The organism is Massilia aurea, assembly GCF_040790145.1.
Classification (GTDB): Bacteria; Pseudomonadota; Gammaproteobacteria; order Burkholderiales; family Burkholderiaceae_D; genus Telluria; species Telluria aurea_C.
Window position 1 is genome coordinate 344,734 of sequence record NZ_JBFMMP010000001.1, and the last position, 114,156, is coordinate 458,889.

Sequence of the window (114,156 nt, forward strand, 5' to 3'; positions counted from 1 at the left end):
GCGCTCTCCCTTTCCAAGGTCCAGGCCGATCAAAAGCGCATCGGTGATAAAGCGGCAGTAGGGGACTCACTGATACCTTCGCCGCCTTCAATCTCGCCCAAGACCGGTAGCTTCTTCGATTTCGAAGCTCCCAAGACTGGTCCTACTTACTTAGGAGATTAAATTGACTGCCTTCGCTGACCTACTGACGATCGACCATCCGGCATTTAATCGAAATACTGTCCTATTGACGGAACCAATCAAGGAACTCTACCAAATCGTCCGCCACATCCTGCTCGTGCGCGAAAGCGGTTGCTGTTTCACTGCGCAAAGCGGTGTAGGAAAGACTCGCGCGCTCGTACTACTTGAACATTTACTGCGTGACCGCATGCCCGAATTGGTGGTGATCCGGCATAACAGTTGGAACCAGCAAGTTTCATCGATCCGCGCATTCTTCAAGCATTTTCTTACTGCGGTAGGTCACCCGGAACTTCGTGGCGAGACCTTCGACCTGCGCCACCGACTTGTGCGACGCCTTATTGATCTGGCCCGGGTATATCAGTCACCGTTCGTCGTGCTCCTTATCGACGAAGCAAATGCTATGCGTCTCGAAGATTTTCTCTTCCTGAAAGACATCTACAACGAGTTGGACCGTGAAGGCGTCCAGTTGGTAACGATCATGATGGGACAGGACCCAGATTTTTCCGACGTTATCGGCAACCTTCGGGAAATGGGCAAGTCTGATCTCATCTCTAGATTTGCTCGGCGCCGTCAATCGTTTCGAGCATTCTCGTATAAGGAGGATGTGGCGTCAATTTTTGCTCAGTATGACAGTTCCGTCTGGCCAGCTGAAACTTCCCAGACCTGGACCCAGTTTTTTATGCCGACTGCCTGGGACGCTGGATTTCGGCTGGAGAACGAGACCATGAGGTTTTTCGAAGCTGTGAAAAAATGTTCCCCGCATTCGGTGCACAAAGTCGGTTTTCCAGCCCGACAGTTCTTCACGGCACTACGGCGCTATCTCACGGTCCAGCACCATCGCGACGCGCCCGATGTGTTGCCAAGCTCGGACGCTTGGGACGAAGCTGTTGACTTTGCACTTCTGGCGGACTCAATTGCCGAAATGAAAGGTGAAGCTAAGCGGGCACAAGGGAGACCGCGATGAAAATTTACGATAACGCCGTTAGAGAGTTTCCTTCCAACGCCGCGCTCGATCTGGTTCCCTTGCCGGAAGAATCGATGGTCTCCTCAATATGGCGATTCGCATGGCGTAACGGCCTCGGAGTGAAAGAACTGCTTACCCATTGCACGCACGGTGCGGGCTATCAGAAAGAGCATGCCACTTTTTCTTATAAGCGTGGTTTCGACCCGGACGTGTTCAGTCACAGCAGCTGGTGGATTGATGAGTCGAGCGAAAAAGAGGTATTCGGATCATCATCTGAGAAACATAGGTCTATATGGTGGAATACTGCGTTTCGCTATTGTCCCCTATGTCTAGGGCATCTTTATCACAGCTTTTGGCATCAATCGAAGTTCCTCTCCCACTGCCCGCTAGATGGAGCTGCACTGCGCGATACTTGTTACTCGTGTGGCAAGCATTTGCCCACTTACGGATTTCATCAAGAGATCCTAAGCAGGCCATACGTCTGCCCGCACTGCAACGGTCCCATCTCAGGCGTTGGATTGAGCGTGGATGCTCGGTTGGAGATACAGCAAAGCAAAAGGGAATACGCGCGGGCTTTTGAAAGTCTTGATCATTGGTGGGAGGAGTCGACAGCAGCACGCAATCAGCTGGAATCATTTTTGTCTTCACGAGCATATCATTTCTCGCCGTGGTTGAGGCCTGAAACTACATTGCTACAGTGGGTTATTCACCAAGTCCCCCCGCCAGCAACGCTACCTTTCACGACACGCAAGGTTCCCCAACTCGTGGTCTTGACTTGGAAAATCGCTCTTGAACGATGCGACCCTATGAAAAGCGTCCTTTATCCAAAGCGTTGGAAAACTGAAAAACTTAATCTGGCACTAAAGGTTTATCGTGCAACGCTACGACGGTTACTTCGCGTAATCGCAGAATCGGAACCGTTCGAGGATGAGGACTATGTTCGTCATCGAGCCGAATCCATCAGAGACCTTCTGAATTCTCCGAGCGGCTGCAACGTGAAATTATTAGCCTTCATCATGCTCAGAAATAGCTACGAGACCTATTTTAGTGTGATGCATGCATCGCCAGACCAAGCAGATTTCCAGGAATGGAATGTGGGATTCCCTTATGGAAATGAGTTTGCACAGCGGGTAAGGATATGTTGGCGGGCGCAGTTCATCGCTGAGTATGCAGCGTTCTATTGGTGGCTAGTCGCTGTGCGGGATGGGAGGAAAAGAGTTGGCGATTTCAGAAGAGCAACGGCGACAATGAGTCATATTGATGTGAAGTTTGACGGAAGTAATGGTGACTATATTATTGGTAAGGTCGCCTTCCCAGCTGTTGATGGACTTCGCCTTATTCTGTCTCCCTGATGCCATAGGTGGGTGAAACCGGATAATAAAGTAGCTTCCATGACCGGTGGTGGCAGCTCGCCACCTACCGGTCAGCCATTCATGCAACAAAAGCGCTTTACCGCTACCTCAGTTTAAGGATCCGGCGCGCACCAGTGAGCACGATGACGGCGATGACGGTGCCCACAACAAGATCGGGGTAAGGCGAACCAGTCCAGGTAACCAACACTCCAGCAGCGATCACGCCGAGATTGGCGATAACGTCGTTGGCGGAAAATATATAACTTGCCTTCATATGCGCACCCCGATCACGTTTCTTGGCGATCAAAATCAGGCAGGCAGCGTTAGCAATGAGGGCTACTGTTCCGACACTCATCATCAAAACAGATTCGGGTTCACTGCCAAAGAAGAAACGTCGAACCACTTCACTCAACGCACCTAGTGCGAGCACGAGTTGAAGCCACCCAGCTACGTGGGCCGCACGAGTTTTTAGCGCAGCCGCGCGCCCAACAGCGTATAAAGCTAAACCATAGACTGCTGCATCGGCGAACATGTCGAGCGAATCGGCTACTAATCCTGCGGATTCTGCAATCAACCCCCATCCGAGTTCGACCACGAACATTACAGCATTTATAGCCAGCAGCAGCCGCAACGTTTTCGCCTCTGACGCGTCTCCGGCTTTATCGGAGCCGCTAGTCGATTGGGACAGGTCTGGTCGGGAACCAATCAGGTGGGCGCCCAAGTCTAACCGTGTCAGCTTCGACAATATAGGATCGATGTTTCCCGAGTGTGCTACGTGGAGCTGCCGTGCAGAGAGATCGAAGTTGAGCGAATGAATGCCGTCGACATCTGCTACCGCCATGCGAATCATGTTTTCCTCAGACGGGCAGTCCATCTTCGGTATTGCGAGCGTGCTGATCGTGCGTTGTACGGTAGAGCGTGGCTCAGCCGGACGTGAGCTGCGAAGCTCCACCCCCAGTCGCAAAGGTTGAAGGACGTCCAGAAGGATATCTGCGCTCCCACGGTGGAGCACTGTGACGGTTCGGGTATTGAGGTCGAAAGCGACATGATCGATGCCGTCGACTTTGTCCAAAGCCATCCGAATCAAGTTTTCTTCAGACGGACAGTCCATTTTGGAGACGAACAGCTCGGTTTCAAAGCCGCTTGAAGGCGTGGTCTGATTTTGTGTCATGAAAGTGAGTTTTTTGGTGGCTGGTTATTGGAGGGTAAACCTTCAACCAGCTTCAAGGTCAAGTGTGCTCAGGACCTGTGATTGGCACCACGCTGAGTGAGCTACCCGGCTTGTCCCGCCGGCGCGAGGGCATCAATGATCCCGCAATCGGCAAATCGGCCGCCCCGGCATGAAATCAGCAGACGGGAAAGGTGTTCTTTCAATAAGTTGAGGTCTCTGATCTTTTGTTCGACCTCGGCAAGGTGTTGTTCTGTCAGCGCTGTCACGGCGCAGCAGTCGCCGTCTCGCTGGTCGGAGAAGGCCAACAGGCTTCGAACCTGGTCGACCGTGAACCCGATCTCCCGTGCACGGCGAACAAAGCTCAGGCGTGCTACATCCTCGCTCCCGTACAGCCGGTAGTTGCTGCCAGAGCGGGATGGAGAGTCGAGCAACCCGATTTTCTCGTAATAGCGAATTGTCGCTGGGGGCATCTGCGCCGCAGCGGACAGCTGTCCTATCGTAAATGTGCGTGACATCTTCTCGACATTAAAGTGGCTTTAAGGTTTATAAATCTCATTTATTAATTCGTCAAGCGAATCCAATCAGGCGCATTGAGATCAACGCTTCCGTCGCCATGGCCCTAGTGGCCATGTGTATGGCCGCAGGCTCTGCCATTGCTGAGAGCACCCCATTGACACTTGCCGAAGCCGTCGCCCGAGCCGGTAGCCAGGCACCGCAGTTGAAGGGCGCCGAAGCGGCCTTGCACGTGGCCGATGCCATTGTGCGCCAGTCTGGACTTCGATCGAACCCGACCCTTTCCCTTGAGGCCGAAAATGTCATGGGATCGCGACGTTACTCCGGTTTCGGTGGAGGAGAAAAGGCGGTCCGGCTATCGATGCCTCTAGAGCTCGGAGGTAAGCGGAGCGCCAGGATGCGCGTGGCACAGTCGCAGCGGGCCGCTGCCGGCATTGGGGCGCGCTCTGCTGAAGCGGAGCTGACAGTTCGGATTACCGAAGCGTTCGTTACCCTTGCTGCCAGCGAGCGCTATGTTGCAATCGCTAATGCTGGTCATGAGCTGGCAGCGCGTGCTCACCATGCAGCACGTGAAAGGGTACCGGACATCACCAATACGCAGGTGCAGATCAACGTCGTCGCACCAGCGCTCGCGCCGGCCGACGTCGAACGGCAGGTCACCTATCCGATCGAAACGGCGTTTGCCGGCATTCCCGGACTGGAATCCACGCGCTCGCTGAAGCGCGTGAATGCATCAATGCCGACGCGCGGCCGCCGGCCGGTGCATGGATTACCTGGGGCGGACAGGTTGAAAACCTCGAGCGTGCGCGGATGCGCCTGGCGGTCGTAGTACCGGCCTGCTTCGCACTCATCTTGGTGCTGTTTTATTCTGCCGTCGGTTCCTAGCGCGCTGCCGCGGTCGTGTTCACGGGCGTGCCTCTCGCCGGGATCAGGCGTATCGCCGCACTCTGATCGCGTGGCCTGCCATTTTCGATTTCGGCGGCCGTCGGATTCATCGCATTGTCCGGTGTTGCCGTCCTCAATGGGCTGGTGATGGCGGGTTTGATCGACGACCTGGCGAAACAGCTTCCGTGGGCCGAAGCGGTGCCCGAAGGTGCGCTGCGACGCCTGCGCCCCGTCTCAATGACGGCATTGGTCGCGTCGCTGGGCTTCGTGCCGATGGCATTGGCAACCGGCGCCGGCGCCGAGGTGCATCGGCCGTTGGCCACCGTCGTGATCAGTGGCTTGATCTCCGCCATGATCCTGACGCCGTTCGTGCTGCCAACGCTTTACCAGCGCTTCGCCCGTCCGCCCGAGAACGTGGCGGAGGGAATTTAATCAATCCGGCAGAGTGAACGCAACGACTCGGGCATTGGGAGGAATCACGTGAAAGCGTAGTACGACCTGTTCATCGTCGGCGCGGGTTCAGGCGATTACATCGCCGCAATCCGCGCCGGACAGCTCGGCTTGTCCGTGGCCTGCATCGAATCGAATCCTTACGCCGCACCCGACGGCCAGGCGCCCCGGCGGAACCTGCCTAAACGTGGGAAGCATCCCGAGGATCCCCCAAGCACGGCCAAGGCGGCGCTTACAAAATAGATTGGAATCTGATTCGGTCCAAGCTTTCGCGGTTCAAGCTGTTTAGCTCCCGGCGAAAACGTCATGGTTGCATGCGTCGAGCCAGGTGAGGCTCAAGCTGAAGATTGCTCCGGCTAGCATCGGTCGCGATGCCAGCTGCGAGCGTCCGCTTACTATTTGCGGACCTTCATCAGATTGAAGCCGAAGCCAAGACCAGCCGCCAGGAGCAGGGCCAGTTGCGCCGCATAAGTCTCTATCGTCGGGTAGAGGCCGAGAACTGGCATCCGCGGTCCCGTGACCGGTGTGGCCGTCAGCCATCCGGCTTCCTGCAGCCCTGCGATTCCTTTTCCGACCAGGACAACTGCCAGGGCGGCCACCAGCACGGAGCTGAACGAGAAGAATTTACCGATCGGCATGCGTGCACTGGTACGCAGGAAAATTACGGCGATCACCGACAGCAGGACCAGGCCTGTAACGAATCCTGCCAGCAGGGCGGTGCCGTTGCCGTCAGCGGCGAGCGCCGAGTAGAACAGGACCGTTTCGAAGACTTCACGGTACACCGCGATGAACGCCAGGGCAAACAAGGCCCATGCGGAGCGTTTTTCCATCGCTGCCGTCAAATGCTGCTTGAGGTAGGCTTGCCACTGTCCGGCCTGGCCTTTCTGGTGCATCCATAGTCCGACCGACAGCAGCACCGCGGCAGCGAATAGCGACGAGAGGCCCTCGGTCACTTCACGGCTTGCGCCACTGATGCTGACCACATAGGTGGCCACCACCCATGTCAAGGCGCCTGCCGCCAGCGCCGAGATCCAGCCTGCGTGCACGTAGTGCAAGGCTTGTGGACGCTCCGCTTTGCGCAGGAACGCGACCATCGCGATCACAATCAACAAGGCTTCGACACCTTCGCGCAGGAGAATGGTCAACGCGCCCACGAACACCGTCGTCGCATCGGTCTTGTTCGCGCCGGTAAGCTCCTCGACACGCACGAAATACGCGTCGAGTTGCGCGGCGTATTCGGTCGCACGCAACACGTTGCCTTGTGCAACCGCGCCCCGGTACAGCTGCATGGTTCGCTCAACGTCGACCAGCAACTGGCGGTCAGTCGCATCGAGCCTCGCCTCGAGCGGCTCGAAACCGTCCAGGTAGGCCGATAAAGCAAGCTCGGTAGCCTTCGACCGCTGGTTATTTTTCAAGGTATCCAGACTGTCTTGCAGCAGCTTGCGCGCAAGAACGATGCCCTTGCGTTCTTGCTGCTCCAGTACCACCCCGGGGTGGGTACGTGCATAGGCCAGAACCGACCGCGCGGTCGACGATGAGCTTGCCTTCGCCAGTTCTTCTTCGGTTGCCGTCACGAGCGTGTTCATGTCGGGAATCGTGGCAGACGCGGAGCTGCTCTGGGCGAATGCAGACTCTCCGGCTGCGATGTCCGTGTCCTTGAACGCCAGGCGGCCGACATAGAACGCCAGAGACCAGCGGTCATGCTCGGACAAGCCTGCAAAGGCCGGCATCGATGTGCCCTCGACACCCTGGCTGATGACCTGATACAGGGCCATGAGAGAGCGCGAGCGGGCTCTTTCCTCATCGGTAAATGCGATCGGTTTGGGTTCGAGCTTGGCCGCGAGTGCCCCATCGCCGGCGCCGGCCGCTCCATGGCATGAAGCGCATTGCGCCTGGTACAGCGCCGCACCGCGGGCCAGATCGGGCAGGGCGCGCGGCGCAACAGGGAAGGGGTAGGCCTGCAGCAGCAAACGGTTTGCCTCGCGCGCAAGCTGGGCAACCTGTTGCGGCGATTCCTTGCGCTCGACCGCCTGCTTTAGTTTTATGGTGGCAGCTGCCAGTTCTGCATGCAGGGGATGCGGAGGCAATGCCTTCACCTGGTTCTGCGCGCGCGTCGAGAACTCCTGCATTTCGCCGTATTCGAGTTCGCTGACAATCGCTCCGTTCTGGACCGCGCCGGCGTAATCGACGGCGACATAATCGAGCAACTGCCAGAGCTGTCGGACTTCCGCTTCCGATGATGTGGGATTAGCGTGTGTCGTACCGATCACGCAGCAGCAGAACATTACGAAGGCGATTAGCCGACGCCAAACGGGGTACGTCATATCGGGATACTTGTCTTCAGGTTCGAGAACCTGATATTAAACACCTTCTAGCTACTTGAAGGTCAAGCGCATTGTTGCGGCTGTTCGCTGATTCGGCAATGCAGTGATGGCGCGGAAAGTCCAGGGCTGGTCAATGGCGCCCAAGCCTTGCTGGCTCGTCGCAAGCGTCGGCAGTGCCGAGCGCCTGCAGGATTTCACATGGGTTTGTGCTGTCGGTGGCGACGCAACGGCTCCTGAGGTCTCTGAGCTGCGCTTCCAGTACTGACAGGTTTGCTATACGGTCGACGATGTGCCCGATGTGCTTGTCGAGTAGCGCGTTGACGCTCTCGCAATTTTTTCCGGGCGCCTCGCGAAAATCGAGCAGCGTCCGGATCTCATCGAGTGTCATGTCCAAGGCGCGGCAATGGCGAATGAACAGCAAGCGCTCAGCGTGAAGCTCGTTATAGGCTCGATAATTGTTTGCCGACCTCTCAGGCGGAGCGAGCAATCCGATGCGCTCATAGTAGCGGATGGTTTCAACCAAGCAGCCTGACCGGTCTGCCAATTCGCCAATTTTCAAGAAAAATCCCGCTACTTTAACTTAGTGCTTGACCCCGTACCCGCTACAGGGTGTTCAATGTGAACTATACACAGTTCTCGAGGAGTCGTCATGTCGGAATGCCAGACCAAATCATGTTGCGAAAAATCTGCATCGATCGAGACCGCGGGTGCCTCGTCTTCAACCCTGGACCGTTCCCTTCTCATTCGCATCGACCAAATGGACTGCCCGACTGAAGAGGGGCTGCTGCGGCAGGCGCTTGGGCGCGTCGCAGGCGTCGGAAAGCTCGAGTTCAATCTTGTCCAGCGCCGCTTGCGGGTGGAGCACAGCCTCGGCGATCCACAGGCGATCCTTGCAGCAGTACGGGCGGTCGGCATGGACCCGGTGATTGAACAGACCGAGGAGCAAAGCGGGTCAGCAGCCGGCACTGTTTTCCGCATCGAGAACATGGATTGCCCAACCGAGGAGACGCTCATCCGTAACAAGCTGTCCGGCATGCCGCAGGTCCAACAGCTCGACTTCAATCTCGTCCAGCGTCGCTTGGTCGTCAGGCATAGTGGGCCGGCAATGGCGATCCTGGATGCACTGACGTCCATCGGTATGCAGGCGGTGCTCGTTGCAGCTGGGCAAGGACGAGCCGAGGCGGTCCCACCCGTCTCCCGAAAGCGGCAGTATGCAGTCCTTGCCCTGGGCTTGGCCGCAGCAGTCGGTGCCGAGGTGGTCGCATGGACGACGGGCGATGAAAACTGGTGGCCAGTCATCCTGCTATCGCTGCTTGCGATCGCGACGACGGGCTTGGGGGTGTACAAGAAAGGCTGGATCGCGCTCAAGAACCGCAACCTGAATATCAATGCCCTGATGTCAATCGCCGTGACCGGGGCGGTACTGATCGGGCAGTGGCCCGAAGCGGCGATGGTCATGGTCCTTTTCGCGCTTGCCGAGATAATCGAGGCCCGATCGCTTGACCGTGCGAGAAACGCCATCCAGGGCCTGATGGCACTGACACCCGAGCGGGTAAGCGTGCGCCTTGACGACGGCAGCTGGAGTGAACAGGACGCCACCACGGTCGCGATCGGCGCCCTGGCCCGTGTCGCACCCGGCGAGCGGATCGCTTTGGATGGGGAAGTGACCACCGGCCAGTCGTCCGTCAACCAGGCGCCGATCACGGGCGAGAGCATGCCGGTACCAAAGACGGTCGGCGACAAGGTGTTTGCCGGCACGATCAATGAAACGGGCTCTTTCGAATACCGTGTCACCGCCGGCCACAGCAACTCGACCCTGTCGCGCATCATCCGCGCGGTCGAGGACGCGCAGGGCAGCCGCGCGCCCACGCAGCGTTTCGTCGACCGCTTCTCCAGCATCTACACGCCCATCGTGTTCGCCATTGCGCTCGCCGTCGCTCTGGTGCCGCCGCTCATGCTGGGCGCCGAATGGATGCCATGGATCTACAAGTCACTCGTTCTGCTGGTGATCGCGTGCCCCTGCGCCCTGGTGATCTCGACCCCGGTCACCGTCGTCAGCGGCCTGGCTGCGGCGGCGAGAGCCGGTATCCTCATCAAAGGCGGCGTCTACCTGGAGCAGGGCGGCAAGCTGCGCTCGCTCGCACTGGACAAGACCGGCACGATCACCCAAGGTAAACCCGAAGTGACGGACGTGTTGCCCCTGCAAGGCGATGCACAGACTCATCTGCAGCTCGCGGCCGCGCTCGCGGACCGTTCCGACCATCCGGTATCGACCGCGGTGAGCCGCCACTGGCAAAACTTGGGCCTGGACCTGCTCCTCGCATCCGTGACCGAGTTCGAGGCCTTGACCGGCCGTGGCACGAAAGGGCGGATCGACGGGAAGTGGTACTACCTCGGCAATCACCGCCTGGTCGAGGAGCTCGGCATCTGCAATACCGCGACGGAAAGCGTCCTGTCGACACTGGAGGGTGAAGGAAAGACCGCGGTTGTCCTCTGCGATGAGACGTCGCCACTGCTGGTGATCGGCGTGGCCGATACCATTCGTGAAACCAGTCGCGAAGCGGTGGCCCAGCTTCATAGGTTGGGGATCCGGACGGTCATGCTCACCGGCGACAACGCGGTGACGGCCAAAGCGATCGCACGGCAGGTTGGCATCGATGACGCCCGCGGGAACATGCTGCCCGAGGATAAGCTCTCTGCCATCAATGACGAGGTGGCGCAATTCGGTACCGTCGGCATGGTAGGGGATGGCATCAACGATGCCCCGGCGCTGGCCAAGGCCGATATCGGGTTTGCGATGGGCGCAGCGGGCACCGACACGGCCATTGAAACAGCCGACGTCGCGCTGATGGATGATGATTTGCGCAAGATCCCGCAGTTCATTCGCCTGAGCAGGCAGGCAGCCGCCATCCTCAAGCAGAACATCGTTGCAGCCTTGCTGATCAAGGCCGTGTTCCTGGTGCTCGCTATCGCAGGATCGGCCACCTTGTGGATGGCCGTGTTCGCGGACATGGGCGCCAGCCTGCTGGTTATCTTTAATGGTATGCGTCTGCTTCGCGTGCGTCTGCATGGCAGCAACGATTAACCGCACCGATGCTATACTCGCGACCATGATGCGCCGTTTTCTCACTTGCATGCTGATGATGCTCGCGTTCCAGTTCACCTGGAGTGCGATCAGCGCCTATTGCATGCATGAGACTGGACGAGCCGCACAGCACCTTGGACATCATCAGCATAAGACCGACGCTCACGATCAGGTGGCGGCGGCCGATGACGGTAAGCCTGCGTCGACGAAGAAGATCGCGCAGCACTCGCATTGTTCTTCGTGCGCGCACGCAGTGCTCGCTCCCGCAGCCGTTCAAACCGCCCCCTACCTGACGATGGCGCACTCCGCGCCGGTTGGTCCAAACGTCAGTTACGCGTCAGTCACTCAAGTCCCACCCGAGCGCCCCCAGTGGCCCGCCGCCGTGTAATTCCGGCGGCTATACCTTCTTTTACCAGGTAATTCCCGAGCTTCCGACCGTGTGCCCGCGCACTCGGCCGGTGTGCTCGCTGTCGCCGGATAGCTTTCGATCCATTCATTTCGGAGTTATCTATGCAATCCAGATCTATGATCATGGGGGCGCTAATACTGCTCGCGCAGTCGGCTCACCTCTACGCGCAGCCAAAATTCGTGCGCGATTCCACCAGCACCTCGCTCGCTGGCAATGCGTCGCTACTGCCCCTAACCCTGCAGCAGGCGTTGCAGGCTGCGTACGCAGGCAACCCAGGCTTGCGAGCCGCATCACAGGCGATCGGCATCGCCGAGGGTGGGAGGCTTCAGGCAGGCGTCATACCCAATCCTGAGCTGGCTCTATCCACCGAAGGAACCGACCGTCGGTCCAGGGTCGAGACCGCCCAGATTACCCAGCTCATCGAGCTCGGCGGCAAACGAAGCGCCCGCATCGCGTTCGCCGAACAAGAGCGTCTACTCGCCGTCCAAGCAGTGAACGTGCGACGAGCGATGTTGCGTGCCGACGTTATGGCCGCCTATCTGGAGGCCTTGACAGCGCAAGAGCGGGTCGGTTTGGCCGAGGCGGCCATTGAGGTCGCAAGCCGTGCGACGAATGCCGCGAGTCGGCGCGTCGCTGCCGGCAAGATATCGCCAGTCGAACAAACCCGTGCGAGTGTTGCAGAGTCGGCCGTGCGTCTTGACCTCACCCAAGCAACAGCCGACCTGAAGTCAGCCAAACGCAAGTTGGCGGTACTGATGGGCAGCTCGCGAGCGATTGCCCAGCCACTCCAGATGCCAGCCGTCGAGTTCGCTGCCGTACCAACGATGAACGAGCTCGAGCAGCGGCTAACCATGTCGCCGCAACTTCGGCAGGCCGAAGCGCAGGTCAAACGGCAGGATGCTCTGGTTGGCATGGAACGTTCGGCGCGGGCGCCAGACGTGACGGTGACCGTGGGTAGCCAGCGGGATCGTGAACGCAGCGGGAGCGAAGCCATATTTGGTATCTCCGTACCCCTGCCACTTTTCAATCGCAACCAGGGGAACATGCTCTCAGCACTAAGACGAGCCGACCAGGCTCGCGACGAATTAGGCGTCGAGCAGCTTCGGGTGTATGAGGAAATCGCGGACGCTCACCAGCGTGCAGAGGTCGCTCAGCTCCAGATCGACAGCCTCAAGTCCGAGATGCTGCCAGCGGCGCAGCAAGCCTATGACGCTGCCGTTACCGGTTTTGAACTCGGCAAATTCGGGTTTCTCGACGTTCTTGACACCCAGCGCGCATTAATTCAGGCACGCAGCTTGTATCTGCGCGCTCTGTCCGATCGGTATCGTGCAGCAACTGATATCGAACGAATCGCACCGGCTACTAGCGCCGAGAGCACCACCATCTTCAAGGAACACCTGCAATGACACCCCTACAAAATCATCGTAAGAAAAATCTGCCAATCATTGCCGCAATCGTGGCCGTCGGTGTCGTGCTGGCCCTGGCCATCCTGTTCTGGAACAAGGGAAGCGCTGAAGGTAGCGCCGGCGACGATGCCCATGGTCATGCCGAGAGCGGTCAGAAGGAGGGCGCAAAAGAAGCCGGTGGAGCAGGCGAGGAAAGCTCCGAGGATGAGCACCAGGACGAAGGAGTGGTCAAGCTGCCGGTCATGCAGGCGGAAAAGGCCGGGATCACGACCGCCGTTGCCGGTGCGGCCACGATCGAGAACATTGTCAAACTGCCTGGCGAAGTCCGTGTCAACGACGATCTGACCGCTCACGTAGTGCCGCGCCTGGGCGGCGTTGCCGAATCAGTGCCGGCGCAGCTGGGGCAAACGGTCAAGAAGGGGCAGGTGCTAGCCATCATTTCAAGCCCGGAGCTGGCTGACCTGCGTAGCGCCGCGAGCGCGGCACAGGTAAGGCTCGGCCTGGCCAAAACCATCTATGAGCGGGAAAAGAAGCTGTGGGAGGACCGTATCTCTGCCCAGCAGGACTTTCAGCAGGCCGAACAGGCACTGCGCGAGGCCGAGCTTACTTTGCAGGCAGCGCGCTCGAAATTGGCAGCTCTTGAAGTAGGTGCCGGAGGCGGCGCGTTGAACCGGTACGAGTTGCGCGCGCCGTTCGACGCTGTCGTCGTTGAAAAGCACATCACGCGGGGCGAAGCTGTGCAGGAAAACACCAATGTGTTCGTACTGACCGACCTGTCGCGCGTCTGGGTCGATGTCGCAGTCACGCCGAAAGACCTGGCAAGCGTGCGCAGCGGCGCAACGGCGGTTGTCAGTGCCACCGGCTCTGATATGAAAGCCGTCGGGAAAGTAAGTTATGTCGGCGCACTAGTCGGGGCGCAGTCCCGCGCCGCCACAGCGCGCGTCGTGATCGACAACCCAGGCGGCGCGTGGCGCCCTGGCCTGTTCGTGGACGTCGCGCTGGTGCAAGGGACTAAACAGGCTGCTGTAGCGATTCCGGCCGATGCTATCCAGACGGTGGAAGACAAGCCAGTAGTGTTTGTAGTGACGGAAGGGGGCTTTCGCACGCAGCCGATCGTGGCCGGCATTAATGACGGCAAAGGGGTGGAAATCCTGGAGGGCCTGGCAGCAGGAACGCGCTACGTTAATCGCGGCAGCTTTGTGCTCAAGGCCGAACTCGGCAAGGGCAGCGCCGAGCACGGCCATTAATAGGGGATTTCCATGTTTGAACGCATCATACGTTTCGCCATCGACAGCCGATGGCTGATCATGGGTCTGGTCCTGGCCATGGCGGCAATTGGCGTCTACAACTATCAGCGTCTGCCGATCGACGCTGTGCCAGATATTACCAACGTGCAGGTTCAGATCAACACCTCGGCACCAGGCTATTCGCCGCTCGAGGTCGAGCAGCGCATAACCTATCCGGTCGAGACCGTGATGGCGGGCCTGCCTGGACTGCAGCAGACTCGCTCATTGTCGCGTTACGGGCTGTCGCAGGTCACAGTCGTTTTCCAGGATGGTACTGACATCTACTTCGCGCGCCAGCTGGTCAACCAGAGACTGCAGGAGGCCCGTGAAGGGCTGCCGGAGGGCGCAACGCCCATGATGGGGCCAATCTCCACTGGCTTGGGCGAGATCTACCTCTGGACGGTCGAAACGGAAGCAGGCGCGAAGAAGCCTGACGGGACAGCCTATACGCCAACTGACTTGCGCGAAGTGCAGGATTGGATCATCAAGCCGCAGTTGCGTCAGGTCGCGGGCGTGACCGAAATCAATTCAATCGGTGGCTTCGCTAAGGAGTACCACATCACGCCGGATCCGAACCGGCTCAGTTCCTATGGTCTGACCCTGGCCGACGTCGTCACCGCGGTCGAGCGCAATAACGATAACACCGGGGCAGGCTACATCGAGCGCTCGGGCGAACAGCTTCTCATCCGCGCGCCGGGGCAGGTGCGAACCATCGAAGACATCCAAAATACCATCCTGAAAAATACCGACGGCGTCGCGGTTCGGATTCGTGATGTCGCGGACGTCGCCGTCGGCCGCGAGCTGCGCACAGGCGCCGCGACCGACAACGGTGCCGAAGCTGTGCTCGGTACCGTATTTATGCTCATCGGCGAAAACAGCCGGCAGGTCTCGCAGCGCGTGGCAGAGAAGATGGTCGAGATCAACAAGACTTTGCCTGCTGGCGTAAAGGCTGTCCCCGTGTATGACCGTACGGTGCTGGTCGACAAGGCGATTTCCACGGTACGTAAGAACTTGCTCGAAGGTGCGATCCTGGTGATCGTGATCTTGTTCCTCTTCCTGGGCAATATCCGCGCAGCGATTATCACCGCGATGGTCATTCCGCTGTCGATGTTATTCACCTTCACCGGCATGGTGACCTACAAGGTCAGTGCCAACTTGATGAGCTTGGGTGCTCTCGACTTCGGCATCATCATCGATGGCGCGGTCGTGATCGTGGAGAACTGCGTACGGCGCCTGGCGCACGCGCAAGAGCAGACCAAGCGTGACCTGACCTTGGAAGAGCGCTTCCGTGAAGTGTTTGCGGCCGCAAAGGAAGCGCGCCGGCCACTGCTGTTCGGGCAGTTGATCATTATGGTGGTGTACTTGCCCATTTTCGCTTTGAGCGGGGTCGAGGGCAAAATGTTCCACCCGATGGCGTTCGCTGTCGTCATAGCTTTGCTTGGCGCGATGATTCTGTCGATCACGTTCGTGCCTGCGGCCGTTGCCCTGTTCATCGGCAAGCGCGTGGCCGAAAAGGAGAACCGCTTGATGACGATGGCGCGTAATGCCTATGCTCCTGCATTGCGCGCTGTCCTGCGTAACGGACCGATCGTGCTGACGGCATCAATAGTCACCGTGGTCCTGTCCGGACTGCTGGCGACACGACTCGGGAGCGAATTCATTCCCAATTTAAATGAAGGCGACATTGCGATCCAGGCTCTACGCATTCCGGCGACCAGCCTCACCCAATCAGTCGATATGCAGAAGAAGCTGGAGATCGGCCTCAAAGCAAAGTTCCCCGAGATCGAACGGATATTTGCCCGCACCGGCACTGCCGAGATTGCATCCGACCCGATGCCGCAAAACATCTCGGACGGCTACATCATGCTCAAGCCGGAGGCAGACTGGCCGAAACCGAAACGCAGCCACGCCGAACTTGTGGAAGCTATCCAAGAGGAGGCGGAAAAATACACCGGCAATGCCTATGAGTTCTCGCAGCCTATTCAACTGCGTTTCAACGAGCTAATCTCCGGTGTGCGCAGCGATGTCGCAGTCAAGCTGTATGGCGACGACATGGAAGTGCTGGCATCGACCGGGGCTCAGATCGCCGCTGTGCTACAACGCGTGCCGGGCGCAGCTGAAGTTAAGGTAGAGCAGACTACTGGTTTGCCGATGCTGACAGTCAATATTGACCGGGACAAGGCAGCGCGCTACGGGCTGAACATCACTGATGTGCAGGCCACGATCTCTGCGGCCACAGGTGGGCGCGAGGCCGGCACCATGTTCGAAGGCGATCGCCGCTTCGCCATCGTGGTACGGCTGCCAGAGGTTCAACGCGCAGACCTGGATGCACTTCGTCGCCTGCCGATTGCAGTGCCACCACGCTCAGGCACCAGCGCTGGAGACAATGAGGGCAGTCCGGCCTTCATCCCCTTAGGCGAACTGGCCACGCTCGATCTGGCACCGGGTCCGAACCAGATCAGCCGCGAAGACGGCAAGCGCCGTATCGTGGTCAGTGCCAACGTGCGCGGCCGCGATATCGGCAGCTTCGTGCCGGAAGCGGAGGAGGCTCTGGCCAAGAGCGTGAAGATCCCTGCAGGCTATTGGACCACTTGGGGCGGGACATTCGAACAGCTTCAGTCGGCTACCCAGCGCTTGCAGATCGTTGTGCCGCTGGCGTTGTTCCTGGTGTTCATGTTGCTATTCATGATGTTCCGAAACGTCAAAGACGGACTGTTGGTGTTCACCGGCATCCCGTTTGCCTTGACCGGCGGGATTGCGGCCTTGGCTTTACGAGGCATTCCGCTGTCGATCACCGCTGCGGTCGGCTTTATCGCCTTGTCGGGGGTGGCCGTGCTGAACGGGCTGGTAATGATTTCGTTCATCCGGTCACTGCGAGAAGACGGCATGTCGCTCGACGAAGCGATCACCCATGGAGCGCTAACGCGTCTGCGGCCGGTCCTTATGACGGCACTGGTCGCGTCCTTGGGATTTGTGCCAATGGCGATTGCCACCGGCACCGGCGCCGAGGTACAGCGCCCGCTGGCGACGGTGGTGATCGGCGGCATCCTGTCGTCTACGGCGCTAACGTTGCTGGTACTGCCTCTTCTATATCGACTGGCTCATCGTAAGGATCCAGATGGCCCCCTGCGTGAGACACGCGTGGTTACCCCCGTCTAAAACCCGCGTAAAGCTGTGTACCCGGCGGTGTGAACAGCACACCGCCTTTCGAGGGGCGAGTCAGCGGTATGTGCCGGCCTCTACAGATGCACTCATGTTTGGCTCGCCCATGCACTCCGCTCGGCCCATCAGGGAGAGGTCGATTATGCGTTTGACACCAAGTGGGATCGAGGTGGTTTTGCCGCATCTTGTGCGGGGAACGAGTGTCCTGTCACTGGCGTGGACCGCTTACGGCGCCATATTTTGGGAGAGCTTTGCGCTCGCTGCGAGTGCCCTGTATCAAATTGCCGTCATCATGCTTTGCGACAATAAATGCCGGTGCGCAGTTGGCAAAGAAGAGGAGGCAGGTCGGGACGGAAACATACGACTTGTCGTTGTCGTCGTTTTGCTAATTCCAAGTCCGTTTCTTGCAGGAGGGGCCATACATGCTTTTAATCATGTCTCGAACCTCCTGCCAAGCGATTTGATGCCACTCGCAATATGCGCGTTCACGGCCGGCGCATTGCGCGCGCTGTACGGTTGTTTATTGTGCGAACAGCGCGGTGCGATGTTCGTGGTCAAGGCGGCGGTCGCTTTATTACCCTTTGTCGCCCCACTGGTGGTGGTAGGTTTGATTACGGCAGGGTTCGACAATGTAGATGCGGTAACTGGCATTGCTCTGTTGCTGATCCTGCTCCTGGGCGTGCTTGCGCCGCAAGTAGTTCACATCAGCCGGCTTTTCAACTGAGGTAAGGATCGGCCTGTACGCAAATAATTGCGCGCCGCTGCGCGATGCGATGCAAAGACCGGCGGTCGGTCCAGTGTCAACTTAAAAATGTAAGATATTGAGGAGATATCATGGGTTCAGGGCATTCACATTCGCACGCCATTTCACCTACACAGAACGCTCGTCCTCTGTGGATAGCACTAGGGCTGACATCGTCGTTTCTGGTCGCTGAGCTCATTGCCGGGATCATGACGAATAGCCTCGCCTTGATTTCCGATGCTGCGCATATGTTCACAGATGCCGCCGCACTGGCGATATCGCTGGCCGCAATTCACATCGGGCGACGTCAGGCCGACGCAAAGCGTAGCTTTGGGTACTATCGTTTCGAGATCCTGGCCGCAGCCCTCAACGCGATTCTGTTGTTCATGGTGGCCATTTACATCCTTGTTGAAGCCTGGAAGCGGCTGCAGGATCCGCCCGAGATAGCCTCTGGCGCCATGCTAATCGTGGCGGTGCTCGGCCTGGTGATCAACTTGATCAGTATGCGGCTCCTTTCTGCCGGTAAGGATGCTAGCCTGAACGTGAAAGGCGCTTATCTGGAAGTATGGAGCGACATGCTCGGATCGATTGGCGTGATCGTCGGTGCGCTTGTGATTCGCTGGACCGGCGCCACCTGGGTCGATTCGCTGATCGCTGTGGCCATTGGACTGTGGGTGTTGCCGCGCACTTGGATTCTGCTCAAAGCAAGTTTGAACGTCTTGCTCGAAGGTGTACCTGAAGGCATCGATTTAGCTGATGTGAAAACCAAGATTCTCGCAGTGCCAGGCGTTGCAAGCGTCCATGACCTGCACGTGTGGGCCATCACAAGCGGCAAAGTGAGCTTGAGCGTGCACATCGTTTGCGATCCGGGGCATGTGGATCTTGAAGCGTTACTGATCTCGGTCCGTCATGAAATCGCAGACGAATTTCACATCCACCATTCGACAGTGCAAGTCGAGCGCACGCCCTGCGAGCAGGCCACCGAGGTCCATGGCTTCGAGCCATCGCCAAGTCACTGATTTTATAAAGAAGAGCATATGATTGAACATATCAAGAATGGACTGACCGAAGCGCGGCACGCCCTGGACTTGTTCGTGAACGACGCAACCAAGCTGCAAACCGTGGCTGACGCCGCACAGGTGCTGGTGACATCGTTCGGCAAGGGAGGAAGGGCATTTTCTTGCGGGAATGGCGGTTCAATGTGCGACGCCATGCATTTCGCGGAAGAACTGACAGGACGCTTCCGTCGTGATCGGCCCGGGATCGCCGCAACCGCAATTAGCGACCCAACTCATATCACCTGCGTTGCAAACGACTATGGATACGATCAGGTGTTCGCCCGTTACATCGAGTCCCATGGTCGTCCGGGCGATGTACTGCTCGCGATCAGTACGAGCGGGAAAAGCCCTTCCATCCTGGTCGCGGCCCAGATAGCGCAAAAGCTTGGTATGCTCGTGATTGCTTTGACAGGGACTGCTGGCTCGCCATTAGAGGACTTCTCAGACGTCTGCATCAGCTGCCCGGGCGGCAATTTTGCTGACCGTACTCAAGAGCTACACATCAAGATCATCCATATAATGATCGAGTTGGTCGAGCGCGAACTGTACCCCGCAAATTATTAGCCCCGTATCGGACGAGTACGAAGGCCAAGTCGACATTGCGCTTGCATTGGCCAGATACAAGGGATTAGCATCGTCGATGCCAGAAACGACATAGGCTGTTGCCCTAACGCGAATCTTGAGCTGCCAGTGCTCAGAGCCCTAGATTCGCTCGATCTGACGATCGATAGCCTTCATCGCTCGCTCGTTCCGTTCACTGTACCGGTTCGTCAGATAATCTGTATGTCCACGCATCAAAATTGTGATCTTGAACAATTCTTCCATGACGTCGACGACGCGATCATAGTATGCCGACGGGCGCATACGACCGCCTTCATCGAATTCTTTGTACGCCATTGGCACAGAGGATTGATTCGGTATAGTGAACATTCGCATCCAACGGCCGAGAAGTCGTAGGGTGTTCACAACGTTGAACGACTGCGATCCGCCGCACACTTGCATGACGGCCAAAGTTCGGCCTTGGCTAGGGCGGACGCCCCCTTGTTCCAATGGAATCCAGTCAATTTGGTTCTTCAACACCGCCGATACTGTCCCGTGCCGCTCAGGGCTGCACCAAACATGTGCCTCCGACCAAAGGCAGAGCTCGCGCAGTTCGACTACCTTCGGATGATCTTCCGTAACGCTGCCGACCATTGGAAGTTCTCTAGGGTCAAAAATCCTGACATCTCCGCCGAAGTGCCGCAGAATCCGAGCTGCTTCTTCGGTCAAGAAACGGCTAAATGAGTGTTCGCGCAGTGAGCCATATAGCAAAAGGAACCGTGGCGGGTGGTCCATGTCAGGAGCTGATGCGAGCTTTTGCAGGGTTGGGACCTCGAGATGGTCGCCTTGAATATTGGGAAGGGTTGCGATTTTACTCATGATGAATTTGTCCATTGACGTCTATTACGTGCTGACCGTCCTCTTTCGTAAACGCTCCTTGCTGTGGTTCGCCAAGAATGTCGAGCACCAGTTCAGACGGCCGGCACAGCTTAACGCCCGCAGCGGCAACTACGAAAGGACGGTTGATCAAGATGGGATGGGCCAGCATGGCTTCCAACAACTGGTGGTCGCTTAATTGCGGATTGTCCAGTTCGAGCTCGAGATATGGAGTTCCTTTCTGGCGGATGGCTTCGCGTACGGTTAGACCAGCATTGGAAATCAATCTTCCAAGAGTGGCGCGGTCAGGAGGGTCCCTCAAATAATCGACCAACGTCGGCTCAATGCCGGCGTTGCGGATCAGGCCAAGGGTGTTGCGCGACGTTTCGCAAGCAGGATTATGGTAAATAATGACACTCATGATCGATCCTTATGCTAGGCGTATCGCTAAAGCGGCTAACGTGAGCAGCAACACGGGTAGCGTAAGAACGATGCCAACACGGAAGTAGTAGCCCCAGGAGATGTGAATGTTTTTACTGTCGAGCACGTGTAGCCATAGCAGAGTCGCTAGGCTTCCGATCGGCGTGATCTTGGGGCCAAGGTCGCTACCGATGACGTTGGCATAGATCATTGCCTCTCGCACGACTCCTTCAGTGGCCGTAGCATCGATCGACAGTGCACCGATCAGCACGGTAGGCATATTGTTCATGATGGAGGAGAGGCCTGCTGTAATGAAGCCCGTACCCAGGGCTGCGCCCCACACGCCGTAACTCGCGCAACGCTCGAGCAACGCCGTGAGATAGTCGGTGAGACCCGCGTTACGCAACCCATAGACGACCAAGTACATACCGAGCGAAAACACCACGACCTGCCACGGCGCGTCGCGCAGCACTTCGCGCGTGGAGATGCGATGACCGCGCGCTGCAACTGCCAACAGCATCACTGCGCCTACTGCAGCTACTGCACTGATCGGCACGCCGATCGATTCAAGCCAGAAGAAACCGATCAATAGCAGTGCGAGGACCCACCAGCCAGTAATAAAAGTTGCCCGGTCATGAATTGCCTCATGTGGGCGTTTCAACTGCGCCAGGTCGTAGTTGGCCGGAATATCTCGTCGGAAGAACAGTAGTAGAGCGGCCAACGTTGCGATGACCGATACCACATTGACTGGCACCATCACGGCCGCATATCGCGCGAAGCTGATGCCGAAATAATCGGCCGAGACGATATTGACCAGGTTAGAAACCACAAGCGGCAAGCTGGCTGTGTCGGCGATGAAGCCCGCGGCCATTACGAACGCAAGCGTCGAGCGTGCATTAAAGCGCAGCGCACGGAGCATGGCGATCACGATTGGCGTGATGATCAGTGCTGCCCCATCATTGGCAAAGAGCGCTGCGACGGCAGCCCCAAGTAGGACCAGCATCACGAACAGTCGCTTGCCGTTCCCGCCACCCCACCGCGCGACATGTAAGGCCGCCCATTCGAAGAACCCGGCCTTGTCGAGCAGCAGGCTGATGATGATGACTGCTACAAAGGTGCCGGTCGCATTCCAAACAATATTCCAGACTACTGGGATGTCGGCGAGGTGAATGACACCCGCCAGAAGCGCAACTAAGGCGCCAATCGATGCGCTCCAGCCGATTCCAAGACCACGAGGCTGCCAGATGACAAAGATGAGAGTAACGAGAAAAATCAGGAATGCGATCAGCACGGGTGATCCCGGAAAAGGTAATGGTCGGGTTGATGGTTGCGCGGCAGGCCAGGGCAAACTGCCACAGCCGGCCTGCGGTTACTAATCGGTCAGGTGCCGATGGTGCCAATGCGGTCCAGTTCTTCTTTGAACCGAACCCGGTCATCTTTCAGCTCTTCCAGCGGAAGCGACAAGAATGCCTTGATGCGTGCATTAATGATGTCGTAGGTGTGCTCGAACGCTGACTCGATCTCTTCCTCTGTTCCGACCACGTGGCCGGGATCGTCCAGTCCCCAGTGCGTTCGGATCACCTGTCCCAAGTAAGCCGGGCAGGTTTCGCCAGCAGCATTGCTGCACACGGTCACGACAACATCAGGAGTGACCGGCAGATCATCCCAAGACTTGCTGTAATAGCCTTCTGTCGAGATGCCCTTGTTATGGAGTAACGCCACTGCGCGCGGATGAAGCTGCCCGGCAGGCTGACTGCCTGCGCTGATGGCCTTTAGGCCAGCCGGTGCGAGATGGTTGAAAACGCCTTCGCTCAAGATCGAGCGGCATGAGTTGCCAGTGCAAAGAAATAGGATGTTCATGTGAGAATGGTCGTTGGGTCAAAAAAAAGGGTCAAACTGGTGTAGAGCCAATGCCGCTGACCTGCGCCTGGATTGCATTTTTCTCGAGCATATTGAGCGGCAGACTCGTGAACAGATTCATCCTGGTCAGGATCTGCCTGTACACCTTGTTAAATGCGGCTCGCTTTTGCTCATCAGTACCTGTGACAGCGGCGGGATCTTCGAAACCCCAATGTGCCGAGATGGGATGACCAGGCCAGATTGGGCAAACTTCTCCTGCCGCGTTGTCGCACACCGTAAAGACAAAATCCATATGCGGCGCGTCGGCCTGGCTGAACTCATCCCAGCTTTTGCTACGCATTTGAGTCACGGCGTAACCGGTACCGCGTATTTGCTCGAGAGCGATTGGGTTGACGGCGCCGGTCGGGTGACTGCCAGCCGAGTACCCGCGAAAACGCCCCTTGCCCATGGTATTGAGCAGTGCCTCTGCCATGATGCTGCGAGATGAATTGCCCGTGCACAGAAACAGCACGTTGTAGATCTTGTCTTCCATGATTTCTCCAGGTCGATTAACTGCTTGCATGAGCGAAGCTGAGGTAGCCGCGCTATTTGTCCAAAGAGCGGCGCCTACTGGTCCGCAGGGAATGCCCTTGCAGCAATCTTCGCTGAGGTACTCAACCAAGCCACCCATCGTGTCCAGGTTTGCCGTGTAGATAATTGAACGACCCGCCTGACGAGGACTGACGAGACAGGCGTGCGTGAGTTCCTTCAAGTGAAACGAGAGCGCCGGAGGCGTAATGCCGAGGTGATCGGCGATCTTGCGTGCGGCAAGACCTTCTGGGCCGACCTGAACCAGCAGGCGAAAGACGTCGAGCCTGCTCTCTTGGGCGAGCGCAGCCAGCGCGCCGAGTGCGGATTTTTTCTGCATGCCTAGGCAACCTTCAAATGTTCAACAACTTTTTAATTATTGCATGTTTTTTGGGGAAGATTCAACGTATATTGAACTATTCTTGTGCAAATGCAGCATGTGCGGCGGAAGGCTGGGAACGGCCTGGCTCTCGGCAGAGCGGAGCACTGGTCGATCACGTGATCATCCTGAAACTGGCGATGTTGTAAGAAAATGGGCACATGAAGCTGGTCGTGACAGACACGCTCTGACACCTGACAGCAGCTTGCGGTGTAGGCAAAGCTATGGAGAAATCGTGACAGCGCAATGGCGTATGATCGGCATCCTTGCATGCACGCAAATTATCTCGTGGGGCTCGATGTTCTACGGATTCAGCGTCATCGCGCCCGAGATCGAGCGAGAGACCGGGTGGAGCAGTGCGCTTGTGTTCGGGGCTTATTCCTGGAGCTTGCTCGCAGCTGGCGTTGCCGCGACACCTGTGGGCATGTTGCTCGACCGATACGGTGGCCGCTCAATCATGAGCATTGGCTCGGTTGTTTCCGCCATCGGTTTGTTCGCACTTGGCATGAGTAAGACGCCTGCCACTTATATCGTTGCATGGACGATCATTGGCTTGGCGATGAGCTTGACGCTGTATGAGGCGGCTTTTGCCACAATTAATCGTCGTTTTGCCCTGCAAGGTCGCAAAGCGATATCGATGCTCACACTGTTTGCTGGCTTCGCGAGCACGGTGTTCTGGCCGCTCACTCAGGTGCTTGATACGTCGCTCGGGTGGCGCGATACCTATCTGCTTTACGGGGCCTTTCACCTGGTGATTTGCCTGCCACTTCACATGCTACTCGGTAAGGAGCAGGTAAGGCAGATTTCGCGCCAGAACGCACACCGTGGACATACGCTTTTTGAAGCAATACGCCATCCGGCGTTCTGGAAGCTCGCGATTGCTTTCGCTGCCAATGTGCTCGTGTTTTCGGCCCTGTCGGTGCATCTGTTGCCCCTGTTGCAGGAGCTCGGGCATAGCGCCGAACTGGCCGTTATGATGGCCATGTTGATTGGGCCCATGCAAGTCGCCGGCCGGGTACTGGAGCGGACGGTCGGGCGTAATTGCATTCCTCAAGCGGTGGGTATCTTTTGCTTTGCGACACTCCCTGCCGCACTAACAGTTATCGTGCTTTTTGGTGAGCAAGCGTGGGCCGTTGCGGCTTTCTGTGTCATTTACGGACTGAGTAATGGGATAATTACGATCGTGCGTGGCACGTTGCCTCAAGCGCTCTTCGGCAGTGAGAATTATGGTTCCATCGCAGGTGCCATGGCGGCGCCGGCGTTGCTGGCCAAAGCGGCCGGCCCCGTCGTAGCAGCTCTGATCATGGGCAGGCAGTCAGACCCTTCGATCATATTGTCGATCCTGCTGGGCGTGGCGGTACTGTCCCTTGTGGTCTATTTACTGGCGATCAGGGAACCGGTCGAACTCAAGCTAGGTATCGCTTCCTTACCGACGCCCGGGGCAACTTCGCCGGTAGCATCGAAAGAACATGAGTCCGGCCTATAAGCTTGTGGGAATCAGAGGCAGCCTGGCTGACTATCCTTGGTCCTTACCAGTTTGCCCGGTGCTTGTCTTGCGTATCGTTGTGTCGGTTGTCATCGGGCGCGTGTAGATACCCACTGGTAGTGCTGATCGAAGCATGACCGAGATTGTCCCTGACGTGCCGCAAGTCTACGGAATTATTGGCCATATGTGAACCCGCCGTATGCCGCAGCCAATGCGCAGATGCCTGGCTGATTCGATGAGCAACATGCGCAAACTCTGGTCCCTTGAGCTTGATGCGCTCGGACGTCATCGCGAAGACTGACTTGACGATGTCGTGGATCCCGCCGCGGCTCATCGCTTTGGGCTTGCCACCGATGGGCAGCAGCAGCGGCGTTGACTCGCCAGATACAGGCAGAGCAGGGTAGTTCAGTTCACGCCGGTATCGCCCGAGCTCAATCATTAACTCATGGGTCGCCGGGACTAATCGTACCTTGCTACCTTTGCCGAGTATTTCAAGCCACCACCGTTCGGCGCCGTCGCGGTCACGCCTGCAGAAGAAGTTGCCCATGTTGTTCTCGGCAATCTCCGAGATACGTAGGCCGCAAACATAGAACAAGGTGAGCAGCCATCTCAACCGAAGATACCGTTCACGCTCCCTTGGCGTCTCACGCGGCATGGCGTCGATCGTGGCTTTGACCTCCAGCCACAATTCATCGTCAAGATAGCGTTCAATGCGCGGCGCCCGCGCACGGCCACGTTGGCGGGAAAGTGAAAGCGGGTTGCCTGCCAGGTACCCCGCACTGACGAGCCAGGAGAACATCGATGCGAGGATGATGCCTGCCTGTCTTTGACTTGACACCGACAGCGGCCCTGCAAACGGGCGCCAGCGCGGATCATTGCGGGAATGTCGCCGATTCTGCGCACTCACCCACATATCCCGTGGGATAGGATTGCCCAGGAATGTCTGGTAGGCCAACCAATCCTCGTGTGCCAGAGAAGACAAGGGCTTACCACGCTCAAGCACACACCAGAACAGTAGCCGCTCAGCCTCCTTTCGGTAGGCATCGAACGTTGTTTGCTTGTGGGTGAAATTCGCGAGCCAGGCCAGCACCGCAGCAACGTCGGTGTTTGCGCCAATTTGCCTCGGCACATTCCACTCGCGGTTGGTGCCAAGTGATCCATCCAGATCGCGTGACACCGACATCACCTCCATGGGAGAAACGGGAAATGCTTCGAGGACGGTGGCGATCTGTTCGGACATCAAAAATTTACTCTGACACAGGAATTAGCTAGATCGAGGTTTGCCGGTGCCGCTCTGAAGACGCACCTCTTGACGAATCTCGACAGGTTGCAGCGTCTGGTAGCGCTGTCGAATATTATTGTAGACGCCAGGCGTGTCTTCAGCGGCGACTGTTACAACCATTGCGTACGGTAGTGGCGGCAGCGAGGCGTTGTCGACGCTTTGTCCGTCCTCCCGAGCGCCGTACGTGATGTCAAAAAGCGGATCGTCTAGCGTGTCGACGTTAAAGCGATGTTCATGCTTGAGCGTCGTCTCCCATTTTTGCTCGTCGGTGCGCGCCTCTAGTTCGGTCGTGTACATCTTCGACGACGAGAAAAACGGCATCGTCTTCTTCGATGTCTTCTTCGGACGCAGCAACACCGTCAGTCCGGCGCGGGTGTAATTCACCGCATGTTCTGGATCGGTGTGACTTGCGAAGCATAGCGTGGCGCGAAGAGTTACCTTCCCATTTAGCGGAAGGGAAGGGAACGGGATGAGCGCCCGCAGGTTTTGACCAGCCTGCAGGGTACCTTGGTAAATAACCCTGACTTCGTTGTCCTCGCACGTCAGGACCTCATCGACACTCTGGGGAAACCGGCCATGCCCGACATGGCTCATCAACATCTGTTTAGGTCGGCTGGCGTGGTGCGACATCAACGCACGAACAGCCAGAACGCTCAGTGGTGAGTTCAGCGACACTTTCACGCCGATCGCCGTTCGCAGGGTCGCTGGAGAACTGAAACTCGTGCCTGTCGTGTGAGCGTATTGCCCGCTGAGAGCATTGTAGACAGTGAAGGGCTCTTCTTCCGAGCCACCAAAGGCGACGCCATCAGGTTTGATCATGCCCGGGCTGCGGCCGGGGCCGTGTGAACTATAGGGCGCACGCGCCCAAGACGACGATGTCACGTCGCTCGCGCCCACGGCCAGCGCGTTGACCATATCGGACGGGGGCTGTACCCGGCACTCGGGCCATTCCTTCTCGCCATCATTACCAACCGCGATAGCTGCTAATGTGTTGCCCGAGGCAAGGTGACTGTCTATCAGTGCTGTCCACGGGTGAACTTCATCATCGTCCATCGGCATATATGGCCCGATGCTGAAGTTCAGGAAGTCATATTTCTCGGTCTTCAGAACATGGTCGATATTCTTGAGTACGTCGTAGAGATCGACGTCGGGCACATTATCCGAGAGCTGCAACGATGGACTGATGCAGCGGTAATGATGCACGTTTGCATAAGGACGCGGGAACTGCTCACTCTCTTCGTCAAGTGGTCCGAACAGCAGAGCGCTTGTCACACCGTTGCCGTGATTGAGATAGGCTGCCGAGGTCGTCTCTGCACCTGGCAAGATTGTCTCTTGTACCCACCGGCCCAGGTCGGTGTGACCGATGCCGCCGTCGAACACTGCGACCTTCAGCTTGGTGTCAATCGCAGGTTGCTCAGTTAAAGCGGGCGCGACGACGCTCGAGCTACGCATGTCCCTGCCGCCGATACGTAATGACGGCATCACCCGCACCGCCCGCACAAATTGGAACGCTGCCAGATCCTGCGCTTGCGCGGCCGCCAGGCGCACTGGAATGAATGTCAGGGCAGATACGCACAGTGCACGTGATACTTCAGCTGCTCCCCCTAGCGAGGCGACGTAGGATGCGAACGCTTTGATGATGTCGGCATCCTCGACAGCGGCGTGCAGGACAACCTCAAGCGAGGCCAGTGCTCGATCCGAATTCCTGGCAAAGTTTTTGTCCGCGGCACTGAACTCTTCCATGAGTTCGAATCGACAAAATGCCTTCTGCTGCGTTTCAGACATTTCTTCCGAAAAAAGCATTTTCTTCAATTTGCTGAATGCCACTTCGGTACCTGCGACATACAGCGCTGCGGTGAAGGTCTCTTCACCCGCACGCTGGCGGCTGCTCGCGACGTCACGCGGCACTACGCGGGCTGACCGGCTTCCTACGCAACGCAAGCCGCTTGCCTTGAGCAGGTTATTGGGGTGATGTGTTTTAGCGAGGAAGGCGGGATGTAACGTGAACCTGGCAACGGACTCGCCGCGAGGCTTGAGAGCCGGCGGCTGTGCATGATAGTTGTTTAGCAAGAGGTCAAGTTGCTTGCCAAGGCATTCTCGCTGCTGCGCGATGTTATACGGGTACTTTTTAAGTCCCGATCCGCGCTTGAGCGTGAAAGGCTGCGTGAGCGTCTCGCCGTATCCCAAAATGATGTTCGTTGCCGCCATTCTTGATTACTCCCCGAGGTAACGTTTGATGACACTGCTCACTGTAGGATGGGTTTTCCCCAGCCGAGATGCGATTTCCCGTCGCGATAGGCCTTCCAGATGCAGCAGAAGCATCTCGCCTTCATGCGGTTTAACCATGTCGCCTTTCCTCATCCTGAGCTGCAAGGCATTCTTGACCAGAATCGGTACGAGCGCCGATTGCTCGAGGAGGGCGCTTTTACGAGACGAATGGATGAGGTGGCCAATCGAGCTGAACGATTCCCCGTGCAGCAGCGCAGCCAGATTCCGGCGGATGTTCTCGCCCATCGGCAGATCCTGCAAATACTCCACGATCAACTCGGGTGAAGGGGGCTCGAACTGGACGACGTGATCGAACCGGCGCCACACTGCAGGGTCGAGGAGTTCACCGTGATTCGTTGCCGCAATTAACAGCGAGTTCGCCGGCCAGTCGTCGAGGGCCTGCAACAGCACGTTGACCAAGCGCTTGAGTTCGCCAACATCGCTGTCGTCGTCGCGCCGCTTTGCGATCGCATCGAACTCATCGAGTAGCAAGACGCATGGTCGAGAGATGGCATGATCGAAGACAGCGCGTACATTGTTGCCAGTTTTCCCGAGATAGCTGCTCATGACCGTCGCCAGATTCAACGTCAGCAAAGGCAGCTTGAGTTCTTGTGCCAGCCAGTGTGCAGCGAGCGTCTTGCCAACGCCAGGCTTGCCACAAAATAGCAACATCCTTGCCGGCGCCAGGCCTTCCTGCATTAGCAGATCAAGGCTGCGCCATTCTTTCATTACGCCTGACAGCACGCTGTCAACCGTATTGCTAAAGACAGGCCGTTTTGGCAAAACCACTGGGAAAATGGTTTCTACAAGCTCCATTCGGGAGTCAGCATCTACTGGCGTTGGGACGAAGTCGCCGGTGCCGCGCATGACATTGTCGACTGAGAGGAACTGGGCGAGCTCTTGGGCTAGCGCCAAGTCGGTCTGTTTGAGTTTCGAAGCAAACCTACCAACGGCGAGTGCGAACGCGCTACGCGAACCGGTCATTCCCGACTGAACAACCTTTACCAACTCTTTTCTCGGGAAACTTTCCACAACAATCCTTATTTATCAACTAGTTACATCATGTGGTAAATATCTATGCGTTGATTTTATCCTATCCTTTCCACCAAAGCCATGCTTTTATCGTCGACCAAGACGCAAAAGAGCTGGCGGGCTAACGAGTGCCGCGCCCATGACGAAAACACTCGACATAATGGTAATAATGTCAGAATTACGGAAGAGGGCGACAGAATTGATATGGTTTACGTAGTATTACTCGATACCTATGGAGGCCTTCATGCCCGACAATTCTCAGATAGCGGTTGCCGTGCAGGCCGACATCGACGCTCTTCGTGAACGCTTTCCGCGAACCTCGGATCTGTATCGGGAAGCCTGCAGCATCATGTTTTTTAGATACGGCCTAACGCCGACCACGAATGCGCTCTACCAATTCGTTCGCAAGGGAAGCATGTCTGTGCCTAACGAAGCACTGAGGCGGTTCTGGAGCGACCTAAGGGAACGGGCCAGGGTGGACCTGCAGCACGCGGACTTGCCGGACCAGGTCAAGCATTCAGCCGGCCAACTGGTCGGGGAAATCTGGTCGTTGGCCCGCCAGGCGGCTGACGAATCAATCGCAGCCTTGCAGCAGAGCGTGGTCGTCGAGCGCGAAGCGGCACTGGCCGAGAAGGCGACACTGGAAAACCAATTCGCCCAACTGTTATCACAGTTCGAGAACGCTCGCGCCCAGATTGCATCGGCTGAGGCGACAGTTGCGCAACAGCGAGAAGAACTAGGCGCGAGGGCAGCAGTCGAGCGGGAGACGGGGAAGCGGCTTGTCGAATCGCTGGCAGAAATCGAACGGCTGCAAGGCCTCATCGATTCAATGTCCGCAGCACACGTGACCGAGATCGACAAAATAACGGGGCGCGTTGTCCAGGGGAGAATAGGGAAAACGGAAAAAATCGGGCGCTAAGCCCTGTTACCGATTCTTGAAGTCCGCAGCGGCCGATATTTTTCTCATCAACCTTCTTGCTCTTCCTTCAAATGTAATATCCGGTCCCGTAGATGTGCTCCCAGGCCAACGAGGACACGAAACTGCAGCATACTGGCGTCGGGGAGCTGCCAGGACCGCGCGCAACCTGTGTCGCCCGCTCCAGAAACACCGCATGCCAAAGAACGATGGCGCCCGTCACCAGGTTTAAGCCGCGGTCGCACATATCACCTAAGAGACGGTTTAATAACTCACCGGAAACGCATCCGGTGCAGTAATGAAGAGCCGAGCGCGATGAAAATCATCGCTTCCGACACATCAAGGCGCTGCTCGTAGTCCCGGACAAGACGGCGATAGCGCATCAGCCATGCAAACGTGCGCTCGACGACCCAGCGTCGCGGTTGTACCTGAAAGCCGTCCTGGCCCTGTAAGCCACGTACGACTTCGACGGTAAAGTCGAGATAGGCTGCCTTGTCGAGCAAGGTGCGTCGGTCGTAAGCCGCATCGCCGAACAGATGCTTGACCCATGGCCAACGCTTGACTAAAGCATCGAGGACCGATTGCGCACCTGTTGAATCGGCGATGTCGGCAGGCGTCAGATTCACTGCCAGCAGTCGCCCGTCGGTATCGACCGCGATATGTCGTTTGCGGCCGCTGATCTTCTTGTGTGCGTCGTAGCCACGCTCACGTGCGCCTGGTGCCTTGACGGACTGGCTGTCGACGATGCCGGCCGAGGGGACGACTTCGCGCTGTTCGCACATTCGGTCCAGCATCAATGCCAGATCGTGGATCGTTCGGAAGAGGAAGCGTCGCACTAGCCGACGGAACCAGTAATACACCGTTTGATAGGGAGGAAAATCGTTTGGCAACATGCGCCATTCGCAGCCCGAACGGACCAGATAACGAAGTGCATTGATCACCTGGCGAAGTTCCGTCCTGCGGGGGCGACCAGTACGAGCAGCGCCCGGCAGTAATGGCTCGATGAGTTTCCATTCCTGATCACTCACATCAGTAGGATAACCCTTGCGCTCCTTGGGAACCCGGACCTTATGCCGTGTTCGTTGCTCTGCTGTCCACATGGCGTACTCCTATCGAAGAGGACCATTTGGACATCATAGTTGCTTCCGAGTTTTCAAACCGTCTCTAAGCGATGAATCAAGACCGCTCTGGCAAGCGCATTGCGCGACTGCTTGCCAAGCGTATCAGACTGTAACTTTCTGCAATACCACCAAGTTTCTCGTATTAAAAAAATACAGATCCTCGATTTCTAACGGTAGCCGCTAATCGGGCAGTGCTTCAAACGATTCCGAGCATTTTTATCAGGAAAAAACTGATGACTGCCAACGCCAGCAGCGACAACACGACAACTGCGGCGACCCGGCAACCGGCCCGCATGACTGAGCGCGCATCGACGCCGAGTCCGAGTGCGGCCATCGACATAATGGTGAGGAAATTCGCCGTCACGTGCATCGGCGCAATTGCCGCCTCTGGAATGGCGCCGAACGAGCGCAAGGTCAGCAGTAGCAAAAAGCCGACGATGAACCACGGGACCATATGCGACAGCGCAGGACGACGACCACCTTCGCGCCGACCAATCAGCGACAGTACCAGCACGACTGGGCCCAGCATCAGCACCCGCACCAGTTTCACCAGGGTGCCGATGTGGACGCTGCTAAGCGATATCGATGAGGTCGCGGCCAGCACCTGGGGCACCGCGTAGACGGTCAGCCCGGCAAAGACACCGAACTGCGTTGGTGAAAACGACAACAGTGACACCATTAGCGGCAGCACCAGCACCACGACAACGCCAAGCACGGCAGTGAAGGCGATCGCCGCAGCGACGTCCTTTCCATCCGCATCGATAACCGGGGCCACCGCGGCAATGGCAGAGTTACCGCAAATCGAATTGCCGCAGGCAATCAAGATGGCCATCTTGCGCGGCAGACCAAAAGCACGGCCAAGGGCAAAGCTGAGCGCAATCGCGATGGCGACCACTGCCGCGATGCCGCTCATCAGACCGATGCCGTTTTCGAGCAGCGCACCGGCGCTGACCGAAGCGCCCAGCAGCACGACCGCGATTTCCAGCAATAATTTCGCACCGACTTGGATGCCGTCTTCGAAGCGAGTATCGAGCCGATGCACCGTCCGCACGGCGGTGCCTAGAAGAATGGCCAGCACCAGGCTTTCGAGCCATGCGTGGCCAAATAAAGCGCTTTCGATGTTTTCCATTGCGTAAGCTATCGCAGTAACCACAGCGCAAAGTGCCAAGCCTGGCAGCGCGTTGCGAACGAGTTTTAGTGGTTGCTTGACCATTTGCCGCTCCTGATTCTCGAATTCAATAGAACGATTATCAAGTCGACAGATTGTTATGTCCATCTTACAATATCGAATATATCGTTCAATAGAATTGAACAATCAGATGACACTAGAACAATTGCGGATTTTTGTTGAAGTCGCCGAGCGACAGCATTTGACCCAGGCCGCCGCAGTGTTGGCGCTCACCCCTTCAGCGGTAAGTGCTTCGATCAAGGTGCTGGAAGAACGTTATGGTACTGCCCTATTCAATCGCGTCGGCCGCGGCATCGAGATCAGCGAAGCGGGCCGTATTTTCCTGATAGAAGCACGCCGCACGATCGCCAGCGCGCGCGCCGCCGAACTGACATTGGCCGAGCTGGGTGGAATGAAACGTGGCACGCTGACCATTCATGCGAGTCAGACTATCGCCAGCTATTGGCTACCCGAGTACCTCGTGCAATTTCGCCAAGCGCATCCGGCGATCGCACTGAGCGTGACCATCGATAACACCCATAATGTCGCCCAAGCAGTGCTTCAGGGGGGCGCCGACCTTGGCTTTGTCGAGGGCGCCATCGACGAGCCGACACTATCGGTCGATGCCATCGCATCCGACCAGATCGTCGCTGTAGTCGCAGCGCACCATCCATGGGCTTCAGGGAGGAGGCTGCTGCACGCGGATCTTCTTGAGGCACAGTGGATCTTGCGCGAAAAGGGGTCCGGCACGCGCTCGGCGCTCGAGTGCGCACTTCAGGCGATGCATGTCGACTTCGATGCACTCGATATCGCACTCACATTGCCGTCCAACGAAGCGGTCCGCTCCGCTGTGATGGCCGGCAAGTTCGCCACCGCCATGTCGGAACTGGTAGTAGCCTCGCATCTGCGGGCAGGTTTGCTGGCGAAAGCAAACATCGACTTGCCGGAGCGCGCGTTCTACATGTTGCGCCATCCCGAACGGTACAAGACAAAGGCATCTCTGGCGCTGGAAGCGATGATCCGCCTCTCCCAAATAGCGCGCGACGAAACGCCTGCGAAAATTAATTTGAAATAGATGGAATAAATCATCCGCAGATCCGTTCACCTCGATAACACCGGTTTTTTCCGTCCGACTGACCCAACCAGGGAGAATTTCATGAAACAAGCGACCTTCGCCGTCATCCTCGCTATCGCTTCGATCGGCAGCGCTGTCGCCAGCCCGATGAGCGATGCCGCGCAGATTCACTTTAGCGCCATTGGCGCCGGTGACACGTCCGTCATCATGCGTGGCTATGCCGACAACGCCCAGCTGACATGGGTCGGCGGGCCGCTTGACGGCATGTACGCCGGTTCCGATGCCATTCGCGCCACCTGGGAAAAGTTCGGCAAGGCTGTCGGGCCGGCGCGCGTGACTGTGCTTGCTCTGGAGGAATCGGCGAACCCAAAGGGTGCGACGATCGTCGCCAAGGTGCAGTTCGAAGGCAAGGCACAGGTCAATGTGCGCTATGTGCTGACCTACCGCGATGGCAAGCTGGTCAACGAAACCTGGCAGATCGATCCGAAACTGACCGCAGCAGCTTATTGATTAATCGACCGATACTCCAGTGACATCCATGCCCAATTCGCGCGACCAGCTGCTGGCCTGCATTCCCCGTCTGCGCCGCTATGCGCGGGCATTGGTCGGCGATCGGGCCGGCGCCGACGACCTGGTGCAGGACACGGTCGAGCGCGGATGGGGGAGACTGGCGTCATGGGAGGGTGGTAGCGATATGCGCGCATGGTTGTTCAGCATCATGCACAACCTGCGTATCGACCAGGCGCGGCGGCCTTCAGTGCCGACGGAAGCGCTCAACGAGGAGACATCGATGGCACTAGCACCTGGCAGTCCTTCAAGCGGACTCGAACTGCGCGACATGGAAACGGCCTTGCGTGCGCTGCCAGAGGAACAGCGTGAAATCCTGCTGCTGGTGGCCTTGGAAGAAATGAGTTACGACGACGTCGCGCAAACGCTCAAGATTCCCATCGGTACGGTCATGTCGCGCCTGTCGCGCGCGCGTGAAAAAATGCGCGCGAATATGGAAGGGAGAGCGTACATCGCACCCTTGAAGGTGGTCAAATGAATACCCTACCCATCACGGAAGCCGACTTGCACGCCTTCGTCGACGGCAAGCTGCCTGCCGCGCGCCGACTCGAGGTCGACGCCTATCTGGCGCAGCGCCCGGAAGAGGCGGAGCGGCTGCGCGCCTATACAGCGCAAAACGATGAACTGCGCGCGCTTTTCAATCCCGTGCTCGACGAAGCGGTGCCGGAGCGCTTAAGCGCAGCGCGACCGCGCCAGTGGCAATGGCAGCGGCTGGTAGCCGGTCTTGCCATCGCCCTGTTCAGCGGCACGACAGGGTGGCTGCTGCATGGCCAGCAGGCAGGCGAGATTCAGTACGCCCAAGGTGATTCCATGCAGGCCAGGCCGGCGCTGTACGTTGCCGGCTTGGCCCATCAGGCCGCAATCGCCCACGTTGTCTATAGCCCGGATGTCAAGCGGCCGGTGGAAATCGGGGCTGACCAGGAAGAGCAGCTAGTGGCATGGCTGTCCAAACGCCTCGGCACGGCAATTCGGCCACCCCGGCTGGGCAAACTCGGCTACGAGCTGATCGGTGGTCGCCTGCTCCCTGGCGCCCAAGGCGCGGTGGCGCAGTTCATGTACCACGACGCGACCGGGCAGCGCCTCACCTTGTACGTGTCGACCGACCAGGCGCACAACAAGGACACAGGTTTTCGCTTCGCCCAGGAGGGACCGGTGAATGTGTTTTATTGGATCGACGGCAAATTCGGCTATGCGCTGTCGGCTGGAATTAACAAGGCCGAACTGGCGCGCGTTGCCACCGCCGTGTACGACCAACTGGAGAAACCGTCATGACCTTAATGAACCGTCCCTTGTACCTTCGACGCTTGGCCACGTTCGCCGTTGCCGCCCTGATTGGCGCTAGTGCTCTCGGACAGGCCATGGCCCACCATCATGGCCAGTCGCCAGCGGCAAAGCCCCCCGTATTTATCGCCAGCACGGCCAAGCCGTTTGCCGCGCTGACGGACGATGCCATGGCCGTCATGGATGACGGCATGAAGCGCGCGCCAATGAATGGCGTTGCGGAACATGATTTCGTGACGATGATGATTCCGCACCACCAGGGCGCCATCGACATGGCGAAAGCGCTCCTGCTCACCACCAAGGATCCTGAATTGCGCAACGTCGCCCAAGGCATCATCACGGAACAGCAAAACGAAATCAACATTATGCAGGCCTGGTTGCAGCGCTACCAATCGGCTCAGGCAAAAGTTGCTCCCACTTCGATCACCAAGAAAGAATAAATCATGCAACTCCGTCACTGCGTTTTCTCGTTGACCGTCAGCAGCCTGCTCACCGCCTCCGCGTTTGCCGCTCCTGGCGCGCAAGACCGCGTCTACACCGCTGACCAGAATACCAATACCGTTTCAGTGATCAACCCGGCGACCAATTTGCTGCTCGGCCAGATCAAACTGGGCAACCAGCGTCCGGACGTGTTGTCGCCGCTATACAAGGGCGAGATCAATGTGCACGGCCTGGGCTTTTCGCCCGACCACAAGACCCTGATTGCCATTTCAAACGGCTCTAACTCGGTGGCATTCATCGACACGGCGACCAACAAGGTCAAAGGAATCACCTATATCGGTCGCTCGCCCCATGAAGGGTTTTTCACTGCCGACGGCCGCGAAGTCTGGGCGGTGGTGCGCGGCGAAGACTACATCTCGGTGATCGACCCGGTCACCTTCAAGGAGAAAAAGCGGATCGAGACGACCGCCGGCCCCGGCATGGTGCAGTTCCTGCCGAACGGCAAGCTGGCGTTCGTCGTCTCCAGCTTCAATCCCGTGGTCGACGTGATCGACATGAAGTCGCACAAGGTCATCAAGCACATTAAGGTCGTCAGCCCGTTCTCGCCGTTCCTTCAGTTCACCCCTGATTTCAAGGAAATGTGGATGACGCACAAGGATGCCGGCAAAGTGACGCGCATCGATACTGCCAGCCTGGAAGTAAAGGGCGTCATCGATACCGGCTTCATTACCAACCACTTGGCGTTCGCGAAGACTGCGGCTGGCACCCGTGCTTACGTAACGATCGGCGGTGAGAATGTCGTCAAGGTGTACACCACCGACGCCACGCCGACGCTGGTTGCGACGATCCCTACCGGCGCGTTGCCCCACGGCATCTGGACCTCCGACGACGGCACACGTCTGTATGTGGGACTTGAAAACGGCGACGCGGTCGATGTCATCGACAGCGCCACCAACAAGGTGATTGCGCGCGCACCGGTCGGCCAGGCGCCGCAGGCACTGGTGTACGTTTCGAACGCCGTGCCGCACGGCGACGGCATGACCAACCTGGTCCCGCGCGCCAACAGCGAGCCAATCAACATTGCGCTTAAACCCGCTGCCGGCGAGGCCAAGGGATTCGTTGTGGCCCGTAACCTGGGCGTGGTGGACGCGCTGGAAGTGTCGCTGTTCAAACTCAAGCCGCAGACCGCGTACAGCGTGTACGTCACCGGCCAGGCCGCGCCGGTGGCCAGTTTCAAGACGAATCCGATGGGGATGGCGAACGGCACTGCGATCGGACCGATGCGCGCCGTGAGCAACAGCCTCAACGACAAGGCCGCGACGGCGAGTCGCATCCTGGTGATGGAAGGGGACGTGGCCGTCGATCCACAAAAAGCCGTATTGAGTAGCGTGCAGTAAGCAAATCACGACAATACTGTGGCAGTATCGAGCTAACCGATTTCACAATAATAACGGAGACCAGTATGGCGAAGAACTCGTTGATATTGACGGCGGAGGCGTTGCGGCGCCGTTCCTTTATGAGGCAGGCCGGCACGCTCGGTGCCGCCGGCGTGTTCGGCAGTCCGGTATTGAGCGCGCTCGCGGCGGAGGCAGGCCACGTCACGCTGCCGTTTGAAAACGGCGAGCGCGAACTGGTCGTGTATCCTCAAAAGCGGCCGCTGATCCTGCTGACCGCCCGTCCGCCGCAGCTGGAAACTCCGTTCAGTGTGTTCAACGAATCGGTGATTACGCCGAACGATGCGTTTTTCGTCCGATATCACTGGAGCGGCATTCCCACCGCGATCGATGCGCAAACATACCGTCTCAAAGTCGGCGGCAATGTTAATACGCCGCTGGAGCTCTCGCTCGCCGACCTCAAGCAAATGGCTGACGCCACCGAACTGGTTGCCGTGAACCAGTGTTCCGGTAACAGCCGCGGCCACCTGTCGCCGCGCGCCAACGGCGGCCAGCTATCGAATGGTGCCATGGGCAACGCACGCTGGACTGGCGTGCCGCTACGCAAGGTGCTGGAAAAGGCCGGCGTCAAGGCCGGGTCGGTACAGGTCTCGTTCAACGGCCTTGACACGCCGCCCGTTGGCGACGGGCCCGATTTCATGAAGGCGCTCAATATCGACCATGCGCTCGACGGCGAAGTCATGTTGGCCTGGCAAATGAACGGTGCCGATCTGCCGATGTTGAATGGCTACCCACTGCGCCTGGTGGTGCCCGGCTACTACGGCACCTATTGGGTCAAGCATCTGTCCGACATTACCGTGACCGACAAGGTATTCGACGGATTTTGGATGAGCACGGCCTATCGCATCCCCGACAATCAGTGCGCCTGTACCGAGCCGGGAAAGGCGCCGACCAAGACCGTCCCGATCAATCGCCTCAACGTGCGCTCGTTCGTGACCAGCCTGACCGACGGCATGCACGTCAAGGTCGGGCGCCAGACGGTGGTGCGCGGGATTGCGTTCGACGGCGGCTACGGCGTGAATGAGGTGGCGTTTTCATCCGACGGTGGCAAGAACTGGCAAGCCGCACAACTGGGCAAGGACCTGGGGCGCTATTCTTTTCGAGAGTGGAGCGCGGCGTTCACGCCGAAACAAAAAGGAAACCACGAACTGCTGGTTCGGGCGGGCAACCGGATCGGTCAAGGCCAACCCGCGAGCGCCCTGTGGAACCCTGCCGGCTACATGCGCAATGTGGTCGAATCGACGCGCGTCGTCGCGGTATAAGGGGAACCACATTGAAACATCCACTGATTTGCTCTCTGTTCACCATCAGTCTGATGGCTGCGGCCCCAGCTTTCGCCCTCGACATTCAGCTTCCGCCTGAAACTGCTGTCTTCAAACCCAGCGAGTTGCCGGGATATGCGCTGGCCCAGCGCAACTGCATGACATGTCACTCGGTCCATTACATCCAGTCGCAGCCCACGACATCGCCGCGCGGCTACTGGGATGCCACCGTGAGAAAGATGAAGAAACCGTTCGGTGCGCAATTCTCAGACGCGGATATCCCGGACATGGTCGATTACCTGGTCAAGACCTACGGTGCCGAACGCAGTAACGCAGTGCCGATTGCGAACGCGGCGATAAAGCCAGCTGCAGTTGCACCGAAGGCCGGCGCCACCGCAGCAATCGATACGAAAGCGTTGCTTGCCGCAAATGCTTGCATGGGATGTCATTCGATCGACAAAAAGGTCGTCGGGCCGGCATTCAAGGAAGTGGTGGCAAAGTACAAGGGCAAGGCAGACGCGGTATCACTGGTGGCGAGGAATATTCGAGCGGGCGGCGCTGGCAAATGGGGGCCTGTACCGATGCCAGCTTTCTCCCAACTGAGCGAGGGCGAAGCGATGGCCTTGGCGCATTATGTCCTGGCGCAATGAATTTGATGCCATCCCCTTCCTGTAGACGCCTTTACTGAGCATGCCCGCCGGGGACGTGCTTCGCGCCATGCCGTCGCTCGCCCCGGCACAGCCGGGGGCCGGCCGGTGCTGCTTTTCAACAACGGGCAAGCGGGCGCTGAGACAAATCAGGCCGGTTTGACCCGCTTACGCAGCAGACTGCCGGCCGCGTTATCCTCGAACCGGCTGGCCTCCTCAATGTAGCCATGGACCGTGCCGTCGTGGCGCCAGCCTCCTTGCTTCTTGATGTCGCGGAAGTCGGCTCCGGCGCGGTGCGCGCTGGTGGCCATGCCACGCCGCAGACTGTGACTAGACAGGTCTAGCACGTAGTCGAGTTTGACCAGTGTCGCGCAATCCTCCAGGATCGTATTCACGCTGCCCACGCCCAGAGCGGCGCTGGCCACCGTCCCCCACTTGCTGATAGACCGAAACACCGGTCCGGCCATGATGTCGGCGGCGTCGAGCCAGGCGCGCAACGCCGCCGCCGGGCAGCAAGGGCCGTCGCTGTACGGGATCGCCTTGATGATCCCTTCGCCCAGTTGGTCAGTCTTCGAGCGCGGCAGCATGATCTCGATGCCCTCGGGTGTCCAGCCAATATGTCCGACCTCGATGGCGACCAGCTCGCTGCGCCGCAATCCGCCGAAAAAACCGATCTGCAAAAGTGCGTTGTCGCGCGTCGCCTTCAACGTGCCGGCGCTGACCAGCTGCACCACGATACGTTCCAGGTCCTCGATTGGAAGGGCCTTGGCCCTCTTCTTCGGGCGGCCGTGCGTGCGTGCGATCCCCGTCAGTGTCTTGCGCACGGTCGGTGTCGAAGCCGGATTGGGGAAGCCCAGGTGGACGTGCCACTGCGACAGTGCCGTCAGGCGCAACGCCAAGGTGCGGGGATTGAGGGTCGGCGCGTAGGTGAGCAGGTATCGGATGATCGCCGCTTCGTCGGCCGGCAACACGCCGCCCCACGCCAGGTAGTGGTTTACGGCGGACCGGTACGCCCGGCGCGTGTTGTCGGCCGTGGCGGCGGCCAGGACGGCGCGGTGCTGGGCTGCGAGCACGGCGTCCACAGCTGTAACGGCAGAGTGCAGCGCCGACGCTGGGTGTGCATCGTTATTTTCGGCGCCGTTGTCGGCGGGTTCGGGGGTGGCCATGGCTGTGTTGCTCGCGGTCGGGCTTGTAACGGGGGTTACGGCAGGATAGCACGCTGCGGATCGGCATCGGTGTCGATAATCTACATTATCGAGCCTAATTATTCACTCATTTCGGATCGATTTTATATCGTAATATAACGTACCATTACGTATTACACCGCACGTTATCTTATCCAAGGAGCGATCATGGCCAGAGCCGGTATCCTGTACTCCCACGTCGCCAAGGCGGCCGCCCAGCTGACCGCCGCCGGCAAGAACGCCACCGTCGACACCGTGCGCGAGGCCTTGGGCGGCACCGGCAGCAAGAGCACGATCGCGCCAATGCTTAAACAATGGAAGGCGCAGCACGAAGGCGAGGTCGCGGCGGCGGGCGCGGGCGTGCCGGCCGATCTGCTGGAGGCGATCAAGGGCGTCTACGACCGGGTGCAGGTAGGCGCGCAGGTTCAGGTCGAGCAGCTGCGCATTGAGCACCAGCTGGCGGCACATAAAGTCGCACAAGCGGCGGAGGCGCTGCGCGAAGAGGTGCGCCAGCTTGGCATAGAGCGCGAAGCCCTGAAAGCCGAACTGCACAGCGTAATGGCGGCGTTCGCGCGCGAGCAGGCTGCCCGGCATCAAGATGCGGTGGCGATCGCCGCCCTGGAATCAGAAAAGACGGGGCAGGCCCAGCGCCTGGCCGACCGCACGGCCGAGGTCCGGGAGCTGGCGGACCAGCTGGCGCAGGCGCGGCGCCAGTTCGAGCACTTCCAGGAGGCGAGCGCGGCCCAGCGGCAGGATGACAAGCACGCCTACGAAACGCGGATTGCCCGCGCCGAACAGGAGGCGGCCACGCTGCGCGCCAACTTCCAGGACGGCCGCGAGGCGCTGGCCGTGCTGCGGAGCGAGAAGGCCCAGCTGGAACACACATTGCACGAGCAGCGAGACGCGGCCAGGGAGCAAGCCCGCAAGCTGTACGAGGCCACGGAAGGACTGACGGCGACGCGCGAGTTAGCTAGCAGCAGGCAGTTTGAACTGGAAATGGTGGTGGAACGCCTGGAGCATGCCCACCAGGCGAATGAGCGGCTGGAGGCTCGCGTTAGCGAGCTGGAGGGCGAGAACGCGGATTTGAAAAAGAAACCCGCCGCAGCCAGTCCGAAAACACGGAAGACAAAAACGTAAAGCGCTTTACCTTTTTAAATTTAATGGGTTCGAATGATGCGAACCATTGTCAGGGCGATCCTTCTACCGGCGCACCACACAAACCTTTCAGCGAAGGATCGGACCGAATGCCACGCCGCTCACTGCTGTCCGATACCGAACGCGACAGCTTATTGGTATTGCCACAAAGTCAGGATGATTTGATTCAGCAATACAGCTTCACGGATGCCGACCTGGCGTTGATCCGGCAGCGGCGCGGGGCAGCGAATCGCCTTGGGTTTGCGGTCCAGATGTGCCTGTTGCGCTATCCCGGCTACGCGCTTGCCAGCGACACCGCGCTGCCGGATTCGGTGTTGCACTGGATCGCCAAGCAGGTGCGCAGCGACGCCGGCGCCTGGCCGGAATACGGCGAGCGGGAGAAGACGCGCAACGAACACCTGCACGAGCTGCGCGCCTACCTGGGACTGTCAGTCTTCGGCCTGCCGGACTTCCGCAAGCTGGTGGACAGCCTGGCCGACCTCGCTATGCAGACCGACAAGGCGATGGTCCTCGCCGCGCATTCCCTTGAAACGCTGCGCCAGAAGCGCATCATCCTGCCGGCGCTCACTGTCATCGAGCGGGCCTGCGCCGAGGCCGTGACGCGGGCCAACCGGCGCATTTACCGCGCGCTGATCGATCCGCTGGAGCGGCACCACAAGCGCTCGCTTGACAACCTGCTCAACGTGGCGCCTGACATGAGCATCACCTGGCTTGTGTGGCTGCGCCAGTCTCCGCTCAAGCCCAATTCCCGCTACATGCGCGAACACATCGAAAGGCTCAAGGTGTTTCAGTCTCTGGCACTGCCGGAGGGGCTTGGCCGCCAGATCCACCAGAATCGCCTGCTGAAGATGGCGCGCGAGGGTGCGCAGATGACGCCGCGCGACCTGGCGAAGTTCGAGGATGAGCGGCGCTATGCGACACTGGCGGCGCTGGCCATCGAAGGCATGGCCACCGTGACGGACGAACTGGTCGACCTGCACGACCGCATCATGATCAAGCTGTTCAGCGCGGCCAAGAACAAGCATCAGCAGGACTTCCAGAAGCAGGGCAAGGCCATCAACGACAAGGTGCGCCTGTACAGCCGAATCGGGCGCGCGCTGGTCGAGGCCAAGGAATCCGGCATGGACCCGTATGCCGCGATCGAGGCCGTGCTGCCGTGGACAGACTTCACGCAAAGCGTGACCGAGGCGGCAGAACTGGCCCAGCCCGAGACGTTCGACCACCTGCACCTGGTGGGAGAGCAGTACAGCACCCTGCGGCGCTATACGCCTGAGTTCCTCGATGTGCTTCGGCTTAAAGCTGCGCCGGCGGCGCAAGCGGTGCTGGACGCGATCGACGTCCTGCGCGAGATGAACATGACCGGGGCGCGCAAGGTGCCGGACGATGCGCCGATCGCGTTCGTGAAGGCGCGGTGGAAGCCCCTGGTCATCACCGACGACGGTCTTGACCGCCGCTTCTACGAGATTTGCGTCTTGTCGGAGCTGAAGAATTCGTTGCGGTCGGGCGACATCTGGGTGCAGGGTTCGCGCCAGTTCCGGGACTTCGAGGAATACCTGCTACCCACGGAAAAGTTCGGGGCGATGAAATCAGCGCGCGAGCTGCCGATCGCGGTCAACCAGGACTGCGACCAGTACCTGCACGACCGCTTGCTCTTGCTCGAACAGCAACTGGCCACCGCCAACCGGCTCGCGCTGACGAACGAACTGCCCAATGCGATCATTACTGAGACAGGACTGAGGATCATCCCACAGGACGCCGTGGTGCCGGACGAGGCCCAGGCGCTGATTGACTTCGCCAGCGGCATGCTTCCCCGGATCAAGATCACCGAACTGCTGATGGACGTGGACGACTGGACCGGTTTCACGCGCCACTTTGTCCATCTTAAGAGCGGGGAGCAGGCCAAGGACCGGACGTTCCTCATGTCCGCGATCCTGGCCGACGCCATCAACCTCGGCCTGACCAAGATGGCGGAATCGAGTCCCGGCGCCACTTACGCGAAACTGTCCTGGTTGCAGGCCTGGCACATCCGGGACGAAACCTATTCGGCCGGCCTGGCTGAACTGGTCAACGCCCAGTTCAAGCACGCCTTCGCTGCGCACTGGGGCGACGGCACAACGTCGTCGTCGGACGGCCAGCGCTTCCGCGCGGGCGGCCGGGCCGAGAGCACGGGCCACATCAACCCCAAGTACGGCGCCGAGCCCGGCAAGCTGTTCTACACCCATATTTCCGATCAGTACGCGCCGTTCAGCACCAGATTGGTCAACGTCGGCGTGCGCGACTCGACCTATGTGCTCGACGGCCTGCTGTACCACGAATCGGACCTTCGCATTGAGGAGCACTATACCGACACCGCCGGCTTCACCGACCACGTGTTCGCGCTAATGCACCTGCTGGGTTTCCGCTTCGCGCCGCGCATCCGCGATCTGGGAGACACCAAGCTGTACGTGCCGGCCAAAGTGGGCGATCACCCCGCCTTGCGCTCGATGATCGGCGGCAGCCTGAACGTCAAGCACCTGCGCGCACACTGGGACGACGTGCTGCGCTTGGCCGCCTCGATCAAGCACGGCACCGTCACAGCGTCGCTCATGCTGCGCAAGTTAGGCAGCTACCCGCGCCAGAACGGCCTGGCGATCGCGCTGCGCGAGCTGGGGCGGATCGAGCGCACGCTGTTTATCCTGGACTGGCTCCAGAACGTCGAGCTGCGCCGACGCGTACACGCCGGTTTGAACAAAGGCGAAGCGCGCAATGCGCTGGCCAGGGCGGTATTCATCCACCGGCTGGGCGAGATCCGCGACAGGTCGTTTGAGCAGCAGCGGTACCGCGCCAGCGGCCTGAATTTGGTGACGGCCGCAATCGTACTGTGGAACACGGTCTACCTGGAGCGGGCGACGCAGGCCTTACGTGAGAAAGGCAAGTTGCCAGACGACGGTATGCTGCAATTTTTGTCACCGCTGGGCTGGGAGCACATCAACCTGACCGGGGACTATGTGTGGCGCCAGCAGCGTATAGCCGAAGGCGGGTTCAGGGAGCTGCGCAAGCCCCAAGAGTAGGAAATATTCTAGAAAAGGGAAGATTCAGTTCGCGGCTGCGTGAATCGATTCCCCCGCCCCTCACGCAAGATTCTTAGCTTCTCTAAATAAACCAAGCCCTGCCAGCCTGGTGTGGCCAGATTGAGCCCTGGGTATTGCCGGCGGCAGTTTTCCAGGGCAGGCGACTGAGCATTGCGTTCTTCGTCACGCAGCGCATCCGAGGCGCCTCTGATAATTCGTGCAGCTTCCTCGCGCTCTCGCTGTTCTTCTTGTCTAGCGCGTAAATCCAGTGCTCGGGCATGCTCCAGTTGAAGCCGCTGTACCTCCAGCATGGCAATGAAGCGTTCAGTGTTTTCGGCTAGTAGCTGACGCTCGGCGTCGGTAAGAAGCTGGCCAGCGCTTGATCCATAAACGGGCACCGCCCCGGTGTCATAGGAGCCGTATAGGAGCTTGAAGCACTCGGAGCCGAGGACGGTGAACCGCCCATTCTCCCGCACGATGTGGATGCGTTTGTACACGCTGTGGCGACAGCCGTCGCGCTGACAAATTATCCGATCTCCTTTGTCTACCTCGACTACTGCCATCAGCTGCGCGTTCGACATCTTTTATTTTTCCAAGCAAAGACCGCCCCCGGTCATAAATGTCGACTATACAGTATAGGGTCAGGGCGTTTGCAAGTCGACTGCGCGGAATGGTTTGCGGGCGATATGCTCGGCCAAATCGCCTTAGCGCCCGATTTTTTCCGTTTTCCCTATTCGCCCCTCCAAGCCGAAAGACGCTACACCGACTTGGAAAAACGTACACTGCTTGACCTGGACCGTGAGCGCACGACGACGTCTAAATTACAGAAGCAGCTCGATGCAGAGCGGAAGGCATCCGCCGCCCGAATCGAAGGAATGCAGAGCCAGGTGCAAGCGGCGCAGTTCCAGCTTGCGAGACAAAGTCAGGAGCTCGGCGGCTATATAGCAAAGACTGAACTACTGGCCGACGAACGCGACCGAGCCTCCCGCCAAGCTGCGGAAAGCGCGAACCAGAGTGCGGAGCTAGGCAGCCAGCTTGCCGCCGAGCGCGCCAGAGTGACCGAGCTTCGTGGACGGCTTGAGCAAAAGGCGCCGAAATCGGCATCGGCCAGAGAAGAGTTGGGTTCGGCACGCGCAGCGTCTCGTCAGCGGCGACCCGCACGAAGCAAGCCAGACAAATAGGCCAGGCCTGACGCTAGCGGCCCGATTCCCACACGCCGATCCGCGAGCTGCACCCAGTTGTTTCGTCTGTCATAACTGAACGTCCGACGCGATTCCGTATCCAAAAATACTTCCGTTGTACCTAAAGCTATTGACGTGATGAGTAGGCCATGAAGATTTACCTAAACATGTAGACTCGACGGCGAAAATAGGGCTTTTACGCAGAGTCGGTAGGTTTAGGTACCCCGAGTACGGAGTTTTAGGTACGAGCGCTTTTACTTCCAAAAAAAATAGCAAATGTGCTTCTGAGAGCTCCGCACGCAATAAGCGCATAATCTATATTATGTTAAATACGCTATTGATCAGAACAGCGCGATCGAACTGGGGACGCGTCAAACCACCCTGTCTCGACCAGTTACCCCAAGGTCCACAGCACGGCAGACGCATCATCCGCAGACTTCACCGAACGTGCTCCCGTATTCACGCTAGTCGATTCATGGTTTCGCAACTCGTCGAGTTGCGCTGAGAGCCCGCTTTCGATGCACGCGGCCATCAGCCCCTCGTCCGTGTACAAACCGTAGGTGTCCACCAATCGGTAGAACCCATCCGTCATCACCAGCACGCTCGCACCCGGCGCCAGATCGATGTTGCGAATGCGCGCCTGGAACGGTCCGTTCGGTGCGAGACAAAGAACACCAGGCGCCGGGGCCGTGTTCTGAAATTCGCGGCGCGCACGCAGCATTGGCAGCATGCGCTCGCGCCGCTGCAGAGGATGTTCGATGCCTTCGGTCGTCAACGTGGCGATGACGTCCTGCAGGACGGCTTCTTGCGGATTCACGAACGGATCCAGATCGACGCAGCCACCGGCCGCCGTGCGTAGCAAGGTCTTGCAGTCGCCAAGACTGTACAGCGTGGCCTGCGCGGCATCATTGGTTTGTGCGATCCTCAACCAGGTCATCGCTGCAATTGGCCAAGCGTGCAGCGGTATGCTGCGACCGGCCGTCATCTGCTTGAACCGCGCATGGACACTGGCGACTGCGACGGCCACGCTGTCGTGCTGATCGCGCCCGAACATCAGCGAATTTTCGAGTGCTGTCGTAAAGGCATGGACAAACCAGGCAACATCGCCCTGGATATCATCGATGTAGTCGCGCTCGGCGACCGACGTGCCACCGTCGATTACGACAATATCGGTCAGTCCGTTGGCATTAAAAACAGCGACGTGGTCGTCATTGCGTGGTGAGCCGGGCCTGGCGCCGGCGCAGATATGTTCTATCTTCATTAGACAGTGTAGAGTTCGATCATTGTCTGAACTCTACCCCCGGCGAAGGCGGAGGACAAGCACACATCAATTGGCCTCAGATTAACTCGACAATATATTCCCTAATGTCGATTGAGACTTTTCGCGCTCTGGCATCACGCTCCGAAGCTGAAATCGTTTCGGTCAGCGACTAAGCCTGTACCGTTTCAAGCTGCGTTACACGCGCACGCAGCTTGCGCTCCTCGCCCCACCGCTCTGTTTCATCACGCACAACCGCAACGATTGCCGATACCTCGCCGGCCGGCGTGTGCAACATCGCGACGGTAAATGCGATCGACAGCGCCTTGCCCTCTTTGTGCAGCGCCGGCACGCGCAGCACGTCGTTGCCATAGCGGGTCTGCCCGGTCGCCATGGTTTTGTGGTAACCAGCCCAGTGCCGCTCGCGCTGCCGTTGCGGCACGATCAGATCGAGCGATTGGCCGATGGCCTCCTCTTCGCCGAAGCCGAAGATCCGCGTCGCCGCCCCATTCCAGTAGACGATGGCGCCGGCCGCATCGCACACGATGACACCGTCACCCAGTGCGCCCACCAACTGTTGAAAATCGAGTCCGCCCTGCATGACCTGCCCTCCTTGACAAGGCAATGCGCGTCGCGGACGGCCGACGCGCACCTTGCTTCGTGCTACCGACGAATGAACCGGATCACACCACTTGCTGCTCGTGCAGCGCGGCGATCTGTTTCGAGCTGTAGCCGAGGCTTTCGAGCACCTCGTCGGTGTGCTCGCCCAGCAGCGGCGAGCCCGTAATTTCCACGGTCGTGTCCGAGAACTTGATGGGGCTGCCCACAGTCAGATACTTGCCGCGTTCCTTGTGATCAACCTCGGTGATCGTCCCGCTGGCGCGCAGCGACGGGTCGTTGGCTATTTCTTTCATCGACAGCACCGGCGAGCATGGGATATCGAACTCGCGCAAGATGTCCACCGCCTCGAACTTGGTCTTGTCCTTGAGCCATTCTTCGATCGTCCCGAAGATGGAGAAGATCTTGTCCTGGCGCGCCGCTGCCGTCATGTACGCCGGGTCGTCGGTCCACTCTTCCTTGCCAATGGCCTTGCAGATCGGCGCCCAGGCATGACCCTGGATGGTGAAGTAAATGTACGCGTTGGGGTCGGTTTCCCAGCCTTTGCACTTGAGCACCCAGCCCGGCTGTCCGCCGCCGCCGGCATTCCCGCCGCGTGGCACGACATCCGAGAACGTGCCGTGCGGGTACTGCGGATATTCTTCCAGGTACCCGACGCGGTCCAGGCGCTGCTGGTCGCGCAGCTTCACCCGGCACAGGTTCAGCACGCTGTCCTGCATCGAGACCGCCACTTTCTGGCCCTTGCCCGTCGTATCGCGTGCGCGCAAGGCGGTCAGGATCCCGATCGCCAGGTGCATGCCGGTATTGCTGTCGCCCAGCGCGGCCGCGCTAACGGTCGGCGGGCCGTCGTCAAAGCCGGTGGTAGAGGCCGCGCCGCCGGCGCACTGCGCCACGTTTTCATACACTTTCAGGTCTTCGTAGTGGTGACCGTCGCTGAAGCCCTTCACCGACGCCACGATCATGCCGGGGTTCAGTTCCTTGATGTGCTCCCAGGTGAAGCCCATGCGGTCCAGCGCGCCCGGGCCGAAGTTCTCGACAAGCACGTCCGACTCCTTGATCAGCCTGGTCAAGATTTCCTTGCCCTCGGGCTTCTTGGTATCGAGCGTTAATGACCGTTTATTGCTGTTGAGCATAGTGAAGTACAGGGCGTCCACGCCCGGGATGTCGCGCAGTTGCGAGCGGGTGACGTCGCCCGAGCCGGGCCGTTCGACCTTGATCACGTCGGCGCCGAACCAGGCCAGCAGCTGCGTGCAGGCGGGGCCGGCCTGTACGTGGGTGAAGTCGATAATCTTGATGCCTTCGAGTGGTTTGCTCATGATGTCAGTCTCCAGTTTGTCGATCGGTATTATTTTTTCGCGCCGCTCTGCGGATTCAGGTTGGTCAGCCGGCCGCTCTCGGTGCCGGCGGTCTCGTCGATCGCGGCATTGATCAGGGCCGGCTTGCCGGCGGCGATGGCATCGATCAGTGCGCGGCTCAGTTCTTCCGGCGTGGCGACGTTGTAGCCGATGCCGCCGAAGGCCTCGATCATCTTGTCGTAACGGGCGTTCTTGACGAATACAGTGGGTGCGACATCCTTGCCGCCGGTGGGATTGACGTCGGTGCCGCGGTAGACGCCGTTGTTGTTGAAGATGATGGTGGTCACGGGCAGCTCGTAGCGGCAGATGGTTTCGAGCTCCATGCCGCTGAATCCGAATGCGCTGTCGCCTTCGATCGCCACCACCGGCTTGCCGCTCACGACGGCCGCGCCGATGGCGTAGCCCATGCCGATACCCATGATCCCCCAGGTGCCGGAGTCGAAACGCTTGCGCGGCTGGTACTGGTCGATGATGCTGCGCGCGAAGTCGAGCGTGTTGGCGCCCTCGTTTACCAGGTTGATGTCGGGGTGCTGTTTCAGCACTTCGCGGATGGCGCCCAGCGCGCCGTGGAAGTTCATCGGCGACACATCACGGGCCAGCATCGCCGCCATCTTGGACATGTTCTGGTCCTTGCGCTCGGCGATCGGCGCAAGCCACGCCGCGTCCGGCTGGGCGATGCCGGCGGCGTCGAGCCCTGCGAGCAGCGCCGCCACGCACGAGCCGATATCGCCGATGAGCGGCGCGGCAATGGCCACGTTGCTATCGATTTCAGTAGGCGCGATGTCGATCTGGACGAACTGCTTCGGCTTGCCCCAGGTTTTGCCCTTGCCGTGCGCCAGCAGCCAGTTCAGCCGCGCGCCGATGAGAACCACCACGTCGGCCTCGGCCAGCACGTACGAGCGCGCGGCCGAGGCGGACTGCGCGTGGGTATCGGGCAATAAACCCTTGGCCATCGACATCGGCAGGTACGGCATCCCGGTGCGCTCGACCAGCGCGCGGATGTCGTCATCGGCCTGGGCGTAGGCTGCGCCCTTGCCGAGCAGGATCAGCGGTTTCTTCGCGCCCTTGATCAGCTCCAGCGCACGTTGCACCGACTCCGGGGCCGGCAACTGGCGCGGCGCCGGGTCGACCACCTTCACGAGCGAGCGCTTGGCGTGGCCCACTTCGAGCGTTTGCGACAGCAGTTGCGCCGGCAGGTCGAGGTACACACCGCCCGGACGCCCCGACACGGCGGCGCGAATCGCCCGCGCGACGCCGATGCCGATATCCTCGGCCTTGTTGATGCGATAGGACGCCTTGGCGTACGGCTTCGCGGCATTGAGCTGGTCCATCTCTTCGTAGTCGCCCTGCTGCAGGTCGACGATTTCGCGCTCGCTCGAGCCGGAAATGAGGATCATCGGGAAGCAGTTGGTGGTGGCATTGGCCAGCGCCGTCAAGCCGTTGAGGAAACCCGGCGCCGAGACTGTCAGGCAGATGCCGGGTTTCTGCGTCATGTAACCGGCGATCGCGGCGGCGTTGCCGGCGTTCTGTTCGTGACGAAAACCGATGAAGCGCATCCCCTCGGCCTGCGCCAGGCGCGCCAGGTCGGTAATCGGAATGCCGACCAGGCCGAAAATCGTGTCGATGTCGTTATGTTTCAGGGCATCGACTACCAAGTGAAAGCCGTCGGTCACTTCTACCGATACATTGTGTGTCATTGATGTCTCCAGTGATTGGCAATCCAGGTGACCTCGCCATGGGTGCGTGTCATCTGCGAAGCATCATATCCAGCAGGCCTGATTTGTCTCATTGACCATGGTCAATTTTCGACGCATGATGTGTAAACCCGGTACGCGAACCGCTCGTTGAACAGGTTCTATGACGCTCATTGCCAACCACCCCGAACGCAACATCATTCGTCTTCAGTTGAAGCAGAACGTGATTCTCAAAGAACTGCGCGACAGCGAAATGGCCGCGCTCGAGCCCTACCTGACGATCGTCAATCATCAAAAAGGCGATCTGTTGATGAACCAGGGCGTGCACGAGATGGTCCAGTACTTCATCCTCGACGGCATCCTCAAACGCCAGGTCACGAATCAAGAGGCCAAGGAAATGATCCTGCGCTTCTCGGCCGAGCGCGACATCGAAACCAGCTACGCCGCCTGGTGCCTCAAGACGCCGACGCCCTACAGCATCGTGTGCGTCACCAAGGCGCGCGTGGCCCGCATGCCGCTGTCGCAGTGGGTCGATTATCTGCAGAGCCACAGCACGGCCAAGCAGGCGTTCGAGCACGAGGTCATGAACTTGATGAGCGGCATCATGGCGCACACGATCACGCTGCACTTGCTCGATGCGCCGGGGCGGGTGCACCGCTTCGTGCGCAAGCACCCTGCCCTGTTCGAGCGCCTGCCGAAGAAAGAACTGGCGTCGTACCTGCACCTGTCGCCGGAAACGCTCAGCCGCCTGAAAAATCGCGGCAAGATCTGAGTCAGGTCGTGACGAGCTTTTGCAGCCGTACCCCGCCCTGCTCTTCATGCATGGTTTGCGCCAGCAATTTCACCAGCGCGTAGGCCGAATCGATGTGCGGCGTCGGCGTGCCGGTCATGCGCGCCAGCTCGATCACCGAGCCGACCAGCGCATCGATTTCCAGCCCCCGGCCGGCCTCCACGTCTTGCAGCATCGATGTCTTGTGCTTGCCGATCTTTTCGGCGCCTTCGATGCGCCGGTCCAGCGTGACCCGGAACGTGATCCCCAGCTTGGTGGCCACTGCCTCAGCTTCGCGCATCATCGCCGCGGCCAGGTCGCGCGCGAGCGGGTGCTGGCAAATGTCGACCAGGGTCGAATGCGCCAATGCGCTGATCGGATTGAAGCTGACATTGCCCCACAGCTTGAGCCAGATCTCGGCGCGGATATTGTCCAGCACGGGTGATTTGAAGCCGGCCTGCTGGAAACAGGCGGACACCGCCTCGACCCGCTCGCTCGACGTGCCGTCCAGTTCCCCCAACGGAAAGCGCGCACCTTCGGTGTGCTTGATGATGCCCGGCGCGAGCAGTTCGGCCGCCGGATAGACCACGCAGCCGAGCACCCGCTCGGGCGGAATCCGGCCCGCCAGCTCGCCGCCGGCGTCGACGCTGTGCACGGTGCGCCCGTCAAACTCGCCGCCATGGCGGTGGAAATACCAGAACGGGATGCCGTTCTGCATCGTCACCACGACCGTCTGCGGGCCGAACAGCTTGCCGATCTGGGCCGATACACCATCGACCTGGTGCGCCTTCAACGCCAGGATCACCAGGTCTTGCTGACCGGCGGCGTCGTAATCGTTTGTCGCGCGCACATTGAGCGCAACCTTCTCTTCGCCATCCATTTCGATCAGTTTGATGCCGTTGGCACGAATGGCTTCCAGGTTGGCGCCCCGGACGATGAACGTCACTTCTTCTCCTGCCAGTGCCAGCCTGGCGCCGACCAGGCCGCCAATTGCGCCCGCACCGATGATTGCGATTTTCATGACCCACCCCTTGCGTTTACTCGAACCGGTTGACGAGCTTTCCGATACCGCCGATCTCCACCTCGATCAGGCTGCCTGGCCGCATCGAGCCCACGCCGACCGACGTCCCGCACAGCACGAGGTCGCCCGGCGCCAATGTCATGTCCTGCGAAATCCTGCTGACCAGCTCAGCCACCGGAAACACCATGTCGTTGATGGGGTAATCCTGGCGGACTTCACCGTTCAGGATCGTGCGCACGACCAGCATCGCCGGGTTCAGGCCGGTGGCGATCACGGGCCCGAACGGGCAAAAGGTGTCGAAGCCCTTGGCGCGCACCCATTGGGGAAAGGTCGGGTCGCGCCCGATGATCTCATTGACGGTGACGTCATTGGCGCAGGTATAGCCGAACACGTAGTCGGGCGCGTCCGCCACCGACACGGCAGTGCAACTGCGGCCAATCACGATCGCCAGCTCGCCCTCGAACGCCACCTTGCCGTCGCACAGCGGCTTGCGGATCGTGCCGCCCGGCGCCAGGCACGACGTCGGCGGCTTCATCAGATATAGCGGTTCCGCCGGCGGCGCCAGGCCCAGCTTCTGGCCCAGCGCATGGAAGTTGTTCCACATCGCCAGGATCTTGCCGGGCACCACAGGGGTCAGCACTTCGACCTCGGCCAGGCCGATCACGAGATCGGTGCGGCGCGGGCTGTCGAACATGTCGCCCTGGAAGATCCGGATCATGTCGCCCTCGAGGGTGCCGAAGCGCACGGTGTCGAGATGCTGGAAACGTAGCCAGTGATGGATCATGTGCGTGTTCTTTCGTGGGCCGGGAGTCAGGTGGCCTGATTGTGGAAGAACCGCGTCGGCATATCCATGACCACGGTTAAGATTCGAAAATCGTTCTCTGCTGGCCTTCAGGAGCCGATTTGGCGCTGCTGGAGCTCGGACCAGTTGATCGCCGCACCCGGACTGCAGCCGGTGGCGTTCAGTTGCGCATGGCAACGCGCCTTGGCGGCGAGGATCGCACCGATCAAAAATTCGGCGTCGTGCGCGTTCAGGAGGTGCGGCTGGTGTTCGGCCAGATACTTGCGCAAGCCCGCGCGGTCATCGTTGCCGGCCGAGGCGCTCGCGTAGTGCCCGGCATCCCAGTACCAGCTCAGCCCCAGTTCATGAAAAGCCGCGTTGTAGGCGTTGCGCTGGATATCGGCAACTGCAGAGGCAACTGCACAGGCATCGGCATCGGTATCGCTGTGGTGGTAGTGGATCGTCATGACCATTCTCCCGGTAGGTGCGTGTGGTTGAGTAACCAGAAATCCATCGTAGTCCCGCTAAATGATTAGTAATAGTTAAAACTTTTAGGGATAATCATTAGTACATGCTTATGCATCGGGAGGCCTGTGAAGAACGCCACACTGCGGCAACTGAAGGTCTTCGAGGCCGTTGCGCGGCGCCTCAGCTTCTCGCGTGCCGCCGAGGAATTGCACCTGACCCAGCCGGCCGTGTCGATCCAGATCCGCGCCCTGGAAGGCCATGTGGGGCTGGCGCTGTTCGAACAACTGGGCAAGAAAATTTATCTGACCCAGGCGGGCAGCGAACTGCTGCACTTTTGTCGCGCGATCATCGGGCAGTTTGAGGAAGCGCAAGCGGCCATGGCGCAGCTCAAGGGCATCACCGGCGGCAGGCTGAACGTGGCGGTGATCAGCGCCGGCGACTATTTCTTTCCCCAATTGATGGTCGCATTCGCCCGCCAGCATCCAGGTATCGAGCTGAACCTCACAGTGCACAACCGCGAAGAACTGCTGGGCCGGCTGGAAACCAATCTCACCGACCTGGCCGTGATGGTGCGTCCGCCGGGCGGGCCCCAGACCCAGAACGATGCCTTTGCCCCGCACCCGTACGTGATCGTCGGCGCGCCCGACCATCCGCTGGCCGGTCGTGCGGCCATCTCGATGGATGTGCTGATCCGTCACCCGTTCGTGATTCGCGAGCCGGGCTCCGACACGTGGTATTCGATGGAAGAAGCGTTCGGTCCGCGCGTAAAAGAACTGAACGTTGCGATGGAGATCAAGAGCACCGAAACGATCAAGCAGGCAGTGATCGCCGGCATCGGGCTGGGCTTTCTGTCGGCGCACACGGTCGGGCGCGAGCTGGCGGCGGGCAGCCTGGTGGTGCTGGATGTCGTGGGGTTTCCGCTCCTGCTCAACTGGTACGTCGTGCACCGGCGCGAAAAACGGCTGGCGCCGGTGGCGCTGGCGTTCAGGCAATTCTTGCTGGACGAAGGCGCGGCGCGAATTGCCGCGCTGATTCCGCCCCTTGGCGCGGCGTCGTAAGTTATCCGTCGCCAGCGTCGCCCGCCATCAGGGCCCGTAGGTGGGCCGCGCAACCGCCGGCGAGGCCGTCGGCGCTGTAACCGCCTTCCAGGATGGACACGAGACGGCCCTGGCAAAGGTCGACGGCGATCGCCATGATTTCGCGGGTGATCCAGGCGAAGTCGTCGTCTTCCAGCCGCATGCTGGCCAGGGGATCGAGCCGGTGCGCATCGAACCCGGCCGACACGATGATCAGCTCCGGCGCGAAACTGCGCAAGGCGGGCAGCAGCACGCTTGCCACCTGCGCGCGAAACAAGGCCGAATCGCACCCGGGCGGCAACGGCAGATTGACGATATTGCCGCTCGCACCAGTTTCATGCGCGGCGCCCGTCCCCGGATACAGCGGCGACTGATGGCTCGAGCCGTAGAACAGCGCGGGCCGATCAAAAAAGGCCGCCTGCGTGCCATTGCCATGGTGGACGTCGAAATCGATCACCGCGACGCGCTGCAGGCCATGCGTGTCCAATGCGTGGACGGCGGCGATGGCGGCCTGGTTGAACACGCAAAAGCCCATCGCACGGTCCGGCTCGGCATGGTGGCCGCAGGGCCGCGTCGCGCAGAAGACATTGTCGGCCTCGCCCGCCAGCACGGCATCGACCCCGGCGCAGGCCGCGCCCACGCAGCGCATCACGGCCTCCCACGAGCCAGGCGAGATCAGGGTGTCGCCGCCGTCGAGCGCAACCAGGCCATGCAGTGGCCGGGCGGCGGCGATGGCATCGACAAAGTCGGCGTCATGGACCAGCAGCACTTGCTCGCGCGTGCCGAGCGGCGCCTCGCGCCACGCCAATTGCGCGAACTCGGGCTGGCGCAACGTCTCCATTACCACGTGCAGTCGCTGTGGCGACTCCGGATGGCCAGGGCCCGGCTCGTGGCCGAAGCAGGCGGGATGATGCATTACCCAGGTGGTCATCGGATGGGCCTTTATCCTTCTGCGGCAATGGCATGGTTCGACATCCGCTCGATCGCCTGGCACAGCGCCGAATGATCGAGCTGCGCCATGCCGTGCGCGGCGCACGAATTCATCAATTCCTGGACATTGGCGGTGTTGGGCAGCGAGATTCCCAGCGTTTTCGCACCTTGCAACGCCAGGTTCAGGTCTTTCTGGTGCAGTTCGATCCGAAAGCCCGGCGCAAAGGTACGCTTGACCATGCGCTCGCCATGCACTTCCAGGATGCGCGAGGCGGCAAAACCGCCCATCAGCGCTTGGCGTACCCGGGCCGGATCGGCGCCCGCCTTCGAGGCGAACAGCAGCGCTTCGGCAACGGCCTGGATGTTCAGCGCGACGATGATCTGGTTCGCCACCTTGGCGGTCTGGCCGTCGCCGTTGCCGCCCACCAATGTGATGTTTTTGCCCATCAGCTCGAACAGCGGCCGCACCCGCTCGAAGGCCTCGGGCGAACCGCCCACCATGATGGTCAGCGTGGCGGCGCGCGCGCCGACTTCACCGCCAGAGACAGGCGCATCGACGTAGTCGCAGTCGCGCTTGTTGATCTTCTTGGCGAATTGTTTGGTGGCCATCGGTGAGATCGAGCTCATGTCGACCACGATCTTGCCCGGTGTGAGGCCTGCCGCGACGCCATGCTCTCCGAACAGCGCCTCTTCGACATGCGGCGTGTCGGGCACCATCACGATGATCACGTCGGCCCGTTTCGCCACCTCGGTGGCATTGGTGCAGACCGTGGCGCCGGCCTCGATCAACCCCAGCGGAGGATTCTTCAGGTCATGCAGATACAGTTTGCAGCCGCCTGCCTGCAGGTTGGCGGCCATGGGTCCGCCCATGATGCCGAGGCCGATAAATCCTACTTTTGTCATGATCGTCTCCAGAGTGATGTGAAGTAGCTATCGGCTACAGGCCGTGCTCGGCCATCCAGCCCAGGCCGCGCAAAGTGCCGTCGCGCGGCTTGTACTCGCAGCCGACCCAGCCGTCGTACCCGATCTCGTCCAGCATGCCCAGCAGGTAGCGATAATTGATCTCGCCCGTGCCGGGCTCGAAGCGGCCCGGGTTGTCGGCCAGCTGTATGTGGCGGATCTGCGGCAGGTTGGCCTTGATCGTCGCCGTCAGTTCGCCCTCCATGCGCTGCATGTGATAGATGTCGTATTGCAGGAACAGATTGCTCGAGCCGGTCTGTTCGATGATGTCCAGCGCCTGGCGGGTGTGATGCAGGAAAAAGCCCGGGATATCGAAGGTGTTGACCGGCTCGACCAGCAAGCGGATGCCCTCGGCTTTCAAATGGCTGGCGGCATACTGCAGGTTTTCCACCAGCGTCGCGTGCGCCGCATCTGGCGCCACGCCGCCGGGCACGATGCCGGCCAGGGTATTGAGCTGCCTGACGCCGAGCGCCCTGGCATACTCGATCGCCTGGCCCACGCCGTCCTGGAATTCGGCCCTCCGGCCCGGATGGCAGGCGATGCCGCGCTCGCCAGCGGCCCAGTCGCCGGCCGGCAGGTTGTGCAACACCAGCTCGAGGCGCCAGGTGTCGAGCTTCTCGGCGATGTCTTGTGCCGGATAAGCATACGGGAACAGGAACTCGACGCCCCGGAATCCTGCCCGGGCGGCGTGCTCGAAGCGATCGAGAAAATCGACCTCGGTAAACAGCATGGTGAGGTTGGCAGCAAGCTTGGTCATGGCGGCTCCTGGTGCTGGCGCTGATCGAATGTCGAGCACATCTATTGAATGTCGAGCACATCGTTGAACTCATTGAGTGCATCGATCTCGGTGCCCATCGCGATATTGGTCACCCGCTCGAGGATGATTTCAACGACCACCGGCACGCGGTACTGCGCCATCAGCGCGCGCGCCTGCTCGAAGGCGGGGATGATGTCGGCCGGTCGGAATACCCGCAGCGCCTTGCAGCCCAGGCCCTCGACCACGGCCACGTGATCGACGCCGTAGCCTTCCAGTTCGGGGGCATTGACGTTCTCGAATGCCAGCTGGACGCAGTAATCCATCTCGAAGCCGCGCTGCGCCTGGCGGATCAGCCCCAGATAGGCGTTATTCACCAGCACGTGGATGTACGGCAGCTTGAACTGCGCGGCCACCGCCAGTTCTTCGATCATGAACTGGAAATCGTAGTCGCCCGAGATGGCGACGATGTCGGCATCGGGGTCGGCCACGCGCACGCCGAGCGCGGCCGGGATCGTCCAGCCGAGCGGGCCAGCCTGGCCGCAATTGATCCAATGGCGCGGGTGGTGCACGCGCAAGAACTGGGCGGCGGCGATCTGCGACAGGCCGATGCTGGCGACGTAGCGCACGTCGCGCCCGAAGTATTCGTTCATCTCGTGATACACGCGCAGCGGCTTGACCGGCACATCCGGGAAATCGCTGCGGCGCAGCATCGTGCGCTTGCGCTCCTGGCAGGCGCCGAGCCACGCGCTGCGCTCGGCCAGCCTGCCGCTGGCGCGCCATTCGCGCGCCACCTCCACCAGCTGCTCGAGCGCTGCTTTCGCATCGGAGACAATGCCGTAGTCGGGCCCGAACACGCGCCCGATCTGGGTCGGTTCGATGTCGATATGGACGAACGTGCGGTCCTTGGTGAACACGTCCAGGCCGCCGGTATGGCGATTCGCCCAGCGATTGCCGATGCCCATGACGAAGTCGGCCGCCAGCAGCGTCGCGTTGCCATAGCGGTGGCTCGTCTGCAGGCCGGCCATGCCCGCCATCTGGGGATGGTCGTCGGGGATCGAGCCCCAGCCCATCAGCGTCGGGATCACGGGGATGCCGGTGGTCTCGGCGAATTCCACCAGCAGTTCGGACGCATCGGCATTGATGATGCCCCCGCCGGCCGTCAGCAGGGGGCGCTGCGCCCGGTTCATCATGTCCAGCGCTTTTTCAATCTGCGCGCGGCTCGCCCGCGGCTTGTACAGGGCCATCGGTTCATAGGTGTCGGCGTCGAATTCGATCTGCGCCAGTTGTACGTCGATTGGCAAGTCGATCAGCACCGGGCCGGGCCGCCCGGAGCGCATCAGGTGAAACGCTTGCTGGAACACGCGCGGCACCAGCGCCGGTTCGCGCACGGTGACGGCCCACTTGGTCACCGGCTTGGCAATGGACTCGATATCGATCGCCTGGAAGTCTTCCTTGTACAGCCGCGCACGCGGCGCCTGGCCGGTAATGCAAAGGATAGGTATCGAATCGGCCTGGGCAGAATACAGGCCCGTGATCATGTCGGTGCCGGCCGGGCCCGAGGTGCCGATGCAGACGCCAAGGTTGCCGGCTTTGGCGCGGGTATAGCCTTCGGCCATGTGCGAGGCGCCCTCCACATGGCGCGCCAGGAAGTGGCGAATGCTGTCGCGCTTGCGCAGCGCCGCGTAGAACGGGTTGATCGCGGCGCCGGGCACGCCGAAAGCGACACTGATCCCCTCTTTTTCCATCACCAGCACCGCTGCTTCTGCTGCCGTCATCTTGGCCATGCCGTCCCCCCGGGTTCAAGTCACCAGACTGCGAAGACCCCATGCTAGAGCGTCCGCCGACGCTTGATAAGACGACAAAAAATAATGTTATTCGATACCTGGAATATGGAATACTGGCTAGATGGACAAGGTCAAGCAGATGTGCGCCTTCGTGGATGCGGTCGACAAGGGCAGCCTGGCGCGCGCCGCATTGGAGCAGAACATTACGCCGGTCATGCTGGGGCGCCGCATCGATGCGCTCGAGCGGCGCCTGGGCGTCAAGCTGCTGCACCGCACGACGCGCCACCTGACGCTGACCGAATCGGGCACGCTGTTCCTGGAACACTGCAGAAAGCTGCTGGCCGACATCGAAACGGCCGAAACCATCGTCTCGGAAGGCCGTGACGAGGCCAGCGGACACCTGATCGTCTCGGCGCCGGCCGCATTCGGACGCCTGCATGTGGCGCCGCATGCGCCGGCCTTCCTGGCGGCCAATCCCAATGTGCAGATCTCGTTCAACCTCACCGACCACGTGGTGGATCTGGTACGCGAGGGCTATGAGCTGGGAATCCGGATCGGCGGCGTGCTCGATCCGAGTTTTGTCGCCGTGCGGCTGGCCACCAACCGGCGCGTGGTGTGCGGCACGCCAGCTTACCTGGCCCGCTGCGGCGTGCCGCGCTCGCTCGAAGAGCTCGCGCAGCACAACTGCCTGGCGTTCAATCTGCAGGGTGGGCAGCAGCGCGGCTGGTATTTCCAGAAAGACGGCAAGCCGGTCACGATCAAGGTGAACGGCAACCTCGATTGCAATGACGGTGAGTTGCTGCATCGCTGGGCGAGCGAAGGCCTGGGCCTGGCCTGGCGCTCGACCTGGGAAATCCAGGCGCAGCTGGCGGCCGGCGAGCTGGTCACGGTGCTCGGTGAGTACGCGCTGCCCGACTACGACATCATGGCGGTCTACATGCAGCAGCGGCACTTGCCGGCGCGGGTGCGCGCCTTCATCGACACGCTCAAGCGGGTCTACGCCCAGCCGGGTTACTGGACGCGGCCCAGCCGCTGATCTAGATCACGCGCTCGTCGCGCAGCAGCGCGATCTGTTCGGCCGAGTAGCCCAGGCCGGACAGCACTTCGTCGGTGTGCTCGCCCAGCAGCGGCGAACGCTGCACGTCGGTCGGGCTGTCGGACAGCTTGATCGGGTTGCCCACCGTCAGATACGGCCCACGCTCGGGATGATCGACTTCAACGATGGTGCCAGTGGCGCGCAGCGACGGGTCGTTGGCGATTTCCTTCATCGACAGGATCGGGCCGCACGGGATGTCGTGTTTGTTGAAGATATCCATCGCTTCGAACTTGGTCAGGGTCCGGGTCCATTCCTCGACCGTGGCGAAGATTGACATCAGGCGCGGCAGGCGCGCCCTGGGCGTCGCGTAGTCAGGGTCGGTAATCCACGCTTCGCGCCCGATCAGCTTGCAGATCGGCGCCCACACCGGCGCCTGCGCGATGAAGTAGATATAGGCGTTCGGGTCGGTTTCCCAGCCCTTGCACTTGAGGATCCAGCCGGGCTGGCCACCGCCGGACGCATTGCCTGCGCGCGGCACGGACTCGCCAAACTGGCCACCTGCGAACTGCGGATACTCTTCCATGACGCCATTGCGCTCCAGGCGCTGCTGGTCGCGCAGTTTCACGCGGCACAGGTTCAGTACGGCATCCTGCATCGAGGTCAGCACCCTCTGGCCGCGCCCGGTCGTCGTGCGCTGATAGAGCGCAGTCACGATGCCCAGTGCCAGGTGCAGGCCGCTGCCGCTGTCGCCGATCTGGGCGCCGCTGACGATCGGGGGGCCATCGTCGAAGCCCGTCGTGGCCGCCGCGCCGCCGGCGCACTGGGCGACGTTTTCATAGACTTTACAATGTTCATACGGGCCGGGCCCAAAACCCTTGACCGAGGCGACGATCATGCGCGGATTGAGTTCCTGGATACGCTCCCAGCTGAACCCCATGCGGTCGAGCGCGCCCGGCGCGAAGTTCTCGACCAGCACGTCGCAATCCCTGATCAGCGTCTCCAGCACTTCCTTGCCGGCCGGGCGCTTGGTGTCGAGCGTGATCGAGCGCTTGTTGTGGTTGAGCATGGTGAAATACAGGCTGTCGACACCGGGGATGTCGCGCAGCTGGTTGCGCGTCGCATCGCCCTCGCCGGCCCGTTCGACCTTGATGACGTCGGCGCCGAACCAGGCGAGCAGCTGGGTACAGGTGGGTCCGGACTGGACGTGGGTGAAATCGAGGATGCGAACGCCTTCCAACGCCTTGCCCATACGCTGTCTCCTGCAAAGTTTTATCGACGGTTTTCAGCGATCTTAGCGACGACGGTCGCTTTAATCATTGATGAGTATCAAGAATCCTTAAATGAAGCCTTGACACCAGAAAAGCGGCGCTGTTACCCAGCCCCGCTTTATCCTGGCACTGCATGGGTTCAGGCAGGTACCGCGCCCCCAAGCCCCTCGTTCTCCTTGGCATACAGGTTTTTCGAGTACGTCACGTGCGTCGCGAGTACGGGCCGCAAGACCATGATCGCCAGGAACGCCGCCGTCAGGTCCATGGCGGCGACGGTATAAAGCACCGTCGACCAGGTGCCCGTCGCCTCCATCATCAGGTTGCCAACCGGGACGAACAATGCGCCGATCCCCTTCGCGGTGTACAGCACCCCGTAGATCTTGCCGATGTGCTTGGTGCCGAAAGCATCGCCGGCCAGCGCCGAGAACAGCGAATACACTTCGCCCCAGGCCAGGAACACGATGCCCGACAGGATCAGGAACGCATACGGGTTGCTGCCGAAATAGCCGAGGGCAATGATGCCAATGCCTTCAAGGGTAAAGGCAATCACCATGGTCTTTTCGCGCCCGATATGGTCCGAGATCCAGCCGAACATCGGTCGCGAGATGCCGTTCATGATCCGGTCGAGCATCAGGGCCAGCGGCAAGGCCGCCATCACGAAGAAATGCAGGTCGACCTTGAACTCTTTCACGCCCAGATCCTTGGCGATCACGCCTAGTTGCGCCACGGCCATCATGCCGCCGGTGACCACGAGGATGAACATGATGAACATCAGCCAGAACAGTTTGGTGTGCAACGCTTCGCTGAGCGTAAAGTCATGCGTTGCCTGCAGCAGCTTGCTCGACTTCTTCACCTCGGCCGGGTTGGGCGAACGCAGGAACCAGGCCGCAATAAACGCCAGTGAGCCCTGCAGCAGACCGAAGAAAAAGAAGGTTTCCTGAAAGCCCGACGATTCGATCATGGCCGCGATCGGCAAGATCGTTGCGGCCGAACCGGCGCCATAGCCACCTGCAGTCAGGCCAACGGCAAGGCCGCGGCGATCCGGGAACCACTTGAGCGCATTGTTGATGCAGGTTGCGTAGATCGAGCCGACCCCGATGCCGCCCACGGCCGCACCAAGATAAAAGCCTGCCAGCGACGTCGCCTGCGAATTGATCACCCAGGCCATGCCGATGAACACCGCGCCGAACGCGACCATCAGGCGTGGCCCGAATTTGTCGATGAAGTAACCTTCGAGCGGCGCCAGCCAGGTCTGGACGATGACGAACAGCGTGAACGCCACCTGGATGCTGGCGCGCGACCAGCCGTAGGTGTCCTGGATTTCAGGCACAAACAAGGTCCAGGCGTATTGGATGTTGGCCGTGGCGATCATGCAGACCACGCCGACGGCGAGCTGGATCCAGCGGGTCTTGTCGGAGGCCGGTTGATTGGCGGGCAGCGCCGCGGGCGATGCGTTACGCATGGCGGCCTCCCCGGATCATCGGTGCTGTGCGTGCGGAAGATGCAGCCAGGTACGCGGGCGCCAAGGGCGCCAGCCGGGATAGAGTCTCAAGCATTTCATGTCTCCACTATTCTGGTGATGTACTTGCTTCACGTAGAGCGACCTGCTCACGCGGCATTTCTTGGGGTCTTTTCTAATGAAAAACGCATCAAGAACAAGTAGTAAAAATGGCTGTGAGCATGGTGCAGGCGGTGAAACTGCAAGCTACCAGGCGCGAAGCCGCTCATGACAGTGCGATCTGATGTTGAAGGTCCGGTTTGTGGCTTTCCTCCGTCTGGCAAACGCGTCCGGTGACGACCGTGGATTCTTGCAGCATCGGTTGTTTCGCGCCAGGCGCCTGATCCGGGATTACCGCACCAAGGTTGAAGCGAGAACGTGAGATGAGTTTGCAAGAGCCGATTTTCTGAATCATTGACCGCGGTTATGTTTTCATTATTTTTTACGCGGGGGCGTAAGGGCTTGATACCACGTTCAGAAGCTCGTCGGACGGCAATTGACTGAGAAAGAAGCTCGGCGAGTGCATTGCACATCCCACCCTGTTATAAGCTTCTTTCCTGATAGGTAGTGTTGTCGGAGTCGAAAAAGTGACAATATTATTACTGCATATTTTCAGGCGTTGGTTAGTTACCTTCTCTGCAGTAGGTTGAGCATTGCCGCCCCGGATTTCAAGCACCCGGGGTGTAATTTCATGATGCGATCAGCGATTCTGGTAGCCGCCATAGTGACGCACCGGACTCCAGTCCGGTGACACCCCCGGCAAGGCCGGGGCCAGCGGTGCAAACGGGCCGGCGCCATATACCACTTCGCCGCCCACGATCGTGAGCACGCTTTCCAGATCCTTGATCTGCGCGACATCCATCGTGAAGTAATCGCGCGGCAGCACCGCAAGATCGGCGTACTGGCCAGCGACCAGCCTGCCCTTGTCGGCATCTTCGCCGCTCATCCAGGCGCTGCCCTGCGTCATGAGCTTGAGCGCTTCGTGGCGCGACAGCACATCCTTCGGCTGCCAGGTTGCCAGCCCACCCGCCGTCTTGCCCGTGACGGCCCAGTAGATCGATGGCCACGGCCCGTAGCTGCTCACGCGCGTGCCGTCGGTGCCCAGGCCCACGGGGATGCCGAGCTCGAGCATTTTGCGGATCGGCGGCATCTGGCGCGTCTGGGCGCCGTAGCGCTTCCAGTACGCCTCGCCCTGGAAGTACATGCGGTTCTGCACCGCGATCCCGCCACCGAGCGCCTTGATGCGCATTAGTTGGTCGTCGTTGACGGTTTCGGCATGGTCGACGATCCAGCGCAGACCGTTCAATGGCGTGGCGCGGTGGACCTTCTCGATCACGGCCAGGTCGCGCTCGATGCTCTCGCCGTAAGTTGCGTGGATGCGGAACGGCCAGCGGTTCTTGACCAGCAGCGTCACTACGCGTTCGAGTTCGTCTTCCATCGCGTGCGGCAGCTCGGGGCGAGGCTCGAGGAAGTTCTCGAAGTCAGCTGCGCTCGACACCAGGTTTTCTCCCGCGCCTTCTGCCGCGAAGCCGTTGGCATAGAACATGTGGTCGTTCTTGTTCGGTGTCACCTGGGCGATCCAGCGCGTGTAGTCTTCGAGTTCCTTGCCGGCCTTCTGCGCGAACAGATAGTACGCCGTGCGCACGGTGAGCTTGCCCTGCTTTGCCAGTTCGATCGTGACGCCGTAGTCGTCGGGATAGGCCTGCCCGCCCCCGCCTGCATCGACCGCGCTCGTCATGCCCAGGCGGTTCAGGTCACGGTAGAAGTGCATGGTTGAATTGACCTGGTCCGCGCGGCCGAGCTTGTTGGTCTTGCCGAGCGTCGCGTAGAGGATCATCGCGTTCGGCTTGGCCACCAGGAGGCCCGTGGGCTGGCCAGCCTTGTCCAGCTGCAGTTCGCCATCGAGGTATTTGGTGTCCTTGGTGTAGCCGAGGGTCTCGACGCCCTTCCGGTTCAGGAAACCCAGGCCGTACAGGTACAGGATGAACACTGGCTTGTTGGGCACGGCGGCGTTGATTTCGGCCAGCGTCGGCAGGCGCTTTTCTTCGAACTGATGCTCGGTCCAGCCGCCGACCACCTTGACCCACTCGCCGTCCGGCGTGCGCGCCGCCTGCTCCTTGAGCATCTCCATTGCGCGCCTCAAGGTGCGCACGCCGTCCCAGCGCAGCTCCATATTGTAGTTCAGGCCGGCGCGGATGACGTGCGTGTGCGAGTCGTTCAAGCCCGGGATCACGGTGCGTCCGCCGACGTCCACGACCTTCGTGGCATCTTGTTTGAGCGCGAGGATCGTCGCATTGGTGCCGGTGGCGGCGATCTTGCCATCCTTGATGGCCAGCGCTTCGACGAATTCACCGTCACGCGCCATGGTGGCGATCTTGCCGTTGGTGAGGATGAGGTCAGCTTGCGCGTGCGCAGCCGATGCGGTCACGATGCCGGCGGCGAGCAGTGCGAGGGACAGTTTGTGCATGGAAACTCCTGGTGAGTGTCACGTTGAACCGCGGATCGACGCGGCGGTTGATGACGTTCAGTATCCGGTCACGAGAAAATGTTGAAAAGCGGATAATTTTGACGATAGCGTTCGATGTGTTCGACGATGTGAACTGCCGGGGCCCGCACGGCACGGGGCTGGTGATTTGCACGCAAACGATGACTGCGTGACAATAGACCCACACGAACTGATCCTTCAAAGGCATAGCATGAACATCACCGTCCAGAACACCGTCCCCGCCACCACCCGCATCACGCTCGTCGGCGAACTGCACGATGGCAGCTTTGCGGCCGAGGTCATGACCGAAACCGCCGTTCCCTACACCCCGTACTGGGCCAATCTGCTCGAACAACGGATCGTGTATATCCAGCCCGATGACGAGCAACTCGGCGCCATCATCACGGCGCTGAACGAGCGCCGTCTGACACTCGACGAGTTACAGAATTACGGGAGTTCGGAAGGTGGCACGTCGTCGATCCCGGTGTAAGCGAAAAAGCCGCGCCGCGACCGGGGCGAACCGGCCTCTCCTGCCGACGGTCGGCCGCAATGACTGGGGAGCGTAACCCTCCCTCTTGCAGGCTTGCCTGAAGGTCGCGGAAGCGGCCGGAGTCAGTGGCCTTTGCATCACATTTTTGTCGTTAATTCTCGCGTTGGTTAGTTACATTTTACGCAGGAGGGCCGCCCCTGCGGCGACCTCACTCAATCCCCTTGCCGCCATCGGATCCCAGGATCTCGTCATGCCGCTCGTGGTCGGTCTTGTGCAGGTACGCTGCCGTGGTGGCGATATTGGCGTGCCCGGCCGTGTCTTGCAGCGTCTTGAGTTGCACCCCGCTATTGGCGTGATTGGTCAACATGCTGTGACGCAACCAGTGCGGTGACGCCAGGCGCAGCATTGACGCGCTGTCACCATCGCCTTTCGCTGCCGCGTCGCTCGCGGCAAGCTGGAAAATCGCCTTGAGCGCTTCGGACGCGGCCTCATCGGTGATGCCCACATGCTCTTTCGTGCGACTCGACAGCACCAGCGCCATGCGGTCGCCCCTGCTCGTCTGCTCGAGCAGGCCAAAGGCGCGCCGGTAGTCGCGGTAGGCGCCGATGGTGGCTGGTGGCGCCGGCAGGCGGCGCGGCTTGTTGCCCTTGCCCAGCACGTCGAGCCACCAGCGCCCGTCGCCTTCGCTATAGACCGCCCCCATCGTCGCGCTGACGATTTCGTTCAGGCGCGCGCCGGTCTGGGCAAACGCGATCAGCAGGAAGCGATCGCGCGCACGCTGGCGCGCTGTCGCTTCGGTGTCGCCGGGCCGCGCTTCGGCGGCGGCCAGCGCGTAGCCAATGGCGGCCGGGCTCAGGTAGCGGGTGATGCGACTGGCGTGTGCGGCCCGGACATTGCGCACGAGCCGCGCCGGATTGCGGCGCAGGTAGCCGGTCTGCTCGGCAAATGCCAGCACACCCTTGATAGCAATCATAGCCTGGCGCCGGCTGGTATCGGACAGCGGCCCGGTGAATGGCCGGTAGCGCGCATCGTTGCGCGGCCATTTGGTGGTGCTGATCCATGCGGGCGGTGGCTGGCGGATGAACTCTTTATACGCATTGAGGTCACCGACGTTCAGCTGCTGGAAGGTCTTGCCCGCCTCTTCGCGGCACCAGGTCAGGAAGCGATACAGTTCTTTTTGCAGATTTGCGATCGACTTGGGGCTAAGCTCACCATGCGAGATGTATTCACGCGCCAGTTCGGCGTCGTTGCGTGCCGAGGTGACAGGCTCATCGTCCAGGCTGCCGAAGCCGCCCGTATCCGGCCGGCTGGCCGCCGCCCGATCGGGATCGGCGGGCGGCAACGGGTCGAGATTGAGCGGCAAGAACACGGGCATGGCGGCTGGATAGAATAACTGTATGGATATACAGTATAACATCGCGTCGCCGGGCTGCGTAAGGGACAAGATTGAGATTTCTACAAAAAGCGGGTCAGGGGCGCTGTCGTCCTACAGCGCCATGCCCTGCCCGCCGATATGTGCGCGTCCTCGTCCGCACGACAATGGATCATCCATTTCAAACGGGGGACCACCATGACCAGCAACACATCCAGTGCAACGCCAGCAACCGGGAGCGACGACGGCGTTACCGTCGGTGTCGGCGGGCAAACCAGCGGCCAGCAAGGCGCGACGCCAACCCATGAGTCGCAGACTGAAACTGGCGGCAACGGGGGGCCGGGCATGACCCGCAACCAATCAGGGCCGTATGTGAACGCGCCGGACGGTACCGGGCGCGATGAACCTGCCATTACCGATGGCGCGGCAGCCCCGAAACCGGAAGCCCCAAGCACGGTGCCAGCCGATTCGGCAGCGACCCACACCAGTCCTGGTGCGCAAGATACGCGGCCGGACCAGGCCGGCCCAAAAGTGACGGGCATGGGCGCGCCGGAAACCGGCGGCAATCAGAATGCGGGCGACCTGCCGCCACGTTCGCGCTGACGAGTGGCGGCAATCATCACGGTCAGCCATGTGCTGCGCCGGCGCCTGAAACGGGTGGGCTGGCCGTGGCCCGGGCTGCGGCCAGCTCGCGCTGCGCCAGCTTCGTCCACCAGATCCACGACGCGATCGCGTTCACCCAGAAGCACAGGTACAGGAACGCGGTCAGGTACAGGCCGCGACTGAAATAGAGCGGCGCAGCGATAGTATTGACCAGCAGCCAGACCGGCCAGCTCTCGATGCGCCGCCCCATCATCAGCAGTTGCGCGATGACGGAAAACACCAGCACGGCCGAATCGATGAATGGCGCGTAGGCATTGGTATAAAAATGGAGCGCCGCGCCATAAGCAGCGGTGGCCACGATCCCGACGGGCGCCATCCATGCCATCGTGCGCCAGCCGGCATGGCTGATTGGCAGCGGCGCACCGGCGTTACCGCGCAGCCAGCGCCACCAGCCCAGTACGCTAGTGGCCACAAAAAAGACTTGCAGGACGACGTCGGCATATAGCTGGTTCTGTGCGAACAGCATGCAGAACAGGGTGCAGCCGACGATTCCCGTCCACCAGGTATGGACATTGTTGCGGCCCGCCAGAAGAATGGCGGCGGCCGTAAAAAAGTTGGCGGCCAGTTCGAGGAAAGAAATCATCGCGTGCGGCGTGGCCCGGGGGTGGCAAGAGCGGCTACTCTACGCTACTGTCGTGCCCCGCCGCAAGTTTGGTGCTAGAAGATTACAGCTTGATCGTGCCGTGCTCGGCATCGACATCCGGCTGCTTGCCGGTCACGGCCGCCTTGGCGATGGCGAACATGCGCACCATCTTGCTGTCGTTCGAATCCCAGTACTCGGCCGCGTGCGGGACGACACGCACCAGCACCGCATGCTGGTCTTCCGGACCCGCAGGGAACCATGCCTGCACCATCGGGTTCCACATGCTGCGAATCTTGTCACGGTCGACTACGCGCTCGGCGGTGCCGCTGACCGACACATAGGTGCTGTCGTCGCTATCGGAAAAACTGACGTTGACTTCAGGCTGGTGCGCGATGCTGTCCCACAGGTCGGTTGCCGAGTGCACGAAGAACCAGATGCCGCCTTCGGCGTCAACGTCCTGCTTGGTCATCGGTTGGCTGGCCAGGTGATCGTACTGGTCACGGAACGTGAACATGGCAAAGCGCAGGGAACCGATACGGTCTTCGAGGGCGGCGACGTGGGTGCGGTCTGTAGTCATGGTAAATCCTTGATTGGGTGAATAATGACCCATCCTAGCCCGCCGAGCGCAACACTTCGGTGCGCGGGCGTACACTTGCCCCCTGCCGCACCTGCCATCAGCCTGGTCACGCTGACCCGTACTGCCCATGAATCGCTTATAGTATTGCCTCTATTTACATTTCAACTATTCCATGAAATTCGACGTCGCGATCGTCGGCAGCGGCCTGGCCGGCCTGTCGGTAGCCCTGCACCTGGCCCAGACCCGCAAGGTGGCCATCATCTCCAAGCGCACGCTGCTCGATGGCGCCAGCAACTGGGCCCAGGGCGGCATTGCCGCCGTGCTCGATTCGGGCGACAGCCACGATCAGCACGTGGCCGACACGCTCGTTGCAGGCGCGGGGTTGTGCGACGAGACCGCCACCCGTTACATCGTCGAGCATGGCCGCGAGGCGATCGAATGGCTGATCGAGCAAGGCGTGCCATTTACGCGCGACGCGACGGCCGAACTGGGCTTTCACCTGACCCGCGAAGGCGGCCATGGCCAGCGGCGGATCATCCACGCGGCCGACGCCACCGGCCACGCCGTGCAGGTCACGCTGGAACAGAAGGTACGCGCGCATCCGAATATTTCTCTGTTCGAACACCACGTCGCCATCGACGTCATCACGTCCGACAAGTTGCGGCCCAAAGGCGCGCAGGCGGGCCATGTGGGCCAGCCGCGCTGCTACGGCCTCTACGTGCAGGATGTGAACAGCGGCGAGATCGTGACGTTCGAGGCGGAGCACACCGTGCTTGCCACGGGCGGCGCCGGCAAGGTGTACCTGTACACGACCAACCCGGACACGGCCACCGGCGACGGCATCGCCATGGCCTGGCGCGCCGGTTGCCGCGTATCGAACATGGAGTTCATCCAGTTCCACCCGACCTGCCTCTATCACCCGTATGCGAAATCGTTCCTGATTACCGAGGCGATCCGCGGCGAAGGCGGCCTCTTGAAGCTGCCGCCCGAAGCCGGCGCGCAGGCCGGTGAGCGCTTCATGCCGGCGCACGACGCGCGCGGCGAACTGGCCCCACGCGACGTGGTGGCGCGCGCCATCGACTTCGAGATGAAGAAACGCGGCCTCGATTACGTCAACCTCGATATCAGCCACCAGCCCCCCGCGTTCCTGATGGAACATTTCCCGACCATCTATGCGCGCTGCCTGGAACTGGGCATCGACATCACCCGGGAACCGATTCCCGTCGTGCCGGCCGTGCACTTCACGTGTGGCGGCGTGGTCACCGACCTGGCCGGCCGCACCGATATCCCCGGCCTGTATGCGGTGGGCGAAGCGGCCTGCACGGGCCTGCATGGCGCCAACCGGCTGGCGAGCAATTCGCTGCTCGAGTGCGTGGTGGTCGGGCGCGCCTGCGCGCAGCAAATCGCGGCCAGCCCGGCGGTCGACAATCCCGCGCTGCCGGCCTGGGACGCCAGCCGCGTGACGGATGCCGATGAAGAAGTGGTCATCGCCCACAACTGGGACGAGCTGCGCCGCTTCATGTGGAATTACGTCGGCATCGTGCGCACCACCAAGCGGCTCGAGCGCGCGCTGCACCGGATCAAGCTGCTCAAGGAAGAAATCGACGAGTACTACCGCAATTTCCGCATCACGCCCGACCTGCTCGAGCTGCGCAACCTGGTCGAAGTGGCGCACCTGATCGTCAAGAGCGCCATGTCGCGCCATGAAAGCCGCGGCCTGCACTACTCGCGCGATTACCCGGACACGTTGCCAAAAGCGCTCCCAAGCGTGCTGACCCCGCGCAGGCGCTAGCGCTGCGCGGCTGGAAGGCGCCGTCCCGGCGCGGTAATTTAGCGGGCGGTGGTACGATTGATCGCATGAACGGCGAACTCAGTGCATACAACAGTGAACACGACGCGGCCAGGCATCTGGCCGCGTTTCTCGAACGATATCCTCGTGCGCTGGTGCTGACCGGCGCCGGCTTGTCGACGGCGTCGGGCATTCCCGATTATCGCGACCGCGATGGCGTGCGGCGCGGGCGGTTGCCGATCCAGGGGCCCGAATTTCGGCGCGACCCGGCGATCCAGCGCCGCTATTGGGCGCGCAGCATGGTCGGCTGGCCGGTGCTATCGGGCGCAACGCCGAATCACGGCCACCGCGCGCTGGCCGCACTCGAGGCGAACGGGCGGATCGGCACGATCCTCACGCAGAACGTCGATGGCTTGCACACGCAGGCCGGCAGCCGCAGCGTGCTCGAACTTCACGGCAATATCCACCACGTGGCATGCCTCGGTTGCGGCGCCAGTTTCACGCGCGCCGCGCTGCAGGTGCAGCTCGAGACGGCCAATCCTGCCCTGCGCGATGTCCTGGCGCAGCCGCTGCCCGATGGCGACGCCGAGATCGATCCGGATGCGGTGACGGGTTTTACGGCGCCAGCCTGCACGCACTGCGGCGGCACGCTGATGCCCGATGTCGTCTTCTTTGGCGACAACGTACCGCCAGCGCGCACGGCCGAGGCGTTGGCGCGGATGGAAGCGGCCGATGCCTTGCTCGTGGTCGGCTCGTCCCTGATGGTGTATTCGGGCTTTCGCTTCTGTCGCCTGGCCGAAGCCGCCGGCAAGCCCATCGCCGCGCTGAACCTGGGGCGCACGCGCGCCGACGACATGCTCACGCTCAAGCTGGAAGCGTCGAGCGAGCAGGTGTTGCCGCTGGTCGCCGAATTGCTCGGCAACCGCGTACTGATTTAGTTGCTGCCGAACTTGATCACCAGGCCGGTGATCAGGGCCGCGGCCATCGCAATCGACAATACGCCATGCAGCATCGGCGAGCCGATCGATGCGCTCGCGGCGACATCGTCGCGCTGCAACGCCATCGCGCGGCTGAGCACGACGGGCCGCAGGAAACCACGAATACCCACCAGCAGCATGCCGATACCAAAGAACAGTTCGCCCTTCATGTTGTACAGGATGCCGTCCATCAGCTGGGGCACACCCAGCAGCAGGCCGAAGCCGAGCCAGAACAGGCGGAACACGAGCGAACGCTTCAATTTGGTGGTAATCGACATAAAATGGGTGGGAGAGTTCATCGGATAGGTCAGACGATACGCAGCGAGTAGTCGGTAGCGCGCACGTCCTTGGTCAGGCTGCCGATCGAGATGCGGTCGACGCCTGTTTCGGCGATGGCGCGCACGGTGTCCAGATTGACGCCGCCCGAGGCTTCCAGCAGCGCACGGCCGGCATTGACCGTCACCGCTTCGCGCATCATGGCCAGGTCAAAATTATCGAGCAGCACCGACGTGACGCCGGCGGCAAGCGCTTCGTCCAGCTGGGCAATCGTTTCGACTTCGATCTGCACCGGTGCACCGGCGTTCAGGCTGGCCGCCGCATCGAGTGCGCGCGTGACGCCACCGGCTGCGGCGATGTGGTTTTCCTTGATCAGGATGCCGTCATACAGCGCCATGCGCTGGTTCTTGCCACCGCCGACACGCACCGCGTACTTCTGCGCCTGGCGCAGGCCCGGCAGCGTCTTGCGGGTATCGAGAATGGCGGCGTTCGTGCCCGCGACAACGCCGACGTAGCGCCGGGTGGCGGTGGCCACGCCCGAGAGCAGCTGCAAGAAATTGAGCGCGGCGCGCTCGGCCGTGAGCAGCGCGCGCGGATTGGCGGTGATCGTGCAGACGGCGCTATTGGCCGTCATCAGGTCGCCTTCGGCAACGTGCCATTCGATATCGGTCTCCTGGTCGACCGCCAGCATCACGCCCTCGAACCACGGCGCGCCGCACAGCACGGCCGCTTCGCGCACGATCACGCGGGCTGTCACGCGCGTATCGTTCGGCACCAGCTTGCCGGTGAGGTCGCCACTGCCGATGTCTTCGAGCAGCGCGGCCAGGATGTTTTGTTCGAACGCCGCCTGCAGCTTGTCGTCGAACTCGGCGTGGGGGTTGTGCAGACTGGTCATGCGGGGCCGACTCCGGAAAACATGGGGGCATTGTGTTCAAGCGCGCCGCTTGGCAGCGCTTTCGCACGCTTGGCTGCAGCGAAATCGAGCATGCGGTCGATGGCGCGTTTGGCTTGCAGGCCGACGGCGGGGTCGACATGCACTTCGTTGGCGCCCGATTCGAGCACGTCCGCCAGGTTGCGCAAGCCGTTCATTGCCATCCACGGGCAATGCGCGCAGCTTTTACACGTTGCGCTGTTGCCGGCGGTGGGCGCTTCGATGAACGTCTTGCCGGGCGCGGCCATCTTCATCTTGTGCAGGATGCCGTTGTCGGTGGCGACGATGAAGTGGGTGGCGCTAAGCGCTTGAGCCGCATTAATCAGCTGCGTGGTCGAGCCGACCACGTCGGCCTGCGCCACGACATTGGCTGGCGACTCAGGGTGCACCAGCACCTTGGCCAGCGGGTATTCGGCTTTCAGCAGGTCGAGTTCGATACCCTTGAACTCGTCGTGCACGAGGCACGAGCCCTGCCACAGCAGCATGTCGGCGCCGGTCTTGGCCTGGATGTACGAACCCAGGTGACGGTCGGGCGCCCACAGGATTTTCTTGCCCTGCGCGTGCAGCTCGGCCACGATATCCAGGCCGATGGACGACGTCACCATCCAGTCGGCGCGCGCTTTGACGGCCGCGCTGGTGTTGGCATACACGACAACGGTGCGGTCCGGGTGCTGGTCGCAAAAGGCCGCGAATTCGTCGGCCGGACAGCCGAGATCGAGCGAACAGGTCGCGTCGAGATCGGGCATCAGGATGGTTTTTTCGGGGCTGAGGATTTTTGCCGTCTCGCCCATGAAGCGCACGCCGGCCACGACCAGCGTTTGCGCCGCGTGGTCACGGCCGAAGCGCGCCATCTCGAGCGAGTCGGACACGCAGCCGCCCGTTTCTTCGGCCAGGTCTTGCAGGTCGGCGTCCACGTAGTAGTGGGCGACGAGCACCGCGCCTTTTTCTTTCAGCAGGCGCCGAATTTTGTCTTTAAGCGCCACGCGCTCTGCGAGTTCGGGCGCGCCGGGAATGCGCGCCCAGGCCTCGGCGGTGCAGGCCAGACCGGCCTGCGGCCGGTCGTATTCATACGTCTTGATCGGTACGGTGTGCATACTCTTGTCGTCTCCATGGTGGGGCCGCGCCGGGTACGCCGCCCCCTGCCAATCGTTACTCGCCTTCGATTACAGGCAAATGCTTACGCGTCGATGCCCTGGCTGGCCAGGTATTCCTCGTAGGTGCCGCGGAAATCGACGACGTCGTTTTCGCGGATTTCCAGCACGCGCGTGGCCAGCGACGAGACGAACTCGCGGTCATGCGAGACGAAGATCAGGGTGCCGGCGTATTTGTCCAGCGCGATGTTCAGGGACTCGATCGACTCCATGTCCATGTGGTTGGTCGGCTCGTCGAGCAGCAGCACGTTGTGGCGGCCCAGCATCAGCTTGCCGTACATCATGCGGCCCTTTTCACCACCGGACAGCACGTTGACCGACTTCTTGACTTCGTCGCCGCCAAACAGCAGGCGGCCCAGGATCGAGCGCACGGCCTGGTCGTCGTCGCCCTCTTGCGTCCACTGGCCCATCCAGTCGGTCAGGTTGTCACCCACCGCGAATTCCTCGGTCGGATCCTGCGGCATGTAGCCCGGATTGGCGTTTTCGGCCCATTTCACGCGACCGCCGTCCGGCTGCATATTGCACAGCTCGCCGCCGATCGTGCGCAGCAGCGTGGTCTTGCCGGCGCCGTTGGCGCCGATGATCGCGATGCGCTCGCCCGCCTCGACCATGATCGAGAAGTTCTTGAACAACTGGCGATCGTAAGCTTTCGAGATGTTCTCGGCTTCCACCGCCAGGCGGTGCAGCTTTTTCTCGCCTTCGAAGCGCACGAACGGATAGGCGCGCGACGATGGCTTGAACTCTTCGATCTTGATCTTGTCGATCTGCTTGGCGCGCGACGTGGCCTGGCGCGCCTTGGACTTGTTGGCCGAGAAGCGGCGCACGAAGTCTTGCAGTTCGGCGACCTTTTCCTTGGCCTTGGCATTGTTCGACAGTTGCTGGTTACGCGCTTGCGTCGAGGCCAGCATGTATTCGTCGTAGTTACCCGGATACACCTTCAGGGTGCCGTAATCCATGTCGGCCACGTGGGTGCAGACCTGGTTCAGGAAGTGGCGATCGTGGGAAATGATGATCATGGTGGAGTTGCGCTCGTTGAGCATGTCTTCCAGCCAGCGGATCGTGTTGATGTCCAGGTTGTTGGTCGGCTCGTCGAGCAGCAGGATGTCCGGATTCGAGAACAGCGCCTGTGCCAGCAGCACGCGCAGCTTCCAGCCCGGCGCCACGGCGCTCATCGGGCCCTGGTGCAGTTCGGTGCCGATGCCCAGGCCCAGCAGCAGTTCGCCGGCGCGCGCTTCGGCCGAGTAGCCGTCGTATTCGGCCACTTTACCTTCGAGCTCGGCGGCTTTCATGTAATCGTCGTCGGTGGCTTCGAGGTTGGCGTAGATCGCATCGCGTTCGGCGATCGCGTTCCACAGCTCGGTGTGGCCCATCATGACGACGTCGAGCACGCGCGTGTCTTCGTAGGCAAACTGATCCTGGCGCAGCTTGCCGAGGCGTTCGCCCGGATCGAGGCTGACGTTACCTGCGGACGGCTCGAGGTCGCCGCCCAGGATTTTCATGAACGTCGACTTGCCGCAGCCGTTGGCGCCGATCAGGCCGTAGCGGTTGCCGTCGCCGAAGCGCACGGAAATGTTCTCGAAGAGCGGCTTGGCGCCGAATTGCATCGTGATATTGGCTGTGGATAGCACTGTATGACCCCAAAAAGCATATTTATTAACCGACTATTTTACCATCGCACGCCCCGCAGAGCGAATGGACTGGATTGGGCTGGATTTGCGGGCGCGGTTGTCTACAGCCCGTCGCCCGTCGCCCGTAGCCCATAGCCCGTCACCCGCTGCGTGCTCAGGCGCAGCGTACGGTCGGGTAGCCGGACAGCAGCAGGCTGAAGCCCTCGGCGTCCGATTGCAGATGGCCTTGCGCGCCGAACGGGATCGTGACGCGCCGTGGAACGTGCCCGAACGAGAGGCCCGTGAGCACCGGCAGCGGCAACGTGCGACGCACATAGTCGAGCATGGCATCGAAGTCGTAGCCATTGTCCATCGGCCCCAGGCGGTAACCGGAAAAGTCGCCCAGCACCACCGCTTGCTGCCGCGCGAGCACGCCTGTCTGCAGTAGTTGCAACAGCAGGCGCTCGACGCGGTACGGATGTTCGCCGATGTCTTCCAGCCACAGGATGCCGCCGTCGATCTGCGGAAAGTACGGGGTGCCGATGAGGGAATTGATCAGCGCCAGGTTGCCGCCCCAGACTACCCCGCGCACGTCCAGGCGCGGATTGCCTGCGACGGTCTCGCGGATCGTGTGGGTCGGGCCGGCCAGGCAGGCCCAGAAATCGTCGAGCGTGAACGGCACTGCCTCCGGCGCGCCGAAGTCGCCAGCGATCATCGGCCCGGCGTAGCTCAGTGCGCCGGTCTTCGCCATCAGGCCCATGTGCAACGCGGTGACATCGGAAAAGCCCACGATGATCTTGCCACTGGCGGCGATGGCGTCGAAATCGATGGCGGGCAAGAGGCGGCTGATGCCGTAGCCACCGCGCAGCGCGATGATCAGGTGGACGTCGGGGTCGGCCACGGCCGCGTGCAGTTGCCCGAGGCGAGTCTCGTCGGTGCCGCCGAAGCGTTGGTGGGCGCAGCTGTGATCGTAGTAATTGCGGACCAGGCAGCCCTGCGCTTCAAGGCGGGCAATGGCGCGCTCGACGGCAAGCGGATCGTTGGTGCAGCCGGCGGGCGCCACGATGGCGATGCCGGGACGGGAGGTGGTCACAGGTGGCTGACGATGTGAAGTATGGAATCTGGAAACATCTTACCGCGCCAAAGATCGACGATCAAGGCAAGGATATGGTGCAACAGGCTAGGCGACCCCGGCCAGCAGCGCCATCAGCGTGCCCACGTCGGCCGGCTTGACCAGGTGATGGTCGAAGCCGGCGGCCAGCGCGGCGGCGCGGTCTTCCGGCGCGCCGTAACCGGTCAGCGCAATCAGCGTCGTGGCACTGGCATGCGGCAGTGCCCGCAAGGCCCGCGCCAGGCCATACCCATCCATCTCTGGCAGGCCGATATCGAGCAGCGCCACATCCAGCACCTCGCGCCTGGCCCGGTCGAGTGCCGCCATCGAACCATGTTCGACGACCACCGTATGGCCGAGTGCCTCAAGCAGCACGGCCAGCAGGTCGGCCGCATCGACATTGTCGTCGACCACGAGGATCCTGAGCGCGCGCGCCGGGGCCGGCGCGGCGCCGCCGACCGACTCGGGGCGTTCGGGCTGCTGGACCAGGCGCGGCAGCACAATGGTGAAGGTGCTGCCCTGCCCCAGGCCGGCGCTGGCGGCGCTGACGCTGCCCCCGTGCATGTCGACGATGCTGCGCACCAGCGCCAGCCCGATGCCCAGGCCGCCTTGCGAGCGGTCGGGCGTGCGCTGCGCCTGCGTGAACAGGCCAAACGCGCTCTCGCGCACCTCGTTCGTCATGCCGATGCCGTTGTCGATGACATGCACGGCGAACTGCGTGTCCAGGCGCTCGAGCACGACCTCGATGCGCCCGTTGTCGCGCGTGTACTTGGCCGCGTTATTGAGCAGGTTCGTGACCACTTGGACCAGCCGCTTGCGGTCGCCGTCCACGAGGGCCGACTGCATGCCAGTGCGCGTCTCGACATCATGGTGACGGACCTCGAGCAATGGCCGCGCCTGCTCCAGTGCGTCGTGGATCACGCCCACGAGGTCGGTCGGCAGCCGCTCGAGCGCAACCAGGCCACGGGTCACACGCGACACGTCGAGCAAGTCCTCGATCAGTCCCGTCATGTGCGTCACCTGGCGCCGGATCACCGCACTGGCGCACGCCACCGTCGCCGGCGTCGGCGTGCCCAGCGACAGCAGTTCGGCGGCCGTGCCGATCGGGGCCAGCGGATTGCGCAGCTCGTGCGCCAGCATGGCCAGGAATTCATCCTTGTGCTGCGCTTCCTGGCGCATTCTCTCCTCGGCCTGGCGGTGGGCGACGTATTGTTCCGTGACGTCATTGCCCTCGACAAAGATACCCTCGACCTTGCCATGGGCGTCGAAGATCGGCTGGTAGATGTAATTCAGGAAGCGTTGGCTGAGAGGGCCGCCCTCTTCACGATGGAACAAGGCCGGCGAACCGTAAGCCACGACCGGCTCGCCCGTGCGGTATACCTTGTCGAGCAGGTCGATATAGCCCTGGCCGTCCAGCTCCGGGATGACGTCGCAGACCCGCTTGCCCACGTAGTCGCGCGCGCCCATCAGTTCGGCGATCGCATCGTTGACCAGCTCGTAAATATGCTCCGGCCCGCGCAGCACGGCCATGAAACTCGGCGCTTGCTGGAACAGCGATTCCAGGCGTGTGATATCGGCTTGCAGCGTCAGATTGGTTTCGTACACCTGCTGGGCGCGCCGGAAGATGCCATTCTGGGCTGGCGCCGATGGCTGGGCCGGTTCGAGCAACGGCTGGCCGGCATCGCGCTGGCGTTCCAGCGCCGTCATGTCGATCGGGTGTTGCAGGATGAATTCGACGTTGCCGGCGTCGTCCAGCACGGGCGCATGCGTGACGCTCCAGTAGCGCGCCTCCAGGCCGTCGCCCTCGGCCGCCGGGCGCGGGAGATCGAAGCGCAGCAGCGCCATCGTATCGCTGCGCTTGCTGCGGATCACGCGCTCGATCGAGTCGACTGTCAGTTCACGCGTACGCCCGTCGGCCGGAAAAGCGTCCCAGGCGTCACGACCGACGATGGCATCGAGCGCCATCCCGGTTGCAGCCACGTAGGCCGGATTGGCGCCAACAATGGTGAGCTGCCGGTCCAGGATCAGATACGGGTTCGGCGAGGCGTCGAACAGTGCGCGAAACAGCGATTCTGAAGGTGGCATGATGTGATGACAGGGTGGCGGGGGTGGCGGCTGCATTGGCCGTTACCTCTTCATTCGTCGATTCTAACAACCCCTGGAGCGTGGCCGCACACAACAGGATCAGGCCGGGCCGGTCTTGCGCGCCAGTGCCCGCCGTTCGGCAAAGAACGCGCGCAGCAGACTGCTGGCCTGAACCGCCAGCACGCCGCCCAGCACCTGGGTCTGATGATTGAGCGATGGCTCGCCGAACGGATTGACGACCGAACCACAGGCGCCCGTTTTCGGGTCGGTGGCGGCGTAGACCACGCGTGCCAGGCGCGCATGCATCATCGCGCCCGAGCACATGATGCACGGCTCGAGCGTCACATACAGTTCGCAGCCGGGCAGCCGGTAGTTGCCGAGCTTCTCGGCGGCGGCGCGCAGCGCAACGATCTCGGCGTGCGCGGTCGGGTCATGCCCGCTGATCGGCTGGTTGAAGCCCGTTGCGATCACTTCGCCATCCTTCACCACGACAGCGCCGACCGGCACTTCACCACGGTCCCAGGCCAGTTGCGCCTGGGCCAGGGCGAGCGCCATGAACTGTTCATGGCGCTCATGCTCGGGATCCGCCGCGCTGTCGTACGCGACCGGGGACAACTGGTCAGGCATCGGTGATCTCGGCCCAGCAGTTCGGGGTTTCGTGCAGCACCAGCTTGTGCAGGCGCAAACCGGTGCCGAAGCGGTCGATGAACACGGCCTTGAGGATCGTGAAGGCGACCTGGGCCAGGTTCTCGACGGTCGGGATGCGGTCGATAACCACCGTCTTGTGGTCTGGCAGCGACGACAGGAACGCCAGCACCTTGTCATCCTTTTCGTACACGATGAAGGCATGATCCCACACGTCGACCAGGTGTTGCTTGGCCAGCGCCTTGACGTCGGAGAAATCCATGATCATGCCGTTGTCGGAATTTCCGTCAGCGTCGATGACGTCGCCTGTCAGCGTGATCTCGAGGGTATAGCGGTGGCCGTGCAGGTTGCGGCACTGGCTCTTGTGGTCGGGAATCCGGTGTCCGGCATCGAATTCGAGCTTGCGGGTAATGGTCAACATTGCTGCTTTGAATAGGTAAATGAATAATTTAAGGAATTTGGAGCAGCTTGTGCGTCTGCAGGCTGAGCTTCCACTTCGGATTGGCGCGGCAGGTTTCGATGGCCAGGCGAATATTCTGCGCCGCCAGCGGGCCGTCCATCGCCTGCACGAAGAAATGCTCGAAATCGAGCCGCTCATACGCGGCCAGGTCTTGTCCCAGTTGCGGAATGACCACCTTGATTTCACTGCCCTTTTCCACCACCAGCGTCGAACCCATTTTCGGGCTGACGCAGACCCAGTCGACCCCATCGGGCACTGGCAGCGTGCCATTGGTCTCGATGGCGATGGTAAAGCCGCGCGCGTGCATGGCGTCGATCAGGGCGCGGTCGAGCTGCAGCAGCGGCTCGCCACCGGTGAACACGACATATTTGCTGGCCGGGTAAGTGGTTGGCCACAGGCCGTCGATCTCGGCGGCCAGCAGCGCCGCTTCCTTGAACTTGCCGCCGCGCTCGCCGTCGGTGCCGACGAAATCGGTGTCGCAGAACTGGCAGATCGACGTGGCGCGATCCTGCTCGCGTCCGGTCCACAGATTGCAACCGGAAAATCGGCAGAATACGGCCGGCCGCCCGGCGTGGGCGCCCTCTCCCTGCAAGGTGTAGAAGATCTCTTTGATGCTGTAAGTCACGTTAAGCCTCTCGTCAACCTTCCATTATAACGCGGCCCCTTGTCCGGCGCAGCCAACGTCGTCGATCGCTGAGGGTGTGTCGGAAGCGACGCGTTTGACACCGGACAATATTCCTACAAAGGCCGAGCGGTAAGTTCTTACGGAATCTTCCGAATCCGTTAAGAGGGCAACCATGATCAAAACTACTTTTTTCCTAGTGACCTTGCCCTTCGTCGCATTCGGCGTCGACGCCAGCGAAGCCCATTCCATGGTGCCCCTGCCCTTGCGCAGTGCGCCGCCTGAACTGCTCGCCTGCGTGCTGGTCACAATGGCGGCGCTGGTGCTGGCCTGCCTGAGCCTGCGCCGCAGCCTGGGCTTTGAGGAACGGGCCAATTCCTTGCACGGGCAGCTGACGGCCGAACGCGAAGCACGTGCGCAATCCGAGCAGGCCTTGGCCGACAACCACGACGTCGTGTACCGCCTGGTGCGCCAGAACGAAGATGTCCGCGAAAGCGAACGCACGCGCATCGCGCGCGAGCTGCAGAACGAACTCGGGCGACGTCTGCTCACCCTGCGCACCGCCCTGTCCAGCCTGCACGACAGCGCCACCACGGCGCAAGCGCCCGCGCTGGCCGGCCGCCTGGACAGCGCCATGACGCATGTCGACGGTGCCATCGGCGCGGTGCGCGCGGTGGCCGGCGGCCTGCGCGGTTTCGGCCCTGGCGACGGCTTGCGCAATGCGCTCGAACGCTGCCTGGCCGAGCATGCCAACCAGTACGGCATGCGCTACCGCTTCGAAGCCGGCGTCGACCCCAGCTCGCGCGCCTGCCAGGACCGTGGCGCGCGGCTGGCCGTGTTCCGCGTGCTGCAGGACGTGCTGGCCACAGCGGCGCATGTGCAACAGGGCGAACTCCACGTGCGCCTGCTGGAAAACGCGTCCTCGCTGGGCCTGGAGATCGACGGCTGCGCCAGCGCCCCCGGCGAAGTGGCCTCGCTGCCGGGCGAGCTGGTCGATCAGATCCGCGCCATGGGCGGCATCTTGCGCATCGTTCCCACCACCGAGCATTCCGGCCGCTGGTCGTTGTCGCTGCCGGTCCGCAGTCCGGCGCAGGGACCGGTCGAGGCCATCCCCGAGGCCGCATGACAGAAGCCGCATGCCAGAGCTTGAATGAGAGAGGGAGCGCAAGGCCGGTGCGACCGCGCAACCGTGTACGTTAAACACAACGCTGGAAGCTCCTTGCTACAGATCAATAGCCCGTCGTAATGCCGGTAGCAGAATCGGTTCCTGACGGCAGCCACCCGGTTGCCGCAAACCGAAGCGCTATTCATCGCAGAGGACGGCTCATGATCAGCACAAGCAGCAACGCCGCATACCCGACAGCCCTGATCCAGGATGTCGCCTTCGTCGGCCAGTTGATGGAAAGCCTGTCGGTGCCCGTCTTCGTGCTCGACACCAATGCGCGCGTGACGATCTGGAACCGTGCCTGCGAACAGCTGACCGGCGTACCGGCGCCCGAAGTACTTGGCACGGGCGACCATTGGCGCAGCTTCTACGATCTGCAACGCCCCACCCTGGCCGATATCGTGTTGCGCACCCGGCGCGATCCGGCCCAGGCGCGCGAGGCCGACGGCGCCGCACCGGACGCCGACCGGTCCCCGCCGGGCCTGTCCGTCGAAAGCTGGTGCGACATGCCGCTCCGGACGGCGCCGCTACCTGGCGGCCGACGCCAGTCCCATCTTCAACGCCAACGGCCAGCTATCGGCGGTGGTCGAGACGCTGCGCGACCTGACCGATGAGAAGATGGCCCAGGCCGCGCTCGAACAGCTGGCCACCCGCGACGGCCTGACCGGCCTGGCGAACCGGCGCTGCTTCGACGACACCCTGCATGCAGAATGGGCGCGCGCGCTGCGCCAGGTGCAACCGCTCTCGCTGCTGATGGTCGACGTCGATAACTTCAAGGCGTACAACGATGCCCACGGCCACCTGGGCGGCGACGAATGCCTGAAGCGCGTGGCGCGCGCCGTGGCCAGCGAAATGCGGGCCAACGACCTGGTGGCGCGCTACGGCGGCGAAGAGTTCGCCGTGATCCTGCCCAACCAGTCGCTCAAGGGCGCGGCCATCGTCGCCGAACGCATCCGCTGCCGGGTCGAGCAACTGCAACTGCCATGCCGCTTCACCGCTGGCCATGTTACGGTGTCGATCGGTGCGGCCACGGCAATCGCCGGGCCCGACAACCATGCGAACCAGCTCGTCGCCATCGCCGATGCCGCCCTGTACCGGGCCAAGCACCTGGGTCGCAACCGCATCAGCCTGCCGATGACCGAAGCGGCGTAAACACCGGCGTACTTACCCCGAGACCGGCACTTCTCAATCATTGACGAATCGACTATGCTGCGCGATTGTCCACTATCCATGGAGACATCGTGTCCAAGTCGACCCTGTCGCAGAGCTGCTCCCGCACCTTGCTCGCGACATTGATTCCTGCACTTCTGTGGGCGGCCCCGTCCGCCTACGCCGCACCCGATCAAACTGCACCAGGCGCCAGCGCCGATGTGCTGCCCTTCAAAGCCACCGAAAAAACCCTGGCCAACGGCCTGAAGGTGATCGTGGTGCCAACCGGCTTCCCGAACCTGGTGTCGGTCCACATCCCCGTGCAGACCGGGTCGCGCAATGAAGTCGAGCCGGGCAAGTCGGGCTTCGCCCATTTCTTCGAGCACATGATGTTCCGCGGCACGCCAACGTACCCACCCGAGAAATACCAGGAGGTGATCACGAAGGCCGGCGCGCGCCAGAATGCCTACACCAGCGACGACCTGACCAATTACTACACCACGTTCGCCAAACAGGACCTGGACACGGTGCTCAAGGTCGAAGCCGACCGCTTCCAGCACCTGGCCTATCCGGTCGCCGCGTTCAAGACCGAGTCGCGCGCCGTGCTCGGTGAATACAACAAGAACAGCGCGAACCCGATGTCCAAGCTGTTCGAGGTGCAGCGCGACGCCGCCTACACCACGCACACCTACAAGCACACGACGATGGGCTTCCTCAAGGACATTGAGGACATGCCGAACCAGTACGACTACTCGAAGGTATTCTTCGACCGCTGGTACCGGCCCGAGAAAACCACGATCATCATCGCCGGCGACGTCGAGCCGGCCAAGGCCATCGCGATGGTCGAGAAATACTGGGCCAAGTGGCAACGCGGCACGTTCCAGTCGAACGTGCCGGTCGAACCGGCCCCGCGCGGCGCGCAATACCGCCACGTCGCCTGGCAGACGCCAACCCTTCCGCTGGTAACGGTTACCTACCGCGCGCCGGCCTTCATCGCCCAGCAAAAAGAACAGGCCGCCCTGTCGATGGCGCTGTCGCTGTCGTTCGGCCGCACCTCGCCGCTGTTCAAGCGCCTGGTGCAGGACGAGCAAAAAGTCGACCAATTGTTCGACAACACGCCGAACCGGGTCGATCCCACGCTGGCCACCATCGGCGCGCGCGTGAAAAAGGCCGGCGACGCGCTGTACGTGCGCGATGCGATCCTGCAGACAGTCGCCAGCCTGCGCGATGAACCGGTGGGCAGCGACGAACTGGCAGCGGCCAAGTCGGCGCAAAAATATGGCCTGATCCGCTCGCTCGACAACACCGAGGCCATCGCCGCGACGCTGGCCTCGTACGTGCACTTCGAGCGTTCGTACGGCACGCTCAACGCCTACTACCGCGTCATCGACAGCCTGACGCCGGCCGACCTGCAGGCCGCCGCCCGCAAATACCTGATCGACGACAGCATGGTCGTCACCACGCTGTCGCACGACGCCCTGCCGAAAGGCATCGAGACGCTGCCGAAGCTGGCCACGTTCGCGCCCGCCGCCAGCACTGTGAAATTCGACGTGCTGGTACAAAAGTCGGCGCTGCCGCAAATCCGCTTCAAGCTGCTGTTCGCCGCCGGTTCGGCGCACGATCCGAAAGGCAAGGAAGGTCTGAGCGCCCTGACGGCCGCGATGGTGGCGTCGAGCGGCTCGCGCGAGCGCAAGATCGACGAAGTCACGCGTGCGCTGTTCCCGATGGCCGGCAGTTTCGCCGAGCAGACCGACAAGGAAATGACCACCTTCACCGGCACCATTCACAAGGACAACTGGGATGCCTTCCTGGGCATCGCGATGCCGCTGCTGGTCGATCCGGGTTTCCGCGAGGATGACTTCCGCCGCCTGAAGGACGCCCAGCGCAATGCACTGGTGCTCGACCTCAAGGACAACAACGAGGAAGAGTTCGGCAAAGAACGGCTGCAGGCCAATGTGTTCGCCGGTACCGGCTACGGTCACCCGGTTCTGGGCACGGTCGCCGGCATCGATGCGATCACGCTCGATGATGTAAAAGCGTTCTACCGCCAGGCCTACACCCGCGACGCCGTGCGCGTCGGGATCTCGGGCGCCGTGTCCGAGCCGATGATCGCCTCGCTCAAGACCGCTCTGGCGCGTCTGCCGGAAGGCGCCGGCCTGCCGGCAACGAGCGTGCCGAAGGGCCGCATGCCCAATGGCCTTGAAGTCGAGATCATTGAAAAGAACACGCGCGCCACGGCCATGTCGTTCGGCTTGCCTCTTGAAGTCACGCGCAAGCACCCTGACTTCGCCGCGCTGTGGCTGGCCAAGACCTGGCTGGGCGAACACCGTTCGTCGAGCGCGCAGCTGTACCAGCGCATCCGCGAAGAGCGCGGCATGAACTACGGCGACTACGCCTATATCGAAGCGTTCCCGCGCGGGATGTTCCAGTTCTTCCCGAACCCGAACCTGGGCCGCAAGGCGCAGCTGTTCGAAGTCTGGATCCGCCCGGTGGCCCCGCAAAACGGTCACTTCGCGCTGCGCCTGGCGCTGGCCGAACTGGGCAAGATGGTCGACAACGGCATCTCGCAGGCCGATTTCGCCACCACGCGCGATTACCTGATGAAGAACGTGTTCGTGATGACGGCCACACAGGACCAGCGCCTGGGTTACGCGCTCGATTCACAGTGGTATGGCACGCCGGAGTTCACCGCCATGATGCGCACGGCCTTGAGCAAATTGACGGCGGCCGACGTGAATGCGGCGCTCAAGAAGCACCTGTCGGCGCACAACCTGTCGGTGGTGATCATCACCAGGGATGCGGCGGCGTTGAAAGCGGCGCTCGTGAGCGACGCGTTCTCGGCGATCAAGTACGACGCAACCAAACCGCAGGCGCTGCTCGATGAAGACCAGCAGATCGGCTCGATGAAGCTGAACATCAAACCGGAAGCGGTGACGATCACGCCGGCGGCGCAGGTGTTCGCACAATAAGCGACGACATCGTGGAATGAAAAACGGCGCCACTCGGCGCCGTTTTCATTGCTGCATGACGCGCTAAACGCGTTTAACGCATCATGCGTTCCCAGCCGTGACGAACGGCCGACTTCATCTTGTCCCAGGTCGATTGCTCGCCTGGATAACGGTTGTCCCAATCGCTGCGCAGATCGGTTTCGACGTCGGTCCATGGACGACCGCGATATTTTTCGTCGCGCGCCATCTCGGTGCCATAGCTGTAGGCCGGACGGTATTCGTCGTAGGCGCCGCCGGTGCTGCCGTACACTGAATTCCAGTGATTGCGGTAGTAGACTTCGTCGTCGCTGTCGTCCGTCATCTTGTCCCAGCCATGGCGCACGGCGTTCTTGACGCGGTCCCAGGCCGACGGCTCGCTGCTGTCGCTGCCGGTGGTACTGAACTCGCGGGTACCGTCGATGCGGTTATCCCAGCCCGTGCGCAAATCGGTTTCGACATCGTCCCACGGACGGTTGCGATACATCTCGCTGCGGCGCATCTCGGTGCCGTACGAGTAAGCCGGCTTGAGGTCGTCGTACTTCTCGCCCGTTGCCGCGTAGGTGCTGTCGTAGTGACCGCGGTACAGGTTGTTGTCGTCGTCACGGGTCATGCGTTCCCAGCCATGACGCACGGCGGCCTTCATTTTTTCCCAGGTCGATGGTTCGCCACCGGTAGCGTAACGGCTGTCCCAGTCGTTGCGCAGGTCGGCTTCGATATCGTCCCAGGCGCCGTTGGTATAGCGGCCGCTGCGGGCAGCTTCGCTACCGTAGCTGTAGGCTGGCGCGTACTCGTCGTACGACGCACCGGTCGCGCCGTAGGTGGTGTTGAAGTGGTTGCGATAATAGGTGTCGTCGCCGCCATAGGCGCCCATCGCGCTGCTGCCCGAACCGGCCTCGAATCCGGTGGCGGTACCCAGCGCCGCATCGGACTGGCCGCGCGAGAAGATCCGCACGCCGCTACGCTGCTTGTCGGTGAAGTGGGTGCCGCTGCCGCTGCCGCTGCCGCTGCCGCTGCCGATATTGCTGGTATCGCGCTGCAGCGAATCGCCACGGTCGGTGGCGGTCGAACCCTGGCGGATCGAGCCTTCCAGCGCCGAACCCTGGATCGCGGTGTCGCGCAGGGTCGAGCTTTGCAGCGACGTGCCGCCGGTGGCGGTCAAGCCGCCCTGGCCCAGCGGTTCCTGGTAGGTCGAACTGGTGATATCGGCCGTGCCGCGCGCTTGCTGTTGCTGGAACAGACCACGGTCGCCCGGATTGTCCAGGGCCGGGATCGCGGCGGCCTGCACCGAACCGGCGCCGGTCGACGACGACTGCGCCGACATCGACGACGCTTGCTGCATGCCGACGCTGCTGCCAGCGTGCATGGCGCCGCTGGAGAAGCCGGTCGAGGCGATATCTGGCGTGCCGCTCGAGGTTTCATCGATGTCGGTCGGGCCGTAGCGCTCGACGATGTCGGCGCCGCGCTCGACTTCAGGCAGCGAGTTGGCGACCAGCGTCAGCACGTGGTGGCCGCGGTTGACGGCGCCTTCGTAGCGGTTGACGTGCTCGGCGTTATCGGAACCGAACAGGTCGCCGAAGAAGTTCTTGATGCTGGCGGTGATGCCCGTGTCGCCGTCGGCGCTGCGGGTGGTGTCGAGATCGGACGATGCGGTCAAGCTGTCGCCCTGGCCGAGGGTGTCGGCATCGGCGGTCGAGAGTCGTACATCGGTGCGGGTAAAGCCCGACGACAGCAATTCGTTCAGTGCATTCTGTGCATCAGTGCGGTTATCGAACACCGCGACGAGAGTATGTTGCATGGTCGTTCCTCCGAAAAATAGTGAATCTGCACGGGCGACGACGTCGCTGCTTTGTTCACGCTATGTTGTCAACATTACTCCATTCCGGCCGAGACTCGCGCACCATTGACCATTGGCAATTTATTAACTTCAGGCGCGCAGCGCGCAGTGAACGCGCGATGACAGCGCGATGACAGCGCATCGGCGTAACCCGGCAGTGGGAGAAGTACGAGGGAGAAGTACGAGGGAAGAGTCCGCTTGATCCGGATCAAGCGGTTTGCACGAGGGCGGGACGGCAGGCCTGGATGATCAGGCGAACGGATTGTCGATCGTCGTGATCGCAGGCGGCGGCAATTGCGCCGGCAGCTCGCGGGCCTCGAGCGCAGCGACGATCTCACCGAGCACGGCGTGCAGGCGGCGGGCGTGGGCCAGGCCCGGCACATCGGCAGTCAGATCCACATCGCCCGAGATGGTGATGCGGTCGAGCCGGTTTTCCAGCATCAGGTCGCCAATGCCGATGACATCGGCTTCATTGGCGAACGGGACGAAGCTGACTGGTTGTTTCTTGCTCATGGAATTCTCCGTTTATGAACGTTTCTTCGGTTGCCTGACCTTCGGCAGGCGCAGCATGCGTTCCTTTTGCTGCGTGCTCAGCGATGGCAGAAGTTCGATGCCGACGATGCGCTCGAGCTCGGCCACCGGCACCACATTGATCGGGGCATCGGCCCGGTTTTCAGTGAACCACGCCGCGCCAAGGCGCTGGCGCGGGCTGTAGACCACCTTGTACAAATGGGTCGGCACGATCACGTTGCCGACTTTCTTCAGGCTCGTGCCCAGAAAGGCCGGCCCCGTGATCACGTACAGCTCGCCTTCCTTCCTGGCCATCGAGCGCACGGCGCCTTCGATCGGCGCCCAGATCTTGCGGTTGTGGTCGCGGTCTTGCGGCACCATATTGGCCAGTGAAAAACTTTCGCGCTGGGTACGGCGATCGGGCATGTCGGCGTTCGGCGCCAGGTGGCCGCGGTCGAACCCGCTGCGGGCATAGTCGGCCAGTTCGGCGCGCTGGCCGCGAGGCAGGCGCGGCTCGGCATGGAATTTGTCGTCCCGGTCCAGCCCCTGGGCCCGCTCGAGATTATCGGCGCGCACATATTCGGCCGACCACAGCGGAGTGCGGGTCACGCCCGAATGCACCACGCCAAAGACGCCGTAGCACAGCTCGCGCGTCGACGCGGCCAGTTTCTGGTTCTGGATTTCTGGCGGGCGGCCATCGAGGTAATGGACAGGGCAGTTGGCTGACGGGCTGGCGGCCTGGGCAACAGCAGACGCGAGCAGCGCGCCCGCGAATGCGACCCGGGCGACGACGCTGACAATGGACGATCGGAACATAGTGGAAACACGATAAAGGAAACAGCGGGCATTCTAGCCGAGCGTCAATTTCCTGCGCATAAAATTGATGCCGCAAGGCGGATCGTGCAGCCCGGGCCACCGGGCGCACGATAGCGTGAGCAGTTCCATAAGGAATGTTCTAAAATGACCGGCTTCTTCTTAAGCTTTTCCGTTTGGGAAACAGATGCCAACCGAATGAGCTATCCCCAGATTCCGGAGGATGTACGCCGCTTTGTCCTTACCAGCGTGCCCTCGGTGCCCTTCCTGGAATCCCTGCTGCTATTGCGCGCCGATCCCGACCAGCGATGGGACAGTGCGCTTCTTGCCAGCCGGCTGTATATCAGCGATCGCGTCGCCGGCGAACTGCTCGAAGACCTGCGCACGGCCGGCATGGCGCGCCGCTGCGATGCACCGCATACGCACTGTTATTGCTATGGCCCGGTGAGCGAGCTACTGCGCGACAAGATCGACCTGCTGGCCGACGTGTATGTCAGCCAGCTCGTTGAAGTGACCCACCTGATCCACTCCACGCTCGAGCGCAAGGCGCAGCAGTTCGCCGACGCGTTCCGGCTGCGCAAGGACACGTAACATGAGGCCGATATGGGCGAACTGATCTATACCCTCTGCATGCTGACGTCGCTCACCTGCGCCGCGCTGCTGTTCGCCAGCTACCGGCGCACGCGGCACCGCCTGCTGTTCTGGAGCGCGGCCTGCTTTGCCGTCATGACGATCAACAACCTGCTGCTGATTCTCGACAAGGTGGTGTTTCCCACCGAGGTCGATTTGATGCCATGGCGCCTGCTCACTGCCCTGGCGGCCTGCCTGCTGCTGCTGTACGGCCTGATCTACGAGAAAGAATAAGAGATGGCCCATCTGCTCACCGGCGCGATCGCCATGGCGTCGCTCATCATCTCGCTGTTCTTCCTGCGCTTCTGGCGCAGCAGCCGCGATCGCTTCTTCCTGTATTTCGCGCTGTCGTTCGCGATCCAGGGCTTGCATCGGATCTATGCCGTGATCCGCCTCGACGAGGGCGAAGATTCGCCGCTGCATTACCTGGTCCGGTTGCTGGCCTACGGCCTGATCATCTGGGCAATTTTAGAAAAGAACCTGCCGCGCAAACGCGGCTGATATGGATCATGGCGCGGCAGTGTTCGCGTGCGCCCTGCCCCCATGCGCTGCGCCATAATTGGTTCATATCAAACCAACGATGGAGATCATCATGACCGACCACGAACAATCAGACCGCAAGTCCGACGCGCCGGTTCCCGCCGGCGGCCAGGAACAGCGCTCGGAGAACCTGCTGCCAGGTGAAGAAGGCTTTGAAGACGGCCGCTTCGATATCGCCGAAGAGGTCAGCCTCGACCAGCACTCGGACGAGGCACGCCGCATCGGTCAGGCTCCCGGCAACGGCATCGCCGATGCGCTGCCGGAGTCGCTGAAAACGCCGGTGCCGTCGCAGCAGGTGCCTGAAAAACCGTGATTCCGCGGTGTGCCGGCCACCCGCGCCATCCCGGTCGCGGACGATCCGGGCATTGACACTGACCCACCCCGCACATTAGATTGCCAGAATCACCAGATTTGCAGGCCCATCCATGTTGAACGACGCATTTTGACCGACTCGAACGATCGTCCTATCCGTAGCTGCATCCTGTTCATCTGCAAGCGTGCCGACGTCGACCCGGTCGTGACGGAGGTCGCGCGCGAACTGGACCGGGCGGTCGTGCATGCATTTTCCCTCGAGGAAGGCCTCGAACAGGTAAAGCGCCAGGACTTCGCCCTGGTGCTGGTCGGCTACTCGGGCGACGCGCCGGGCATGCTGGCCGTCATCGGCGCGGTGCGCGCGAACGCGCGCTCGAGCCTGACGCCCATCGTCGCGCAGGGCTTGCCGCTGCCAATGCCGTTGCCGCAAGAGGCGCTGTACGAGGCGGGCGTGATCGCCGTACTGACCGAACCGCTCTCGCCCACGATCCTGCGCGCCAAGGCCCGCTTTTATACCGCCGCCTTCGACACGCAGATCGAGCGACGCCGTGCCGAGGCGGCGCTCGACGAAACCAGCCGCCGGCTCGAACGCATCATCGAGGCCGCCGAGCTGGGCATCTGGTCCTGGGACATCGACGCCGACCGGGTCGCGGCCGACAACCGCGTCGCCGATTTGTTCGGCGTGCCGCGCGCCGAGCGCGAGAGCGCTCCCCTGGCGCGCTACCTGGCCGCGATCCATCCCGACGACGTGGAATCGATGACGGCCGAAATCAGCGCCGCCATCGCCGCGTGCAGCGCCTATGGCGCCACCTACCGCATCCGCCTGCCGGCCGGCGGCTGGCGCTGGGTCATCGCGCGCGGCCATGTCGAGCCCGACGCGCAGGGCCGTGCCGCCGCCGTGCGCGGCGTGGTGATCGATGCTACCCGCCAGCTCGAGGCCGAACAGCAGTTGCGCGCCAGCGAAGAGCGCTACCGCACGGTGTTCGACTCGATCGACCAAGGCCTGTGCGTGATCGACATGCTGTTCGACAGCGACGGCAAGCCATGCGACTACCGCTTCATCGAAGTCAATCCCGCGTTCATCGAGCAGACCGGCCTGGTCGATGCAGTGGGCAAGACCATCCGCGAGCTGGTGCCGCAACATGAACAGCACTGGTTCGACATCTACGGCATGGTGGCCACCACCGGCGAGCCGGTGCGCTTCGAGAACGAGGCGCAGGGCCTGGCGCGCTGGTTTGACGTGTACGCCACGCGGCTGGGCGGCCAGTTCCCGCACCGTGTGGCCGTGCTGTTTACCGACATCACCGAACGGCGCCGGTCGGACGCCGCATTGCGCCAGATGGCGGCCGACCTGTCCGAAGCCAATCGCCTCAAAACCGAATTCCTCGCCACGCTGGCGCACGAATTGCGCAATCCGCTGGCGCCGATTCGCAGCGGCTTGCAGTTCATCCGGCGCGATCCGGGCGACGCCGCCGCCGTCAGCCGCGTCCACGACATCATGGGCCGCCAGCTGGACCATCTGGTGCTGCTGGTAGATGACTTGCTGGACGTGGCCCGGATCCAGCGCGGCCAGGTCGAGCTGCGCTGCGAACCGCTCGACCTGGCGACGGTGTTGAATGCCGCCGCCGAAACGAGCATGCCGCTGATGCAGGCCGGGCGCCATAGTTTCGAGCTGCACCTGCCGTCCACGCCCCTGCCGCTGCTGGCCGATCCGACCCGTCTGACCCAGGTGATCAGCAACCTGCTCAACAACGCCGCGCGCTACACGCCCAAGGGCGGCCGCATTGCGCTCTCGGCCGGGCGCGATGGCGACGATGCGTTGATCACCGTGGCCGACAACGGCATCGGCATCGCGCCCGACGCGCTGGAAGACGTGTTCCGGATGTTCACGCAGGTTGGCCAGGCGCAGCAGCCCGGCTCCGGCGGCCTGGGCATCGGGCTGTCGCTCGTGCGCAGCCTGGTCGAACTGCATGGCGGCAGCGTGTATGCCGACAGCGCAGGCACCAATGCCGGCAGCGTGTTTACGGTGCGCCTGCCGCTGGCACTGGAGAACGCACCGGTCATTGCGCCCGGCGCCAGCGGCACGCCGGACGCGCCGGACGCGCCGCTGCCGGCGCGCAGCGTGCTGGTGGTCGACGACAACCGCGACGCGGCCGAGACGCTGTCCGCGCTGCTGTCGATGCTGGGCCACAGCGCCCCGGTCGCCAACGACGGGCGCCAGGCGTTGCGGATGCTGCCCGGGCTGACGCCGGACGTCGTGTTTCTTGACCTGGGGATGCCGGGCATGTCCGGCTACGAGGTGGCCAGCGCGATCCGCGCCGATGCCCGGTTTGCGGGTGTGCGCCTGGTGGCGCTGACCGGCTGGGGCGGCGAAGCCGACCGCGAGCGCACGGCGCAGGCGGGGTTCGATGCGCACCTGACCAAACCGGCCACGGTGGAAGCCATCGAAGACGTACTCAGGCAAATGACGTAAAAGGCGAACCGCAACGCACGAAAAAAAAGGGCCGGTGTCTCGCGACACCGGCCCTTTCACTAATTTACCGCAATCATTCGCTGCGCTTAGCCGACTTGCGCGACCGCGACCAGGTCTGGCGTGCTCGGCACGGCTTCCAGGTTGGTGGCAAAGAAGCGCTCGACCTTGTTGCTCTGCACCGCGCTGCCGATCAGGGCGTGCATGCTGCTGGCGGTCAAGTCCCACGACGTGCCGGCGACGACGGCGCGCATGCGCGCCGCCATGGTGGCGCGCGCATCGGGCGTCAGCGCCAGCTGGCGCTCGCAGGCCGCGATGTAGTCGGCATGCGATGCGGCGATCTCGACCACGTCACCGTACGGCACCTTGACGTCGGTGATCGGCGTCGAGACCGATGGCAGTTCGGCCGCCATGTATTCGAGCACCTTGGTCGGGCTGATGAACTTGGTCGAATCGTTGATGGCGAACGGCAGCAGGCACACGTCCCAGCCGGCCAGGAACTTCGGCAGCTCGTCGTAGGTGCGCTGGCCCATGTAGTGCACATTGGCCTGCTTCGGCAGCGTCGCCGGGTCGATCTTGACGACCGGGCCGACCAGGACGATTTGCCATTCAGGATGGGCATCGGCCATGCTCGAGACCAGGTCGACGTCGAAACGCTCGTCGATCACGCCATAGAAGCCCAGTCGCGGATGCGGGATATGGGCCTGATCGGGGTGCGAGATCGTGGTGTCCTGCGCCTGACGGAAGTGACCGGCGTCGACGCTGCTCGAGAAGCAGTGCGCATTGGCGTGACGGTCGCGCTTCGACTGGTACAGGCTCGGACCGCCGGTGAAGACCACGTCGGCGATATTGAGCAAGGCGCTTTCGCGCTGCAGCAGCTGCTTCGGCGCGTTCTTGAACATCGCCAGTTCATCCATGCAGTCGTAGATCACCTTTGACGGCTTGAGACCCTGCAGCAGCGGCAGCGCCATCGGGGTGTAGAACCAGACGACTGGCTCTTCGCCGGCAGGGACGAGGTCGGCCAGCAGGTTTTGCAGGGTCGGCAACTGGTCATCGTGGAAACCCCACTGATGAATCGGGGTATGCGGGCGGCACACGGTGATGTTGTCGGCCACTTCCATCTTTTCCAGGCGTGCTTCGCCTTCGGTATGCATCGGCTCTTCAACGAAGAGAATCTTGTAGTGGTTAGCCAGACGTGTCATCAGGTGCTGGGGACGTTGAAACACGAAGTCCCAGCGGAGATGGCAGAACACGATCAGGGTCGGCATATGAGTTTTCCTTTCGCCTTGCTGGCGCTATAGTTGTTGGTAATTGTGCAGCCTGACCGGTTCTTCTCTCTCTGTTGATACCACCGCTGCCTGCGCGCGGGAACCTGGCCGGACGGGTGGATCGTAACATGCAATTTTCGTAAGTTTTTGATTTGTGCGGAGCAATATTTCAAAGAATGTAACGCAACCATATGTCAGCCCTGCTGAGCCTCATAGGGAGAGCAAGGTTTTCAGCGCAATTTCTGTCAGTGGCGTCCTACAGCGGGACAGGAAAATCCACTACGAAAATACGTGAATATCTTGACGGAACACACCTGAAGTCACGCCTGAAACGCAGATTTTGACGCCGTTTGCGCTGCACCACGGCGCGGCGCGAGCTGGCTTGAAATGCGATGTGGGCGCACCGACCGGCGCGCCCGGAAGGGATGAACGACTCAGCCCGGATGATACGGTTCGGCGCCTTCGGCGTGACCGTCGTCTGAAAAGCCCACGGCGATCGAGACGCCTTCGAGCTCGAGCGAGAGCAGCACGTCGCACAGGTCATCGACTTCCGCCACCAGATCGGCCGCCAGGTCGACCGGTTTCTCGACGCTGCCCCATGGCCGCCCGCCATCGAGCGCATACAGGTTGGCGCGCAGCAGGATGTGCTCGCCCATATCGATCGGCGCCACGGTAGCATGCACGGCGTCGGGCGCCAGCTCCTTGGCCTGCAGCAGCCCCTTCACCTCGGCCAGCACGCCCAGCGTCGCCAGTTCGGCCACGCCCTGCTCCTTGGCGCCGTAGAACAGGTCCTGGTACAGGAAGTTCAACTCCAGCCGCGCCGGGTCAGTCGCCAGGCAACGCGCAACGAACGGCGCGGCAGCGACGGTCCAGTCGCGGTAACGGTCCATGCGCGCCGAAAAATAAGCATCGCTGCCGGCCTCGTCCTTCGGAATGCGGTAGAACACATCGTCGCTGCGCTTGAACGAAAAGCCGAGCAGGAAGCGCAGCTCGAGCGCCGTTTCGTCGGGCGCGACCGGCTCGCCCGTCCACCCGCGCATGCTCGCCGCGATGGTCGGCGCCGGCTGCAACTTCTTTTCCATCAGCGAGGCGGCCGCTTCGCGCAGCATTTCGTGCAGCGTGCCGTAGGCGATGTGATCGATCTCGCCCAGGTCGAATGCGTGCTGCAGCAGGATCACGCGCGCATCCAGGCTGTCCAGGCCACCACTCTGGAAGCTGGCCACGAGCGCCTCGAAGGCGGCCTCGTCATGGAACGATTCCTGCGCCACCAGCCCGCCCTGGCTGCGTACGAACAGCGGCACCATGAAGGCATCGATCTCGTGTTCCGGGCCGCCTTCGCGCCCGACGCGCAGCGTGGCCGCCTCTTCTTCGATGCGTCCGCGCAGCAGGCGGCAGGCCAGCGGGTCGGTGTAGCGGGCCAGCTCGATGGCCTCGTACAGCACCTCGTCGCGCTTCTTGCGCACGGCCTTGCGCACTGCCAGCGTGAGCTGCTCACGGCGCGCGTTGTCGACCTCGACCTCGCCCGTCGCCAGGTCTTCGCGCTCGGCGATCTCGAGCGCCAGGTCGGCCAATTCCTGGGCCTGGGCATTGGTGTCCGGTTCGCGTGTGTTGTTCGAGGTGCGGGGCACCGGACGCTTGTTTTTTGGCATGTCTGAAGTGAAAGAATGAGTGAGCTGGCATGGTAACACCGTGTCATGGAGGCTGACAGCCGCCATCGGGCCCATTGACCGCATTGGCTACCTCTGCGGTGATATGCTTCGCTAACCGTACTCTGCAAGACTAATTCGTCCAACCCCATGCCCACCCAGATGCTCGACCGCTTTTTCCAGCTCAGCGCCAACAACACGACCGTCCGCACCGAACTCGCGGCCGGCCTGACCACGTTCCTGACGATGGTCTACATCATCTTCGTCAATCCCTCGATCCTGGGCGACGCCGGCATGCCGAAGGAGTCGGTGTTCGTGGCCACCTGCCTGGTCGCCGCCGCCGGCACCGCCCTGATGGGCCTGTACGCCAACTACCCGATCGCGATGGCGCCCGGCATGGGCCTGAACGCCTACTTCGCGTATGCCGTGGTGATCGGCATGGGCATTCCGTGGCAGGCGGCGCTGGGCGCCGTATTCATCTCGGGCTGCCTGTTCATCCTGGTCACCATGGTCGGCCTGCGCGCCATGATCGTCGATGGTATTCCACGCTCGATGCGGGTTGGAATCACGGTCGGGCTGGGCATGTTCCTGGCGCTCATTGCGCTCAAGAACGCCGGCATCGTGGTGGCCAATGACGCCACACTCGTGAAAGCGGGCGACCTGCACCAGCCGGCCGCGCTGATGGCCGTGCTCGGCTTCTTCGTCATTGTCGCGCTTGACCGCCTGCGCGTGCGTGGCGCGATCCTGATCGGCATCGTGCTGGTGACGGTGCTGAGCTTTTTCTTCGGCGGCAATACGTATCAAGGCGTGTTTTCGCTGCCACCGCCCATCTCGCCGACGCTGTTCGCCCTGGATATCCCGGGCGCGCTGGCCGCCGGCATCCTGAACGTCGTGCTGGTGTTTTTCCTGGTCGAGCTGTTCGACGCGACCGGCACCCTGATGGGCGTCGCGCGCCGCGCAGGCCTGTTGGTCGAGGGCAAGATGGAACGCCTGAACAAGGCCCTGCTGGTCGACAGCGGCGCCATCGTCGCCGGCAGCATGCTGGGCACCTCAAGCACGACGGCCTATATCGAGAGCGCAGCCGGCGTCCAGGTCGGCGGGCGTACCGGTCTGACGGCGCTCACCGTCGCGGCGCTGTTTCTGGCGTGCCTGTTCATCGCGCCGCTGGCGGCCGTGGTGCCGGCCTACGCGACCGCGCCGGCACTGCTGTTCGTGGCCTGCCTGATGCTGGCCGACCTGGGCGAAGTCGACTGGAGCGACACCACCGAAAGCATTCCGGCGGCCGTCACGGCGCTGGGCATGCCATTCACGTACTCGATTGCCGAAGGCATCGCCTTCGGCTTCATCAGTTACGCCGTGCTCAAGCTGTTCACCGGGCGCGCGCGCGACGTGAAACCGGTCGTATGGGTGATTGCCGGGCTGTTTGCCTTCAAGATCGCCTACGTCGGCGCTTGATCGCAGACGCTATGCGTTACAATACCGCTCAACTCGCGGCCAAGTTGCTGCCGCGCATGATTCACGAACGATGGGCCGGTTGCCCTGTGCATGGCTGGCGACCTGGTGCGGCCCACGCTTCTCTACGGATGCTGATGAAACTATCCCCGATCCTGGCGCTGCTGATTGTCAGCGTCCACGGCGCGGCCAACGCGGCCCCCGATCTACCCCAAGTTGGCGATGTCCACGCACCGCTGACCGTCATGATGCCGAAGATTCCCGATGGTGGCTGGTTCACCTCGGCCGAGCTCGGCGCGATCAACACGTCCGGCAATACCAGCGGCACCTCGGTGACGGGCAAGATCGACGCCCGCCACGAAACGTCGCAATGGAGCCATGAATTCATTGCCAGTGGCTACTTCAAGGAAGACGAGTACGAGAACGAAGAAGGCGAACTGCAGCGCACGCGCTCGGCCGAGCGCTGGGCCACGTCGGCCAAGGCCTCGTTCAAGCTGCTTGGCGACGGCCGCCGCGCTTTCGTGCTCGGCTCGCACGTGAACGACAAGTTCGGCGCCTACGTGCGCTACTCGTCGCTGTCGGTCGGTTACGGCTCGCGCTGGTACACGGCGCCGGACAAGACGCTCGACGTCGAAATCGGTCCGGGCTACTTCAATGGCAAGCGCGAGTACGAGGACGGCACTGAAGAGGAAGAAGACGGCCTGACGATCCGCGGCGCCGCCCAGTTCCGCTGGCAAGTCAGCCCGTCGGCGTTCTTTGCGCAGACGATCAGTGTCGAGAAAGGCACGTCGAACACCCACTCGGTGGCCGAGACGTCGCTGTCGACCAAGATCAACGGCAGCATGCAGATGAAGGCGGGCTTCAGTGTCCGCAACGACAGCAGCGTGCCGGATGACAAGAAGAACACGGACACACAGACCTCGCTGACGATGGTCTATTCGTTCTGAGGTCTCAGCCCCAGCGCAGTTCCAGCGTCGTGCCGTCGCCCTGCTTGACGGCGAAGCCGCACGCCGCGTACAGCGCCCGCGCGGCGGCATTCTCCGCGCGCACGCGCAGGGCGATCGTGCGCTGACCATGGCAGTCGTGCTGCAGCGCCAGCAGCACGGTGCGCGCGACACCACGACGCCGCGCTTCGTGCGCCACTGCCAGGTCGACCACCCGCAGCGTATCGCTCGTCCAGTCCAGCACCACTTTACCGATACCTCGTGCACCATCGACCAGCAGCCAGGTCTCGGCAGCGGGATAGCGCCGCGCGTAATCCTCGGTCTGGAGTTGCTGCTGATGCCGCGCGATACCCTCGATCACACTGCGCGGTACCGGCAACGCGCCCAGGTCGGGCCGGGTTGCCAGGTACAGCGCCGCCAGGAACGTCGCATCCTGCGCGCCTGGTGCGCGCCCCGTCAGCGCGCCGAAGCGGCGTTCGCTCACGCCTTTGCGGTATGCGGGATCAAGCCCCGCGCCATGACCAGCGCCGCCAGGCTGATGAGCGCCGCGCCGCTCAGGTAGTAACCGACGAATTCAAGCCCGAAGTTGGTGCCCAGCCACAGCGCGATATACGGCGCGACCGACGCGCCCAGGATGCTGGCGAAGTTGAACGTCAGCGAGGCGCCCGTGTAGCGCACCTCGGCCGGGAACAGTTCGGCCAGCAGCGTGCCCAGTGGCCCATAGGTAAAGCCGACCAGGCACATGCCGAGCACCATGAACGTGCCGACGGACCAGGCGCCGCCGCCGCCGAACAGCGGCCCGTACAGCAGGCCGAAGAGAGCAATCGCCCCACTCACCAGCATCATCGCCATGCGCCGCCCGCGCCGGTCGGCCAGCAGCGCCGCCATCGGAATGGTCAGCGCAAAGAACAGCACCGCGAACAGTTGCAGCATCAGGAATTGCTGGCGCGTATAGCCGAGCTGCGCAGTGCCCCAGCTGAGCGCGAACACGGTCATCAGGTAGAAGATGACGAAGGTCGCCAGCGCGATCAACGTGCCCAGCACCAGCGCGCGGCGATGGTCGCGCAGCACGGTCACGACCGGCACCTTGACCCGCGCCTTGCTGTCCAACACTTTCTGGAAGTCGGGCGTCTCGGTGATCTTCAGCCGAATGTACAGGCCCACGCCCACCAGGACAGCGCTGGCCAGGAATGGAATGCGCCAGCCCCAGGCGAAGAAGTCGGCGTCCGTCATCACTTCGCCGAGCAGCAGGAACACACCGCCCGACAGGAAGAACCCGATCGGTGCGCCCAGTTGCGGGAACATGCCATACCAGGCGCGTTTGCCGGGCGGCGCGTTCTCGGTGGCGAGCAGCACCGCGCCGCCCCATTCGCCGCCCAGGCCCAGGCCCTGGCCGAAGCGGCACAGCGCCAGCAGCAGTGGGGCGGCCACGCCGATCTGGGCGTAGGTCGGCAACAGGCCGATCAGAATCGTCGAGAGACCCATCGTGAGCAGCGCCGCAACGAGCGTCGCCTTGCGGCCCACGCGGTCGCCGAAGTGGCCAAAGACGGCCGAGCCGACCGGACGTGCGAAAAAGGCGATGGCAAACGTCGCCAGCGATTGCAGCATCGCCGCGCCGGGATCGGCGGTCGGAAAGAACAGCCGCGGAAACACGAGCACCGCAGCGGTGGCGTAGATATAGAAGTCGTAGAACTCGATCGTGGTGCCAATCAAGCTGGCGAACAGGACGGTACGTGGCTTGTTGGCCGTGACAACGCTCATGCGCCCGCCTTTGCCAATGCCTCGCGCACGGCGCCGGCGTCGCCAGGGCGCACGACGCGCGCGACTTCCTGGCCATCCTTGAGCACCACCACCGTCGGCCACAGCTTGACGCGGAACGAGCGCCCGAGCGGCCGGCCGGGGCCGTCTTCGACCTTGATGTGGCTGGCGGCGGGCTGCCCAGCCATCGCCTCGGCTACTGCCTCATCGATCAACGGCTCGGCGGCGCGGCAAAAACCGCACCAGTTGGTGCCGAAGTCAAGGACGACGATGCCGGATGCGGCGTCGATCGCGGCGCGCTCGGGCTGTGTGCTTGCATAGGGTGTGGACATGGGGGTCTCCTGGTGTTGGCTTTGCAGTGGCCTTGTCAATCCCATAAGCCTACCTGAAATTGGCGTACTGGCCTATCGGGGTTGCTACTGACCTGCCCGGACCCTGGGTGCGTCACCTAACCGACCATCTGGACGGAGGCTGTCAACCTGTTGGGATCGTGCAGTCAGCGCTTAATATCGGAAGGAATCAATGATGAACATGCCATCGCAACAGCAAACACCGCCGGGCACCGAAGCCGCACTCGACCCGAAAGCCGATCACGGCGAGACAACCTATCGCGGCTCAGGCCGACTGCAGGACAAAGCCACCATCATCACCGGCGGCGACAGCGGCATCGGCCGCGCCGTGGCATTGGCCTACGCCCGCGAAGGCGCCGACGTGCTGATCTCGTACCTGAACGAACACGACGATGCGAAGGAAACGGCGCGCCTGGTCGAAGAAGCCGGCCGCCGCGCGATCCTGGTGCCGGGCGACCTGGCCGATCCAGCACACTGCCGCGCCATCATCGAGCGCGCCGTGACCGAGTTCGGTCGCATCGACGTGCTGGTGAACAATGCCGCGTTCCAGATGAGCCACGACGCGATCGAAGACATCCCGGACGACGAATGGGACTACACCTTCCAGGTGAATATCACCGCCATGTTCCACCTGTGCAAAGCAGCGGTAAAACACATGCCGCGCGGCTCGTCGATCGTCAACACCACGTCGATCAATTCGGACAAGCCCAAGCCAACGCTGCTGGCCTACGCCACCACCAAGGGTGCGATCGCCAACTTCACAGGCGGCCTGTCGCAACTGCTGGCCGACAAGGGCATCCGCGTCAATTCGGTCGCACCCGGCCCGATCTGGACACCGTTGATCCCGTCGACCATGCCGGCCGACGAAGTGGAAAGCTTTGGAGCCGAAACGCCGATGAAGCGCCCCGGACAGCCAAAGGAGGTCGCGCCAGTGTTCGTGATGCTGGCCTCGGACGAAGCAAGCTATATCTCGGGTGCGCGCATCGCCGTCACCGGCGGCACACCAATTCTGTAACGCGACGCCGATTTCCTGAACCTTCAATCTTAACTTACGTACAATACGCGATCATTCGGCACGGCGAACAGCCTCGGCTGCCTTCTGCCTTCTTTCCGTTCCAGCTGCCGACCATTCATGAAAACCCGCACTTACCTGTTCCTGATGGCAGGCGCAATCTTGCTGCCAGTGGCGATCGCCTCATGGATCGGCCTGTCGATGCTGCTGGACTGGGAGCGCGAATCGCGCCTGCGCGGCGTGCGCGAGATGGCGCGCGCCACTGCCTTCCAGATCGACCGCGAAATTGCCGCCGCCGAAGCGGCGCTGCGCAGCGTCGCCCATTCCGAAGGGATGCGCCAGCGCGACTACGGCCGCCTGCACCGCTGGACCACGAGCACGAACGCCGGCAACGCGCAGTCATGGACCGTGTTGTACGACAGCAGCGGACGCGAACTGTTTACCACACAGGCGCCACTGAGCACCAAACTATTGTCGAAGACCCGTGCCTGGGCCAGCAAGGTCACGCCGGAAGGCGGCACCGTGGTGTCCGGCTACTTCATCGACGAATACTCGGGGCGCCCCACGGTCGCCGTCAATGTGCCGGCGCCGCTCGAAGATGGCGAATACAACATCGTCAGCCAGATCTTCGACGTGCGCTTCTTCGAGCGCATTCTGCGCCATGACGCCATTGGCGACGACTGGAAGGTGGGTATTTTCGACCGCAACGGCCTGGCCATCATGCGCAACCGCGGCTCGGATACGCTGGGCCAGCCCATGGGCGCCGACTTCCTGGCCGCGACCCGCGCGTCCAGCCATGGCGTGTATCGCTACCTCACTGGCGACAAGGTCGACGTTTATGGCGTGTTCACACGCTCCAAGAGCAGCGACTGGACCATCGTCATCGGCGTGCCGGTGGCGCAGATCGAGGCCGCCGCGCGCACCGCGACCTGGTATGCAGCGCTCGTGCTGCTGCTGTTGCTGGGCCTGGCCGTGGTGGTGGCCCTGTACCTGGGCCGCACGCTCGAGCGCGCACTGAGCCAGGCCGCGGCGGCCGTGACGCTGCTGGCCGATGGCGCCATCGCCCTGCCCGCCCGTACCCGGGTAGACGAAGTCGACGCGCTGGTCGCAGGTCTGGCCAGGACCAGCGAAGCCCTGGCGCGCGAAAGCCAGGTGCGCAGGTCGCTCCAGGACGAGCGCGAAGAGCTGCTGGTCAGCGAGCAGCGGGCACGGCGCCTGGCGGAGGCGCAGAGTCGGGCCAAGGACGATTTCCTCGCCATGCTCGGCCACGAGCTGCGCAACCCGCTGGCCGCGATCTCGGGCGCGATGTCGGTGCTGGAGATGCCGAACCTGAAGCCCCACATCGAAGCCAACGCACGCGAGATCAGCCGCCGCCAGATGCGGCACCTGACCTGCATCGTGGACGATTTGCTCGACGTGCAGCGTATCCTGTCAGGCAAGATCGTGCTTCACCGCGCCCGCATCGACCTGGCCGCGATCGTGCGCAGCAGCGCCGAGGCCAAGGCGCTGGTCGATGCGGGAGCGCACGTGTGGACGATCGACACGGCGCCCGGCGCCTGGGTCGACGGCGACCGCACGCGGCTGGAGCAAGTCGCCGACAACCTGCTGCACAATGCCATCAAGTACACGCCGAAGGGTGGCCGCATCGACGTGCGCGTCTGGTGCGACGGCGACGCGGTGGCGGTCAGCGTGTGCGACACCGGCGTGGGCATCGCGCCCGAGCTGCAGCCGCTGATTTTCGACGTGCTGGTGCAGGGCCCGATGAGTATCGACCGTGGCCAGGGCGGCCTGGGCCTGGGCCTGGCGCTGGTCAAGCAGCTGACCGCCCTGCACGGCGGCGGCGTCGCCGTGCACAGCGACGGGCCCGGTCAGGGCAGTTGCTTCATCGTGCGCGTGCCAGCTACGGCGTGATGCGTTCCCACACATAGACGCCGGCGTCGGCTGGCAGGCTCGTGTGCAGCCGATTGCCCTCCAGGCGCCAGGTGCGCAGCGCTGTCAGGTCCGCCAACAGGCGGGCGCCGATGGCATCCGGCGGGCACATCGCGCGCGTGGTCGCAACCGGTCCCAGGTTCAAGGTGCCGCCCGTCGCATCCGCTGCGACCGCCTGCCACGGCCCGGTGCCGCGATTGCAATCGAGCTTGGCGGCCAGGCGGCCGTCCTTGCCGAACGACAGCGTGAACGCTTCCGGCGCTGCCGGTTGCAGGGGCTTCGCGCCATCGTCGCTCGACTGGAACGACGTCAGGCGCCAGCTCGTGCCTTCGAGGGACGGCGTGGCGGGTGGACTGGCGCAGGCGCCCAGGGCAAGGCTGACGGACAAGATGGATAAGCGCAGGCGCATGATGGGTTCTTTCGGAAAAAGGTATCTGCCCAGAATATCGCATTCGTGCCGAATCGCTCGCCACGCTGACTGGGAATGCGCCGAAGCGTCCCCATCTGTTTGATATCACCTTGTCAATACGGAACCGCCATGCGAATTTTCTTGCGCGTCCTCGTGGTCGCCATCCTCCTGGTATTGGGCTACGGCCTCTTGCAACCCACCATCGAACGGGCGCTGTACACGATGCGCCTGCAGGCGATGCCCAAGCCCGAGGCGCTGCCGGTGCCGGTCGAAGGCGTGCGCACGCGCGCGCTGCGCGACACCTGGCATGGCGCGCGCAGCGAAGGCCGCAAGCATGAAGGGATCGACATCTTCGCCAAGCGCGGCACGCCGGTGCTCTCGAGCACCGAAGGCATCGTGTCGCAGGTCGGCACCAACCGCCTCGGCGGCCTGGTCGTGTGGGTCACCGGCCCCGGCGGCCAGCGCCATTACTATGCACACCTGGACCGCTACTCCGACGTCGAGGCCGGCATGCGCATCGAGGCGGGCCGCGTGCTGGGTTATGTCGGCAACACGGGCAACGCAAAAGGCACGCCGCCGCACCTACACTACGGCATCTACGAGATGGGCGGCGCGATCAACCCGTATCCGCTGCTGCGCGCCGAGCCGGCCGCGGTGACGGCGGCTAAGGAAGCACGGGAGCAGAGGCAGGATCAAGAGCGGGAGCAGAACCAGACTCGCCCGGCGGCGTCGGGGCGGGCGGCAACTGCCCGCTAGGCTCGGGCGGGGCTGGCGGCTCCTGCTGCGGCTCGATGACCTCGACCGCCTCTTCCCGCTGGATCGGCACCGGTTGCTGCAGGATATCCAGCTGATCCGCGCGTGAACCTGGCGCCAGCTCGATTGGCACCTCGTCGAAGATCTCTTCTTCCGGCGGCTCTTCTTCATAGCGGCGCGGCTCCGGACGCTTGCCGCCCGGCAGCAGGGCAGCCGCATCGAGGCGCTTGCCATCGAGCGCGCCACGGAAGAAGTCGCCCACCAGCAGCGCCGCGTTATGGCCACCCTGCCCCCAGTAGGTGCTGCGGATCGCCACGCGGTTGTCGTTGAAGCCCACCCAGGCGCCGGCCACCAGGTTCGGATGCATCATGATGAACCAGCCGTCGGCATTGTTCTGCGTGGTGCCGGTCTTGCCGGCGATGTCGCCATACAGGCCGAAGCGGCTGCGCACGCCGGCGCCGGTGCCGCGCGTGACCACGCCGCGCAGCATGTCGATCAGGCCCAGTGCCGAGGCCTGCGACATCGCCCGCTCGGGCGCGCTGCCGCCGAAGTCGGCAATGACGTTGCCGTCGCGGTCTTCGATGCGGCGCACGAAGATCGGCTTGCGGTATTCGCCCTGCGCCGCGATGGTGGCGTAGCTGCTGACCATTTCCAGCAGCGTCACCGGACTCGTGCCCAGCGCCAGCGCCGGCACGGCTTCGAGCTTGCTCTGGCGAATGCCGAGGCGCTGGGCCAGGTCGATGACCGGCTGCAGGCCCACTTCCTGGCTCACCTGCGCGGTGATGGTGTTCTTCGAGAAGATCAGGCCGTCGCGCATCGACATGGCCCGGCCCGTGTTGCCGCTCATGTCAGTCGGTTTCCATATGCTGCCGTTGGCGCCACGGAATTCCTGCACCACATCGCGGTACATCTGGTCTTGCGACATGCCGCGTTCGAGCGCGGCGCCGTACACGATCGGTTTGAAGGTCGAGCCTGGCTGACGCGCGGCCTGGGCCACGTGGTCGAACTGGTCGCGCTCAAAGTCGCGACTGCCGACCCAGGCTTTCACTTCGCCCGTGGCAGGGTCGATCGCGACGAAGCCCGCTTCCAGGCGCGACTTGGCGTTCTTCAGGTCGGCCATGAAGCTGCGGTCGGCCTTGATACGCTTGAGCGCATCCGCCGGCGCTTCGCCGCCCTCGACGGCATTGCGGTAGGCGCCCGTCTCGCGCACGAACGCATCGAGTTCGCGCCCGTGCGTGATCCAGTAGTACGAGAACGGGTCGACATTGCGCCGCATCGACGTGTACATGCTGCTCGACGTCGAACGCGGCACGTTCGGATTGGCCCACTCGACGTCGGCAATGGCTTGCAACGTATCGGCCTGGCGCTTGACGGCGCGCTCGGCGCCGGCCTGCAGTTCGCTGTCGAGCGTGGTGCGCACCACCAGCCCGTCAAGTTGCAGGTTGACGTCGTTCTCGTCGGCCCAGTCGAGCAGCCACTTGCGCACGTAGGCGCTGAAGTGGTTGTCCTTGCCGCTGCGGTCCGGCAAGCGCGCAAAGCGCAGGCGCAGCGGGCGTTTCACCAGCGCCGCATAGCGCCGTTCGTCAAATGCGCCGTGCTTGCGCATCTGGCCCAGCACGACATTGCGGCGCGCCAGCGAGCGCACCGGATTGCTCACCGGGTTGTAGTAATGGGTGCCCTTGAGCATGCCCACCAGCGTGGCCGACTCGAGAACGTCCAGTTTGAGCGCCGGCTTGTTGAAGTAGGTGCGCGCCGCCATCTCGATGCCGTAGGCGTTGTACAGGAATGGCACCGTGTTCAGGTACGCCTCGAGAATCTGCGTCTTGCTGTAGGTGTTCTCGATCTTGATCGCGGTGATCAGTTCCTTCATCTTGCGGTTGATGCTGCGCGCGCGCCCGATCTCTTGCGGGAACATATTGCGCGCCAGCTGCTGGGTGATGGTCGAGCCGCCCTGCGGATTGCCCTTCACGCTCGACCACAGCGCACCGGCCACGCGCCGGAAATCGATGCCGTGGTGGTCATAGAAGCGGTGGTCTTCCGTTGAAATCAAGGCCTTGACGACGTGCGGCGAAATCTGCGACAGCTTGACGCGCTCTTGCAGCCCCTGCTCGAACGTGCCGAGCGTCTTGCCGCCGGCGTCCAGGATGACTGTCGGGCGCGACTGGCTGGCCTGCTCCAGGTCATCGATGCCGGGCGTGAGCGGAATCAGGATCAGCAGCCACACCAGGATCGCCATCAGGCCGGCCGCCATCGACCACAGCGCGATCAGGGCCAGTTTCACCGGCAGCGGCCGTCCGTGCAGGCGCTCGCGTGCGCCGGATCCGAGCGCCCCGGCGCCGGCCCGGGCGCCGGCCGCCAGTCGCCGGGCGATACGCCGGACGCGTTGTTGCAACGTCGGCGCGGGCGCGCTGTCCGTGATGTCGTCGTTCTGCTGTTGGTCCACGCGCTATCCCTGCCTGCTGAATCTGTCAATTCGGCAAGTATAGCCGACCGATGGCGTGCGTTCGGCGCGCGATTGTCGTTTGTCTCACGCGGCGCTGGCGATCGGCTCCACGCGCCCGGCGCGCAGCAGTACCTCGATCCGCTCCACCGGCTGCGGGCGGCTGTAGACGTAGCCCTGCACCTCGTCGCAACCCGAACCGCGCAGGAAGTCGAGCTGTTCGATCGTCTCGACGCCTTCGGCGATCACGTTCATGCGCAGACCATGGGCCAGCGAAATGATGGCGTCCACCAGCGCCGCCCCATCGGCGCTGCCGACCATGTCTTGCACAAAAGAACGGTCAATCTTAAGCACATCGACCGGCAGGCGCTTCAGGTACTGCAGGCTCGAGTAGCCCGTGCCGAAGTCGTCGATCGACAGTTTCACACCCATGCGCTTGAGGCACTCCATGGTGTGGATCGCGGCCTCGACGTCGGCCATCATCATGCTTTCGGTCAGTTCGATCTCGAGCGAAGCGGGCGGCAGGCCCGTTTCGTCCAACACCCGCTCGACGGTGGCCAGCAGGTCGGGCTCGGCGAACTGGCGCGCCGACAGGTTCACGGCGATGCGCAGCGGGCCCAGTCCCGCGCGTTGCCAGTGCCGGTTCTGGCGGCACGCCGTCTGCAGCACCCAGGCGCCGATCGGCACGATCAGGCCGGTTTCTTCGGCCAGGGCAATGAAGCGATCGGGCCGCACGGTGCCCAGCAGCGGATGACGCCAGCGGATCAGCGCCTCGGTGCCCACCACGCGGCCCGTGGCCAGGTCGACCTGCGGTTGGAAGTGCAGCTCGAACTGCTGCTCTTGCAGCGCGTGGCGCAGCGCGCTTTCAAGGGCCAGCCGGTCGAATGCCTGCGCATTCATGTGCGGAGCGTAGAACTGCACGCCGTTGCGCCCGCCAGCCTTGGCGCGGTACATGGCGATCTCGGCGTTCTTGACCAGCGTATCGGCGTCGATACCGTCGGCCGGCCAGGCGGCCACCCCGGCGCTGCAACCGAGCACGAGGCCCTGGCCATTCAGTTGCATCGGCTCGGATACCGCCTCGCGCACCTGCCCCAGGCGCGTGGCGGCCTGGCGCTCGTCGTTGCAACCGCACAGCACCAGCACGAAATCGTCACCACCCACGCGCGCGGCCGTGTCGAGCGGGCGCAAGGCGCCCTTGATGCGCGTGGCCAGCAGACGCAGCGCCTCGTCGCCGGCGCGCCTGCCGAGCGTGTCGTTGATCAGCTTGAAATGGTCGAAGTCGAGCAGCACGACCCACACCGGCGTGGCGCCGGCGGCGGTAATCGCGCGCTCGATGCGATCGACCAGCAGCGCGCGGTTGGCCAGGCCCGTGAGCGTGTCGTAGTGTGCCTGGCGTTCGAGCTCGGCTTCGTAGCGCTTGGCGGTCGTCACGTCGTAGACGGTCACGACGAAATGGCTGACCTGGCCGTCCGCGCGGCGCACCGGCGCGATGTACACATCGCTGATCAGCTCGGCGCCATCGCGCGAGTGCACGCTAAGCAGCGCATGTTCTTCGCGCTGCTGGCGCAGTGCCAGGCGCAATTCTTGCATCGCCGGCTGGTCGGTGTCCAGGCCCGTGAGCAGCTTGAGCGGCTGACCGGCCAGTTCCTGCGGCGAGTAGCCAAAGATGCGCTCGCAGGCCGGATTGGCATAGCCGATCGGGTAGCCCGGCTCGAGCGCATCGACCAGCAGGATGGGATTGGCGCTCGATTCCATCGCCCGCTCGTAGATGCGCAACGAGCCGGTGGCGCGCTCGAGCGCGGCGGTGCGCTGATCGACCAGGGCCTCGATGCGACGGGTGCGCGCCACGCGCTGCTGCACCAGCGTGGCGGCGGCCAGGCTCAGGATCAGGCCCAGCGCCATTGCCACCAGCTCGGCCATGTGGCGCCCGAGCACCAGTGGCTTCTCCTCGACCACCATTTCCCAGTCGCTGCCGGCGATCTCGAAGGTTTCGACGCGGCGCAGCCTGAAGCCATCCAGCAGGTTCGGCAGCCAGCCCTCGGGTGGCGCCGCCTGCCCGAAGTGGTAGGCCGCCACCATGTGGCCAAGCGCATCCGGTCCGCGCAGCCGCAGTGCAAAGCCGTTGTCGTCGAGCAGGCGTACCGAATACAGCGAGCCGCCCACCAGCAGGGCCACGTCGATCACCACTTCGGTCTGGCCGATCACGGCCGCGCGACGGGCGAACACGTCGGATGGGCGTTCGCTGCTGCGGTAGACCGGCATGGTGATCAGGATCCCCGGGCGCGCGCCGCCGCCCTGGACCAGCGTGGTCAAGGGGCTGGCAACCGGCTCGCCGGAATCAATGGCGCTCTGGATATAGCTGCGCTGGGGTGGATACGACCACGCGTCATAGCCGAACGCGACGGAGTTGCCGAGGATGGGGGCGATGTAGTCGGTGACCAGGTACAGCGGGTGAGCGCCGCCGCGCACGAGCCCGGTCTGGCCGGGCGGCGCGCGCTCGCGAATCTGGAAATCGGGCCAGAACGCGGCGCGCTCGGCCTCGAACGCCGGCCGCTCGGCGGCGCTGACGAAGCGCTGGAACACGAGCGCCTTCAGATAGCCGTGACGGGCCACGAGGGGCAATGCGAAGGCGTCGAACTCGTCACGCGTGATGTCGCGCGAGGCGAGGAAGAACAGGTTGACCGCGCGCGCGGCGTCGACCGCTTCGGAAAAGGCGCGCGTGACGGCCGCCACGCGCACGCCGGCGCGCTGGGTGAATTCGGCCTGGGCGCGTTCGTATTCCATCTTGCGCACGACGCCGCACAAGCCGGCGGTCAGCGTGAGTCCGAGCATGCAGGTGACCACGGCGGCCTTTGACAGGCCGGCTCGGGTGGCTGACGAGCGGCGAACGGATGCATTGCGCATGCAGCAGATGCTAGCGCAGAACGCGCAACCCGGGCGCATCGCTTGCAAAGGGTGTCTGGAGAAGAATATGGTGTGCGCTGATGCGTTTTGACAACGGTTGCATTATCATCTCGCGCATGTCGTCCGAACCCCTGCCCAATCCCCTGCTGCTGCCGACCGATGCCCCGCCCCAGCGCGTGCTGCGGCAGTTTCGTATCGTTTTTAACGCCGTCAAGACCCATTTTCGCCAGCTCGAGCACGAGTCCGGGCTGGGAGGCGCCCAGGTCTGGGCACTGTCGGTGATCGACAGCCAGCCCGGGATCGGCGCCACCAGCCTCGGTCGGGCGCTCGACATCCACCAGTCCACCGCCAGCAACCTGGTGCGCGGCCTGGTCGAGCGTGGCTACGTGAGTGCAGCGCGCGAAGGCGCCGACCGGCGCAGCGTTGCCCTGCGCGTGCTGCCGGCCGGCCAGGAAGTCTTGCGTCGCGCCCCGGTGCCGCTGGCCGGGGTGCTTCCCAATGCGCTTGCCACGCTCGACGAGGCGACGCTGCTGCGACTGGAACAGGATCTGGGCAGCTTGATCTCCCAGCTCGATACCGACGAGGCGGCAGGCAAGATTCCGCTCGGCCAGTCGTAGTCGTCCGGGCCAGGCGCTGCAGGTGGCGGAAAAAAAACGTCCCCCGGCGAACACGGGGGACGAAAAGAAGCGGCGCTGACCGCCCCTTCGCTGATCGGGGCAAGCGGGTCGTACGACCCACGTGCCACATCCGCAGTTTGCCCGAAAAATATAATCAAGGCAACCTTATTTGTGCCAATGGACAAGCAAGTGACGCCACACGGCGCAACGCGACAGGAGTGGGCATGGAAGTAGCAGGCTGGTTACAGGCCGGATTCTGGGGGTTGTTGGCGGGCGGCGCCTTGCTGCTCGGCGCCGCGATCGGGGTGCGCTACAACGTGCCGCAGCGGTTCGTGGCCGCGATCATGGCGTTCGGCAGTGGCGTGCTGATCTCGGCGCTGTCGTTCGAACTGATGGATGAAGCCGTTGAGACGGGCGGGTTTGCCTCGACCGCGGCCGGTTTCGTCGTTGGCGCTTGTATCTATACGGGCGCCAACTGGCTGCTGGCGCGCAAGGGCGCCCGGCACCGCAAACGCTCCACGCCCCCGCAAGGTACCGACCCGAAGGCCAGGGGCAGCGGCACGGCGATCGCCGTCGGCGCACTTCTCGACGGCATTCCCGAATCGATCGTGATTGGCCTGTCGCTGCTGGGCGGCCAGGGCGTCAGCATGGCCATGGTGGCGGCAGTGTTCCTGTCGAACCTGCCGGAAGGCTTGTCGAGCGCGGCGGGAATGAAGCGCGCCGGCCATTCGACCCGGTACATTGTCAGCGTCTGGGCCGCGATTGCTGTCGCCTCGAGCCTGGCGGCGACGGCCGGCTTCACGTTGTTTCACCAGTTTCCGCCCGAGATGATCGCGGCGATCACGGCGGTGGCGGCCGGTGGCGTGCTGGCAATGGTGGTCGACACCATGATTCCGGAAGCGTTCGAAGAAACCCATGACTTCGCCGGACTGATCGTGGCCGCCGGCTTTCTCGCCGCCTTTGCACTGAGCAAGCTATCTCCCTGAACTTGTCGGGTGTAACTGTTTATAATCTTTTACCTGAGCGGACGTCACCCCTTCGACGTCGCCCCCTTACTGTATCCTGACCATGCAACCCCAGTTTTCCGGCGGCACCTGGCGTGACGGCGCGGCGCCGTTCGCGCTGCGTTACCTGTTCGCCACCTTCCTGTTCCTCGTGGCGCTGGCCGCCCGCTTCATGCTGGTCGACGTCTTGCCGGCGCGCGGCTTTCCGTTCCTGTCGTTCTTCCCTGCCGTGCTATTGGCAGCGTATGTGGCCGGCCTCGGCCCGGGCCTGTTCGTTGCCTTCCTGAGCACCTGGGCCGCGTGGGCGTTCTTCATGGGACCTCGTCTCGCGCCGACAGCCATGGCCCAGAGCGACCTGATCGCGCTGGTCTTTTTTGCGTCGATCCTGGTGGTCGACTGCCTGGTGATCGAACGCATGAACCTGGCCATGCGCAAGCTGCGCGCCACCGGCACGCGCCTGCGCGAGAGCGAGGATGCCCTGGTCGCGCGCCAGGCCGAGCTGAGCGAGGCGAACCGGCAAAAAGACGTGTTCATCGCGATGCTCGCGCATGAATTGCGCAATCCGCTGGCGCCGATCGTGTCCGCCGCCCAGTTGATCGCATTGCGCGCCGGGGCCGACGACGGCGTGGCGCGGGCAGCGGCCATCATCCGCCGCCAGGGCCTGCAATTGACGCGCCTGGTGGACGACCTGCTCGACGCATCGCGCATCCATTCCGACAAGCTGACGGTGCAGCGGGCGCCGGCCGACCTGCGCGACGTGATCGCCAGCGCGCTCGAGACGAGCGCGCCACTGATCGACGCCTCGGCCCACGCGTTCGACCTGGTGCTGCCGCCAGAACCGATCCCCGTGCTGGTCGACAGCACGCGGATTGCCCAGTGCGTGTCGAACCTGCTGCACAACGCGTTCAAGTTCACGCCAACGCCAGGCCGGATCAGCCTGCACGTGAGCTTGCAGCCAGGCCGCACGGTCAGCATGCGGGTCAGCGACACTGGCCGCGGCATCTCTCCCGCGATGCTACCGCGCCTGTTCGACATGTTCACGCAAGAAGGTCGCAGTGGCACCGACGGCAACAGCGGCCTGGGGATCGGCCTGGCGCTCACGCGCGACCTGGTGCAGCGCCATGGTGGCACGCTGGCCGCGCACAGCGACGGGCACGGCAAGGGCGCCAGCTTCGAGATCGTGTTGCCGTTGAGCGAAGAAATTGCCGCAGCGCCGGCGCCTGTGCCGACGCCGGCGCTGGCGCCGGACACTGACCCCGCAAGCGCCGCGCCCGCGAGCTTGCCTGCGATCCTCGTGGTCGACGACAACGAGGATGCCGCCAACCTGCTGCAGGCGCTGCTCGAGATGCACGGCTTCACGGTCGATCTGGCGCACACCGGCGCGGCCGCCCTGGCTGCCCTGGCGCGCCGCCCCTACCGCATGGTGCTGCTCGACATTGGTTTGCCGGATATGTCAGGCTACGACGTGGCCAGCGGTGCACGCCAGCAGGGTTTGCTGCGAAACGATGCGTACGTCGTCGCACTGACCGGCTGGAGCGACGCCGATTCGCGCCAGCGTTCCGCCGACGCCGGCATCGACCGGCATCTGAACAAACCGGTGCAGATGGAGGAACTGCTGGATGTGCTGCGTCATTCGCGATGACGGGGCTGCAGTGAAGTTCTGCTACCTTCGTGGCGGGGGCGCCGCCACGCCGTGCACGCGCAGATAGGCCACGATGTCCGCCGCCTGCTTCTCGCTCATGAAGCTCAGGAAGCGCATCTTGTTACCCGGCACCACCTTCTCGCTGTCGCGGATGAACGCCACCAGATTCTGTTCACTCCACACGAGACTCGAGGCCTTCAGCGCCGGGGAATAGGCATAGCCGGCCGCGCTGCCAGCCTTGCGTCCCACTACCGCATTGAGCTGCGGCCCGAAACCATTGCGCGCGCCCGGCCCGGTATCGTGACAGCCGGCGCAGCGCGCG

Annotated in this window: 102 protein-coding genes and 3 pseudogenes (2 of these 105 cut by a window edge); 49 read left to right on the forward strand and 56 right to left on the reverse strand. The window is 62.1% G+C overall.

The window, feature by feature from the left end:
- The 3 genes in view from AB2N08_RS01435 to AB2N08_RS01445 are tightly spaced (at most 1 nt apart) and all read left to right on the forward strand, a layout consistent with a single transcriptional unit that may run on beyond the window.
- Positions 1-162 carry the final stretch of a hypothetical protein gene (locus AB2N08_RS01435; protein ID WP_367608848.1) on the forward strand. It extends 1,818 nt beyond the left edge of the window, so only the last 162 of its 1,980 coding nucleotides appear in the window; the start codon falls outside the window, past its left edge; it ends in the stop codon at positions 160-162.
- Position 163: 1 nt separating this feature from the next.
- Positions 164-1,144: an ATP-binding protein gene (locus AB2N08_RS01440; RefSeq protein ID WP_367608849.1), complete on the forward strand. Its 981-nt coding sequence runs from the start codon at positions 164-166 to the stop codon at positions 1,142-1,144.
- Positions 1,141-2,496, forward strand: a complete 1,356-nt coding sequence (locus AB2N08_RS01445; protein WP_367608850.1) for a TniQ family protein — start codon at positions 1,141-1,143, stop codon at positions 2,494-2,496. Before AB2N08_RS01440 ends, AB2N08_RS01445 begins: the two co-directional genes overlap by 4 nt.
- Before the next feature lie 103 nt (positions 2,497-2,599).
- On the opposite strand, the gene AB2N08_RS01450 is transcribed toward AB2N08_RS01445, so the two are convergent.
- Positions 2,600-3,667, reverse strand: coding sequence for a cation transporter (locus AB2N08_RS01450; RefSeq protein WP_367608851.1), 1,068 nt, complete (start codon positions 3,665-3,667; stop codon positions 2,600-2,602).
- Positions 3,668-3,768: 101 nt separating this feature from the next.
- Positions 3,769-4,182, reverse strand: coding sequence for a MerR family transcriptional regulator (locus tag AB2N08_RS01455; protein ID WP_040778152.1), 414 nt, complete (start codon positions 4,180-4,182; stop codon positions 3,769-3,771).
- A 119-nt stretch (positions 4,183-4,301) separates the two neighbouring features.
- Here AB2N08_RS01455 and AB2N08_RS01460 point away from each other — a divergent pair, with 119 nt between their 5' ends.
- The 3 genes and pseudogenes from AB2N08_RS01460 to AB2N08_RS01470 form a co-directional block, all read left to right on the forward strand.
- Entirely contained in the window at positions 4,302-5,009 is a 708-nt protein-coding gene (locus tag AB2N08_RS01460; protein WP_157225735.1) for a TolC family protein, read from the forward strand.
- 131 nt (positions 5,010-5,140) lie between these two features.
- Positions 5,141-5,497 carry an efflux RND transporter permease subunit gene (locus AB2N08_RS22925; RefSeq protein WP_307161710.1) on the forward strand — a complete coding sequence of 119 codons (357 nt, stop codon included), beginning with the start codon at positions 5,141-5,143 and terminating at the stop codon, positions 5,495-5,497.
- A gap of 66 nt (positions 5,498-5,563) precedes the next feature.
- Positions 5,564-5,717, forward strand: a pseudogene (locus AB2N08_RS01470) (dihydrolipoyl dehydrogenase); the annotation flags it as partial.
- Between the two features lie 193 nt (positions 5,718-5,910).
- On the opposite strand, the gene AB2N08_RS01475 reads toward AB2N08_RS01470, so the two are convergent.
- Entirely contained in the window at positions 5,911-7,839 is a 1,929-nt protein-coding gene (locus AB2N08_RS01475; RefSeq protein ID WP_147934249.1) for a cytochrome c/FTR1 family iron permease, read from the reverse strand.
- A gap of 130 nt (positions 7,840-7,969) precedes the next feature.
- On the reverse strand, positions 7,970-8,398 hold the full coding sequence (gene cadR, locus AB2N08_RS01480; RefSeq protein WP_005670935.1) for a Cd(II)/Pb(II)-responsive transcriptional regulator: 429 nt from the start codon (positions 8,396-8,398) through the stop codon (positions 7,970-7,972).
- Between the two features lie 90 nt (positions 8,399-8,488).
- On the opposite strand from cadR, the gene AB2N08_RS01485 reads away from it, so the two are divergent.
- The 7 genes from AB2N08_RS01485 to AB2N08_RS01515 all read left to right on the forward strand — a co-directional run bounded on the left by AB2N08_RS01485 (position 8,489) and on the right by AB2N08_RS01515 (position 19,551).
- On the forward strand, positions 8,489-10,924 hold the full coding sequence (locus tag AB2N08_RS01485) for a heavy metal translocating P-type ATPase (protein WP_005670933.1): 2,436 nt from the start codon (positions 8,489-8,491) through the stop codon (positions 10,922-10,924).
- 510 nt (positions 10,925-11,434) lie between these two features.
- On the forward strand, positions 11,435-12,739 hold the full coding sequence (locus AB2N08_RS01490) for a TolC family protein (RefSeq protein ID WP_147934247.1): 1,305 nt from the start codon (positions 11,435-11,437) through the stop codon (positions 12,737-12,739).
- The gene (locus AB2N08_RS01495; RefSeq protein ID WP_367608852.1) at positions 12,736-13,986 is read left to right on the forward strand and encodes an efflux RND transporter periplasmic adaptor subunit; all 1,251 of its coding nucleotides are present in this window, start codon (positions 12,736-12,738) and stop codon (positions 13,984-13,986) included. Before AB2N08_RS01490 ends, AB2N08_RS01495 begins: the two co-directional genes overlap by 4 nt.
- 12 nt (positions 13,987-13,998) lie before the next feature.
- The gene (locus AB2N08_RS01500; RefSeq protein ID WP_367608853.1) at positions 13,999-17,184 is read left to right on the forward strand and encodes an efflux RND transporter permease subunit; all 3,186 of its coding nucleotides are present in this window, start codon (positions 13,999-14,001) and stop codon (positions 17,182-17,184) included.
- A gap of 145 nt (positions 17,185-17,329) precedes the next feature.
- Complete coding sequence (locus AB2N08_RS01505) at positions 17,330-17,911, forward strand: hypothetical protein (protein WP_147934244.1); 582 nt, start codon at positions 17,330-17,332, stop codon at positions 17,909-17,911.
- Between the two features lie 110 nt (positions 17,912-18,021).
- The gene (locus AB2N08_RS01510; protein ID WP_147934243.1) at positions 18,022-18,948 is read left to right on the forward strand and encodes a cation diffusion facilitator family transporter; all 927 of its coding nucleotides are present in this window, start codon (positions 18,022-18,024) and stop codon (positions 18,946-18,948) included.
- Positions 18,949-18,966: 18 nt separating this feature from the next.
- Positions 18,967-19,551 (forward strand): SIS domain-containing protein, encoded by a 585-nt coding sequence (locus AB2N08_RS01515; RefSeq protein ID WP_147934242.1) that lies wholly within the window; start codon positions 18,967-18,969, stop codon positions 19,549-19,551.
- A 138-nt stretch (positions 19,552-19,689) separates the two neighbouring features.
- Here the strand turns inward: AB2N08_RS01515 and arsH are convergent, their stop codons facing one another.
- The 6 genes and pseudogenes from arsH to AB2N08_RS01545 all read right to left on the reverse strand — a co-directional run.
- Positions 19,690-20,421 carry an arsenical resistance protein ArsH gene (arsH, locus tag AB2N08_RS01520; protein ID WP_367608854.1) on the reverse strand — a complete coding sequence of 244 codons (732 nt, stop codon included), beginning with the start codon at positions 20,419-20,421 and terminating at the stop codon, positions 19,690-19,692.
- The gene (gene arsC, locus AB2N08_RS01525; protein ID WP_147934240.1) at positions 20,399-20,824 is read right to left on the reverse strand and encodes an arsenate reductase (glutaredoxin); all 426 of its coding nucleotides are present in this window, start codon (positions 20,822-20,824) and stop codon (positions 20,399-20,401) included. Before arsC ends, arsH begins: the two co-directional genes overlap by 23 nt.
- A gap of 9 nt (positions 20,825-20,833) precedes the next feature.
- Positions 20,834-22,114, reverse strand: coding sequence for an arsenic transporter (locus AB2N08_RS01530; RefSeq protein ID WP_147934239.1), 1,281 nt, complete (start codon positions 22,112-22,114; stop codon positions 20,834-20,836).
- Positions 22,115-22,203: 89 nt separating this feature from the next.
- Positions 22,204-22,683, reverse strand: a complete 480-nt coding sequence (locus tag AB2N08_RS01535; protein ID WP_147934238.1) for an arsenate reductase ArsC — start codon at positions 22,681-22,683, stop codon at positions 22,204-22,206.
- Positions 22,684-22,714: 31 nt separating this feature from the next.
- On the reverse strand, positions 22,715-23,215 hold the full coding sequence (locus AB2N08_RS01540; RefSeq protein WP_229493505.1) for an arsenate reductase ArsC: 501 nt from the start codon (positions 23,213-23,215) through the stop codon (positions 22,715-22,717).
- 201 nt (positions 23,216-23,416) lie between these two features.
- Positions 23,417-23,590, reverse strand: a pseudogene (locus tag AB2N08_RS01545) (helix-turn-helix domain-containing protein); the annotation flags it as partial.
- Positions 23,591-23,882: 292 nt separating this feature from the next.
- Here AB2N08_RS01545 and AB2N08_RS01550 point away from each other — a divergent pair.
- The gene (locus tag AB2N08_RS01550) at positions 23,883-25,115 is read left to right on the forward strand and encodes an MFS transporter (protein ID WP_367608855.1); all 1,233 of its coding nucleotides are present in this window, start codon (positions 23,883-23,885) and stop codon (positions 25,113-25,115) included.
- 43 nt (positions 25,116-25,158) lie between these two features.
- On the opposite strand, the gene AB2N08_RS01555 is transcribed toward AB2N08_RS01550, so the two are convergent.
- From AB2N08_RS01555 to AB2N08_RS01565, 3 genes are read right to left on the reverse strand one after another with little or no spacing between them, the layout of a single operon-like run.
- The gene (locus AB2N08_RS01555; protein WP_147934235.1) at positions 25,159-26,355 is read right to left on the reverse strand and encodes a tyrosine-type recombinase/integrase; all 1,197 of its coding nucleotides are present in this window, start codon (positions 26,353-26,355) and stop codon (positions 25,159-25,161) included.
- A gap of 24 nt (positions 26,356-26,379) precedes the next feature.
- Positions 26,380-28,605, reverse strand: coding sequence for a S8 family peptidase (locus tag AB2N08_RS01560; protein ID WP_367608856.1), 2,226 nt, complete (start codon positions 28,603-28,605; stop codon positions 26,380-26,382).
- 6 nt (positions 28,606-28,611) lie between these two features.
- On the reverse strand, positions 28,612-29,697 hold the full coding sequence (locus AB2N08_RS01565; RefSeq protein ID WP_147934233.1) for an AAA family ATPase: 1,086 nt from the start codon (positions 29,695-29,697) through the stop codon (positions 28,612-28,614).
- Between the two features lie 244 nt (positions 29,698-29,941).
- On the opposite strand from AB2N08_RS01565, the gene AB2N08_RS01570 reads away from it, so the two are divergent.
- On the forward strand, positions 29,942-30,616 hold the full coding sequence (locus AB2N08_RS01570; RefSeq protein WP_367608857.1) for a DNA-binding protein: 675 nt from the start codon (positions 29,942-29,944) through the stop codon (positions 30,614-30,616).
- A 67-nt stretch (positions 30,617-30,683) separates the two neighbouring features.
- On the opposite strand, the gene AB2N08_RS01575 is transcribed toward AB2N08_RS01570, so the two are convergent.
- The 3 genes from AB2N08_RS01575 to AB2N08_RS01585 all read right to left on the reverse strand — a co-directional run bounded on the left by AB2N08_RS01575 (position 30,684) and on the right by AB2N08_RS01585 (position 32,947).
- Entirely contained in the window at positions 30,684-30,860 is a 177-nt protein-coding gene (locus AB2N08_RS01575; protein WP_136223706.1) for a Tn3 family transposase, read from the reverse strand.
- Between the two features lie 25 nt (positions 30,861-30,885).
- Positions 30,886-31,713 carry an IS5 family transposase gene (locus AB2N08_RS01580; protein ID WP_027868003.1) on the reverse strand — a complete coding sequence of 276 codons (828 nt, stop codon included), beginning with the start codon at positions 31,711-31,713 and terminating at the stop codon, positions 30,886-30,888.
- 217 nt (positions 31,714-31,930) lie between these two features.
- Positions 31,931-32,947, reverse strand: coding sequence for a YeiH family protein (locus tag AB2N08_RS01585; protein ID WP_075791083.1), 1,017 nt, complete (start codon positions 32,945-32,947; stop codon positions 31,931-31,933).
- A gap of 55 nt (positions 32,948-33,002) precedes the next feature.
- On the opposite strand from AB2N08_RS01585, the gene AB2N08_RS01590 reads away from it, so the two are divergent.
- From AB2N08_RS01590 to sorB, 8 genes are all read left to right on the forward strand, one after another.
- Positions 33,003-33,977 (forward strand): LysR family transcriptional regulator, encoded by a 975-nt coding sequence (locus tag AB2N08_RS01590; protein ID WP_228892619.1) that lies wholly within the window; start codon positions 33,003-33,005, stop codon positions 33,975-33,977.
- An 81-nt stretch (positions 33,978-34,058) separates the two neighbouring features.
- Positions 34,059-34,487 carry a nuclear transport factor 2 family protein gene (locus tag AB2N08_RS01595; RefSeq protein ID WP_091874566.1) on the forward strand — a complete coding sequence of 143 codons (429 nt, stop codon included), beginning with the start codon at positions 34,059-34,061 and terminating at the stop codon, positions 34,485-34,487.
- Between the two features lie 28 nt (positions 34,488-34,515).
- Entirely contained in the window at positions 34,516-35,022 is a 507-nt protein-coding gene (locus tag AB2N08_RS01600) for an RNA polymerase sigma factor (protein ID WP_075791081.1), read from the forward strand.
- Positions 35,019-35,816, forward strand: coding sequence for an anti-sigma factor family protein (locus tag AB2N08_RS01605; RefSeq protein ID WP_075791080.1), 798 nt, complete (start codon positions 35,019-35,021; stop codon positions 35,814-35,816). Before AB2N08_RS01600 ends, AB2N08_RS01605 begins: the two co-directional genes overlap by 4 nt.
- A gap of 5 nt (positions 35,817-35,821) precedes the next feature.
- Positions 35,822-36,265 carry a DUF305 domain-containing protein gene (locus AB2N08_RS01610; protein ID WP_051306793.1) on the forward strand — a complete coding sequence of 148 codons (444 nt, stop codon included), beginning with the start codon at positions 35,822-35,824 and terminating at the stop codon, positions 36,263-36,265.
- Between the two features lie 3 nt (positions 36,266-36,268).
- Positions 36,269-37,663 carry a YVTN family beta-propeller repeat protein gene (locus AB2N08_RS01615; RefSeq protein WP_091874567.1) on the forward strand — a complete coding sequence of 465 codons (1,395 nt, stop codon included), beginning with the start codon at positions 36,269-36,271 and terminating at the stop codon, positions 37,661-37,663.
- 119 nt (positions 37,664-37,782) lie between these two features.
- A complete protein-coding gene (sorA, locus tag AB2N08_RS01620; RefSeq protein WP_370660048.1) occupies positions 37,783-38,982 on the forward strand; it encodes a SorA family sulfite dehydrogenase catalytic subunit in 1,200 nt (399 codons plus the stop codon).
- A gap of 11 nt (positions 38,983-38,993) precedes the next feature.
- A complete protein-coding gene (sorB, locus tag AB2N08_RS01625) occupies positions 38,994-39,632 on the forward strand; it encodes a SorB family sulfite dehydrogenase c-type cytochrome subunit (RefSeq protein WP_228892616.1) in 639 nt (212 codons plus the stop codon).
- 146 nt (positions 39,633-39,778) lie between these two features.
- Here sorB and AB2N08_RS01630 read toward each other — a convergent pair whose 3' ends face one another.
- Positions 39,779-40,795: a tyrosine-type recombinase/integrase gene (locus AB2N08_RS01630; RefSeq protein ID WP_083684450.1), complete on the reverse strand. Its 1,017-nt coding sequence runs from the start codon at positions 40,793-40,795 to the stop codon at positions 39,779-39,781.
- A gap of 186 nt (positions 40,796-40,981) precedes the next feature.
- On the opposite strand from AB2N08_RS01630, the gene AB2N08_RS01635 reads away from it, so the two are divergent.
- Entirely contained in the window at positions 40,982-41,950 is a 969-nt protein-coding gene (locus AB2N08_RS01635; protein WP_091874568.1) for a DNA-binding protein, read from the forward strand.
- Positions 41,951-42,057: 107 nt separating this feature from the next.
- Entirely contained in the window at positions 42,058-45,018 is a 2,961-nt protein-coding gene (locus tag AB2N08_RS01640) for a Tn3 family transposase (protein ID WP_091874569.1), read from the forward strand.
- Between the two features lie 8 nt (positions 45,019-45,026).
- Here AB2N08_RS01640 and AB2N08_RS01645 read toward each other — a convergent pair whose 3' ends face one another.
- A complete protein-coding gene (locus AB2N08_RS01645; RefSeq protein ID WP_051516974.1) occupies positions 45,027-45,599 on the reverse strand; it encodes a hypothetical protein in 573 nt (190 codons plus the stop codon).
- A 105-nt stretch (positions 45,600-45,704) separates the two neighbouring features.
- Here AB2N08_RS01645 and AB2N08_RS01650 point away from each other — a divergent pair, with 105 nt between their 5' ends.
- Positions 45,705-46,199 carry a hypothetical protein gene (locus tag AB2N08_RS01650; RefSeq protein ID WP_367608858.1) on the forward strand — a complete coding sequence of 165 codons (495 nt, stop codon included), beginning with the start codon at positions 45,705-45,707 and terminating at the stop codon, positions 46,197-46,199.
- 394 nt (positions 46,200-46,593) lie between these two features.
- Here AB2N08_RS01650 and AB2N08_RS01655 read toward each other — a convergent pair whose 3' ends face one another.
- The 4 genes from AB2N08_RS01655 to oxc all read right to left on the reverse strand — a co-directional run bounded on the left by AB2N08_RS01655 (position 46,594) and on the right by oxc (position 51,127).
- Positions 46,594-47,460: a protein phosphatase 2C domain-containing protein gene (locus AB2N08_RS01655; protein ID WP_367608859.1), complete on the reverse strand. Its 867-nt coding sequence runs from the start codon at positions 47,458-47,460 to the stop codon at positions 46,594-46,596.
- 169 nt (positions 47,461-47,629) lie between these two features.
- Positions 47,630-48,058 carry a PAS domain S-box protein gene (locus AB2N08_RS01660; RefSeq protein WP_367608860.1) on the reverse strand — a complete coding sequence of 143 codons (429 nt, stop codon included), beginning with the start codon at positions 48,056-48,058 and terminating at the stop codon, positions 47,630-47,632.
- Positions 48,059-48,140: 82 nt separating this feature from the next.
- Entirely contained in the window at positions 48,141-49,391 is a 1,251-nt protein-coding gene (frc, locus tag AB2N08_RS01665; RefSeq protein ID WP_367608861.1) for a formyl-CoA transferase, read from the reverse strand.
- Positions 49,392-49,420: 29 nt separating this feature from the next.
- Positions 49,421-51,127, reverse strand: coding sequence for an oxalyl-CoA decarboxylase (gene oxc / locus AB2N08_RS01670; RefSeq protein ID WP_367608862.1), 1,707 nt, complete (start codon positions 51,125-51,127; stop codon positions 49,421-49,423).
- Between the two features lie 160 nt (positions 51,128-51,287).
- Between oxc and AB2N08_RS01675 the strand changes: the two genes are divergently transcribed.
- On the forward strand, positions 51,288-51,896 hold the full coding sequence (locus AB2N08_RS01675) for a Crp/Fnr family transcriptional regulator (protein WP_367608863.1): 609 nt from the start codon (positions 51,288-51,290) through the stop codon (positions 51,894-51,896).
- Between the two features lies 1 nt (position 51,897).
- On the opposite strand, the gene AB2N08_RS01680 is transcribed toward AB2N08_RS01675, so the two are convergent.
- The 3 genes from AB2N08_RS01680 to AB2N08_RS01690 form a co-directional block, all read right to left on the reverse strand.
- Complete coding sequence (locus AB2N08_RS01680) at positions 51,898-52,914, reverse strand: 2-dehydropantoate 2-reductase (RefSeq protein ID WP_367608864.1); 1,017 nt, start codon at positions 52,912-52,914, stop codon at positions 51,898-51,900.
- Between the two features lie 16 nt (positions 52,915-52,930).
- On the reverse strand, positions 52,931-53,698 hold the full coding sequence (locus AB2N08_RS01685; protein ID WP_367608865.1) for a fumarylacetoacetate hydrolase family protein: 768 nt from the start codon (positions 53,696-53,698) through the stop codon (positions 52,931-52,933).
- 107 nt (positions 53,699-53,805) lie between these two features.
- A complete protein-coding gene (locus tag AB2N08_RS01690; protein ID WP_367608866.1) occupies positions 53,806-54,162 on the reverse strand; it encodes a hypothetical protein in 357 nt (118 codons plus the stop codon).
- Between the two features lie 126 nt (positions 54,163-54,288).
- Here AB2N08_RS01690 and AB2N08_RS01695 point away from each other — a divergent pair, with 126 nt between their 5' ends.
- Positions 54,289-55,221 (forward strand): LysR family transcriptional regulator, encoded by a 933-nt coding sequence (locus AB2N08_RS01695; protein ID WP_367608867.1) that lies wholly within the window; start codon positions 54,289-54,291, stop codon positions 55,219-55,221.
- Between the two features lies 1 nt (position 55,222).
- Here the strand turns inward: AB2N08_RS01695 and AB2N08_RS01700 are convergent, their stop codons facing one another.
- Genes AB2N08_RS01700 through gcl form a run of 4 tightly spaced genes read right to left on the reverse strand, consistent with a single transcriptional unit; the run spans position 55,223 to position 59,670 of the window.
- The gene (locus tag AB2N08_RS01700; RefSeq protein WP_367608868.1) at positions 55,223-56,170 is read right to left on the reverse strand and encodes a histone deacetylase family protein; all 948 of its coding nucleotides are present in this window, start codon (positions 56,168-56,170) and stop codon (positions 55,223-55,225) included.
- An 11-nt stretch (positions 56,171-56,181) separates the two neighbouring features.
- Positions 56,182-57,072 carry a 2-hydroxy-3-oxopropionate reductase gene (locus AB2N08_RS01705; protein WP_367608869.1) on the reverse strand — a complete coding sequence of 297 codons (891 nt, stop codon included), beginning with the start codon at positions 57,070-57,072 and terminating at the stop codon, positions 56,182-56,184.
- A 34-nt stretch (positions 57,073-57,106) separates the two neighbouring features.
- The gene (hyi, locus tag AB2N08_RS01710) at positions 57,107-57,886 is read right to left on the reverse strand and encodes a hydroxypyruvate isomerase (protein ID WP_367608870.1); all 780 of its coding nucleotides are present in this window, start codon (positions 57,884-57,886) and stop codon (positions 57,107-57,109) included.
- A gap of 41 nt (positions 57,887-57,927) precedes the next feature.
- Positions 57,928-59,670, reverse strand: coding sequence for a glyoxylate carboligase (gene gcl, locus AB2N08_RS01715; RefSeq protein WP_367608871.1), 1,743 nt, complete (start codon positions 59,668-59,670; stop codon positions 57,928-57,930).
- Between the two features lie 121 nt (positions 59,671-59,791).
- Here gcl and AB2N08_RS01720 point away from each other — a divergent pair, with 121 nt between their 5' ends.
- On the forward strand, positions 59,792-60,706 hold the full coding sequence (locus AB2N08_RS01720; protein WP_367608872.1) for a LysR family transcriptional regulator: 915 nt from the start codon (positions 59,792-59,794) through the stop codon (positions 60,704-60,706).
- Between the two features lies 1 nt (position 60,707).
- On the opposite strand, the gene frc (AB2N08_RS01725) is transcribed toward AB2N08_RS01720, so the two are convergent.
- The 3 genes from frc (AB2N08_RS01725) to AB2N08_RS01735 form a co-directional block, all read right to left on the reverse strand.
- A complete protein-coding gene (gene frc / locus AB2N08_RS01725; protein WP_367608873.1) occupies positions 60,708-61,955 on the reverse strand; it encodes a formyl-CoA transferase in 1,248 nt (415 codons plus the stop codon).
- A 158-nt stretch (positions 61,956-62,113) separates the two neighbouring features.
- Complete coding sequence (oxlT, locus tag AB2N08_RS01730; RefSeq protein ID WP_367608874.1) at positions 62,114-63,436, reverse strand: oxalate/formate MFS antiporter; 1,323 nt, start codon at positions 63,434-63,436, stop codon at positions 62,114-62,116.
- A 736-nt stretch (positions 63,437-64,172) separates the two neighbouring features.
- Complete coding sequence (locus tag AB2N08_RS01735; RefSeq protein WP_367608875.1) at positions 64,173-65,939, reverse strand: amidohydrolase; 1,767 nt, start codon at positions 65,937-65,939, stop codon at positions 64,173-64,175.
- Between the two features lie 229 nt (positions 65,940-66,168).
- Here AB2N08_RS01735 and AB2N08_RS01740 point away from each other — a divergent pair, with 229 nt between their 5' ends.
- On the forward strand, positions 66,169-66,447 hold the full coding sequence (locus AB2N08_RS01740) for a hypothetical protein (protein ID WP_367608876.1): 279 nt from the start codon (positions 66,169-66,171) through the stop codon (positions 66,445-66,447).
- A gap of 208 nt (positions 66,448-66,655) precedes the next feature.
- On the opposite strand, the gene AB2N08_RS01745 is transcribed toward AB2N08_RS01740, so the two are convergent.
- Positions 66,656-67,822: a tyrosine-type recombinase/integrase gene (locus AB2N08_RS01745; protein ID WP_367608877.1), complete on the reverse strand. Its 1,167-nt coding sequence runs from the start codon at positions 67,820-67,822 to the stop codon at positions 66,656-66,658.
- Positions 67,823-68,017: 195 nt separating this feature from the next.
- Here AB2N08_RS01745 and AB2N08_RS01750 point away from each other — a divergent pair, with 195 nt between their 5' ends.
- Positions 68,018-68,422, forward strand: a complete 405-nt coding sequence (locus AB2N08_RS01750) for a hypothetical protein (RefSeq protein ID WP_367608878.1) — start codon at positions 68,018-68,020, stop codon at positions 68,420-68,422.
- Positions 68,423-68,444: 22 nt separating this feature from the next.
- Here the strand turns inward: AB2N08_RS01750 and pnuC are convergent, their stop codons facing one another.
- Together pnuC and AB2N08_RS01760 are read right to left on the reverse strand one after the other, a co-directional pair.
- The gene (pnuC, locus tag AB2N08_RS01755) at positions 68,445-69,065 is read right to left on the reverse strand and encodes a nicotinamide riboside transporter PnuC (protein ID WP_367608879.1); all 621 of its coding nucleotides are present in this window, start codon (positions 69,063-69,065) and stop codon (positions 68,445-68,447) included.
- A gap of 82 nt (positions 69,066-69,147) precedes the next feature.
- Entirely contained in the window at positions 69,148-69,642 is a 495-nt protein-coding gene (locus AB2N08_RS01760) for a pyridoxamine 5'-phosphate oxidase family protein (RefSeq protein ID WP_367608880.1), read from the reverse strand.
- Positions 69,643-69,814: 172 nt separating this feature from the next.
- Here AB2N08_RS01760 and nadB point away from each other — a divergent pair, with 172 nt between their 5' ends.
- Positions 69,815-71,434: an L-aspartate oxidase gene (gene nadB, locus AB2N08_RS01765; RefSeq protein ID WP_367608881.1), complete on the forward strand. Its 1,620-nt coding sequence runs from the start codon at positions 69,815-69,817 to the stop codon at positions 71,432-71,434.
- Positions 71,435-71,499: 65 nt separating this feature from the next.
- Entirely contained in the window at positions 71,500-72,369 is an 870-nt protein-coding gene (locus AB2N08_RS01770) for an NAD-dependent protein deacetylase (RefSeq protein ID WP_367608882.1), read from the forward strand.
- Here the strand turns inward: AB2N08_RS01770 and AB2N08_RS01775 are convergent.
- The 9 genes from AB2N08_RS01775 to queE form a co-directional block, all read right to left on the reverse strand.
- The gene (locus AB2N08_RS01775) at positions 72,366-72,686 is read right to left on the reverse strand and encodes a hypothetical protein (protein ID WP_367608883.1); all 321 of its coding nucleotides are present in this window, start codon (positions 72,684-72,686) and stop codon (positions 72,366-72,368) included. The two genes, AB2N08_RS01770 and AB2N08_RS01775, sit on opposite strands and share 4 nt — an antisense overlap.
- 29 nt (positions 72,687-72,715) lie before the next feature.
- Positions 72,716-73,579, reverse strand: a complete 864-nt coding sequence (gene nadC / locus AB2N08_RS01780) for a carboxylating nicotinate-nucleotide diphosphorylase (RefSeq protein ID WP_367608884.1) — start codon at positions 73,577-73,579, stop codon at positions 72,716-72,718.
- Positions 73,576-74,709: a quinolinate synthase NadA gene (gene nadA, locus AB2N08_RS01785; protein ID WP_367608885.1), complete on the reverse strand. Its 1,134-nt coding sequence runs from the start codon at positions 74,707-74,709 to the stop codon at positions 73,576-73,578. The genes nadC and nadA overlap by 4 nt, the downstream gene beginning before the upstream one ends.
- Before the next feature lie 83 nt (positions 74,710-74,792).
- Positions 74,793-76,394, reverse strand: coding sequence for an ABC-F family ATPase (locus AB2N08_RS01790; protein WP_367608886.1), 1,602 nt, complete (start codon positions 76,392-76,394; stop codon positions 74,793-74,795).
- Between the two features lie 154 nt (positions 76,395-76,548).
- Positions 76,549-77,466: a muramoyltetrapeptide carboxypeptidase gene (ldcA, locus tag AB2N08_RS01795; RefSeq protein ID WP_367608887.1), complete on the reverse strand. Its 918-nt coding sequence runs from the start codon at positions 77,464-77,466 to the stop codon at positions 76,549-76,551.
- Between the two features lie 87 nt (positions 77,467-77,553).
- Positions 77,554-79,569, reverse strand: coding sequence for a hybrid sensor histidine kinase/response regulator (locus AB2N08_RS01800; RefSeq protein ID WP_367608888.1), 2,016 nt, complete (start codon positions 79,567-79,569; stop codon positions 77,554-77,556).
- 99 nt (positions 79,570-79,668) lie between these two features.
- Positions 79,669-80,196, reverse strand: coding sequence for a tRNA adenosine(34) deaminase TadA (gene tadA, locus AB2N08_RS01805; RefSeq protein ID WP_367608889.1), 528 nt, complete (start codon positions 80,194-80,196; stop codon positions 79,669-79,671).
- On the reverse strand, positions 80,189-80,635 hold the full coding sequence (queD, locus tag AB2N08_RS01810) for a 6-carboxytetrahydropterin synthase QueD (RefSeq protein ID WP_367608890.1): 447 nt from the start codon (positions 80,633-80,635) through the stop codon (positions 80,189-80,191). The genes tadA and queD overlap by 8 nt, the downstream gene beginning before the upstream one ends.
- Before the next feature lie 28 nt (positions 80,636-80,663).
- Positions 80,664-81,299 carry a 7-carboxy-7-deazaguanine synthase gene (gene queE / locus AB2N08_RS01815; RefSeq protein ID WP_367608891.1) on the reverse strand — a complete coding sequence of 212 codons (636 nt, stop codon included), beginning with the start codon at positions 81,297-81,299 and terminating at the stop codon, positions 80,664-80,666.
- 172 nt (positions 81,300-81,471) lie between these two features.
- Between queE and AB2N08_RS01820 the strand changes: the two genes are divergently transcribed.
- From AB2N08_RS01820 to AB2N08_RS01835, 3 genes and pseudogenes are all read left to right on the forward strand, one after another.
- The gene (locus tag AB2N08_RS01820; protein ID WP_367608892.1) at positions 81,472-82,422 is read left to right on the forward strand and encodes a sensor histidine kinase; all 951 of its coding nucleotides are present in this window, start codon (positions 81,472-81,474) and stop codon (positions 82,420-82,422) included.
- Between the two features lie 272 nt (positions 82,423-82,694).
- Positions 82,695-83,613: pseudogene (locus AB2N08_RS22930) on the forward strand (GGDEF domain-containing protein).
- An 89-nt stretch (positions 83,614-83,702) separates the two neighbouring features.
- Positions 83,703-86,579 carry a M16 family metallopeptidase gene (locus tag AB2N08_RS01835; RefSeq protein WP_367608895.1) on the forward strand — a complete coding sequence of 959 codons (2,877 nt, stop codon included), beginning with the start codon at positions 83,703-83,705 and terminating at the stop codon, positions 86,577-86,579.
- A gap of 73 nt (positions 86,580-86,652) precedes the next feature.
- Here the strand turns inward: AB2N08_RS01835 and AB2N08_RS01840 are convergent, their stop codons facing one another.
- The 3 genes from AB2N08_RS01840 to AB2N08_RS01850 all read right to left on the reverse strand — a co-directional run bounded on the left by AB2N08_RS01840 (position 86,653) and on the right by AB2N08_RS01850 (position 89,757).
- A complete protein-coding gene (locus AB2N08_RS01840) occupies positions 86,653-88,392 on the reverse strand; it encodes a hypothetical protein (protein ID WP_367608896.1) in 1,740 nt (579 codons plus the stop codon).
- Positions 88,393-88,680: 288 nt separating this feature from the next.
- Positions 88,681-88,944, reverse strand: coding sequence for a hypothetical protein (locus AB2N08_RS01845; RefSeq protein ID WP_367608897.1), 264 nt, complete (start codon positions 88,942-88,944; stop codon positions 88,681-88,683).
- Positions 88,945-88,956: 12 nt separating this feature from the next.
- A complete protein-coding gene (locus tag AB2N08_RS01850) occupies positions 88,957-89,757 on the reverse strand; it encodes a DNA/RNA non-specific endonuclease (protein WP_367608898.1) in 801 nt (266 codons plus the stop codon).
- A gap of 144 nt (positions 89,758-89,901) precedes the next feature.
- On the opposite strand from AB2N08_RS01850, the gene AB2N08_RS01855 reads away from it, so the two are divergent.
- The 5 genes from AB2N08_RS01855 (at position 89,902) to AB2N08_RS01875 (ending at position 93,709) form a co-directional block, all read left to right on the forward strand.
- Positions 89,902-90,345 carry a hypothetical protein gene (locus AB2N08_RS01855; RefSeq protein ID WP_367608899.1) on the forward strand — a complete coding sequence of 148 codons (444 nt, stop codon included), beginning with the start codon at positions 89,902-89,904 and terminating at the stop codon, positions 90,343-90,345.
- Positions 90,346-90,357: 12 nt separating this feature from the next.
- Positions 90,358-90,618 carry a DUF5985 family protein gene (locus AB2N08_RS01860; protein ID WP_367608900.1) on the forward strand — a complete coding sequence of 87 codons (261 nt, stop codon included), beginning with the start codon at positions 90,358-90,360 and terminating at the stop codon, positions 90,616-90,618.
- 3 nt (positions 90,619-90,621) lie between these two features.
- Positions 90,622-90,885 (forward strand): DUF5985 family protein, encoded by a 264-nt coding sequence (locus AB2N08_RS01865; RefSeq protein ID WP_367608901.1) that lies wholly within the window; start codon positions 90,622-90,624, stop codon positions 90,883-90,885.
- 91 nt (positions 90,886-90,976) lie between these two features.
- Positions 90,977-91,237: a hypothetical protein gene (locus tag AB2N08_RS01870; RefSeq protein ID WP_367608902.1), complete on the forward strand. Its 261-nt coding sequence runs from the start codon at positions 90,977-90,979 to the stop codon at positions 91,235-91,237.
- A gap of 129 nt (positions 91,238-91,366) precedes the next feature.
- Positions 91,367-93,709 carry a hybrid sensor histidine kinase/response regulator gene (locus AB2N08_RS01875; protein WP_367608903.1) on the forward strand — a complete coding sequence of 781 codons (2,343 nt, stop codon included), beginning with the start codon at positions 91,367-91,369 and terminating at the stop codon, positions 93,707-93,709.
- 86 nt (positions 93,710-93,795) lie between these two features.
- Here the strand turns inward: AB2N08_RS01875 and AB2N08_RS01880 are convergent, their stop codons facing one another.
- Together AB2N08_RS01880 and AB2N08_RS01885 are read right to left on the reverse strand one after the other, a co-directional pair.
- Positions 93,796-94,974, reverse strand: coding sequence for a glycosyltransferase (locus AB2N08_RS01880; RefSeq protein WP_367608904.1), 1,179 nt, complete (start codon positions 94,972-94,974; stop codon positions 93,796-93,798).
- A gap of 434 nt (positions 94,975-95,408) precedes the next feature.
- A complete protein-coding gene (locus tag AB2N08_RS01885; RefSeq protein ID WP_367608905.1) occupies positions 95,409-96,623 on the reverse strand; it encodes a hypothetical protein in 1,215 nt (404 codons plus the stop codon).
- Between the two features lie 147 nt (positions 96,624-96,770).
- Here AB2N08_RS01885 and AB2N08_RS01890 point away from each other — a divergent pair, with 147 nt between their 5' ends.
- Together AB2N08_RS01890 and AB2N08_RS01895 are read left to right on the forward strand one after the other, a co-directional pair.
- Positions 96,771-98,075 (forward strand): NCS2 family permease, encoded by a 1,305-nt coding sequence (locus AB2N08_RS01890; RefSeq protein WP_370662386.1) that lies wholly within the window; start codon positions 96,771-96,773, stop codon positions 98,073-98,075.
- Positions 98,076-98,203: 128 nt separating this feature from the next.
- Positions 98,204-99,019 (forward strand): DUF481 domain-containing protein, encoded by an 816-nt coding sequence (locus AB2N08_RS01895; RefSeq protein WP_367608906.1) that lies wholly within the window; start codon positions 98,204-98,206, stop codon positions 99,017-99,019.
- 4 nt (positions 99,020-99,023) lie between these two features.
- Here AB2N08_RS01895 and AB2N08_RS01900 read toward each other — a convergent pair whose 3' ends face one another.
- Genes AB2N08_RS01900 through AB2N08_RS01910 form a run of 3 tightly spaced genes read right to left on the reverse strand, consistent with a single transcriptional unit; the run spans position 99,024 to position 101,106 of the window.
- On the reverse strand, positions 99,024-99,500 hold the full coding sequence (locus AB2N08_RS01900; RefSeq protein ID WP_367608907.1) for a GNAT family N-acetyltransferase: 477 nt from the start codon (positions 99,498-99,500) through the stop codon (positions 99,024-99,026).
- A complete protein-coding gene (locus tag AB2N08_RS01905) occupies positions 99,497-100,777 on the reverse strand; it encodes an MFS transporter (RefSeq protein WP_367608908.1) in 1,281 nt (426 codons plus the stop codon). Before AB2N08_RS01905 ends, AB2N08_RS01900 begins: the two co-directional genes overlap by 4 nt.
- Positions 100,774-101,106 carry a thioredoxin family protein gene (locus AB2N08_RS01910; RefSeq protein WP_367608909.1) on the reverse strand — a complete coding sequence of 111 codons (333 nt, stop codon included), beginning with the start codon at positions 101,104-101,106 and terminating at the stop codon, positions 100,774-100,776. The genes AB2N08_RS01905 and AB2N08_RS01910 overlap by 4 nt, the downstream gene beginning before the upstream one ends.
- A 193-nt stretch (positions 101,107-101,299) precedes the next feature.
- Here AB2N08_RS01910 and AB2N08_RS01915 point away from each other — a divergent pair, with 193 nt between their 5' ends.
- Together AB2N08_RS01915 and AB2N08_RS01920 are read left to right on the forward strand one after the other, a co-directional pair.
- A complete protein-coding gene (locus AB2N08_RS01915) occupies positions 101,300-102,139 on the forward strand; it encodes a glucose 1-dehydrogenase (protein WP_367608910.1) in 840 nt (279 codons plus the stop codon).
- 117 nt (positions 102,140-102,256) lie between these two features.
- Positions 102,257-104,047, forward strand: coding sequence for an ATP-binding protein (locus AB2N08_RS01920; RefSeq protein ID WP_367608911.1), 1,791 nt, complete (start codon positions 102,257-102,259; stop codon positions 104,045-104,047).
- Here the strand turns inward: AB2N08_RS01920 and AB2N08_RS01925 are convergent.
- Positions 104,037-104,474, reverse strand: a complete 438-nt coding sequence (locus AB2N08_RS01925; RefSeq protein WP_367608912.1) for an META domain-containing protein — start codon at positions 104,472-104,474, stop codon at positions 104,037-104,039. The genes AB2N08_RS01920 and AB2N08_RS01925 overlap by 11 nt on opposite strands.
- A 129-nt stretch (positions 104,475-104,603) precedes the next feature.
- Here AB2N08_RS01925 and AB2N08_RS01930 point away from each other — a divergent pair, with 129 nt between their 5' ends.
- Positions 104,604-105,230: a M23 family metallopeptidase gene (locus AB2N08_RS01930; protein ID WP_367608913.1), complete on the forward strand. Its 627-nt coding sequence runs from the start codon at positions 104,604-104,606 to the stop codon at positions 105,228-105,230.
- Here the strand turns inward: AB2N08_RS01930 and AB2N08_RS01935 are convergent.
- Together AB2N08_RS01935 and AB2N08_RS01940 are read right to left on the reverse strand one after the other, a co-directional pair.
- The gene (locus AB2N08_RS01935) at positions 105,139-107,670 is read right to left on the reverse strand and encodes a penicillin-binding protein 1A (RefSeq protein WP_367608914.1); all 2,532 of its coding nucleotides are present in this window, start codon (positions 107,668-107,670) and stop codon (positions 105,139-105,141) included. The two genes, AB2N08_RS01930 and AB2N08_RS01935, sit on opposite strands and share 92 nt — an antisense overlap.
- Positions 107,671-107,754: 84 nt before the next feature.
- On the reverse strand, positions 107,755-110,571 hold the full coding sequence (locus AB2N08_RS01940; RefSeq protein WP_367608915.1) for a bifunctional diguanylate cyclase/phosphodiesterase: 2,817 nt from the start codon (positions 110,569-110,571) through the stop codon (positions 107,755-107,757).
- 80 nt (positions 110,572-110,651) lie between these two features.
- Here AB2N08_RS01940 and AB2N08_RS01945 point away from each other — a divergent pair, with 80 nt between their 5' ends.
- The 3 genes from AB2N08_RS01945 (at position 110,652) to AB2N08_RS01955 (ending at position 113,834) form a co-directional block, all read left to right on the forward strand.
- Complete coding sequence (locus tag AB2N08_RS01945) at positions 110,652-111,188, forward strand: MarR family winged helix-turn-helix transcriptional regulator (protein WP_367608916.1); 537 nt, start codon at positions 110,652-110,654, stop codon at positions 111,186-111,188.
- A 224-nt stretch (positions 111,189-111,412) separates the two neighbouring features.
- Complete coding sequence (locus tag AB2N08_RS01950) at positions 111,413-112,174, forward strand: ZIP family metal transporter (RefSeq protein WP_367608917.1); 762 nt, start codon at positions 111,413-111,415, stop codon at positions 112,172-112,174.
- A gap of 82 nt (positions 112,175-112,256) precedes the next feature.
- Positions 112,257-113,834: an ATP-binding response regulator gene (locus AB2N08_RS01955; protein ID WP_367608918.1), complete on the forward strand. Its 1,578-nt coding sequence runs from the start codon at positions 112,257-112,259 to the stop codon at positions 113,832-113,834.
- A 21-nt stretch (positions 113,835-113,855) separates the two neighbouring features.
- On the opposite strand, the gene AB2N08_RS01960 is transcribed toward AB2N08_RS01955, so the two are convergent.
- Positions 113,856-114,156, reverse strand: partial view of a c-type cytochrome gene (locus tag AB2N08_RS01960; protein WP_367608919.1) — the 3' portion only. Its footprint extends 95 nt past the window's final position; 301 of the gene's 396 nt are visible here — the last part of the coding sequence; its start codon lies off the right edge, out of view; the stop codon is at positions 113,856-113,858.

Excerpts from the sequence above, each read along its gene's own strand:
- AB2N08_RS01445 (WP_367608850.1), top strand. The coding sequence starts at position 1,141 with ATGAAAATTTACGATAACGCCGTTAGAGAGTTTCCTTCCAACGCCGCG.
- AB2N08_RS01450 (WP_367608851.1), bottom strand. The coding sequence starts at position 3,667 with ATGACACAAAATCAGACCACGCCTTCAAGCGGCTTTGAAACCGAGCTG.
- AB2N08_RS01455 (WP_040778152.1), bottom strand. The coding sequence starts at position 4,182 with ATGTCACGCACATTTACGATAGGACAGCTGTCCGCTGCGGCGCAGATG.
- AB2N08_RS01460 (WP_157225735.1), top strand. The coding sequence starts at position 4,302 with ATGGCCGCAGGCTCTGCCATTGCTGAGAGCACCCCATTGACACTTGCC.
- AB2N08_RS01475 (WP_147934249.1), bottom strand. The coding sequence starts at position 7,839 with ATGACGTACCCCGTTTGGCGTCGGCTAATCGCCTTCGTAATGTTCTGC.
- AB2N08_RS01485 (WP_005670933.1), top strand. The coding sequence starts at position 8,489 with ATGTCGGAATGCCAGACCAAATCATGTTGCGAAAAATCTGCATCGATC.
- AB2N08_RS01490 (WP_147934247.1), top strand. The coding sequence starts at position 11,435 with ATGCAATCCAGATCTATGATCATGGGGGCGCTAATACTGCTCGCGCAG.
- AB2N08_RS01495 (WP_367608852.1), top strand. The coding sequence starts at position 12,736 with ATGACACCCCTACAAAATCATCGTAAGAAAAATCTGCCAATCATTGCC.
- AB2N08_RS01500 (WP_367608853.1), top strand. The coding sequence starts at position 13,999 with ATGTTTGAACGCATCATACGTTTCGCCATCGACAGCCGATGGCTGATC.
- AB2N08_RS01505 (WP_147934244.1), top strand. The coding sequence starts at position 17,330 with ATGCGTTTGACACCAAGTGGGATCGAGGTGGTTTTGCCGCATCTTGTG.
- AB2N08_RS01510 (WP_147934243.1), top strand. The coding sequence starts at position 18,022 with ATGGGTTCAGGGCATTCACATTCGCACGCCATTTCACCTACACAGAAC.
- AB2N08_RS01515 (WP_147934242.1), top strand. The coding sequence starts at position 18,967 with ATGATTGAACATATCAAGAATGGACTGACCGAAGCGCGGCACGCCCTG.
- arsH (WP_367608854.1), bottom strand. The coding sequence starts at position 20,421 with ATGGACAAATTCATCATGAGTAAAATCGCAACCCTTCCCAATATTCAA.
- arsC (WP_147934240.1), bottom strand. The coding sequence starts at position 20,824 with ATGAGTGTCATTATTTACCATAATCCTGCTTGCGAAACGTCGCGCAAC.
- AB2N08_RS01535 (WP_147934238.1), bottom strand. The coding sequence starts at position 22,683 with ATGAACATCCTATTTCTTTGCACTGGCAACTCATGCCGCTCGATCTTG.
- AB2N08_RS01540 (WP_229493505.1), bottom strand. The coding sequence starts at position 23,215 with ATGGAAGACAAGATCTACAACGTGCTGTTTCTGTGCACGGGCAATTCA.
- AB2N08_RS01550 (WP_367608855.1), top strand. The coding sequence starts at position 23,883 with ATGATCGGCATCCTTGCATGCACGCAAATTATCTCGTGGGGCTCGATG.
- AB2N08_RS01555 (WP_147934235.1), bottom strand. The coding sequence starts at position 26,355 with ATGTCCGAACAGATCGCCACCGTCCTCGAAGCATTTCCCGTTTCTCCC.
- AB2N08_RS01560 (WP_367608856.1), bottom strand. The coding sequence starts at position 28,605 with ATGGCGGCAACGAACATCATTTTGGGATACGGCGAGACGCTCACGCAG.
- AB2N08_RS01570 (WP_367608857.1), top strand. The coding sequence starts at position 29,942 with ATGCCCGACAATTCTCAGATAGCGGTTGCCGTGCAGGCCGACATCGAC.
- AB2N08_RS01575 (WP_136223706.1), bottom strand. The coding sequence starts at position 30,860 with ATGTGCGACCGCGGCTTAAACCTGGTGACGGGCGCCATCGTTCTTTGG.
- AB2N08_RS01580 (WP_027868003.1), bottom strand. The coding sequence starts at position 31,713 with ATGTGGACAGCAGAGCAACGAACACGGCATAAGGTCCGGGTTCCCAAG.
- AB2N08_RS01585 (WP_075791083.1), bottom strand. The coding sequence starts at position 32,947 with ATGGTCAAGCAACCACTAAAACTCGTTCGCAACGCGCTGCCAGGCTTG.
- AB2N08_RS01590 (WP_228892619.1), top strand. The coding sequence starts at position 33,003 with ATGTCCATCTTACAATATCGAATATATCGTTCAATAGAATTGAACAAT.
- AB2N08_RS01595 (WP_091874566.1), top strand. The coding sequence starts at position 34,059 with ATGAAACAAGCGACCTTCGCCGTCATCCTCGCTATCGCTTCGATCGGC.
- AB2N08_RS01600 (WP_075791081.1), top strand. The coding sequence starts at position 34,516 with ATGCCCAATTCGCGCGACCAGCTGCTGGCCTGCATTCCCCGTCTGCGC.
- AB2N08_RS01605 (WP_075791080.1), top strand. The coding sequence starts at position 35,019 with ATGAATACCCTACCCATCACGGAAGCCGACTTGCACGCCTTCGTCGAC.
- AB2N08_RS01610 (WP_051306793.1), top strand. The coding sequence starts at position 35,822 with ATGAACCGTCCCTTGTACCTTCGACGCTTGGCCACGTTCGCCGTTGCC.
- AB2N08_RS01615 (WP_091874567.1), top strand. The coding sequence starts at position 36,269 with ATGCAACTCCGTCACTGCGTTTTCTCGTTGACCGTCAGCAGCCTGCTC.
- sorA (WP_370660048.1), top strand. The coding sequence starts at position 37,783 with ATGAGGCAGGCCGGCACGCTCGGTGCCGCCGGCGTGTTCGGCAGTCCG.
- AB2N08_RS01630 (WP_083684450.1), bottom strand. The coding sequence starts at position 40,795 with ATGGCCACCCCCGAACCCGCCGACAACGGCGCCGAAAATAACGATGCA.
- AB2N08_RS01635 (WP_091874568.1), top strand. The coding sequence starts at position 40,982 with ATGGCCAGAGCCGGTATCCTGTACTCCCACGTCGCCAAGGCGGCCGCC.
- AB2N08_RS01640 (WP_091874569.1), top strand. The coding sequence starts at position 42,058 with ATGCCACGCCGCTCACTGCTGTCCGATACCGAACGCGACAGCTTATTG.
- AB2N08_RS01645 (WP_051516974.1), bottom strand. The coding sequence starts at position 45,599 with ATGTCGAACGCGCAGCTGATGGCAGTAGTCGAGGTAGACAAAGGAGAT.
- AB2N08_RS01650 (WP_367608858.1), top strand. The coding sequence starts at position 45,705 with ATGCTCGGCCAAATCGCCTTAGCGCCCGATTTTTTCCGTTTTCCCTAT.
- AB2N08_RS01655 (WP_367608859.1), bottom strand. The coding sequence starts at position 47,460 with ATGAAGATAGAACATATCTGCGCCGGCGCCAGGCCCGGCTCACCACGC.
- AB2N08_RS01660 (WP_367608860.1), bottom strand. The coding sequence starts at position 48,058 with ATGCAGGGCGGACTCGATTTTCAACAGTTGGTGGGCGCACTGGGTGAC.
- frc (WP_367608861.1), bottom strand. The coding sequence starts at position 49,391 with ATGAGCAAACCACTCGAAGGCATCAAGATTATCGACTTCACCCACGTA.
- oxc (WP_367608862.1), bottom strand. The coding sequence starts at position 51,127 with ATGACACACAATGTATCGGTAGAAGTGACCGACGGCTTTCACTTGGTA.
- AB2N08_RS01675 (WP_367608863.1), top strand. The coding sequence starts at position 51,288 with ATGACGCTCATTGCCAACCACCCCGAACGCAACATCATTCGTCTTCAG.
- AB2N08_RS01680 (WP_367608864.1), bottom strand. The coding sequence starts at position 52,914 with ATGAAAATCGCAATCATCGGTGCGGGCGCAATTGGCGGCCTGGTCGGC.
- AB2N08_RS01685 (WP_367608865.1), bottom strand. The coding sequence starts at position 53,698 with ATGATCCATCACTGGCTACGTTTCCAGCATCTCGACACCGTGCGCTTC.
- AB2N08_RS01690 (WP_367608866.1), bottom strand. The coding sequence starts at position 54,162 with ATGACGATCCACTACCACCACAGCGATACCGATGCCGATGCCTGTGCA.
- AB2N08_RS01700 (WP_367608868.1), bottom strand. The coding sequence starts at position 56,170 with ATGACCACCTGGGTAATGCATCATCCCGCCTGCTTCGGCCACGAGCCG.
- AB2N08_RS01705 (WP_367608869.1), bottom strand. The coding sequence starts at position 57,072 with ATGACAAAAGTAGGATTTATCGGCCTCGGCATCATGGGCGGACCCATG.
- hyi (WP_367608870.1), bottom strand. The coding sequence starts at position 57,886 with ATGACCAAGCTTGCTGCCAACCTCACCATGCTGTTTACCGAGGTCGAT.
- gcl (WP_367608871.1), bottom strand. The coding sequence starts at position 59,670 with ATGGCCAAGATGACGGCAGCAGAAGCAGCGGTGCTGGTGATGGAAAAA.
- AB2N08_RS01720 (WP_367608872.1), top strand. The coding sequence starts at position 59,792 with ATGGACAAGGTCAAGCAGATGTGCGCCTTCGTGGATGCGGTCGACAAG.
- frc (WP_367608873.1), bottom strand. The coding sequence starts at position 61,955 with ATGGGCAAGGCGTTGGAAGGCGTTCGCATCCTCGATTTCACCCACGTC.
- oxlT (WP_367608874.1), bottom strand. The coding sequence starts at position 63,436 with ATGCGTAACGCATCGCCCGCGGCGCTGCCCGCCAATCAACCGGCCTCC.
- AB2N08_RS01735 (WP_367608875.1), bottom strand. The coding sequence starts at position 65,939 with ATGCACAAACTGTCCCTCGCACTGCTCGCCGCCGGCATCGTGACCGCA.
- AB2N08_RS01740 (WP_367608876.1), top strand. The coding sequence starts at position 66,169 with ATGAACATCACCGTCCAGAACACCGTCCCCGCCACCACCCGCATCACG.
- AB2N08_RS01745 (WP_367608877.1), bottom strand. The coding sequence starts at position 67,822 with ATGCCCGTGTTCTTGCCGCTCAATCTCGACCCGTTGCCGCCCGCCGAT.
- AB2N08_RS01750 (WP_367608878.1), top strand. The coding sequence starts at position 68,018 with ATGACCAGCAACACATCCAGTGCAACGCCAGCAACCGGGAGCGACGAC.
- pnuC (WP_367608879.1), bottom strand. The coding sequence starts at position 69,065 with ATGATTTCTTTCCTCGAACTGGCCGCCAACTTTTTTACGGCCGCCGCC.
- AB2N08_RS01760 (WP_367608880.1), bottom strand. The coding sequence starts at position 69,642 with ATGACTACAGACCGCACCCACGTCGCCGCCCTCGAAGACCGTATCGGT.
- nadB (WP_367608881.1), top strand. The coding sequence starts at position 69,815 with ATGAAATTCGACGTCGCGATCGTCGGCAGCGGCCTGGCCGGCCTGTCG.
- AB2N08_RS01770 (WP_367608882.1), top strand. The coding sequence starts at position 71,500 with ATGAACGGCGAACTCAGTGCATACAACAGTGAACACGACGCGGCCAGG.
- AB2N08_RS01775 (WP_367608883.1), bottom strand. The coding sequence starts at position 72,686 with ATGTCGATTACCACCAAATTGAAGCGTTCGCTCGTGTTCCGCCTGTTC.
- nadC (WP_367608884.1), bottom strand. The coding sequence starts at position 73,579 with ATGACCAGTCTGCACAACCCCCACGCCGAGTTCGACGACAAGCTGCAG.
- nadA (WP_367608885.1), bottom strand. The coding sequence starts at position 74,709 with ATGCACACCGTACCGATCAAGACGTATGAATACGACCGGCCGCAGGCC.
- AB2N08_RS01800 (WP_367608888.1), bottom strand. The coding sequence starts at position 79,569 with ATGCCACCTTCAGAATCGCTGTTTCGCGCACTGTTCGACGCCTCGCCG.
- tadA (WP_367608889.1), bottom strand. The coding sequence starts at position 80,196 with ATGCCTGACCAGTTGTCCCCGGTCGCGTACGACAGCGCGGCGGATCCC.
- queD (WP_367608890.1), bottom strand. The coding sequence starts at position 80,635 with ATGTTGACCATTACCCGCAAGCTCGAATTCGATGCCGGACACCGGATT.
- AB2N08_RS01820 (WP_367608892.1), top strand. The coding sequence starts at position 81,472 with ATGATCAAAACTACTTTTTTCCTAGTGACCTTGCCCTTCGTCGCATTC.
- AB2N08_RS01840 (WP_367608896.1), bottom strand. The coding sequence starts at position 88,392 with ATGCAACATACTCTCGTCGCGGTGTTCGATAACCGCACTGATGCACAG.
- AB2N08_RS01845 (WP_367608897.1), bottom strand. The coding sequence starts at position 88,944 with ATGAGCAAGAAACAACCAGTCAGCTTCGTCCCGTTCGCCAATGAAGCC.
- AB2N08_RS01850 (WP_367608898.1), bottom strand. The coding sequence starts at position 89,757 with ATGTTCCGATCGTCCATTGTCAGCGTCGTCGCCCGGGTCGCATTCGCG.
- AB2N08_RS01855 (WP_367608899.1), top strand. The coding sequence starts at position 89,902 with ATGACCGGCTTCTTCTTAAGCTTTTCCGTTTGGGAAACAGATGCCAAC.
- AB2N08_RS01860 (WP_367608900.1), top strand. The coding sequence starts at position 90,358 with ATGGGCGAACTGATCTATACCCTCTGCATGCTGACGTCGCTCACCTGC.
- AB2N08_RS01865 (WP_367608901.1), top strand. The coding sequence starts at position 90,622 with ATGGCCCATCTGCTCACCGGCGCGATCGCCATGGCGTCGCTCATCATC.
- AB2N08_RS01870 (WP_367608902.1), top strand. The coding sequence starts at position 90,977 with ATGACCGACCACGAACAATCAGACCGCAAGTCCGACGCGCCGGTTCCC.
- AB2N08_RS01880 (WP_367608904.1), bottom strand. The coding sequence starts at position 94,974 with ATGCCGACCCTGATCGTGTTCTGCCATCTCCGCTGGGACTTCGTGTTT.
- AB2N08_RS01885 (WP_367608905.1), bottom strand. The coding sequence starts at position 96,623 with ATGCCAAAAAACAAGCGTCCGGTGCCCCGCACCTCGAACAACACACGC.
- AB2N08_RS01890 (WP_370662386.1), top strand. The coding sequence starts at position 96,771 with ATGCCCACCCAGATGCTCGACCGCTTTTTCCAGCTCAGCGCCAACAAC.
- AB2N08_RS01895 (WP_367608906.1), top strand. The coding sequence starts at position 98,204 with ATGCTGATGAAACTATCCCCGATCCTGGCGCTGCTGATTGTCAGCGTC.
- AB2N08_RS01905 (WP_367608908.1), bottom strand. The coding sequence starts at position 100,777 with ATGAGCGTTGTCACGGCCAACAAGCCACGTACCGTCCTGTTCGCCAGC.
- AB2N08_RS01910 (WP_367608909.1), bottom strand. The coding sequence starts at position 101,106 with ATGTCCACACCCTATGCAAGCACACAGCCCGAGCGCGCCGCGATCGAC.
- AB2N08_RS01915 (WP_367608910.1), top strand. The coding sequence starts at position 101,300 with ATGAACATGCCATCGCAACAGCAAACACCGCCGGGCACCGAAGCCGCA.
- AB2N08_RS01920 (WP_367608911.1), top strand. The coding sequence starts at position 102,257 with ATGAAAACCCGCACTTACCTGTTCCTGATGGCAGGCGCAATCTTGCTG.
- AB2N08_RS01925 (WP_367608912.1), bottom strand. The coding sequence starts at position 104,474 with ATGCGCCTGCGCTTATCCATCTTGTCCGTCAGCCTTGCCCTGGGCGCC.
- AB2N08_RS01930 (WP_367608913.1), top strand. The coding sequence starts at position 104,604 with ATGCGAATTTTCTTGCGCGTCCTCGTGGTCGCCATCCTCCTGGTATTG.
- AB2N08_RS01940 (WP_367608915.1), bottom strand. The coding sequence starts at position 110,571 with ATGCGCAATGCATCCGTTCGCCGCTCGTCAGCCACCCGAGCCGGCCTG.
- AB2N08_RS01945 (WP_367608916.1), top strand. The coding sequence starts at position 110,652 with ATGCGTTTTGACAACGGTTGCATTATCATCTCGCGCATGTCGTCCGAA.
- AB2N08_RS01950 (WP_367608917.1), top strand. The coding sequence starts at position 111,413 with ATGGAAGTAGCAGGCTGGTTACAGGCCGGATTCTGGGGGTTGTTGGCG.
- AB2N08_RS01955 (WP_367608918.1), top strand. The coding sequence starts at position 112,257 with ATGCAACCCCAGTTTTCCGGCGGCACCTGGCGTGACGGCGCGGCGCCG.